General features: G+C 37.6%; 108 protein-coding genes (1 of these 108 running past the window's edge). 4 read left to right on the plus strand and 104 right to left on the minus strand.

Annotated features, from left to right (window positions below; translation table 11 throughout):
• Positions 1-158 precede the first annotated feature (158 nt).
• From EW028_RS18025 to EW028_RS18345, 65 genes are all read right to left on the minus strand, one after another.
• Entirely contained in the window at positions 159-461 is a 303-nt protein-coding gene (locus EW028_RS18025) for a rhodanese-like domain-containing protein (protein ID WP_131521828.1), read from the minus strand.
• A gap of 95 nt (positions 462-556) precedes the next feature.
• Complete coding sequence (gene hfq / locus EW028_RS18030; RefSeq protein ID WP_004225825.1) at positions 557-787, minus strand: RNA chaperone Hfq; 231 nt, start codon at positions 785-787, stop codon at positions 557-559.
• Between the two features lie 97 nt (positions 788-884).
• On the minus strand, positions 885-1787 hold the full coding sequence (gene miaA / locus EW028_RS18035; protein WP_131521829.1) for a tRNA (adenosine(37)-N6)-dimethylallyltransferase MiaA: 903 nt from the start codon (positions 1785-1787) through the stop codon (positions 885-887).
• On the minus strand, positions 1774-2691 hold the full coding sequence (locus EW028_RS18040; protein WP_131521830.1) for an alpha/beta fold hydrolase: 918 nt from the start codon (positions 2689-2691) through the stop codon (positions 1774-1776). The genes miaA and EW028_RS18040 overlap by 14 nt, the downstream gene beginning before the upstream one ends.
• A gap of 3 nt (positions 2692-2694) precedes the next feature.
• Positions 2695-4341 carry a glycerol-3-phosphate dehydrogenase/oxidase gene (locus EW028_RS18045; RefSeq protein WP_131521831.1) on the minus strand — a complete coding sequence of 549 codons (1647 nt, stop codon included), beginning with the start codon at positions 4339-4341 and terminating at the stop codon, positions 2695-2697.
• A gap of 18 nt (positions 4342-4359) precedes the next feature.
• Positions 4360-5853, minus strand: coding sequence for a glycerol kinase GlpK (gene glpK, locus EW028_RS18050; RefSeq protein ID WP_054550562.1), 1494 nt, complete (start codon positions 5851-5853; stop codon positions 4360-4362).
• Positions 5854-5871: 18 nt separating this feature from the next.
• A complete protein-coding gene (mutL, locus tag EW028_RS18055; protein ID WP_131521832.1) occupies positions 5872-7734 on the minus strand; it encodes a DNA mismatch repair endonuclease MutL in 1863 nt (620 codons plus the stop codon).
• 15 nt (positions 7735-7749) lie between these two features.
• Positions 7750-10320: a DNA mismatch repair protein MutS gene (mutS, locus tag EW028_RS18060; RefSeq protein WP_131521833.1), complete on the minus strand. Its 2571-nt coding sequence runs from the start codon at positions 10318-10320 to the stop codon at positions 7750-7752.
• Between the two features lie 128 nt (positions 10321-10448).
• Positions 10449-11102, minus strand: a complete 654-nt coding sequence (gene cotE / locus EW028_RS18065) for an outer spore coat protein CotE (RefSeq protein ID WP_175400709.1) — start codon at positions 11100-11102, stop codon at positions 10449-10451.
• Positions 11103-11236: 134 nt separating this feature from the next.
• A complete protein-coding gene (locus tag EW028_RS18070; RefSeq protein WP_048391473.1) occupies positions 11237-11674 on the minus strand; it encodes a YlbF/YmcA family competence regulator in 438 nt (145 codons plus the stop codon).
• Entirely contained in the window at positions 11675-13219 is a 1545-nt protein-coding gene (gene miaB / locus EW028_RS18075) for a tRNA (N6-isopentenyl adenosine(37)-C2)-methylthiotransferase MiaB (protein ID WP_048391476.1), read from the minus strand.
• A gap of 204 nt (positions 13220-13423) precedes the next feature.
• On the minus strand, positions 13424-14692 hold the full coding sequence (locus EW028_RS18080) for a carboxylate--amine ligase (protein ID WP_131521834.1): 1269 nt from the start codon (positions 14690-14692) through the stop codon (positions 13424-13426).
• A 115-nt stretch (positions 14693-14807) separates the two neighbouring features.
• Positions 14808-15818 carry a histidinol phosphate phosphatase domain-containing protein gene (locus EW028_RS18085; RefSeq protein WP_131521835.1) on the minus strand — a complete coding sequence of 337 codons (1011 nt, stop codon included), beginning with the start codon at positions 15816-15818 and terminating at the stop codon, positions 14808-14810.
• The gene (locus EW028_RS18090) at positions 15815-16600 is read right to left on the minus strand and encodes a DeoR/GlpR family DNA-binding transcription regulator (protein ID WP_131521836.1); all 786 of its coding nucleotides are present in this window, start codon (positions 16598-16600) and stop codon (positions 15815-15817) included. Before EW028_RS18090 ends, EW028_RS18085 begins: the two co-directional genes overlap by 4 nt.
• A complete protein-coding gene (locus tag EW028_RS18095; RefSeq protein ID WP_131521837.1) occupies positions 16597-17598 on the minus strand; it encodes an ABC transporter ATP-binding protein in 1002 nt (333 codons plus the stop codon). The genes EW028_RS18090 and EW028_RS18095 overlap by 4 nt, the downstream gene beginning before the upstream one ends.
• Positions 17595-18380 carry an ABC transporter permease gene (locus EW028_RS18100; RefSeq protein WP_131521838.1) on the minus strand — a complete coding sequence of 262 codons (786 nt, stop codon included), beginning with the start codon at positions 18378-18380 and terminating at the stop codon, positions 17595-17597. Before EW028_RS18100 ends, EW028_RS18095 begins: the two co-directional genes overlap by 4 nt.
• Positions 18377-19222 carry an ABC transporter permease gene (locus EW028_RS18105; protein ID WP_193767400.1) on the minus strand — a complete coding sequence of 282 codons (846 nt, stop codon included), beginning with the start codon at positions 19220-19222 and terminating at the stop codon, positions 18377-18379. The genes EW028_RS18100 and EW028_RS18105 overlap by 4 nt, the downstream gene beginning before the upstream one ends.
• Positions 19223-19294: 72 nt before the next feature.
• A complete protein-coding gene (locus EW028_RS18110) occupies positions 19295-20131 on the minus strand; it encodes an alkaline phosphatase family protein (protein ID WP_131521840.1) in 837 nt (278 codons plus the stop codon).
• A complete protein-coding gene (locus EW028_RS18115) occupies positions 20121-21209 on the minus strand; it encodes an ABC transporter substrate-binding protein (RefSeq protein WP_131521841.1) in 1089 nt (362 codons plus the stop codon). Before EW028_RS18115 ends, EW028_RS18110 begins: the two co-directional genes overlap by 11 nt.
• A 234-nt stretch (positions 21210-21443) precedes the next feature.
• On the minus strand, positions 21444-21821 hold the full coding sequence (locus EW028_RS18120; protein WP_227744978.1) for an ELKS/Rab6-interacting/CAST family protein: 378 nt from the start codon (positions 21819-21821) through the stop codon (positions 21444-21446).
• Between the two features lie 72 nt (positions 21822-21893).
• Complete coding sequence (locus tag EW028_RS18125; RefSeq protein ID WP_131521842.1) at positions 21894-22412, minus strand: hypothetical protein; 519 nt, start codon at positions 22410-22412, stop codon at positions 21894-21896.
• 12 nt (positions 22413-22424) lie between these two features.
• Positions 22425-23642 carry an aminopeptidase gene (locus EW028_RS18130; RefSeq protein ID WP_131521843.1) on the minus strand — a complete coding sequence of 406 codons (1218 nt, stop codon included), beginning with the start codon at positions 23640-23642 and terminating at the stop codon, positions 22425-22427.
• A gap of 28 nt (positions 23643-23670) precedes the next feature.
• Positions 23671-24423: an ABC transporter permease gene (locus tag EW028_RS18135; protein WP_131521844.1), complete on the minus strand. Its 753-nt coding sequence runs from the start codon at positions 24421-24423 to the stop codon at positions 23671-23673.
• 3 nt (positions 24424-24426) lie between these two features.
• Positions 24427-25365: an ABC transporter ATP-binding protein gene (locus tag EW028_RS18140; protein ID WP_131521845.1), complete on the minus strand. Its 939-nt coding sequence runs from the start codon at positions 25363-25365 to the stop codon at positions 24427-24429.
• Between the two features lie 456 nt (positions 25366-25821).
• Positions 25822-26418 (minus strand): TetR/AcrR family transcriptional regulator, encoded by a 597-nt coding sequence (locus tag EW028_RS18145; protein WP_131521846.1) that lies wholly within the window; start codon positions 26416-26418, stop codon positions 25822-25824.
• A gap of 189 nt (positions 26419-26607) precedes the next feature.
• Positions 26608-27987, minus strand: a complete 1380-nt coding sequence (locus EW028_RS18150; protein ID WP_131521847.1) for a sensor histidine kinase — start codon at positions 27985-27987, stop codon at positions 26608-26610.
• Entirely contained in the window at positions 27975-28637 is a 663-nt protein-coding gene (locus EW028_RS18155) for a response regulator transcription factor (protein ID WP_131521848.1), read from the minus strand. Before EW028_RS18155 ends, EW028_RS18150 begins: the two co-directional genes overlap by 13 nt.
• Positions 28638-28647: 10 nt before the next feature.
• Positions 28648-29403 carry a lantibiotic immunity ABC transporter MutG family permease subunit gene (locus EW028_RS18160; protein WP_131521849.1) on the minus strand — a complete coding sequence of 252 codons (756 nt, stop codon included), beginning with the start codon at positions 29401-29403 and terminating at the stop codon, positions 28648-28650.
• Positions 29404-29406: 3 nt separating this feature from the next.
• Complete coding sequence (locus EW028_RS18165; protein WP_131521850.1) at positions 29407-30135, minus strand: lantibiotic immunity ABC transporter MutE/EpiE family permease subunit; 729 nt, start codon at positions 30133-30135, stop codon at positions 29407-29409.
• A 1-nt stretch (position 30136) separates the two neighbouring features.
• Positions 30137-30844 (minus strand): lantibiotic protection ABC transporter ATP-binding protein, encoded by a 708-nt coding sequence (locus EW028_RS18170; RefSeq protein ID WP_131521851.1) that lies wholly within the window; start codon positions 30842-30844, stop codon positions 30137-30139.
• A gap of 182 nt (positions 30845-31026) precedes the next feature.
• The gene (locus EW028_RS18175) at positions 31027-31893 is read right to left on the minus strand and encodes a 2-oxoacid:ferredoxin oxidoreductase subunit beta (RefSeq protein ID WP_131521852.1); all 867 of its coding nucleotides are present in this window, start codon (positions 31891-31893) and stop codon (positions 31027-31029) included.
• Positions 31893-33632 (minus strand): 2-oxoacid:acceptor oxidoreductase subunit alpha, encoded by a 1740-nt coding sequence (locus tag EW028_RS18180; RefSeq protein WP_131521853.1) that lies wholly within the window; start codon positions 33630-33632, stop codon positions 31893-31895. Before EW028_RS18180 ends, EW028_RS18175 begins: the two co-directional genes overlap by 1 nt.
• A 263-nt stretch (positions 33633-33895) precedes the next feature.
• Positions 33896-34162 (minus strand): stage V sporulation protein S, encoded by a 267-nt coding sequence (locus EW028_RS18185; RefSeq protein WP_004224903.1) that lies wholly within the window; start codon positions 34160-34162, stop codon positions 33896-33898.
• Positions 34163-34339: 177 nt separating this feature from the next.
• Positions 34340-35137, minus strand: coding sequence for a TIGR00282 family metallophosphoesterase (locus EW028_RS18190; RefSeq protein WP_048391507.1), 798 nt, complete (start codon positions 35135-35137; stop codon positions 34340-34342).
• Between the two features lie 114 nt (positions 35138-35251).
• Positions 35252-36379, minus strand: coding sequence for an acyltransferase family protein (locus tag EW028_RS18195; RefSeq protein ID WP_227744979.1), 1128 nt, complete (start codon positions 36377-36379; stop codon positions 35252-35254).
• Positions 36380-36434: 55 nt separating this feature from the next.
• Positions 36435-37946, minus strand: coding sequence for a lipopolysaccharide biosynthesis protein (locus tag EW028_RS18200; RefSeq protein ID WP_131521855.1), 1512 nt, complete (start codon positions 37944-37946; stop codon positions 36435-36437).
• Complete coding sequence (locus EW028_RS18205; RefSeq protein ID WP_131521856.1) at positions 37936-39027, minus strand: glycosyltransferase family 2 protein; 1092 nt, start codon at positions 39025-39027, stop codon at positions 37936-37938. Before EW028_RS18205 ends, EW028_RS18200 begins: the two co-directional genes overlap by 11 nt.
• A gap of 5 nt (positions 39028-39032) precedes the next feature.
• Positions 39033-40376 (minus strand): hypothetical protein, encoded by a 1344-nt coding sequence (locus EW028_RS18210; RefSeq protein WP_131521857.1) that lies wholly within the window; start codon positions 40374-40376, stop codon positions 39033-39035.
• The gene (locus EW028_RS18215) at positions 40363-41553 is read right to left on the minus strand and encodes a glycosyltransferase (protein WP_131521858.1); all 1191 of its coding nucleotides are present in this window, start codon (positions 41551-41553) and stop codon (positions 40363-40365) included. The genes EW028_RS18210 and EW028_RS18215 overlap by 14 nt, the downstream gene beginning before the upstream one ends.
• A gap of 113 nt (positions 41554-41666) precedes the next feature.
• Complete coding sequence (locus tag EW028_RS18220) at positions 41667-42785, minus strand: glycosyltransferase family 4 protein (protein WP_131521859.1); 1119 nt, start codon at positions 42783-42785, stop codon at positions 41667-41669.
• 92 nt (positions 42786-42877) lie between these two features.
• Complete coding sequence (locus EW028_RS18225) at positions 42878-43633, minus strand: tyrosine-protein phosphatase (RefSeq protein ID WP_284705924.1); 756 nt, start codon at positions 43631-43633, stop codon at positions 42878-42880.
• 40 nt (positions 43634-43673) lie between these two features.
• A complete protein-coding gene (locus tag EW028_RS18230) occupies positions 43674-44375 on the minus strand; it encodes a CpsD/CapB family tyrosine-protein kinase (protein ID WP_131521861.1) in 702 nt (233 codons plus the stop codon).
• Entirely contained in the window at positions 44375-45103 is a 729-nt protein-coding gene (locus EW028_RS18235) for a YveK family protein (protein ID WP_131521862.1), read from the minus strand. The genes EW028_RS18230 and EW028_RS18235 overlap by 1 nt, the downstream gene beginning before the upstream one ends.
• A gap of 228 nt (positions 45104-45331) precedes the next feature.
• Entirely contained in the window at positions 45332-46891 is a 1560-nt protein-coding gene (rny, locus tag EW028_RS18240) for a ribonuclease Y (protein WP_004224930.1), read from the minus strand.
• 517 nt (positions 46892-47408) lie between these two features.
• The gene (gene recA, locus EW028_RS18245; RefSeq protein ID WP_016992835.1) at positions 47409-48473 is read right to left on the minus strand and encodes a recombinase RecA; all 1065 of its coding nucleotides are present in this window, start codon (positions 48471-48473) and stop codon (positions 47409-47411) included.
• Between the two features lie 161 nt (positions 48474-48634).
• Positions 48635-49894, minus strand: a complete 1260-nt coding sequence (locus tag EW028_RS18250) for a competence/damage-inducible protein A (protein ID WP_131521863.1) — start codon at positions 49892-49894, stop codon at positions 48635-48637.
• A 17-nt stretch (positions 49895-49911) separates the two neighbouring features.
• A complete protein-coding gene (gene pgsA / locus EW028_RS18255) occupies positions 49912-50490 on the minus strand; it encodes a CDP-diacylglycerol--glycerol-3-phosphate 3-phosphatidyltransferase (protein WP_004224936.1) in 579 nt (192 codons plus the stop codon).
• A gap of 47 nt (positions 50491-50537) precedes the next feature.
• Positions 50538-51467: a helix-turn-helix domain-containing protein gene (locus EW028_RS18260; protein ID WP_193767401.1), complete on the minus strand. Its 930-nt coding sequence runs from the start codon at positions 51465-51467 to the stop codon at positions 50538-50540.
• 16 nt (positions 51468-51483) lie between these two features.
• Complete coding sequence (locus tag EW028_RS18265) at positions 51484-52269, minus strand: DUF3388 domain-containing protein (protein WP_026023397.1); 786 nt, start codon at positions 52267-52269, stop codon at positions 51484-51486.
• 216 nt (positions 52270-52485) lie between these two features.
• Positions 52486-52743, minus strand: a complete 258-nt coding sequence (locus EW028_RS18270) for a DUF3243 domain-containing protein (protein WP_004224939.1) — start codon at positions 52741-52743, stop codon at positions 52486-52488.
• A 45-nt stretch (positions 52744-52788) separates the two neighbouring features.
• The gene (ymfI, locus tag EW028_RS18275; RefSeq protein ID WP_131521865.1) at positions 52789-53517 is read right to left on the minus strand and encodes an elongation factor P 5-aminopentanone reductase; all 729 of its coding nucleotides are present in this window, start codon (positions 53515-53517) and stop codon (positions 52789-52791) included.
• Positions 53514-54815 carry an EF-P 5-aminopentanol modification-associated protein YfmH gene (gene yfmH, locus EW028_RS18280; protein ID WP_131521866.1) on the minus strand — a complete coding sequence of 434 codons (1302 nt, stop codon included), beginning with the start codon at positions 54813-54815 and terminating at the stop codon, positions 53514-53516. The genes ymfI and yfmH overlap by 4 nt, the downstream gene beginning before the upstream one ends.
• On the minus strand, positions 54812-56083 hold the full coding sequence (gene yfmF, locus EW028_RS18285; protein ID WP_131521867.1) for an EF-P 5-aminopentanol modification-associated protein YfmF: 1272 nt from the start codon (positions 56081-56083) through the stop codon (positions 54812-54814). The genes yfmH and yfmF overlap by 4 nt, the downstream gene beginning before the upstream one ends.
• A 171-nt stretch (positions 56084-56254) precedes the next feature.
• Positions 56255-57214 (minus strand): ABC transporter permease, encoded by a 960-nt coding sequence (locus tag EW028_RS18290; RefSeq protein WP_048391533.1) that lies wholly within the window; start codon positions 57212-57214, stop codon positions 56255-56257.
• A 1-nt stretch (position 57215) separates the two neighbouring features.
• Positions 57216-58262, minus strand: coding sequence for an ABC transporter permease (locus EW028_RS18295; protein WP_131521868.1), 1047 nt, complete (start codon positions 58260-58262; stop codon positions 57216-57218).
• Positions 58262-59809, minus strand: coding sequence for an ABC transporter ATP-binding protein (locus EW028_RS18300; protein WP_054550535.1), 1548 nt, complete (start codon positions 59807-59809; stop codon positions 58262-58264). Before EW028_RS18300 ends, EW028_RS18295 begins: the two co-directional genes overlap by 1 nt.
• A 376-nt stretch (positions 59810-60185) precedes the next feature.
• Positions 60186-61271 carry a BMP family lipoprotein gene (locus EW028_RS18305; RefSeq protein ID WP_048391537.1) on the minus strand — a complete coding sequence of 362 codons (1086 nt, stop codon included), beginning with the start codon at positions 61269-61271 and terminating at the stop codon, positions 60186-60188.
• A 53-nt stretch (positions 61272-61324) separates the two neighbouring features.
• Positions 61325-62053: a GntR family transcriptional regulator gene (locus EW028_RS18310; RefSeq protein ID WP_131521869.1), complete on the minus strand. Its 729-nt coding sequence runs from the start codon at positions 62051-62053 to the stop codon at positions 61325-61327.
• Positions 62054-62252: 199 nt separating this feature from the next.
• Positions 62253-64544 carry an FtsK/SpoIIIE family DNA translocase gene (locus EW028_RS18315; protein WP_131521870.1) on the minus strand — a complete coding sequence of 764 codons (2292 nt, stop codon included), beginning with the start codon at positions 64542-64544 and terminating at the stop codon, positions 62253-62255.
• A 154-nt stretch (positions 64545-64698) separates the two neighbouring features.
• Entirely contained in the window at positions 64699-66366 is a 1668-nt protein-coding gene (locus EW028_RS18320; RefSeq protein WP_048391543.1) for a ribonuclease J, read from the minus strand.
• Positions 66367-66644: 278 nt separating this feature from the next.
• The gene (gene dapA / locus EW028_RS18325) at positions 66645-67544 is read right to left on the minus strand and encodes a 4-hydroxy-tetrahydrodipicolinate synthase (RefSeq protein WP_048391545.1); all 900 of its coding nucleotides are present in this window, start codon (positions 67542-67544) and stop codon (positions 66645-66647) included.
• Between the two features lie 13 nt (positions 67545-67557).
• Entirely contained in the window at positions 67558-68595 is a 1038-nt protein-coding gene (locus tag EW028_RS18330) for an aspartate-semialdehyde dehydrogenase (protein ID WP_131521871.1), read from the minus strand.
• A gap of 82 nt (positions 68596-68677) precedes the next feature.
• On the minus strand, positions 68678-69268 hold the full coding sequence (locus EW028_RS18335; protein WP_004224962.1) for a dipicolinate synthase subunit B: 591 nt from the start codon (positions 69266-69268) through the stop codon (positions 68678-68680).
• On the minus strand, positions 69262-70041 hold the full coding sequence (locus EW028_RS18340) for an NAD(P)-dependent oxidoreductase (protein ID WP_004224963.1): 780 nt from the start codon (positions 70039-70041) through the stop codon (positions 69262-69264). The genes EW028_RS18335 and EW028_RS18340 overlap by 7 nt, the downstream gene beginning before the upstream one ends.
• A gap of 9 nt (positions 70042-70050) precedes the next feature.
• Positions 70051-70314, minus strand: a complete 264-nt coding sequence (locus EW028_RS18345) for a YlmC/YmxH family sporulation protein (protein WP_004224966.1) — start codon at positions 70312-70314, stop codon at positions 70051-70053.
• A 142-nt stretch (positions 70315-70456) separates the two neighbouring features.
• Between EW028_RS18345 and EW028_RS18350 the strand changes: the two genes are divergently transcribed.
• From EW028_RS18350 to EW028_RS18365, 4 genes are read left to right on the plus strand one after another with little or no spacing between them, the layout of a single operon-like run.
• Positions 70457-70834: a GntR family transcriptional regulator gene (locus EW028_RS18350; RefSeq protein WP_004224968.1), complete on the plus strand. Its 378-nt coding sequence runs from the start codon at positions 70457-70459 to the stop codon at positions 70832-70834.
• Position 70835: 1 nt separating this feature from the next.
• Positions 70836-71678 (plus strand): ABC transporter ATP-binding protein, encoded by an 843-nt coding sequence (locus EW028_RS18355; RefSeq protein ID WP_131521872.1) that lies wholly within the window; start codon positions 70836-70838, stop codon positions 71676-71678.
• Between the two features lie 2 nt (positions 71679-71680).
• Positions 71681-72307: an ABC-2 transporter permease gene (locus EW028_RS18360; protein ID WP_131521873.1), complete on the plus strand. Its 627-nt coding sequence runs from the start codon at positions 71681-71683 to the stop codon at positions 72305-72307.
• A 10-nt stretch (positions 72308-72317) separates the two neighbouring features.
• Positions 72318-72932, plus strand: a complete 615-nt coding sequence (locus tag EW028_RS18365) for an ABC-2 transporter permease (RefSeq protein WP_131521874.1) — start codon at positions 72318-72320, stop codon at positions 72930-72932.
• Positions 72933-73230: 298 nt separating this feature from the next.
• Here the strand turns inward: EW028_RS18365 and EW028_RS18375 are convergent, their stop codons facing one another.
• From EW028_RS18375 to fliP, 39 genes are all read right to left on the minus strand, one after another.
• Positions 73231-74454, minus strand: a complete 1224-nt coding sequence (locus EW028_RS18375) for a M16 family metallopeptidase (protein ID WP_131521875.1) — start codon at positions 74452-74454, stop codon at positions 73231-73233.
• An 89-nt stretch (positions 74455-74543) separates the two neighbouring features.
• Entirely contained in the window at positions 74544-76658 is a 2115-nt protein-coding gene (pnp, locus tag EW028_RS18380) for a polyribonucleotide nucleotidyltransferase (RefSeq protein WP_131521876.1), read from the minus strand.
• Positions 76659-77272: 614 nt separating this feature from the next.
• Positions 77273-77791 carry a DoxX family protein gene (locus EW028_RS18385; protein ID WP_048391558.1) on the minus strand — a complete coding sequence of 173 codons (519 nt, stop codon included), beginning with the start codon at positions 77789-77791 and terminating at the stop codon, positions 77273-77275.
• 438 nt (positions 77792-78229) lie between these two features.
• Positions 78230-78499, minus strand: coding sequence for a 30S ribosomal protein S15 (gene rpsO, locus EW028_RS18390; protein WP_004224992.1), 270 nt, complete (start codon positions 78497-78499; stop codon positions 78230-78232).
• 174 nt (positions 78500-78673) lie between these two features.
• Positions 78674-79621 (minus strand): riboflavin biosynthesis protein RibF, encoded by a 948-nt coding sequence (ribF, locus tag EW028_RS18395; RefSeq protein WP_131521877.1) that lies wholly within the window; start codon positions 79619-79621, stop codon positions 78674-78676.
• A 12-nt stretch (positions 79622-79633) separates the two neighbouring features.
• Entirely contained in the window at positions 79634-80545 is a 912-nt protein-coding gene (gene truB, locus EW028_RS18400; protein WP_131521878.1) for a tRNA pseudouridine(55) synthase TruB, read from the minus strand.
• A 115-nt stretch (positions 80546-80660) separates the two neighbouring features.
• Complete coding sequence (gene rbfA, locus EW028_RS18405) at positions 80661-81002, minus strand: 30S ribosome-binding factor RbfA (RefSeq protein ID WP_004225003.1); 342 nt, start codon at positions 81000-81002, stop codon at positions 80661-80663.
• A 77-nt stretch (positions 81003-81079) separates the two neighbouring features.
• Positions 81080-81358, minus strand: a complete 279-nt coding sequence (locus EW028_RS18410) for a DUF503 domain-containing protein (protein WP_008178987.1) — start codon at positions 81356-81358, stop codon at positions 81080-81082.
• Positions 81358-83640, minus strand: a complete 2283-nt coding sequence (gene infB / locus EW028_RS18415) for a translation initiation factor IF-2 (RefSeq protein WP_131521879.1) — start codon at positions 83638-83640, stop codon at positions 81358-81360. Before infB ends, EW028_RS18410 begins: the two co-directional genes overlap by 1 nt.
• Positions 83641-83654: 14 nt before the next feature.
• Positions 83655-83963, minus strand: a complete 309-nt coding sequence (locus tag EW028_RS18420; protein WP_004225011.1) for a YlxQ family RNA-binding protein — start codon at positions 83961-83963, stop codon at positions 83655-83657.
• A complete protein-coding gene (rnpM, locus tag EW028_RS18425) occupies positions 83960-84238 on the minus strand; it encodes an RNase P modulator RnpM (protein ID WP_131521880.1) in 279 nt (92 codons plus the stop codon). The genes EW028_RS18420 and rnpM overlap by 4 nt, the downstream gene beginning before the upstream one ends.
• A 136-nt stretch (positions 84239-84374) precedes the next feature.
• The gene (gene nusA / locus EW028_RS18430; protein ID WP_131521881.1) at positions 84375-85514 is read right to left on the minus strand and encodes a transcription termination factor NusA; all 1140 of its coding nucleotides are present in this window, start codon (positions 85512-85514) and stop codon (positions 84375-84377) included.
• A 24-nt stretch (positions 85515-85538) separates the two neighbouring features.
• Positions 85539-86015, minus strand: a complete 477-nt coding sequence (rimP, locus tag EW028_RS18435; protein WP_004269252.1) for a ribosome maturation factor RimP — start codon at positions 86013-86015, stop codon at positions 85539-85541.
• 335 nt (positions 86016-86350) lie between these two features.
• Entirely contained in the window at positions 86351-90682 is a 4332-nt protein-coding gene (locus tag EW028_RS18440) for a PolC-type DNA polymerase III (protein ID WP_131521882.1), read from the minus strand.
• A 268-nt stretch (positions 90683-90950) separates the two neighbouring features.
• A complete protein-coding gene (locus tag EW028_RS18445) occupies positions 90951-92657 on the minus strand; it encodes a proline--tRNA ligase (RefSeq protein ID WP_131521883.1) in 1707 nt (568 codons plus the stop codon).
• 131 nt (positions 92658-92788) lie between these two features.
• Positions 92789-94051 carry an RIP metalloprotease RseP gene (gene rseP, locus EW028_RS18450; protein WP_054550529.1) on the minus strand — a complete coding sequence of 421 codons (1263 nt, stop codon included), beginning with the start codon at positions 94049-94051 and terminating at the stop codon, positions 92789-92791.
• 47 nt (positions 94052-94098) lie between these two features.
• Positions 94099-95244, minus strand: coding sequence for a 1-deoxy-D-xylulose-5-phosphate reductoisomerase (dxr, locus tag EW028_RS18455; protein WP_131521884.1), 1146 nt, complete (start codon positions 95242-95244; stop codon positions 94099-94101).
• Positions 95245-95306: 62 nt separating this feature from the next.
• On the minus strand, positions 95307-96107 hold the full coding sequence (locus EW028_RS18460; protein ID WP_131521885.1) for a phosphatidate cytidylyltransferase: 801 nt from the start codon (positions 96105-96107) through the stop codon (positions 95307-95309).
• On the minus strand, positions 96104-96898 hold the full coding sequence (locus tag EW028_RS18465; protein ID WP_004269258.1) for an undecaprenyl pyrophosphate synthase: 795 nt from the start codon (positions 96896-96898) through the stop codon (positions 96104-96106). The genes EW028_RS18460 and EW028_RS18465 overlap by 4 nt, the downstream gene beginning before the upstream one ends.
• A 309-nt stretch (positions 96899-97207) precedes the next feature.
• The gene (frr, locus tag EW028_RS18470) at positions 97208-97765 is read right to left on the minus strand and encodes a ribosome recycling factor (protein WP_004269259.1); all 558 of its coding nucleotides are present in this window, start codon (positions 97763-97765) and stop codon (positions 97208-97210) included.
• Positions 97765-98490, minus strand: a complete 726-nt coding sequence (pyrH, locus tag EW028_RS18475; protein WP_004269260.1) for a UMP kinase — start codon at positions 98488-98490, stop codon at positions 97765-97767. The genes frr and pyrH overlap by 1 nt, the downstream gene beginning before the upstream one ends.
• 218 nt (positions 98491-98708) lie before the next feature.
• Positions 98709-99596, minus strand: a complete 888-nt coding sequence (gene tsf / locus EW028_RS18480) for a translation elongation factor Ts (RefSeq protein ID WP_131521886.1) — start codon at positions 99594-99596, stop codon at positions 98709-98711.
• A gap of 101 nt (positions 99597-99697) precedes the next feature.
• The gene (rpsB, locus tag EW028_RS18485; protein ID WP_004269262.1) at positions 99698-100417 is read right to left on the minus strand and encodes a 30S ribosomal protein S2; all 720 of its coding nucleotides are present in this window, start codon (positions 100415-100417) and stop codon (positions 99698-99700) included.
• 156 nt (positions 100418-100573) lie between these two features.
• Positions 100574-101152: a hypothetical protein gene (locus EW028_RS18490; protein WP_131521887.1), complete on the minus strand. Its 579-nt coding sequence runs from the start codon at positions 101150-101152 to the stop codon at positions 100574-100576.
• A gap of 9 nt (positions 101153-101161) precedes the next feature.
• Positions 101162-101464, minus strand: a complete 303-nt coding sequence (locus EW028_RS18495; protein WP_131521888.1) for an RNA polymerase subunit sigma — start codon at positions 101462-101464, stop codon at positions 101162-101164.
• Between the two features lie 23 nt (positions 101465-101487).
• Positions 101488-102258, minus strand: coding sequence for a FliA/WhiG family RNA polymerase sigma factor (locus tag EW028_RS18500; RefSeq protein WP_036080567.1), 771 nt, complete (start codon positions 102256-102258; stop codon positions 101488-101490).
• A 986-nt stretch (positions 102259-103244) separates the two neighbouring features.
• Positions 103245-103616, minus strand: a complete 372-nt coding sequence (locus EW028_RS18510; RefSeq protein ID WP_131521889.1) for a hypothetical protein — start codon at positions 103614-103616, stop codon at positions 103245-103247.
• The gene (locus tag EW028_RS18515) at positions 103616-104119 is read right to left on the minus strand and encodes a chemotaxis protein CheD (RefSeq protein ID WP_004269269.1); all 504 of its coding nucleotides are present in this window, start codon (positions 104117-104119) and stop codon (positions 103616-103618) included. Before EW028_RS18515 ends, EW028_RS18510 begins: the two co-directional genes overlap by 1 nt.
• Before the next feature lies 1 nt (position 104120).
• A complete protein-coding gene (locus tag EW028_RS18520) occupies positions 104121-104753 on the minus strand; it encodes a chemotaxis protein CheC (protein WP_131521890.1) in 633 nt (210 codons plus the stop codon).
• 9 nt (positions 104754-104762) lie between these two features.
• Entirely contained in the window at positions 104763-105209 is a 447-nt protein-coding gene (locus EW028_RS18525; protein WP_004269272.1) for a chemotaxis protein CheW, read from the minus strand.
• 27 nt (positions 105210-105236) lie between these two features.
• A complete protein-coding gene (locus tag EW028_RS18530) occupies positions 105237-107312 on the minus strand; it encodes a chemotaxis protein CheA (protein WP_131521891.1) in 2076 nt (691 codons plus the stop codon).
• A gap of 15 nt (positions 107313-107327) precedes the next feature.
• Positions 107328-108482 carry a protein-glutamate methylesterase/protein-glutamine glutaminase gene (locus EW028_RS18535; RefSeq protein ID WP_131521892.1) on the minus strand — a complete coding sequence of 385 codons (1155 nt, stop codon included), beginning with the start codon at positions 108480-108482 and terminating at the stop codon, positions 107328-107330.
• Positions 108483-109358: a MinD/ParA family protein gene (locus EW028_RS18540; RefSeq protein ID WP_131521893.1), complete on the minus strand. Its 876-nt coding sequence runs from the start codon at positions 109356-109358 to the stop codon at positions 108483-108485. It lies immediately after the preceding gene.
• The gene (flhF, locus tag EW028_RS18545; protein ID WP_131521894.1) at positions 109355-110554 is read right to left on the minus strand and encodes a flagellar biosynthesis GTPase FlhF; all 1200 of its coding nucleotides are present in this window, start codon (positions 110552-110554) and stop codon (positions 109355-109357) included. The genes EW028_RS18540 and flhF overlap by 4 nt, the downstream gene beginning before the upstream one ends.
• A complete protein-coding gene (flhA, locus tag EW028_RS18550; protein WP_131521895.1) occupies positions 110554-112584 on the minus strand; it encodes a flagellar biosynthesis protein FlhA in 2031 nt (676 codons plus the stop codon). The genes flhF and flhA overlap by 1 nt, the downstream gene beginning before the upstream one ends.
• 23 nt (positions 112585-112607) lie before the next feature.
• Positions 112608-113696, minus strand: a complete 1089-nt coding sequence (gene flhB, locus EW028_RS18555; RefSeq protein WP_048391594.1) for a flagellar biosynthesis protein FlhB — start codon at positions 113694-113696, stop codon at positions 112608-112610.
• Position 113697: 1 nt separating this feature from the next.
• Positions 113698-114471: a flagellar biosynthetic protein FliR gene (gene fliR / locus EW028_RS18560; RefSeq protein WP_004269284.1), complete on the minus strand. Its 774-nt coding sequence runs from the start codon at positions 114469-114471 to the stop codon at positions 113698-113700.
• A gap of 4 nt (positions 114472-114475) precedes the next feature.
• Positions 114476-114745, minus strand: a complete 270-nt coding sequence (gene fliQ / locus EW028_RS18565; RefSeq protein WP_004269285.1) for a flagellar biosynthesis protein FliQ — start codon at positions 114743-114745, stop codon at positions 114476-114478.
• Between the two features lie 13 nt (positions 114746-114758).
• Positions 114759-115343: the 3' portion of a flagellar type III secretion system pore protein FliP gene (gene fliP / locus EW028_RS18570; protein ID WP_048391597.1), read on the minus strand. 81 nt of this gene lie beyond the right edge of the window; only the last 585 of its 666 coding nucleotides appear in the window; its start codon lies off the right edge, out of view; the stop codon is at positions 114759-114761.

Below are 115343 nucleotides of genomic sequence, written 5' to 3' on the forward strand. Positions count from 1 at the left end.
CCGTTAGAATTCAGGACTCAAGCCGCTTAATACATTTTTTATTATTTCAACTGTCTACTTGACGGGGTGCAGTTCATATAATATGTCTGGTCTATTAATTTTAATTGGGGTGAAAGTTGTCATTCCAAGATAAGAAACTCTTTCTTTTTACTCACATTTTATTTAAATTCTAATTCTCCATCATAAGCCAGCATGCCGCCTTCAAGGTTTGTTACATCAAATCCTTGTGCTTCTAAGTAAGCACACGCATTGGCAGAACGAGCTCCAGCCTTACATACAATAATATATGGCTTTTGTACATCTAATTCCTCTAAACGTTCAGGGATAGTTCCGAGTGCAATATGTTGAGCACCTGGGATCATGCCATGTGCTACTTCATCCTCTTCACGTACATCGATAATATATAGGTCCTCATTTGCATCTAACAGATCTAATAATTGTGTTGTTTCCATTGTTTTCATAAACTTTGTCCTCCAAAATATCAAATTCCACTATCATTATAGCTTGTAGCAAAAAAAACAGCCAGTGTGAGAACACTAACTGTTTAACAAACTTATTATACTTCTGTCTCTAAAAACTCTATTTGTTTTGCTGGTACGAATGTAGAAATGGCATGCTTGTAGATTAGGTGCTGCTTATTTTCAGCATCAAGTAGTAATACTGTAAAATTATCATATGATTTCACAGTCCCTTTTAACTGAAATCCGTTTAACAGAAATACAGTTACAAAAACACTGTTTTTACGTAGTTGGTTCAAGAACGTATCTTGCAAATTGATTGATTTCATCAAATAGCCTCCCTACTAACTTTCTACCTCTTCATACCTATAGTAGCACGTTCTACCAATTTATCAATTAGTAATTTTTAGAAATTTTTCTTTATTCTTATAATCGATCATCCGGCGTAATAAAATGGACATCCATTTTATTACGGAAATAAGTAAGCTGTCTTTTTGCATAGCGACGGGAATTTTGTTTTAAGCAATCAAGGGCTTCCTCTAGGGTACATTTGCCATCTAAATAATCATATAATTCTTTATACCCGATGGCTTGTATAGACTGCACTCCACGGATATTCTGCTGCCATAATCCCTTCACCTCTTGCAGAAGACCATTTTCCACCATTAAATCAACACGACGATTAATACGGTCATATAGCACGTCACGGGACATGTTTTGACCTAGCCCTAAAATAACATGGTCGTAAAGGGGTACTTCCCCTCGATTTTGCGCTTCCGCTGCTTTTGATACACCGCTTAATTCCAGCATTTCTAATGCACGAATCACACGACGTGTATTGTTTGGATGGATTGTCTCCGCTGTTTGAGGGTCTAGTTGTTTTAATTTGTCATGCATTGCCTCTGGGCCAAGCTTTGCTAATTCCTCATAGTAGGCTTTTCGTGCTTCTTTATCTACTTTTTCATCAGTAAATTGGAAATCATAGAGGACAGCTTGTACATATAAGCCAGAGCCTCCTACTATTATAGGTAATTTTTGACGAGATTGAATTTCCGCGATCTTCGCACGTACTAATCTTTGATAATCTGCTACCGAAAAAGATTCTGTAGGCTCTAAAAAGCTTAGTAAATGATGAGGGACACCCTCCATCTCTTCTTCGGTAATTTTAGCTGTCCCAATATCGAGCCCTTTATAAACTTGCATGGAGTCACCATTAATGACTTCACCATTATATTTTTTTGCTAGTTCAATGCTTAATGCCGTTTTACCAGAGGCAGTCGGCCCCACTATTGCTACGACCTCTGCCTGCTGCAATTTAGTTTCTATCATATTTTTCTAACCACCGTAATAAAACTTGAAAGACCGCTTCTTGATTGTCTTCATTTAAAATTTCATGCCGTTTATCCTCGAATAAATAAACTGTTACATCCTCTATACCCACCGCTGCTAACTGTTCAGCAACTTTATAAACACCTAGCCCCTGCTCACCTACTGGATCTTTACTGCCACTAATCAAGAGAATAGGGAGGTCTTTTCTTACTTTTACTATTTCTTTTTTACGATTTAGTGTGGCAAAGCCAGTTGTCAAATCCACGAAAAATTGGTTTGTTGGAATAAAGCCACAATAGGGATCATCGATATACTTTTGCACCTCTTGTTGTACTGAGCATAACCAATCATAGGCAGTCCTCGGATTGGTAAATTGCTTATTAAAGCTACCAAAGCTCAATTGATTTAACAGCTTACTTTCAGTTTCTTTGCCTAGTCCCTTAGCTAAAGCCTTGGCTATTAGGTTTCCTACAGCATGCAAGGCAGTCACATTTCCAGTGCCACAGAGAATAACATTATCTACTTGCTCTCCGTATAATTGAATATAGCGTCTAGTAATGAAAGAACCCATACTATGGCCAAAGAGAATAAATGGTACATTCGCGTATGGTACGTGAAGTTGTGTAATCACTTCATGAGCATCTTTTACAACACGCTCAAAGCCGTTTTCTTCAGCAAAAAAGCCCAATGTCCCATTATAGGCTGCCGTTTCACCATGCCCACGGTGATCGTGCATCGTCACAACATAGCCTGCTGCGTTGAGTGTTTTCGCAAATGGTAAATAGCGACCGCTGTGCTCTGCCATGCCATGCAAAATGTGAATATGTCCAATACATGGCGTTGAAGGCTCCAATGTTCGCGTGAAGACAAATTGTTCATCCGACATTTGAATATAACGCTCCATCCCTTACTCCCCTTCTTTCGCAAAATTTGTTGCATCGTTAATGGCTTGCTCTAATTCAGCAATATATCTATTTTTTTGCTCCTCTGTATAATTTAAGCGTTGTTGCATCACCTGAATCACTTGCTGTTTATAAAGCTTTACTGCTTCAATATCGAAGTATAATAAACCAGTCCGACGGATAAAGAAGTCGCTTGGTGTATAGACCATTTCGGCTTCAATGCCATACAGTAGCATCGCATGTAAAGCAAGAGGCATTGTACTACCATGTTCATGTAAAAATTTCACCCGATCAAATAAGGCATCTACATTCGTACCATACTTTTGTACGAGATGCTTGGCTTCATCATAATTTAAGCCATATTGTACGCCTTCACGTGCTTTATAGGCAATATAGTCATGGAAATTAATAGCGTTGATTCCCTTTGCACCAGAAAGTGCAAGCTCGCGTGTTAAACAGGCACTTGCATGCTTGTAGCGACGAGTCTTTACAATTTTATCTACAATCGTTTCAGCCATTTGGCGATAGCCCGTAAGCTTGCCACCCGCAATCGTCATTAAACCACTTGGCGCTGTCCAAATTTCATCTTTCCTTGAAATTTCTGATGGATCCTTACCTTTTTCATAAATCAGAGGTCGGACGCCTGCCCAAGAGGATTCAATTGTGTTCCTTGTGATAGTAGCAGTTGGAAAGACCTTTTTAGCAGCCTCAATTAGATAATCCACATCTTGCTGTGTTGCCACTGGATGTACAGGGTTACCTTCATAGACAGTATCCGTAGTCCCTACATAGGTTTTGCCATCTCGTGGAATAGCAAAGGCCATACGACCATCAGCCATATCAAAATAAACCGCTTGCTTTAGCGGAAAATCCTTTTGATTGAAGACAATATGTACGCCCTTTGTTAGACGTAATTGCTTGTTATCTGCAACTTTATCTTTTTGTCGTACGTCATCAACCCATGGCCCCGTTGCATTCACAATTTGTGCGGCATGGACATTGAGCATTTTCCCCGTCACATGATCCCTCACTTTAATGCCAACAAGCTTTTTCTTTTCGTAGATAAATTCCGTCATTTCAGCATAATTGAGGCAAAGCGCTCCATATTCTACAGCCTTTTTTAATACTTCAATTGTTAGACGAGCATCATCTGTACGGTATTCTACATAGTAGCCACCACCGACTAAGCCATCTTGATTAAGTAAAGGCTCTAATGCCAGGGTTTCCTGAGCATTTAACATCGTTCTACGTTCATGTTTTTTGACGCCTGCCAAGCGGTCATAGACCTTTAATGCCATAGATGTTGTGAAGGGACCGAGTGATCCCTTTTTATATAAAGGTAATAGCATTTTTTCAGGCGTTGTGACATGTACAGCATTATCATAAACAATTTCACGCTCTCGCCCTACTTCAGCTACAACGCCTACATCAAATTGCTTTAAATAACGTAGACCACCGTGAATCAATTTGGTTGAACGGCTCGACGTACCAGCTGAAAAATCCTGCATATCAATTAATGCGACAGAAAGGCCTCTTGATGCGGCATCTAATGCAATTCCTGCACCTGTTATACCACCACCAATGACTAATACGTCAAAGCTATAGTGCTCTAGATAATATAAAATTTTTGGTCGCTGCTCAAATGAAAACATACCTTTCTCCCCCAATAGCTATGATTTAAAAATTCGTGTTGCCTCTACAGCCTTCTGCCATCCTGTATACAGAGCTGTGGCTTGTTCTTCATCCATGTGAGGTTGATAGGTTTCCCCACTCACCCATAATGCAGATAAAGCCTCTTGGTTTGGCCAGAAGCTTGTCGCCAGCCCCGCTAAATAGGCTGCACCGAGTGCTGTTGACTCATTCAGTTTTGCTAGCTCTACTTGTAGCTGTAAAACATCACTTTGGAACTGCATTAAAAATTGATTTTTGACAGCTCCACCATCTACACGGAGTACTTCAATCGGAGTACCTGCTGCTTCTTCCATTGCATCTAGTACATCTTTCGTTTGATAGGCTAATGATTCTAGTGTTGCTCGAATAAAATGTTCTTTTGATGTTCCACGTGTTAACCCAAAAATGGCGCCACGTGCATCTGTATCCCAGTAAGGTGTACCGAGTCCAACAAAGGCAGGGACAACATAAACCCCATCGGTATGATCTACTTTTCTAGCATAGGATTCAGAATCCTCTGCTGTACGAATCATCCTAAGTCCATCGCGTAGCCATTGAATAGCTGATCCTGCTACAAATACACTACCTTCCAATGCATAGGTCACTGTCCCATCAATTCCCCACGCAATGGTTGTCAATAAACCATTTTCCGATGTCACTGCCTGCTCTCCTGTATTTAATAGCATAAAGCAGCCAGTGCCATACGTGTTTTTAGCCATTCCTTTGGTAAAACAAGTTTGTCCAAAAAGTGCGGCTTGCTGATCACCCGCAATTCCAGCTATCGGAATTTTTTCTCCAAAAAATATACTTGGAGCCGTTTCTGTATATATTTCTGATGAATTTCTCACTTCTGGAAGCATGGACATTGGGATAGCTAAAAGCTCACAAAGTTCCTCATCCCACTTCAATTCATGAATATTGTAGAGCATTGTTCGAGCTGCATTTGAGTAATCGGTCACATGAGCCTTTCCCTTTGATAATCGCCAAACAAGCCATGTATCAATCGTCCCAAATAATAAATCCCCATTGTCTGCCTTTTCACGAGCGCCTTCAACATTATCTAAGATCCATTTAATTTTTGTCGCTGAAAAATAAGCATCTAAGCGAAGCCCTGTCTTTTGCTGAAAATGTTCTTCCTGTCCTTGTTCTTTTAAGGTATTCACAATGTCCTGTGTTTGGCGTGATTGCCAGACAATCGCATTGTAAATCGGCTGACCTGTGTGTTTATCCCACACCACTGTTGTTTCGCGCTGATTGGTAATGCCGATCGCATGAACCTCACTTGCTTCATGGCCACTTTCGGTTAATACCGCCGCAATAACGGACAAGATAGAACCCCATATTTCATTGGCATTATGCTCTACCCAGCCAGCCTTTGGAAAAATTTGTTGAAATTCTTTTTGTGCTACATGAACAATTTGACCTTTTTTATCAAATAAAATGGCTCTTGAACTTGTCGTTCCTTGATCAATCGCTAAAATAAATTCACCCATCCATTTTCCCCCTCTCCCTTACATAACCCGTTTAAACATTTTTTCCACTTCATATGATGTAAAGTGAATAAGCACTGGACGTCCGTGTGGGCATGTAAATGGATTATCTGCATTGCGTAAATCTCGTAGCAATGTTTCCATTTGCTCTTTTGTTAAATAATGATTGGCTTTGATTGACTTTTTACAGCTCATCATAATTGCGGCTGCCTCACGTAGTTTTTTGATATCAGCCTTTTTAGTTGTCAACACCTGTTCAATTAAATCCTCAATGATTTCCTGTTCCTCCCCTTGTGGGAACCAACTCGGATGCTCACGTACAACAAAAGATGACTGTCCAAATTCCTCTAAAAATACGCCTACAGCTTCTAATTCATGCCTGTGTTCTCGTAAGATCAGTGCTTCATCGGCTGCATAATGGAATGTTAGTGGTAACAATAATGCCTGACGTTCATGAGGATTAACTTGACCGACTTTTTCACGGAAGAATTCGTATTTAATACGTTCCTGAGCAGCATGCTGATCAATTAAATAAAAACCATCCTCCATTTGTGCGACAATGTATGTGCCATGGATTTGTCCCACTACTTCGAGTTCAGGAAAGGGTTCCTTCGTAGGCATCTCTTCCAATATTTCCGACTGTGCAGCTATTGTTACTTCATCAATTGTTTCAGCCTCTATTTGTGGTGTAGGCTGCCAACTTTCCTCTAGAACCGTAAAAATTGGCTTAGGCTCATCTATTTGTTCACGATTGTTTTCTTGAATGGTTTGGGCATCATATAATTTTTCTACGATAGCATTCATTTTCTCCACATCAATCTTCGGAGCAGGCTTCCAAATGTTTAATTGCTCAGTAGCTGGTTTAACTATTTTTTCTTTCTTTTCCATTTGTGGGACTCGAATAATGTTGCGTATTGTTTCACGAATGGTTTCCTCTATTAACTTCAAAAGCTCAGCCTCTTTACTTAAACGAATTTGATGTTTTGCAGGATGCACATTCACGTCTGTTAAGTAAGGATCACCCTCTATATATAGAACAACTATTGGGAAGCGCTCGATAGGTAAATACGTATGGTAAGCATCCACAATGGCCTTTTGTACTAAATAATGCTTGACCCAACGACCATTAACAAATAGAGTCATATAATTTTTAGAAGCACGTGTTACCTCTGGTAAGGATACAAAGCCAGAAATTCGATAATCATGTGACTCGCCTTGGAATGACACCATTTTCTTCGCATTATGTATTCCATAAATAGCTGCTAGCACTTGTTGTACATCTCCTCGGCCATTTGTTTGCAGTAGTTGTTGACCATTATGCAATAATCTGAATGCTATTTGTGGGTTACCAAGTGCGAGGCGATTCATCAGGTCTATTGTATGTCCTAGTTCGGTTTGAATGGTTTTCATATATTTTAAACGGGCAGGTGTATTAAAGAATAGCTGGGAGACTGTTAAATCAGTCCCTTTACGTAACGGACCAGGTTTATGAGTGAGGATATGTCCACCTTCAAGTTCTAAATGTGTTCCAGATTCACCATTTGATGTAATCAATGTCATTTTAGAAACAGAGGCAATGGATGCTAAAGCCTCACCACGGAAGCCAAGTGTTCGAATACGAAATAAATCATGTTCCTGATGAATTTTACTAGTAGCATGACGAGAGAATGACATTAGTGCATCCTCTTCATCCATACCGCTACCATTATCTATTACTTGAATAGAAGTGAGACCTGCTTCTAGTAAAAAAACATCAATGGACGTACCCCCAGCATCAATAGCATTTTCCACTAGCTCTTTGACAACAGAAGCTGGCCTCTCTACTACCTCTCCTGCTGCGATTTTATTGGATAGCCATTCGTCCATAATTTGTATGTTTCCCACTAACGTATCACTCCTTTATTTTTTAGCGTTCACTAGCTCTTGCTGTAGCTCATATAAAATATTCATTGCCTGCATCGGTGAAGTACCTAGAATATTTACCTTTTCTAATTTCTTTAGCACCTTTGTCTCGGCTGGGGAAATCGGTTCGTCTTCTGTAAATAAAGACATCTGTATTGGTTGTTCAGCTATCACCTGTGTTTCGGCAACTACTTCTTTCCCTGCCTCAAAGTTCTCAAGTAATACACGTGCTCTAGCTAAAATTTCCTCAGGTAATTGAGCAAGCTGTGCCACATGTATACCATAGGATTTATCAGCCGCTCCTTTTTTCACCTTATGCAGGAAAACGACCGTACCATTTTTTTCAGTGGCTGAAACATGGACATTTTGTAAACGTGGCAAATCCTTTTCAAGTGCTGTCAATTCATGATAATGCGTAGAAAATAACGTATTGGCTCCTATTTTGTCATGAATATATTCCATCATTGATTGTGCCAAGCTCATACCATCATAGGTCGATGTTCCACGTCCAATTTCATCAAATAGCATTAAGCTATTTTTTGTTGCATGCATAATAGCATGTTGCGATTCAAGCATCTCCACCATAAATGTAGATTGTCCTGCCGCTAAATCATCAGCCGCCCCAATCCGAGTAAAAATTTGATCGGTAATTGGTAGCTTTGCTTTTTCAGCAGGTACATAACAGCCCATTTGTGCCATAACAACAATTAATGCTACTTGACGCATATAGGTACTTTTACCAGACATATTCGGCCCTGTAATAAGCATCATATTATTCTGCTCTTCTAGCACACAATCGTTTGGTACATACATTTGCTTATTCAGCATTTTTTCAACGACAGGATGGCGTCCTTCTATAATTTTAAGGGCACGTCCACCATGAAATTCTGGTTTCGTAAATCGATATTTTTCTGAGACGCTTGCAAAGCTTAGTAAGACATCCAATTCACTAATGCTTGCAGCCAGTGCTTGGACACGCGGAATATAAGCTTTTAATACATCACGAATTTCTACAAACAGGTTGTACTCTAATGTTAAGCTTTCTTCTTCAGCATTTAAAATCAATGCTTCTTTTTCTTTTAGTTCCTGTGTAATATAGCGTTCCGCATTCGCCAGTGTTTGTTTTCGCTCATAGCGAGTTAAATCTGCTAAATGAATATTTGATTTTGTAATTTCTATATAGTAACCAAAAATGCGATTATAGCCTATTTTTAAATTTTTAATACCCGTTTTCACACGTTCTTCTTGTTCCAGTTGGGCAATCCAATCCTTACCATTACGAGCGGCATAGCGAAGTTCGTCTAAGCGTTCGTTATACCCGTCACGGATAACATCCCCTTCTTTAATGGTAATAGGGGGATTGTCTGTAATCGCTTTTGCTAATAATGCCTCGACATCTGAGCATGTATCAAGTTCCGCACCTAATTGCTGTAATGTTTCTTTATTTGACCCCATCAACTGCTGTTGAATAGTCGGCACTTGGCGTAAAGAATCACGCAATTGGGCTAAATCTCGTCCACCCACATTGCCAAAAGCAACACGACCAGCCAAACGCTCTAAATCATATACTTGTTTTAAGGATGCTTGAAGCTCTGTTCGTACAAAATATTCTTCCAATAAATCCGTAACAATCGCTAGTCTAGCCTCTATTGCTGAACGTGTGGCAAGCGGTTGGTGTAGCCATTGCTTTAATTTTCGCCCACCCATCGCTGTCACGGTGTCATCTAATAGCCATAAGAGTGTACCTTTTTGATCGCCACCACGAATCGATTGAATCAGCTCTAAATTGCGCTTTGAGCTTGAATCAATGCGTAAATAATTTTTAATTTCATTAAACGTGAATGCCTGAATATGTGATAAAGACCTCATTTGCGTTTGGTCAATATAAGCTAACAATCGAAGACACGCAATTTGTAACGGTTTTGGTACAGCTTCTAGATAACTTGCTGCTTTGTCTATAGGCATTTCATTCACTTCAATTGAAAGTACGATCCCGGCATTGACGGCATGCTCTGCTAATAATAGCTGCAAACTATCCGTTACAATCAGCTCTCGAATTCCGTAAGCCTGCATTTGCATTAATAAGGCTTTTCCATCGCCTTCAATAGAAGATGCTACTGCCTCACCTGTGGATAAATCTAAATAAGCATAGCCAAATGTTGTGTCATCTAATTGCTCTGCCGCTCCAATAAAATGATTAGATTTACCATCAAGAGCCTTCCCTTCCATAATTGTTCCTGGTGTGATAAGCTGAACAACTTCACGTTTGACCACACCTTTTGCTTGCTTTGGATCTTCTGTTTGTTCACAAATAGCCACTTTATAGCCTTTTTGCACAAGTGTTTCAATATAATTTTTAGCCGAATGATGCGGCACACCGCACATTGGTATTCGCTCTTTTGCGCCTGCATCTCGGCTTGTTAATGTAATTTCTAAAATTTGTGAGGCATTGATTGCGTCCTCAAAAAACATTTCATAAAAGTCACCTAATCTAAAAAATAAAAAGGCATCTTTGTAATCTTCCTTTACCTGTAGATACTGTTGCATCATTGGTGTATATGTTGTCATATCACTATTTACCTCGCTCTTGCCTTATAGATATATTTATTATAACAAAAGATACATGCGAAACGCTTTATTCACCTTTTTTAAGATGCTAGCATTTCGCATGTATCAAAAAATGATGTTTTTTAGACTTATCTTGGTCGTTCATCAGGAAACGATGAAGACTCTAACACATACCTGCCTTCTCCTTCAGGACTTGAAGAGGAGCTAGAACTAGAGCTTGATGAGGATGAAGATGAACTTTCATCATTAAGGCTCCAATCTTCTTCATAGTCTAGTGGATGGACACTAATACAAATTGTTGTTTCACCCATTACCTCAACAACTACTTCACGTTCCACTACAATTTCAAACTTTGTACCACATGGAGAGATAATCGCTTCAATACAATTTGGTTCTTGTATCACACGTACACGAACATCATCACCAACGCTAATTTCACCGTCTCGATAGTGAAGCTTCACTTTGTCTTTATAGTGAATCGTTTCAGAAAACACAGCTGTTTTCGAATGATTACTATAGGCATACCAAACATTGACATCAAATTTCCCTGTTACTTCTACAAATTTCCCGACTCTTTTTGCAGAGCAAGTGTGATTGATTACCCAGCACCCTAAAATACTTGTCGGTTTATTTGTTGGTGATAATGTTACACGTTCTTCCGTTCTCTTCTTCCCTTTGGCAACTACTGCTTTCGTCACGATTTGTCGTAAACGTTTCAGCGCAATTCCTCCTTCGACTCTTTTCACTCCATCATATGCAGGTAGCGCCCATTGGGTGAACATATATTTTTAGAGAATGAAATGGATCATTTAAAACTTTTCGATGAGAGGTCTATTATAGCAGCTGAATGCTTCAATAGAAGAAGACGTAAAAAAAGCTCGAATGACAGCATTCGAGCTTTGATTTCTATAATCTGTTAAGAGCAGCTACCTGGTTGACTATTTTCTACGTATGAACCCGTTTCACCACGAAGAACATCGCCACCAGTTGAGCGAATAATTTCATTTGTAACATTATTTGCGATCGTATTTGAAACAAGTTGCAATAAATCATTCACATCGCCTTGTGATTCTTTAAATTGTTGCACAACTGGGATGGCATTAATTTCTTCCTCGATTTTAGCAATTTTATCTTCAATCATTTTTAATGCTTTTTCTTTCCCTAGGTGTTGGAAATTAACCGCTTGTTTTTGTAAGCTTTTTAAGCTTGCAATACGTTCACGTACTTGTTGATTTTCGTTAATTTGCGCTTCTGCCTTTTTGAAAAATTCAACCTCTGGCGTATTTGCAATCATATGTGCAATTTCATGTGATTTTTTAATTAAATCTTCTTTTGTATATAAGACTTGTGTCATTTATGCTTCCACCTTTTCATTTTTTACGACTTCCACAAATTCACCAGTAAGTGAATAGGATGTAGTCTCTGTTATTTTTACTTTCACTAATTGACCAATTACTTCTGCTGGTGCTTTGAAGTTAACTAAACGATTTTTCCTCGTATAGCCCGCTAACACATCGTCGCGTCGTTTACTTGTGCCTTCAACTAATACTTCGACAACCTGACCATTTAAACGCTCTAACGCTTTGCGAGAGTATTCACCCACCACTTCATTTAAACGTTGAAGACGCTCTTTTTTCACCTCTTCAGGTACATTGTCAATCATTTTTGCAGCTGGTGTACCTTCACGCGGCGAATAAATATACGTAAAGGCTGCGTCAAAGCCAACTTCACGGTATAAGGACAATGTTTCCTCAAACTGTTCCTCTGTTTCATTCGGATAGCCAACGATAATATCTGTTGTTAAGGTTACTTCAGGTATTGCCGCTTTAATTCTATCCACTAAACCAAGGAAATGCTCGCGTGTGTATTTACGCGCCATAATTTTTAGCACGTCATTCGAGCCAGATTGTACTGGTAAATGGATATGCTCCACTAAGTTGCCACGCTTTGCAAGAACTTCGATTAAATGATCATCAAAGTCACGTGGATGACTCGTTGTAAATCGAATCCGCGGAATATCGATCTTTCTTAATTCATCCATTAAATCGCCAAGACGATAATCAATATCCTCAAAATCTTTACCGTAAGCGTTGACATTTTGCCCCAATAACATAATCTCTTTGTAGCCCGCTGCCGCTAGCTCACGAACTTCAGCAATGATTTCCTCTGGTCGGCGACTGCGCTCTTTACCACGTGTATATGGAACGATACAATACGTACAGAATTTATCGCAACCATACATAATATTAACCCAAGCCTTAATGGAGCCAAGACGTTTCTTCGGCAGATTTTCAATGACATCGCCTTCTTTAGACCAAACCTCTATGACCATTTCTTTTGACATGTAGGCTTCTTTTAAAATGTTTGGCAGACGGTGAATATTGTGTGTACCAAACACCATATCAACATGTGGGTAGCTTCTTAAAATTTTATTAACCACAGATTCCTCTTGCGACATACAGCCACAAACCCCTATTAGCATCTCAGGGTTTTTTCGTTTATATTTCAGCAGGAAACCAAGTTCTCCAAATACTTTGTTTTCTGCATTTTCACGAATAGCACATGTATTTAGCAAGACAACGTCAGCCTCTTCAATCACCTCTGTTGGTGTGTAGCCTAGCTGCATAAAAATCCCGGCCATTACTTCTGTGTCATGCTCATTCATTTGGCAGCCATAAGTACGAATATAGAAGGTGCGATCTTTGCCCATTCCTGCGAACTCTTCTGCAATGCTAAAATCCTTATGATACTTCACATCTTCTTTCCCACGTTTTTTAGCATCTTTTAAGGATGGAGCTGTAAAGACCCTCTCAAAATATTTACTATAATCCTTTTCAGGCTTGTCTTCTTTTTTTGGTTGATTGACTTGTTGATTAGCTAAGCGTTGTTCCTCATTCATCGCAATCAGGTAACTCCTTTCAAACGAAATCCATGCACTTGAATTCCCATTTTATTATTATACTGAATAGTTGATACTTCCTACAAGGTTTGCGCCTCAAATGTCGAGGTTTCGACTTAATTATATGAAGATAGGCGTAATTATCCATCAGCTCTGGCGTTCTATCCTGAAAGTTTTAATGTCCTATCCATGCGTTCACATTTGCTAACTATTGCTCTTATTAAAATACTTGCTGTATTTTATCTGTAAATATGAATGATACAATTTCAGCTTTATCCAACGCTTGATATTCATATCTTCTTTATATAGTAATGCATCCGTGTATTGCCCTTCTTTCATTAATTGCTTTGCTTCTATTTTTAATTTTTCATTCTTCATGTATTTAAATAGTGTTTTTGAAGGAAGTAGTGACCATACATGCTTCGTCTGGACATATGTTCGTTCATGATTAACCTGGTATAAATAATCATCCACCACATATTGCATTAAATTATACCCGCTTGCGGTCACATAGTAGCTTGAAGCCCCTGCTCGCAAATTCATTTCAAAGAGCTTGTATTTCCCGTCCCTTGCATCATATTTCATATCAAAATTAGCAAAGCCCGTATAGCCGATGTCCTCTAAAAAATGCCGAATGGATTCCATTAGCTGTTCATCATAATCGGTCATAACAGCTAAAGAAATACCTTTGTTTTGTGGAGATGGATCTTCGAGTAGCTTGTTGCTAACACACATTAATTTTACTTTTCGATCTCTTCCTACATATACATCTAGAACACGGATATAGGAATCGTCGCCTGGAATAAATTCTTGAACGATTAAGGTGTCTTGATAGCTAGAACGATAAATACAGCGAAAGATGTGCTGCATCTCATGTGCATCATGCACTAGATATATTTTTTTCTTTTCAGGAAAGGAACAGTTCGTATAGGCCACGGTATTGGAGGGTTTAATAATAATGGGATACTGGATTGGAATTTCTCTATTTGAATGATGTTCCTTTGTTATAATGATGGTTTTGGGGTATTTTAACTGATATTTATCACAAAGCCTGTAGAACTTCTCCTTTGTTTGCACCCTATTTAGTAAAGCCTGATCAATGTAAGGTAAAATAAAGTACTTTTCAAGCTGCTCTTTATTTTCAATGATAAGCTCTGCATAGTAGCAGTCACAAACTAATAAAATCAATTTCTTTTGTTGGCACTGCATGGCCAATCCCACTAGCGCTTGTACAAAACGGGTAGGATCATCTAAATGTTCAACGTATTGAAAATCCAGAATACCGCTATTCTGCGTGGCAATTCCCTGTGAGCCTTTCAAAAGGAGTGAGCGCATCGTCCTCCCTTTTTTTGCTGGCTCAATGACAAGACTTTTCATGCGGTAGGCTGCATAAAATGAGCGGGCTACCCCGTATGCATGCTGACCCGATTGTATAATAATAGGTAAAAAGGGTTGTTCTTTAATAGATGTCAATCTGAATCGCCTCACATTATAAAAATGAATTTAATCATTTGTATGCGAGTAAAATTGTACTTATGTAATACGAATAAAAGGCACTACATTGAAGCTTTAGTGCCCTTTACTCAACCTATAACGTCATCATTTTTTTCACTCGCTGTTCAAAGGAGGCAATAGCTTGAACGCCATAACCCTTTAGCAGCTCTGTATTGGCAAATGTATATTTACCTAAATCATCTGGGAAATGTGCATCAGAGGATACAGTAAAAGCAACTCCATGCTCAAGTAAGATTTGTAAAAAACGAGGACCCGGGCACATTTCCTGTACAGGGTAACGATAATACAGCCCGGCATTGATTTCAGTGGCGGTTTCAGTAGACGTTAGTGCCTTTGCAATACGTTTATACCAAACTTCAAGAAACGTACGATCCTCCACCTGATAATTAAATACTTTAAAATTATCTAAATGAGCAACAAAATCAAACATATTGGATTGAATCATTTTCTCTACTGCTTTAAAAAAACGCTCATAATTTTGTTGTAAAGAGGGTTGATCCATTTGCTCAAAAAGATATTGTGTTTGTGGATTATCAAAGCCCCACCCATCAACAAAATGAACAGAACCAATTACATAATCCCAAGGATAGCCTGCTAGTAAAGCCGTTAATTCCTCCTCTCCACCAATAAAATAATCTGCCTCTATACCAAGTCTCAGTGTAATGCCATGTTGACGCCACTTTTCCTTCGCCTGCTGAATGGTCGTCACAAAAGTATCCATATTTTCTGTCATCACACGATCCAGCCAATAGCGCTGAATTTGCCCAATTTCACTATCATCCAGCCTCATAAAGCGCTCAAAATAGGCACGCGTTTGTTGAAATCGATATAAGTGATCGACAATCCCCACCTCACGTAAGCCAAGCTGCTTTGCCTGTTCGAGATATAAATCCAACCATTCCTCACTATAACAGCCATTTTTCACACGCCTTGCTAGCCGCTGTAAATGACAAGTTATTTGTTGTTTGGAGCCTTTTTCCGTTTCATCATCCGAATGAAAAAACTCCAGTGCCTGCGATGTACGCTCTAGCCAGCGAAATGAATAAGGTCCCTCTTCTAAATGTACGTGATAATCAATTGTCATCCACTCTTCCCTCCATTACATATCGTCCATTTTTCCTCATACGCCTGCCATTCTAATGGACAAGTGCTTTCGCAAAGAATTTCTGTACATTCATCAAGATGACAGATTTGAAAAAATGATTTGCCATTAATTTTAGATGCATCGGCTAATAAATAACTCACTTTGCTATGTTTGAGCATTTTCTTTGAAATAAGAGATTCATCCAAATCGTAATCATAAACAATGCCCTCACTCATGCCACCACACGATAAAAAAGCCTTATCAAAATTCATATTATCTAGCATTTCTAACGTCATAGCACCTGCAACAGAAGATTGTTTTGGATTCGCCGTGCCTCCTAGTAATATGACCTTGCCTGTCATGCGTCGTTCTTCTATGGCTAAATTAAATTGAATAGCTGCTGCAATTGAATTCGTTACAACCGTTATATCTTCCACAGCTAGTAAAAAATCGGCTATATGTACTGTTGTAGTACCTGTATCTACTGCAATAGTATCGCCGTCGCAAATGCGTTTTGCAGCAATACGAGCAATTTGTCTCTTTGCGTCCTTGTGCATTTGTAGCTTGCGTAAAAATACCGGTTCATTACGTACATTCGTATATTTAATAGCCCCGCCATGAACTCTTGTTAATAAATGCTGTTGTTCTAATTCATCAAAGTCTCGGCGAATTGTTTCTGGTGCTACCTGAAGGGCATCGGCAATATTGGCAACAATAATTTTTCCTTCAGAATCTAATTGTTTTAAAATAAATTCAAATCTTTCCAGTTTAGCGTAAGTCATGATAGTGCAATCACATCTTCTTGTGCGACATAACACTTATAGGATTTTCCCATTTCAATCGAATTCCCTTGTTGATGCAGTTGTTCCATTGTAAACGCCATTTCTCCTTCAAACGTAGTACGAATAATATTGCCGCTCATTAATGATTGTTTGGCAACCCCAAAGAGACATAAGTCCCCATCTCGTTGATCGAGATGTAACGCCTCAGGTCGTATAGCAAATTTCGTGGCTTGCTCTATTAAAGATGCTCCAAGCATTTTTTCTAAAGTTTGGCGTGGAAAAACATTATAATGACCGATAAAATTAGCAATAAATTCATTATTTGGTTTCGTATAGATTTCCGTTGGCGTACCATTTTGGGCAATGCTGCCATTATTCATGACAAATATTCTATCCGAAACAGCCATTGCCTCCTCCTGATCATGTGTAACTAGAATCATTGTCATATTTAATTTTCGCTGAATTGCTCGTAAATCTGCTTGAAGTTTTTTGCGAATTTGAGCATCGAGCGCACTAAGCGGCTCATCTAATAGCAGTACTTTAGGTCGGACAATTAATGCACGAGCTAGAGCAACACGCTGCTGTTGACCTCCCGATAATTCTTTCGGATACGCATTAGCTTTCTCACTTAGATGAACAAGCGCTAGCATTTCATGAACACGCTGCTCTATATCTGCCTTATTAACTTTTTGCATACGCAAACCAAAAGCAACATTTTCGAGCACAGTCATATTAGGAAAAAGTGCATAGGATTGAAAGACCATACCCACTTGACGATCCTTCGGTTGTACGCCACTCATATTTTTTCCTTCAATCAAAATCTTACCTGCCGATGCATCTGTTAAGCCTGCAACAATACGCAAAATCGTACTCTTTCCACAGCCACTAGGACCTAATAGTGTGATAAATTCTCCTTTTTGAATTTCCATATGAATATTGGTTAAAACAGATACTTGTCCATATTTTTTATGAAGCCCTTCAATAACAAGATAACTCATAGATTTGTAGCACCTTTCGATCGTTTCGTTACGATAGCAATGATGAATGTTAAAAGACCCATTAGCACGAGATAGATGAAAACAACAGCACTAGCAATATGTCCACTTGTGCTAAGCTTTTTCATTAAATAAATTTGAACGGTTTCAAAGCGAGAACCTACAACAAGATTAATTAAGACAAACTCACCAAATAAGACAGAGAAGGATAACAATGCCCCCGCAAATAAGCCTGGATAAACGGTAGGCAGTAAAATTTTTGTGAATGCCTGCCTTTTGGTTGCGCCTAGTAATTGAGCGGCATCAAGTAGCTGCCTCGCATCTATATTTCTTAAACTATTTCGTGTACCTTGATAGATATAAGGAAGAATTCCCACAACATAGGCACCTAAAACAACAAATATCATCGGTATACCTATTTGGCTATAAACGCGTATAAGCCCTACAGCTAAAATGATTCCTGGAAAAGAATACACCATCACCACTGCCATCTGTATCCATTTTTCATATCTTGGAAAGTATAGGATGATGACGAAAATGGCTGGCACAATGACAAGGAGTGCAATGCTAACTGCCCCCCCTGCTAAAAATACTGAACGACCAAATGCCTGAATAAAATCGGTATCCTGAAACAATGTGGAAAGCCATTTTAGTGTGAGTCCTTCTGGCAATATCGTTTTATTCCATTTTGTTGCAAACGCATAGAGCATTGTTGCTAACACAGGTAATAGTAAATATCCCACGAGCAGAAGGAAAAAGAAATCAGCCAAACCACGCTTTTTCATTTTACTTTCCTCCTTGTTTTAGAGATGCTCCACTCACTGATCAGCATGGCCGTCACCATTGTCACTGCTAATATAACTGCAATGGCACTGGCTAGCTCTGGCTGAGCAAAAATATCACCTTTTATTAAGGAGCCGATACGAATCGCCACTAAATTATAATTACTACTTGTTAATGCATAAGCAGAGGCATACGCGCCCATTGCATTGGCGAACAATACACTAAAGGTTCCCACAATTCCTGGGAGCATAACAGGGAGACCAATTTTCATCCAAAACTGCCAGCTAGATGCACCAAGAAGGGCTGCCGCCTCCTTCCACTGTTGCTGAATTCCATCATAAATGGGATATAGCAGCATTAGTGATAATGGCAGCTGAAAGTAAATGTAAATAAGTAACAAACCGCTCCAACTGTATAATGAAAAGGATGTCAACGCCTCAATATCCCATTTGTCAAATAACAATGTAAATAAACCACTATTGCCAAGTAAAACGATAAAAGCAAATGCTAGCGGAATACCTGAAAAATTGGAGGTTAAGTTCGTAAGTATTAAAATCTTCTCCCGTACTGGCTCTGAAAACTTCATCATGGCATAAACTGCAAACAAGGTGATAAGTAACGCAATCATAGCTGAGATAACAGATAAAGTAATACTATTTTTAAAACCTTGAAGAATGTAGTCGTTCGTCAAAATTGATTCATACTGCTTCAGAGTAAAGCCCTCACTATTTTGAAAGCTGGTAATGAGCATATATAGGAGCGGTACTAAGAAAAACAATAATAGTAATACAAGAAAAGGTGAAAGCCAAGCAATGGATTGCCGCTTCGATATCAACACACTCACTTCTTTCTATAAATGACTTGCGGCTCATGGGGATAATAGCCGCTCCTTATAATGAGAGCGACTACTATATAATTAAACCTCTTTTGCTGTAAACACACCGTCTAATAGGAGTGGCACCATATCTTCAGCAGGCTTAATATTTAATAAATGACAGCACAGTGGTGCAACTTGTAATTGGGAAATAACGCCTTCTTTTATACCAGCCTTTACTGCATCTGAAATGACAAATAGCGGGACATGACGATCCTCATGTGTTGTACCGCCATGATTACCATCTCTTGTCATGCCATGATCAGCCGTAACGATAACCTCATAGCCCAGCGCCATACACTTTGGAATAAACAAGGATAGTAAAGCATCCATCGCTAAAACTCGATTGCGATATTGAGCAGAATCTGCCGTAAATTTGTGACCATCATCATCAACATTCATTGGATGAATATACAGAAAATCAGGCTGCTTTTGAGCCATTAACCATGCTGCATCGGTAAATACATGACTATCTGGATAATGATCCTCAAAATAGAACATACCATTGTCAATTGGTAAATGTGTATCGAGTTGTAGCCTGTCCTCCATATGATTAAATGGCGCTCTATTATAAAGCTCACTCACCCAATAATAGGCGGAGGCTGCTGTAGTTAAACCATGCTCCTTTGCGATATGAAAGACACTTTGCCCTTTCGATAAACGCACTGTCATATTGCTGGTAACGCCATGTACAATAGGGGGTGTACCTGTTAAAATCGTCTCATACAATGGTCTTGATAAAGAAGGCACCTCTGAGCAAACCTTATAGCGAGCAGCTACCTGACGCTCGACTAAATGGTGCAAGAACCCCATATGTGTGCAGGCTGTGTCAAAGCGCAAGGCATCGATAACAATAAGAACCACTTTGTTATTTTGCATGGATTAATACCTGCTCTTGATAGAGTTGAGGGATTTGCTTTGTTGTATCTTCCCATTTCTTTTGGTCTTTAACAGGTTGTGCATTCGTATACATATCAGCAGGTAATAGTAAATCTTTTACATCCTGTGGTAATTTCACTCCGTCCCGAATTGGACGCGCATAGCCTTTTGCTAAATTTTCTTGACCTGCATCAGATAAAATATATTCACGTGCTAGCATGGCAGCATGTGGGTTTTTGGCATATTTATTAATTACCGTTGCATAACCAGAAGTGACAGATCCCTCCTTAGGTATCACTACATCAAAGCGGTCCTCATCAATTTGATGACGATAACCTAATGCATTAAAGTCCCATAAGATCGCAACATCTATTTCACCTTTTTCTAGGTTTGCTACTGATGGATCTCCCTGTAGACGTCCTTGCTTCGCTAATTCTGCAAAGAAATCTATACCTGGCTGGATGTTGGACTCATCTCCACCAAATGCCATAGCCGCTGCTAAGATGGCAAACTGTGCTTGGTTAGCTGTTAATGCATCCCCAATACTTACTGTGTAATCTCCATTTTTTAGGTCTTCCCATGATGTTGGAGCATTCTTCACATTATTTTTATCTGTCAAAAAAGAAATGGTTCCTGTATAGCCAACAATCCAGTGTCCCTCATCATCTTTAGCCCAATCAGGTATTTCATCCCAATAAGACGTTTTGTATGATAATGTTAAGCCCTTGTCCTTAGCGATTGGTCCAAAAGCAATCCCGACATCTCCAATATCTGCCGTAGCATCATCCTTCTCTGCTTCAAACTTCGCTAACTCCTCTGCACTCGACATGTCCGTATCCTTGTGTTTGATGCTATATTCGGTCCCGAGTTCCTCCCAGGTTTCTACCCAGTTCGCCCATGTATCTGGCATACCGACAGAATGAACAGTGCCCTCTTCCTTTGCTTTTTCTGTAATGTCCTCAAGCGATAAATCCTTGTTTACCTCATTTGCACTAGATGAACTGTCAGAACAAGCTGCCAACATGGAAATAGCTAATGCACCAATTAGACCTTTTTTCCACAGTTTTTGAATTGCCATGTGTTGGACCCTCCATTTGTTTTGCTTTATTTTTATTTGCTTACAAACGTTATGTTATAAAACAAACATTAAGCAAGTATGGAGGTGTTAAGAATATTTAGTAAAAATTATTGAGGAATTATAAATATCTATGAATTTAATGAATAAATGAAGTAGGCTTGTAAAGCTAGCGGGGGAAGATAAGAAAAATCTAAGTATGTGTACGTTTGCTTTACAGACGTACACATACTTAGATTATTTGGAGAGACCTAAAAAATCAGCATATGTATGCGGCTCATTTTCCTTGAGAATTGTTAAAAATGTAAATGCCAATTGCACAACTGACCACCATCTCATATTGTAGGACATTTCAAAACGAGAGGGCTCTAATGAAAAGACATCTTGAAAAATATCTAACGGTTCTATTTGCTCATCCTTTAAAATGGATAGAAAGCCAAGAAATAACGTATGATCTTTAACCTCAATCAATTTGTCCTCTACAAGAGCATCAATATTTTCAGGGTGTTGAAAATTACATTGTGTAGCTACATAACGTTCTAAATCCTGAGCACGCTTTCGGTCTTCACGTTCCTTTTTTTTTGCAATAAAATCAATGACGTTATTCACGTACATCGCCTCTTTTTTTCTTTTATTGTAGCATTTTTTATAGAAACATTGCCTGAAATAGCCCTTTATCCATTCCGTTTAAATGGTTTGTTTTTTATTAAATTCCTCTAAAAAAGTAGTCAATTTGTGAAATTCCACAGAGAAGACATCTTGCATTCCAAAATATCCTTCTTTTTCATCTATAATAGTGGCAAACTTTTTATAAAGACGGTGAATATAGCCATGATGGCGATAAGCATAAAATTGGACTTCCTTCACTTCTGGGTGTTCTTCTAAAATATGTTTTAGCATTTGTAGAAAACCCTTAACAAAGGATCGAGTATTTTGATATTCTTTCTTTAAAAGTGCGCAATCAATAAAAACGATATGTTTATTTTTAAATTGATCTTCTCTTACACCCAATGTATAGCTTGCTGCAGCAAATACTTCCTCGTGTATATTTTGAAAGAGAAGCAGATTTGTTTCCTCTATCATGACATATAAACTACCAAGTGTATCTAAAATCGGATACATATCATCAAATATATTTCTATTTTGCAAAAAGAAAACAGCGAATTTTTCATAATCCTTATCAGTCTTACACTGCACTATTTCCATTCATCTTCCCCCTTATTTCGTTACCCACTTACCATTTACTAAAATCGCTTCGGCAGTACCGTCCTCACGTATTCCATTAACCTGCAAGTTTTGTGAGCCTATCATAAAATCAATATGGATCATACTATTATTTATGTTTTCTAAGTTTAAACCGTCTTCTTTCAAGCCTGAAGTATAGGCTTGCCCAAAGGCTAAATGACTGGATGCATTCTCGTCGAATAAATTATGATAAAACAGTAGATTGCTCGCAGAGATTGCAGAATCATGAGGAACCAATGCAACTTCACCTATATATCTAGCACCCTCGTCCTTGTGAAGAATACTTTGTAATGCATCCATCCCTTTTTCTGCAAAGAAATCTATAATTTCTCCATCTTTAAATGTAAGTGTAAATTGATCAATGATCTGCCCTTCATAAACTAATGGCTTTGTACTTTTGACTATTCCATTTACCCCTCTTTTGAGTGGTGTTGTATAAATTTCTTCAGTTGGCATATTACAAATAAATGAGCTTCCCTTGTCATTCGTTTCCAGGCCATTTACCCAACGATGATTTTGTGGTAGTTCTATTTTTAAATTTGTGTCTTCGCTAATGAAATGTAAATAACGGAAATACTTTTCATTCAAGAACGTGGCTGTTTTATTTAATGTTTCAACATGCTTTTCCCAGGCTTGTAGTGGGCTCTCTTCATTTAATCTGAGTATTTCAAAAAACTTTTCCCATAATTCCTCAAGAGCATTTTTGGGCTCTAAATCAGGGAAAATAGATGCTGCCCATTGCTCCGTCGGATAAACAATAACAGTCCAACTAACTTCCATTCCAATCAATCTTTCGGTAAAAGAACGAAAAGCAAGTGCAGAAGCATACTCTGCTTTTTCTACCTTTACAGGGTCTATTCCCTCCATATTTTGCAAGTGGGGTGAAATAATATAAAGAAAAGCAGCACCACTACTCGCCATTTCTTCATACCCCTTCACAAGCCAATCTGGTGTATAGGCTAAGCCTTGCTCTGTCATATATTCAAATTCAATTCGAGCAAGCTCTTCATCAATCCACTTTATATAAACATAATGTGCACCATTGAGATAGGCATGTCGGCAAACCCTCCGAACAAAATCGGCAGCAGCTATCGAGGCAGAAATCACTAAAGTCTGTCCTTGTTGAATATTAATACCTATTTTTATGACCAATTCAGCATACTGCTCTATCTTAGTTTCAAAAGTTTTCATTATAAATTTAACTCCCTATTCAAATAATTTATTGAACACGCCAATGTATTTTTTTACTGATCAATAGATAAGAAATACAGGAAAAAATAAGTAAGATAAGAACATCTATGTATGTAGAATTGGTCCATCCAACAGTTAACATACCGTGTAATACATTCGCTACATATGTTGTAGGTAACACGTAGGAAATCCACTGCAGAACGATGGGAAGGTCTTTCAGTTCAATCATAACTGGTGTTAAGAAAGTAACAAACATCAACAAAAATTGCGCTACAATATTTGTAAATTGAGGATTTGGAGATAAAAAACCCATTAATACACCAATGCCTACTACACTAAAAATCGCCAATAAAGCAACTGGTAGTAGAAGCCACTCAAAATGAAGATTCACCCCATAAATTTGCTGACCAAATGTAAATACAATGACAAAAGATGGTAAGGAAGTTAAAATTCCATAAAATAATAAAGATAGTATAAAATTAACCTTTCGAATGGGAAGAGACGAGTAATATGTAAAGTAGCCCCCAAATTTTTGATACGAGATATCCTGCCCTAAAATATTCATCCCCATTAATAGAATACTAAAAATCATATTACCGATAATTAATCGTGCTAATTGTTCAGAGCTAGATTCACCCAGTAAAAATTCGAGAAAAACTAAAGTAACTATTGGGAAAATGGAAGACATTGCAATAATCCATAATAATTGATGCCTTACAATAGCTATTTGTATACGAAATAAAATAAGTAATTCAACAAAGAATTGACTAAAGGCATTCATTAACTATTCACTCCTTTGCTGTTCTTGAAGTAATGAATAGACATCTTCTAGACTCGGTGGAAATAGAGAGTATTGGCTAATGCTCAACGTCTCATCCTGTATTATTTCAACAATAGTACGAACCATATTTTTCTCGATTAACATCGTGAGTTTTGTATCCTCTACTAATTCTGCTTGTCCAAAAGCTTTCAGTCTGTCTTGGATATAGTGAATAGAGGCCTCCTGTGCATAAATTTCTAAACGCATTCTTTGGTCTACTCTTCTCTTTAGCTTTTCGACATGGTCAATGGCTAACAGCTTTCCGTTATCTATAACAGCTACACGATGAACAACTTTTTCAGCTTCCAAAATATTGTGAGTGACTAAAATAATTGTTGTACCCTTTTGGTTAAGCTCACGAATGATGTCCCATACTAATTTCCGTTTTAATGGATCCAACTCATTTGTAGGCTCATCCAAAATCATAACGGATGCCTGACCAATCAAAGTTGCTCCTAAACTAATGAGTCTTCTTTGACCACCCGAAAGCTTTGACAATAGCTTATCTCGATAAGCTTCCATGTCTAACCTCAGCAAAATATTATCTGTCTGTTGCTTCGACTCTTTTTTGGAAAGCCCCTTTAATCTACCCGTAAAATAAATGGCTTCCCATGTTTTTAAAAATGATAAAGCAAAAGTCTCCTGTGAATAATAGGCAATCTGTTTCAATACATACTTCGGATTCTTAGATACTTCTTGTTGATGAAATTTCACGGATCCCTCTGTTGGTGCTAACTGTCCTATCATTTGCTTTATCAGTGTCGTTTTTCCTGCGCCATTCGGTCCTAATAACCCAATTATTTCACCTTTATATATAGTCAGTGAAATGCCATTATTTGCTCTAAATTTACCTTTTTTATAGTAGAAAGTTACATTTTCTAATTCATATATTGGTTCAAGCATGGTAAACAGCCTTCCTGGTTAAATTTCAAAAGAGGAGGTCTGACTAAAAAGTCAGACCTTAAGGTAATAATTATTTACCGAAGGGCTTTGTATCCCCTTTTGGAAAATTAACTGGTGGTGGAAACATCATTATTTTTCACCTCACTTTCATTTTTTATTGAGTGAACAACCATCAGATAAGCTAATGATAATCACTACTTATTTTAGATTTTATATTACTCCGAAGTAATATACAACTAGAAAAATAGAAAAATCAGTATTTTCTTACTCTTAGATAATAGCATGATTTATTTTTAAATTCTTCTATCCATTAGACCATCTATTCATACCATTCTTTTCTGATACGTTGCTTCTACTAGTAAATTGAATCAATTGTAAAACAATAACTCATAAATAATATTTAATTAAAAAACAAGATGTTTACTTTCTTTGCCAATAGCATGATTATTTTGCAGATTATTCTTTAGGCAACATACCATCTACCAATAAATTCACAATATGTTGGGCTATCTCTTCTGGCTTTTTTTGCTTTGGCAGTAATTGAACAAATGTTAAGCGCTCAATAATACCTATTAAGCACTCTGCAACGATATGTGTATCTAAATCTTTCCGAAAGTAGCCAGCATCTACTTCATAATCCAGATTCTCTTTTATTTGCTTGACGATTTGTGCCTTTATTTCATCAGCCTTTGACGATAAAGATAATCCAATCCGTGTTAAATTTGGGTTCTTAGCAAAAAACGCTAATAATTCCTTAACGTTATGGATAATACGTTCTCTTACTGTTGCTTGCTCTAATGCAGGCTGTAAGCGGCTTTTTTTGGCTAAATCCATCATTCGTAAGCGAAAAAGATTTTCTAATTCTTCAAAAATGGCCTCTTTATTTTTAAAGTACAGATAAAAAGTAGGCTGACTTAATGATGCACTTTTTACTATAGTACTCACCTTCGTTTCATGATATCCATGCTGCGCAAACTCTTTCGCTGCAATTTCAAGTAATAATGCGCGACTTTCTTCTCCACTTGCGCCTTTAGGTCTACCTCTTTCTGCCATAAAAAACTCCTCCATTTAAGTACCCTTAAAACTTTTTTCTATAAAAAAAGCCCTTTATAAGGATAGTTAGTTGTAAAACCTTACTTCCATTAAAAAGGACTAAATTTATTACTAGGGTAACATGAAGAACTTCATTAGGGCAATGACTTTGATCTCTGCCTGAAGTAAATTGGAAAAAATAAACTGCTACTACATCCTCATAACAGGAATAGTGATTGTCACTTTTCCTCCACCCGTTATCGAATCATTAGCGAGTGTTATTACCCCATCATGCTTTTTAATGACTGACTCTGCAATATAAAGGCCCAAACCATGATGATTTGTTGTATTTCTACTTGGGTCTCCACGATAAAATTGTTTGGTAGCCTCTTTTAAATCTTTTGCTGAAAAACCAGTACCACTATCTTTCACAGTAAAATGAATAACATTCTCCTTTCCTTCAACAGATAAAGTGACTTTGCTGTTATTTGGTGTGTGCTCAACTGCATTGACAATCACATTTAATAGAGCCCGATAAAAAGGCTCTTCCTCTATCATAATGGAAGTAGGTAGCCTGATCTTTTCTACACTAACTTTAAGATTTTTTTCTAAAGCAAGAGCTTTCATTTGTTGTTCGACCTTTTGAATAAATAAATGCATGGCTACATTCGATTTTGATGTGACAACACCTTGCTCCACATTCGAAAGATCCATTAATTGCTTTGTGAACTTTTCAATTTCAACCGTATTTTTTAATATATAATGGTTAAATTCTTTTTGCATTTCATCTTGGGCAGTGTCCAATAAAAGTTCGGCATTTCCCCGAATAATCGTCAATGGGGTTTTCAGGTCATGTGCCAGTGCTGAAATTTGTTCTCTGCGCAATCTTTCTGCCTGCCATTGTTGTGTCAATGAAGTATTTAATGCTTCCTTCATTTGCTCAAAGGAAAGAGCAATATCATCAATTTCTCGAATCCCAGATGGTTTTAAATGAAAATCTAAATTTTGATGTTGGATTTTTTCAATAGCTTCTTGTAAACCCATCATTTTTTGTTTTAGTCTTCTGCCAAAATGAACAGCAAGTACTGCTGCTTGTACAACAACTCCAATAATAAAAACTAATAAAACCGTTAATTGCGGGTTAGGTAAATAATTTCTTATGATAGCAGAGCGATACTCAGGGACTAAACTATAGCGTAAAATACATATTTCTTGTCCGCGCTCAATAAATGCATAAAATTGAGAACTTCCTTGCTTCTCTCCCTTTTGTTTTAACTGCCATGCATAGGAAGCCTCTTCTTTTGTTAAATTGCCTGAAATAAACTCTCCCTGATTTGAAACCACTGCATATTCGACAAGATCAGGAATCATCTCGTCCGTTACCGAACTGCTTGTAGCAATACGATCTTTTGCTAAAGTGATTTGTGACTCTGCATAATTTGCAGGTAAAATAATATTAGCTGAAAAGGCAAACATAAATAGACCGATTAATAGTGCCACTAATAAAATGATACCTAAGCAAAGAAAGAATAAATATCTCAGGAAAAATGTATGAAGATGTGTTCCTTTCCTCGGTTTTATCGTCTCCATTTATAGCCGATCCCCCAAACGGTATCAATGACTTCTATGTCAAACGCATGTAGCTTTGACCGAATATTTTTGACATGCTCTGTTATCGCTGTACTGTCACTTTTACCATCAAACCCAAAAATCGTTTCGTATATTTGTTCTTTAGAAAAAACTTGCCCGCGATGACGTGCTAAAAATTCACATATTTCATACTCACTTTTAGTTAGCAGAACGCGCTCATTCTGAACAAACAATTCTTTACCAGAAAGATTAAAGTGAACTTTATCGCTATAAAGGATGTTCCGCTTCTCTCTGCTTTCCCGTCGGATATGCGCATTCACCCTTGCCCGTAGCTCTCCAATGCCAAATGGTTTAATCAAATAATCATCTGCGCCTAGGCCTAAACCATACATCACATCTTCTTCTAAGGATTTAGCTGTAAGAAAAAGAATAGGACAATCTACAGCATGCCTAATTTGCCCACACAATGTAAAGCCATCCATAATAGGCATCATCACATCAAGCAAAATTAAATCAAAGGAACCTAAATCCATCTTGCCTACTTCTGTCGGTTTAGACACAATGGTTACCAAGTGACTATCTTTATAAAGTGCATTTTTTATCAGCATTAAAATATCCACTTCATCATCCACTACTAATATATTTGCCATAATTCACCCTCTAATTTTCAGCTGCTCTACCTTCCCATCTCCAAAACCATAGGCAAGATAATGCAAAAGCTAGTATGCTTCCACCTAAGCACAATATTATACTAGTCTGGATACTTGCTTCTAGCAATGTTAAATTTGTTCCTGTCGATGATAAAATCCATAAAGAAACAAAATGACCGCTCCATCCATACGGTAAAAAGGGCCAAATACCATCCCCTAAGCCTGTCAGCAATAGGGCGACCAGTAGGGCTTCTACAATACCTAGACCAATCGAAGCGCCTTTACCAAATTGGAAGCTTACAAATAAATGTAACATATAGAAAATCACATGACTGCCGAATAGAATACAAGCAGCCATACTATAAAATGAATAGCCCAAATCTACTTCATGTAATAGTTCTCTAAAGCCAAAACTAAAAATAGCTATAGATAGAAAGATGGCTCCAAAGCTAAACAATAATAATAAGATAAGCTTGCTCATATATGTCTTTATTTTTATGTTTGTTGTAGCTAGCAGACCTTGGAAACGACCAGCGTTTGCTTCCTGCTCAGATGCCATTGCACATACTAATCCTATAATAATAGGTAGTCCACACGCTAGGCCTTGAAAATAGGCAGTTACTTTTCCGTGAAAATCCCATGGTGAATAGGAATAATAAGCTAAAAACAGTCCAGAAATAACAATGGGGACAAGTAGATGGGTAAGTAGTAATGGAGTTCGTCTTGTTTTAAGAATTTCCGCTCTCAATAATCGTACCATGTCCATTTTCTATTTTGCCTCCCTTTTTTGAAACCACTTTGTCGTGAGTGAAGCGATTATGATAAACCAAGCGATCGTTATCAATAAGCCAGGAAATATAACATCATGATTGAGTAAGGAACTACCCTCAGGTACTGGTAGACCATTTGGTAATATGCCGAGAGTTGAGCATAATAAACGTGCACCAATTGCAAAGGGATAGCAATACCATAGCTCTCCATCTGCAAATACTACAATTCCAATGATATTGGCCACTATATTGAACAAAATAGCCAAATAGGTTCCTAATTTAGCTGCCAAAAAAAGACATAAGGGAATTTGCCACAAAAACGTTACGAAAATAACTAGAGAACTTAATAGGCTGCTTGTGATTGGTAAGCTGTGACCAAATAGCCAGCCCCCTGCTGTAATGCCTCCAAAGAACATACTAGTGATAAGGACAAGCCATACACCTGATGAAAGTATTTTTCCTAACCAAACCCTTTTGAGGCCAAGTGGTAGTGCAAGTATACTATGGTATTTCAACTTCTTATCCTTTTCAATCACTAAGGCACAGCAAATTGTCAGTGCACCTGGCAGAAGCATCGTATACCACCAGTTATAAGCTCCTGTTTGAAAATATTCACCTCCCATAAGTACAGCGCTTATAAGTAAGGTTATAAGTGGCGTAAGCCAAAGTAGTTTGGGAATAAAAGTTCGCTTCCACTTTAATTGTTCCGCTTTTATGATGGCTAACATGCTAATGACCTGCCTTTCTGTTGGCAGTGACAACCTGCATGAATAGTGATTCTAATTCATGACCTTGTGGAGCTGGTCCCTGATAGCCAAGCTTGCCACCAGCAATAATGCCAATATCATCCACGACTTGTTCTACCTCAGGCAAAATATGACTAGACAATATAACAGTAATACCTTGTTCTGGAAATGAGCGAATGAGCTTACGAAGCTCTTGTATACCAATTGGATCCAAACCATTTGTTGGCTCATCTAAAATTAACAGTTTCGGTTTGTTTAACAGTGCAATTGCTATGCCCAAACGTTGCTTCATTCCTAAAGAAAACTGACCTGCTCGTTTTTTCCCCGTGTTCGTTAAATCTACAATCTCCAATACTTCGTCAATCCGACTTTGTGGTATGCCTAACGCGATCGTTCGAACTTTTAGATTTTCTTCAGCTGATAAATTATCATACAAGGGGGGTGTTTCAATTAAAACCCCGATATCCTGCAGATCTTTTCGTGACCATAGATGTCCATTAAAAATGATATCTCCAGCATTAGGTCGTAGCATGCCCGTTATCATCTTTAAGGTTGTAGATTTTCCCGCTCCGTTAGGTCCAAGTAAGCCATAAACTGAATTACGTTTAATTTCTAACGATAAATTATCGACGATTTTTTGTCCTTTAAACGCTTTATTCAAATTGTTTGTTTTCAAAATCAAGTCTTTCATAATTAGTCATCATCCTTTCGATGACCTTAGTGTAAAAAATAAATATAAGGATTTCATAAGGATCCCCTAACAATTACTAGGGTTAGCCATGCGTTTATCCGCAATCGCTCGTAATTCTTTTCTAAAGCATGAAAAAAAGCATTTGGAATGACTTCATTCCAAATGCTTCGATTCTATCAATTTTACATAAATTCTTTTACTAAATCATTAAAATCATTTTCGCTCATTTTGATATCGATATCTGTTAATGGTAACTCAGAGTAGCCAGGTACTTTTTCTTGATACGACGTTGTTTCCGTATCATGATAAATAATGCCTGTTACTAAACCCTCGTGTTCCATTACTGTACGCATTGCCATACCACGATCTGAGGGATCATAATTTTCAACATCTGCTAATTTTGTTAAATTTTCTTTAAACCAATCATATGTGTTCACTTTGTTATACGTAACACAAGGTGAAAAGACATTGATAAATGAGAAACCTTTATGGTTAATACCAGCTTCAATTAGTGCTGTTAATTCTTTAATATCTGTAGAAAAGCCTTGCGCCACAAATGTTGCACCACTTGTTAATGCTACCTCTAATGGTTTCAATGATGGCTCAATCGCTCCACCTGGTGTAGATTTTGTAATAAATCCAGCAGCTGAACGTGGAGATGTTTGACCTTTTGTTAAACCATAAATTTGGTTATCCATTACAATATAAGTTATATCAATATTACGGCGGATGGCATGAATGGTATGCCCCATACCAATCGCAAATCCATCACCATCACCACCAGAAGCGATAACATGTAAATCACGATTAGCCATTTTCAATCCCTGTGCAATTGGTAGTGCACGACCATGAATACCATGGAATCCATAAGAATTGATATATCCTGAAATTCGACCTGAACATCCAATGCCTGAAATGACAGCAAGTTCATTTGGTTCAATGCCGACATTTGCAGCAGCACGTTGAATAGCTGCTTGTACTGAGAAGTCTCCACAGCCTGGGCACCAGTTTGGTTTCACTGTATTACGAAAATCCTTAAATGTTGCCATTAGCGAGTCAACTCCTTCACACGATTTTCTAATTCACCTGGCAAGAATGGTGTACCATTATATTTAGTGATTGTCGCGATTTTATCGTGACCACCAACATTCATCTTCATAATATTAGCTAATTGACCTGTATAGTTATTTTCTACAACGATCACCTTTTTCGCTTGTGCAACAAGAGGTGCTATTTCTGCAGAAGGGAATGGGTGAATTAAACGAATATGTGCATGATTCACTTTCATTCCTTGTGCATTCAAACGTTCTTGCACTTCTTCAATAGCTCCTCTTGTTGAATTAAAGCCTACTAATAAAATATCGGCTTCCTCATGTGGTGCATTGACAAAGACTGGGTTATCAAATTTCAAGCTCTCTAATTTACGGAAGCGTTTATCCATTTGAGTTTGGCGATTACCCGTTGCCTCAGATGGCTTCCCTGTTTCATCATGTTCAACACCTGTAACGTGATGAATACCATGTAATGTACCTGGTAATACACGAGGTGAAATACCATCTTCTGTATCTTCGTAACGCTTGAAGTAGGCTTTATCTGCCGCTTCCTCAAGATCATCCATCACAATTTTACCGCGACGAATTTCAATTTTATCATAATCAAATGGCTCTACAGATTGTTTTCCTAGGGATAATTGTAGATCTGTCATTAAGATTACTGGTAATTGTAATTCCTCTGCAATGTTAAATGCTTGGATCGTATCAAAGAAAGCTTCCTCCATCGTCGAAGGTGCAATGACTACCTTAGGAATCTCTCCATGTGTACCGTAAAGCATAGCCATCAAGTCAGATTGTTCTTGCTTAGTTGGCAACCCAGTTGAAGGGCCTCCACGTTGTGTATCCACTACTACTAAAGGTTGCTCTGTCATACCTGAAAGACCGATTGCTTCCATCATCAATGAAAGACCAGGACCAGCTGAAGCGGTAAAGGAACGTACACCACCAAAGTTTGCACCAATAGCCATTGTTGCTGCTGCAATCTCATCTTCCGTTTGGATGACCGTACCACCGAATTTCGGTAATTTTTTAATCAAGTATTCCATAATTTCAGAAGCAGGTGTAATTGGGTATGCTGCCATAAAGCGTGTCCCAGCAGCTAATGCACCAAGTGCTATCGCATCATTCCCAATCATAAACATACGACGTTTACCATCGGCAGGTGCAAGCTCCCATTCGCCTATACGATCAACTAATAGCTCATTCATAATTTGACGACCACGTGTAATGGCTTCCATATTTTTTTGAACGACTTCTTCGCCCTTTTTACCAAAAATATCATCGACAACATTTTGGAATACTGCATCTTCTAGGTTTAGCAATGATGCAGTTGCCCCGATAGCCACCATGTTTTTCATTAACGAAGTACCAAGCTCTGCTGCTACTTCTGTAAACGGTACTGCAAATAATGGTGCTTTAGAATCCTCAGGTTTAACAGGATCAAATTTTGCATCGGCTAAAATAATACCCTTTTCTGTAAGCTCTTTATAATTGACATCAATTGTTTCTTGATCGAATGCCACTAAAATATCTAAATCATCCGCAATTGAACGTACTTCTGTTGGACGAACTGTAATTTTATTATTCGTATGGCCACCTTTAATTCGAGAAGAGAAGTGACGATAACCGTATAGGAAATAACCTAGACGATTCATTGCCATTGAGAAAATCTCACCTGTACTCTCAATCCCTTCACCCTGTTGCCCACCGACTTTCCATGAAAGCTGATGTAACATGTCAACAACTCCTTAAATCCAATGTGTACTATTATTTTTCCTTCATAAGTTTAACACGAAGAAACCGTCTGGACTATTGTTTCTCCACGATTTAGGCGAAAATCAGACCTTTGACTGAAAATCCTGTTCATAAAGTTGTAATTTTCAAATCTAAGCAAAATCACGCCCCTATTTCAAGTGACAACTATCATATGTAAAACAGGAAAACGAAAAAATGCTCCACCACAATAGTATGTGACAGAGCATTTTACTTCATTACTTTTTTATCGAATACGTTTTTCTACTAGCAGCTTCAATGCTGTTCGTTCTTCTCCAGCAATCAAAATATCGGCAAACGCCGGCGCGCAAATTAAATCTGTGCCACTTGGCGCTACAAATCCGCGTGCAATGGCCACTGCTTTCACGGCTTGGTTAAGTGCACCTGCCCCAACTGCTTGCATTTCTGCCTGCCCTTTTTCTCTGATTACCGCGACTAATGCACCTGCAACTGAATTTGGATTAGAGCGTGATGATACTTTTAATGAATCCACAATTATTCCTCCCCGTTTCGCGAATAGTGTTTACGCTCAACAACTCATGTCCCCCTTTTTGGACCTCAAGTTATTGTCCGTAGCACATTTTATGCTCCGCAAAACGGAAATAGACTAGTTTGACAAAGAAACCTATATCCCCGTAAAAGAAACGTAAAAAAACATTCTTCGACTTATCTACCCTTGAAATGGATAGTCTTCATTTATATAAATGCGTTCACAGGCAATAGCTTTTCCTGTTCGATCATCCATCTCGACAAAGAAACCACTTAAAACCTCTCGCCCTTTTTTCGGAACTTCAAAACGAGATGGCATGTTTGTTTGGAATTTATAGATGACACTTTCCTTTGTCATACCTAAAATTTCATCGTACGGCCCTGTCATACCAACATCCGTGATATAAGCTGTACCTTGCGGGTAAATTCTTGCATCTGCTGTTTGCACATGTGTATGTGTCCCAACAACCGCTGAAGCCTTTCCATCTAAATGCCAACCAAGAGCGATTTTTTCACTAGTCGCTTCAGCATGGAAATCCACGAAGACAAGTGGAGATATTTGTCGAGCCTCTGCAATCAATTGATCTGCCATTGCAAACGGATCCTCATGTGGTGGTAAAAATACGCGACCATGTAAATTAATGACAGATAATGTCACGCCATTTTTAGAAATCTGGACCATACCTTTACCAGGTGCTTCACTTGAAAAGTTTGCCGGACGGATTAAGTAATCCGCGTCATCGATAAAATCAAAAATATCTTTATTGTCCCATGTATGATTACCCATTGTAATAACATCTACACCCATTTGCAGCAAGCTATTATAAATATTACGAGTAATCCCTCGTCCTGCTGCAGCATTTTCCCCATTTGCAATCACAACATCTGGATTATACTTCTTTTTTAAGCGAGGTAAATATTTTTCCACCGCATCTCGACCAATTGAACCAACAATATCACCAATAAATAGAACTTTCATTATGCAAGACCACACTTTCTCTAAATAACATCTTTTAGTTTACCATCTTTGCTTTGGCAATCGCAAAGTAAAACGCAAACCTTACGCCATTCACACACTTAAATACCAGTTTATTTAGGATTTCTGGATGGGAAATGGTGCATCTTTTTTATGAGAGTCCCCATTGTTATTGAGTTGCCCTATAAAAAACGAGCCGAATTTCCATTTACTCATTATATATGTTATACAAATGGAGCAACTGATACTGACAATAAATGAAATGGCAATGATAGAAAATACACTTAATGTTTCGATAAAATTCGTTAAAAAAATTTTAAGTAGGCTAATCACTAAGGGATGTAATAAATATATACCGAAGGAATAACGACTAATAAAAATGATAAATTTCGGCATTTTTCTTCTGTTACTCGCGATGAAAAATAACAGAAAAGCTACACTGAATGTATAAAGGATAACGTCTATTCTCTTTGAATGAACTTCCGTAATAATACCTGATAATTGAGAGGTTAGCAAAAGGCTTACTGTGATGAGTAATACTGCTAGTAACAGATAACGAAAACGCTGTAACCACGATAGAAACTTATCATAATTTTTTCCACAGTAATAAGCTACTACAAAATAAGCAATCCACGCAGGAAATGGCATCTTATTAAAAAAATCCCATTGTAAACTAGTATACGCTAAATCAGGAAAATACTTAAATGGATCCAAAAAATTAAAAAAGGCTAGGTAACTAAAATTAATGATAAATGCAGTCATTATTACTTGAGAGGCTGGGTATCTTGAGGCAATAAATTTCACAAAAAATGGATGTATGAAATAAAACTGAAAAATGATCACGATAAAATAACCATGGAAATCACCTTCCAAATAATTTAGTATTAGTTTTTTGGCAAATTCAATAGAAGGTGATTCGATTGATTTAAGAACGGCATCAAGTAGTCCAGTAAAAAGAAATGGCATTAACATATATTTATAACGTTTTACATAAAACTTTTTCGGCAAACGATCTGAATAGGAATAGGCAATGACAAACTCTGAGATAAATATAAAAAGAGGTGTCCCGAACATAAAGATCAGCTGAATAGATGTCAGGATTACGAATAGTGGACCTTCTTCTATGTCATACATGTTTAATGCCAACGTAACACTATGCATTAACACAATTCCTAAGCAAGCAACGAATCGTAGTAAATATATTTCTTTGACTTCTCGCTTCATCACCATCACCTGCCATTTCAAGGGATCAAATCGCCTTTCTATTATGCTACTTACCTTACTAAATGCAGGGATAAAATTATTTACTATCGGTAATTGTTCGCTTTAATTGCACCAAAATATCTCGCATTGTTTGAGGCTCAATAATAAAATTACCTACTAATAAAATAAACATCGTCCATAAGGAAATACATATAGCGGCTACAAGCCATGAACCTGCAGATGTAATATGGAGCTCGATAAAAAATATAAATGGTGTCGCTGCAGTAAGTGCAAAGATACTATTTTGCACAATTTTTTTGACAGTATCTTTAGGTGAATTTTGTAAAATCTTTTTTGAAGAATAAATGATTAAATCATAAGTACGATAGCCATATGAACAAATTCCTCCCAGTAATATTCCTTCTGCGCCAAAATACTGTACAAAAACAAGAGAAACTACTAGGTTGATTAATGCTTCCATAATGGCACGATTTTTCGTCTCTCTAAAATGTCCTGCAGCGTTCACTAACGTATTCGCAGGAATCCGAATTGTGTTCGCTACTCCTACAATGACAAACAATATTGCCAACCAAGGCCTTATGTAATTGGCATCTTCAATACCTGCTGTATAAATCTTTATAAATGGTAATATTAAAATAGCTGTACATGTGTAACTAAAAGCAATGATGCCATAAAAAATATATTCAAAATGATGAAAATATTTCCGAAGAACGTCCTTGTCCTCTTTGACAAGAATGTCGCCAAAGGCTGCTAATATCGCCCCTGAAAAAGTAGATATAAACAATGTGACTGCATTAAACACCATACTATAAACAGTAAACACACTGACTTCTGTTAAGCCTAGAAAAATCGTTATTAAAATAAACGGTGTGTTAAATACTACTAACGAGGCAATTTGATGAATTAAAGCATCCCATTTATCTTTAATTGCTAACCTATTTGCTTGATTTTTACTATTGAAATATGGATATTTCTTTTTAACATACAACCTTAAAAAAAGAACATCCAGTAATAATATGGCACTTGAACTAGCAACAACAATAACGATGGAAAAACCAAATGCTATCAAAGTAACTGACAATAGTGCACTCGCAAAAAGCAACATTGTTTGAATGCGAAAAATAACATAGCTTTTTTGATCTGCCGACAGCAGAACTAAATATTTCCCTATAAAAAAATACTCCCACATGCCACTAATGCCCAAAATAAGTACCATGTAAAGAGCCGTTCGTGGATTCACTTCATCTCCTACTAGTAACGGATAACAAATAGCCAAAATGGCGACTAATCCAACAAAGACATAACCCGAACGTCTATAAAAAAGATTAGTTGCTGAAAGAATTCCATTTATTTGGTCTTTATCGCCCTTGGCTAGTGGCTTATAAAGTGCCACTATAGATGCATTACCAACCCCAGCCTCTACTATTTTTAAATAACTTAAAAATTGCTTAATCGACGAAACTAGCCCGTTTGTAGCAGAGCCGTATGTTGTCATAAATAGTCGAGGTAAAATAAAATTAATAACCGCTGTAATAACTTGTAGCAATACATTAGCCATTAAATTTAAAACTACTCTCCTAGTTCTCATGCTGGTAAGCACCTTTTCTTTTAATAAAAGTAGGAATTAAACTTTTGCAATCACTGATCCGCCGATTAAGCCTATTCAACATGAAAAGTAAAAGAATTTGTTTTTTCTTTAGTAACCAAGTATAGACCTTTGATTTGAGCGGCATATTTGTCATACGAATCGCATGCAACGATCCATGAAACGCTTCATGAATCAACATTTTCTTAATAAAGGTACGCTTTTCATGTAAACGCTTATGGTTGAATCTATTCCATTCATTATTCACCGCTGCCATCACTAAATAAGTAAAATAATACTGAAGTTGTTCAGCAAAATTAGGAACCTGGTCTGCTTTCCTGTACTTTAAAACTTTCAATTGTTCATACAACACAAGTACTTTTTTAAAAAACATCTGATCATAACTAGCCGTCATGGAAGAAGAATGCTGACGATAATGGTAGAGATACTGATTTTCTAATATATAAATACTTTGTGCATCAAGTAAACTAGGATATGTACAAGCAGCATCGTCCCCCATGCAAATTTGATCATCCACATCAAAGAGATTTTTCTCTAATAGATCTCTTTTAAATATTTTATTAGATAAAGATGGATATAAGCCAAAACGGTAATACTCGCCCGAATATAGCATAATTGGATATACTTCTTTTTCCATCCTATCCTTCCTGTACAAACCGGGCGCGACAAGCTGTGAGCTCTTCACTTCTTGATGTGGATAATTTTCTACAATGTCACAAATAACAATATCTACATCAAAATCACGTGCAGTATTACATAATAATTTATACATATCAACTTCAATCCAATCATCACTATCTACAAACCCAATATACTGTCCTTTGGCGACCCTTAGCCCTGCTTTACGAGCACTGACAGCACCACTATTTGCTTGATGAATGACGGTAATTCTTGTATCAAATTGGGCATATTCATCGCAGATTACTGAGCAGTTATCAGTCGAGCCATCATTTACTAATATCAACTCAAAATCTACGAACTCCTGTCTCATAATACTATCAAGACACATTTTTAAGTAAGGTTCCGTATTATAAACAGGGACAATAATGCTTAAATATGGCACTCACCTCACCTCTCATTCATAGTAGTTCCCTTACTTTTACTCATAGTCAGTGCAAACATAATTAATAAAATATGATATGGAAAATAATCCATGACAAATGAATCAAGTCCTATATTCGCTATCAACACGATATAGAGAGGAATAGCGTTAATTGAGAGGATTTGAAAGCCTGGTGTATTCATAATTCCGACATTCTCTCTAAGTACTTTATAGAGGCTTGAAATGTATAGTACTGACAAGGCTACTCCAATTAAACCTATATAATAGGGAGTTGATAAGTACATTGTATGTGCCATCTTCACCTTCGCAAAGCTTGTGCCAAATCCTGCTCCCAAAATAAATACTTTCGTGTTTTGAAAGATTTCATTTACAAAAAGGCCCCAACTACTCACTCGACCAGTGGTAATGGCATCTGTCGATATTCCTGAACCAAAAAAACGAATCCAATAAATTGCGAATAACTTCTCGTAAAAAAAATAGAGGGCAACACCACAAATAATCACGATAAAAGACGAAAATTTAATAGCTGTCTTCACATTATTTTTAATGAAGACAATAAATGTCATCATAATGAAAATGACTAATGTAATAATAAACATTTTTGAGTAGGTCAGTATGCCAAAAAATGCTAATATTACGAGTAATACAATTGACTTTTTCTCCTTTTTTCCATCCAGATTAAAAAGCACTAATAAACAAGCCATTGCTATTAATACTTGCAAACTAAAGTAATTTGGATCTAAATCTAAACCCGTAAATCTTGTACTAATCGAGTTCATTGTCTTCACTGTATTTACAATGGTCATTGACTCTATAAAATGATCAATTTCTGGAATAGAATAACTGATCAATCGAACGATCGAAGCAGCTAGTAAACCCGATGCATAGATATACGTATACCTTCTGAAATATGCCTTATCATGGAGGGTCAATATTGCACAAAAGAGCACACTATAATTCAACACAAAGCCTAAAACTGCAATAAGATTACCACCACTAACTAACGTTACGGCTACCGTATAAAATGCAAATAAAAAATAGGTCAATAAGAGTCGTTTTGAAATACCTTGCTTTTGTAAAAAGAGCGTCAAAATACTTAACAAAATATAGAAAGAACTAAGTACAACAAGCAGTGAATATCCTGTTATATCGAATTTAATGACATACACCCACGATATAAAAAACAATAAATAGTCCATTCGATGCTGCTGCTTATCTAGCAGCATCGCCATACTAGTTAAAAGGAAGAAGAACCAGAGAAATAGATTACTACCTGTATATATTTTGAATACGACAAAGATACTTGAAATTATACAAATGAGCACACTAAAATTCTTAGATTCTATCATGTACATCAAACTCCAATACTAGTTGCTCTTGAGCTTTTTTGTTTGTGTAGTGATTTTCCTCTATGTAATTTTTCATATTGTGTAGTAATTCTGTATTTTTCATAACACTAGACATGACTTGAAAGATATCTTGAATGTTAAAGCCTGTTATCAATCCGTTATGACCATTACAAATTTGTTCACCTGCTGCGGCAAAGTCCGTTGTAATAACAGGCGTTTGTACAATTAATGCCTCCCCAATGACCATTGGGTAGCCTTCGTAGGCAGATGTTAAAACGAATACATCACTACATTTTATAAATGGATACGGATTTTTCATTTCCCCTACAAATTCAACTACATCCTCTACACCAAGTTGCAAAGCTAATTGCTGATTCGAAAGTAGGTCTGGTCCATCCCCTAAAATGCGCCAGCGAAAATTATTTATAGAAGCTTCCTTTAACAACTTACACAGATGTGGAATAAGGTCGAACCTTTTTGTACTATTTTCAATTCGCCCAACAGATATTAAATCCAACTCGCCTTTAAGAAACGGTGTATATTGATATGCCAGTTCTTTAATCTCTTCAATTGGAAAAAAGTTATATACTACTGAAATTTTATGTTGATATTCTGGAAGAAAATTTATCAAATTTTCCTTACATGCTGCAGAAACACACAACAATCGATCAAAATTTTTATAAGTTTTAACACAAGCCTTATAATTAAAATTCGCTTTAATGGGGTCTGTATGAATCCATGCGAACTTACGATCTGCTATCGCAAATTGATCTACAAATAAATTGGTCCCTTTATTGAAATATTGATTAGGTACATCATTAAAATAAGAAATGGCGATATCATAATGACAATTATTGCGATGTTTTTTTAAAAGTATCGAATAGAAGGTGTGGGAACCTATTAATCGAACAACTATCATACACACAATACGTAAAATAATATGCCATACGTTATTTCTTTTTTTCACTTCAACAAAAGGTGTAGCAATTAGCTGTAACAGTAAGTTCCCTGTATTTACCTTCACATTGGAGGGAATATCGTTCATTAATTCCCCTCCGCTAAATGTAAAAACATCTATCTCGTATTTCTCGTAGAGGCTGATTTCTTTTAGCATATTAATTAGCGCCTTTTGGATACCACCCATTTGAAAATTTTGTGCAACAAATAATATTTTCATATTAGTCCCCCTAAAAATACTATCGTAAATTTTCATATTGCTCTTACGTTTGTAAAAACGGTTCGATAGTCGCTACATGCCACTCCCTTTGCTGCTCATACCCCGCATCGTTTTTATAAATTACTGTATAAATCTGTTATTCGTTTCTCCATTTTCGTCCAGCTATAATCTTCTTCGTACAGCGCCTTCATTTCACGAGAAATTTCTGGCCATTCTTTTCTACGCTTTACCAAATTGTCAATTCCGTTTTGTAAACTCTCTCTATTGTAATCAATAAGTTCTCCAAAATTATTTGTTGCAACTACTTCTGACATTCCCGTATTTTTCACCATAATCAAAGGCTTTCCAAGCATTAATGCTTCATAGAATTTATTAGGTGCGGCATAATAATGGTTAGAAATGGTAGGGTCATAAATAGCCGTCATAATGTCACAACTATTCTCTAACTCTATTGTTTTTTCATAGGGTAACTTACCATAAAAGTGTATATTGTCATGCATTCTCGAAGTTTGCAGCAATGTATCAGCTAACTTACCAAATCCACCAATATGCAGCTCATAACTTGGCGTATTCTTTACTACTTCAACCAATTCACTAATCAATCGATTTTCAGTAAGTATACCTACATAGACTATTTTTATTTTTTTCGGATTCAAATCTAAGCAATCATTTGAATCTATATAACGTGGAGTATTATATATGACCTCTATTTTTTTAGGTGAAGCTTTCGCTATCTGTTCTTTGCGCTTTTCTGTACATATAATGACTGCATCCACACTATTCATAAGACGTATATCTATACTAGCAATGACCTTTCCAATACGCTGTGGTCCATAAAATGGTGATGTATACGAATCAAATACGTCGTAGATTACTTTTTTACGAAGTAATTTTCCACATATTGTACCTACTAGCGCTGTATCAAAATCACAAGCGTGAATCATATCATACGTATTTTTATGGCGAAGTAACCATTGAAAAAGTTTAAGTTGAAATTTTATAAATGGGACTAAGTTCTTTTTCAAACCTCCTCCAAATGTTGCCGGAATACCAAACCTTGTAATACGAATTGCATGATCACCTTCTAACAGTTGGTCCTTTATTTTATATTTTTTATCTCTATCCCAAGCTAAAATGTGAACATTCCAATTATTTTTTGCAAGGCAATGTGCTTCCTTTTCAACCCTTGGATCTGGAGAAACAGGGTTACTCCTCATAAAAACAACTCGCATCTCATATAACCCCCTTAAACACTGAATGTCTCTAGCGCTTCAGCTACTTTTTGCTACCTTTTGTCCTTACAACTTAAAGATGCTTTCCCATTTTAAAAAAACTTCCACCAATTTTTTGTGAAAGTATCATCTGGTTCATATACAATTAATGGCTGATTATTAATGATTCGTTCGTTATTTTCAAGCAAAAAATCTACCACATCCAAATCTTTTTGTTTTTCTAAAAATCTAAGTCCCTTTTCAAATAAGAAAGGACGTGTATTTAAGTTATGCACATCTGAACCGTATGTATGGACAAGATTCGAGCGCACTAAATTTAGCGAAAGTTTTTGGACGGTTTTGCCAAACAATCCTGCTAAACTTCCTGATGTAATTTGTGCATGTGCCCCCACACGTATAATTTGTTCCAAATGACTTGGATTTTCTGAAATGACTCTATTTCGCTCTGGGTGTGCAATAATTGGTGTTATGCCTGCTGTTAATAACGAGTAAATGATATCCTTTGTATATTTGGGAATATGATTAGAGGGAAGTTCCAACAGCAAATAATTGGAATTTGCTAATGTATGTAATTGTTTTTTTTCATACAATTCTAGAATGTTACCTGCCAAGCGTACCTCTTGTCCCGTGTAAAGTTTTAACGGCATATTACGTTGGTCAATTGCCATTTGTAACTGTGCAATTTGCTCATTCACGACATCAAAGGAGACATTATACAATGGATGTAAAGCATGCGAAGTGGAAACAATCGTTGAAATCCCCTCCAAAACTGCCTGCTCAAATAAACAAAGTGTCTCTTCAATCGTTTTCGGACCATCATCGACATCAAATAATATATGACTGTGCATATCAATCACTGTACTTCACTTCCCTGTCTAGGTACTTGAATTAACGATAATATTGCTCATAATATTGATGGAGTGGCATTTTATAGTTATTTAATACTACGCCCAAAATATTTGCTTTTGAGGCTTCAAGGCTTGACTTTGCTTTTAGCACACTTTCATATTCTGCAACTCCACTGTTCACAATTAATAATGTACCATCACATTTATTGGACAAAATTTGAGCATCTGTTACAGATAATAGGGGTGGCGCATCAAAAATAATGATGTCAAACTCTTTCTTTAGTTCCTCAATTACACTCCCCATTAAGGTAGAAGCTAGTAACTCTGCTGGATTGGGGGGAATAGGCCCACTTGTCAAGACATATAGATTAGCAATATCTGTATTATTGACGACTTCGGAAATTGTAAAATGTCTTGTTAGTAAATTTGATAGTCCTCTAGCATTTTGCAATAGAAACGTATAATGCATTGTTGGTTTTCGTAAATCTGCATCTACGATGACGACCCGTTTTCCTTCTTGTGCGAAAACAACACCTATATTGGCTGCATTGGTTGACTTTCCTTCACCTGGTGTTGCAGATGTTACTAATATTGTTTTAATCTCTCTATCAGGCATTGAAAAAGTAATATTTGTTCGGATTGTTCGAAATTGTTCAGAAATAAAAGAATGGTCATTTGCAATCGTCACAAGTTTTCGTGCCATTTTCACTAACTTCTTCTTTTTCTTTTTTTTCCAAAACATTATGATCCTCTCCTCGTTTTACGAGATTTTATCCTAGTGCTTTTATTGTGAGCATCACTAATTTGACTAATCAAGCCAATAATCGGTAGTCCTATTAGCTCTTCAATATCTTGCTCAGTCTTGATTGTAGTATCTAAGCTCTCTATTATGATTATGAGAGCAGCACTTAAAACAAAACCAATAAACGAGGCTGCTACTATATAAAGAGTTTTATTTGGCGCAATCGGTACAGGTTCCTTATCTAATTGTGCAACTGACAAAATATTAACATTATCAACCGTCATTAAAACTTGGATCTCCTCTTGAAACACATCTGCTATTGTATTGGCAATTTCGACAGCCAACCCTGCTTGCTTGTCTACAACATTAATATTGACAACTTGTGAGTTATTGGCACTAGATACAGTAATTTGATCCATTAAAACTTCAGGTGTGACATCCAAATCTAGCCTATTTATAACTTTAGATAAAATAGCAGAACTTGTTATGATAATATTATACGTATTAATAAGTCGGAGATCTGTTTCAACCTGTTGTACACCTAAATGTGGTTGTTCTATATTTTTTTGATTAACTAAAATTTGCGTTTCTGCCTCATAGGTAGGTTTTAACACAAAGATGCTAATAAAGCCCGTAACCAACGCTGCAAAAAGTGTAAAACTTATGATAAAAAGAAAGTTTTCTCGGACTATTTTCAATATATCTTGTAATGTGATTGTTTCTTTCAATGCTCTTCACTCCTTGTCAAAACATAAAACAGTTGTAAAAATGGAGTATAACTAGGCTGGTTAATTTTTAAAAAGGTATTCATGGTGAGGCTAGTTCACTATGCTTTATTCCATACTATATTGTTGGAATCATCCATTTATTCTTACTGGGTAGATCACATCGAATTTTATTCACATACAAAAAGGCATCCCCTGACCTTGGTCAAGGGATGCCTATTATTTTATTATTTATTTCGCGTATTCCACAGCACGTGTTTCGCGAATGACTGTTACTTTAATATGACCTGGGTAATCGAGTTCTTCCTCAATACGTTTGCGAATATCACGCGCAAGACGATGAGATGCTAAATCATCAATTTTTTCAGGTTGTACAATAATACGAATTTCACGTCCAGCTTGAATCGCATAAGATTTTTCTACGCCATCATAGCTTTCTGAAATTTCCTCTAACTTTTCAAGTCTGCGGATATAGTTTTCAAGTGTTTCACTACGTGCACCTGGACGAGCTGCTGATAATGCATCAGCTGCAGCGACTAATACCGCAATAACAGATGTTGCTTCAGTATCACCATGATGCGAAGCAATACTATTAATAACAACTGGGTGTTCCTTATACTTTGTTGCTAATTCCACACCAATTTCAACGTGGCTTCCTTCAACTTCATGATCGATTGCTTTTCCAATATCATGTAATAAGCCCGCACGACGAGCCAATGCTACATCTTCACCAAGTTCAGCAGCAAGTAATCCTGCTAAATGTGCGACTTCAATTGAATGTTTTAGGACATTTTGTCCATAGCTTGTACGATATTTCATGCGGCCTAAAATTTTCATTAAATCTGGATGTAAGTTATGAATACCAATTTCAAATGTAGTTTGCTCACCTGTTTCGCGGATTTGTTCATCCACTTCACGTCGAGCTTTTTCCACCATTTCCTCAATACGAGCTGGGTGAATACGACCATCCTGTACAAGTTTTTCAAGTGCAAGTCGAGCTGTTTCACGGCGAATTGGATCAAAGCCTGATAATATAACCGCTTCTGGCGTATCATCAATAATTAAATCAATTCCTGTTAACGTTTCCAATGTACGGATATTACGGCCTTCGCGACCAATAATACGTCCCTTCATTTCATCATTTGGCAAGTTCACAACAGATACAGTTGTTTCTGCTACGTGATCTGCAGCAAAGCGTTGTAGTGCTAATGATAAAATTTCACGTGCTTTTTTATCTGAGTCTTCTTTCGCACGTGTTTCAGCTTCTTTCGTCATCACAGCAATATCAGTTGATAACTCTTTTTCTACTTCATTGAGGATAATTGATTTAGCTTCATCCCTAGTTAAAGCAGAAATTCGTTCTAGCTCTGTTTTTTGTGATGCCATGAGCTCGTCCACTTTGCTCTCCATCTGTTCAATATGCTGTTGTCTTTCAGCTAGAGCTTGTTCTTTGCGCTCTAAGCCAGCTTCTCTCTTATTTAGAGCATCATCTTTGCGATCAAGATTCTCTTCTCTTTGCAATAAACGGTTCTCTTGTTTTTGAAGTTCTAAACGACGTTCACGAATGTCATTTTCAGCTTCAGTACGAAATTTGTGAGTTTCATCTTTGGCTTCAAGTAGTGCTTCTTTCTTCATTGCCTCCGCTTCTCGTTTTCCTTCTTCAACGATTGTTTCAGCGACATGTTTAGCACCAGTGATTTTTGAGTCATTCACTTTTTTCATGTAGATATAGCTAACAGCGGCACCAACGATGAGTCCAAGCAAAGCGGAGATGATAGTAATTCCATCCATATGAACACCTCCTCTTGCTATTTGGGTATTACAGTTTCAGTCGGCGCATACATCTATGTCGCCTTAGCTAAAATGCACCAGATTTTGTTAGAATTTATGCAAAACCCGTTTCATTGGCCAAAGGCATTATCTTCATCCAGTAGGCGTTTAGACATCCATTTTAAAGGATATTTCACTATAAAACATTTGCTAAATGAGGATAAAATGTACTGCCTATTTAAAGTCATAATTCAGAAATTATACATATTTAATTGTATAGCTAGCCTCAGGCTCTGTCAAGGATAGTCAGGCATCTGTTCGCCACCTTAGCCAAAAAAAGTAAGTCCTATCCATTCAGTGAATTTTTCCCCTATTACTATTTCACTAGAAAATTTTTTATGTTAAAAACAATTAGTAAAAAAACAGTACATAAGAAATAAATACATAGCCTCTCTCTTATTATGTGTAAAAATTTAAGAATATAGACAAAAAAAATGCATTGCCCCCCTCAATAAAGTGGGAACAATGCAATCATTAATTATTCTTCTTCCAGAAGTAACATTAATTCTTCATCCATCTCTTCTTCATCATCATGGGCAGCAATTGTATAAGAAGAAGCCGCAATACCATAAGAAGCTCGGATTTTATTTGCTATGTCTTCTAGGACAGCAGTATTTTCTTTTAAATACTGTTTAGCATTTTCTCGTCCTTGACCTAAGCGCTCATCGCCATATGCATACCAAGAACCACTTTTTTGTACAATGTCTAATTCTACGCCTAAATCGACTGTTTCGCCTTCTTTAGAAATTCCTTCTCCATACATAATATCTACTTCAGCTGTACGGAAAGGTGGTGCTACTTTATTTTTAACAATCTTAATTTTAGTACGGTTACCAACAATATCATTACCTTGTTTAATAGCTTCTGCACGACGCACTTCTAAACGAACAGAGCTGTAGAATTTAAGCGCACGTCCACCTGGTGTTGTTTCTGGATTACCAAACATGACACCAATTTTTTCACGAACTTGGTTAATGAAAATAGCAATCGTTTTTGATTTATTAATCGCACCAGAAAGTTTACGTAAAGCTTGAGACATTAGACGTGCTTGTAAGCCGACATGAGAGTCACCCATATCCCCTTCAATTTCAGCTTTTGGCACTAAGGCAGCAACAGAGTCAATGACGATAATATCAATAGCACCACTGCGCACTAATGCTTCTGCGATTTCAAGTGCTTGCTCACCTGTGTCGGGTTGTGATAATAATAGCTCATCAATATTGACACCTAATTTTTGCGCATAGATCGGGTCTAATGCATGCTCAGCGTCGATAAATGCTGCTTGTCCACCTGTTGCTTGTACTTCAGCAATGGCATGTAGAGCAACAGTTGTTTTACCAGATGATTCTGGACCGTATACTTCAATAATACGTCCACGTGGATATCCACCCACTCCTAATGCAGCATCAAGTGCAAGTGAACCACTTGAAGATGTCGCAATTTCTAAATCGGTTTTTTCACCGAGTTTCATAATGGAACCTTTACCAAAATTCTTTTCAATTTGCTTTAGAGCCTGTTCTAAGGCTGCTTTACGATCACTCATTCATTTTCCTCCTTCGAAAACTGTTCACTGTTTTTATCTATCTCTACTATACTTGTTTTTGAGAAAACACGCAAGAAAAAAGCGAACATTTATTCGATTTTCCTTCAAAATAAAAATTTGGATAGTTTTCCTCTACCCAAATTCCTATGTTTTACTCTATTTTAATAACGTTTTGCGTAGCCACGTTCTTCTAAAAGCTGCATTAAATAATGACATGTAAATTTCACCGCACGGAGTCGATTCGTATTTCGCATGCCTGATAAATGAAGTAAATATGTAAGCGGCTCCTCATCATTTATAGCAATACCAATCCAAACCGTACCTACTGGCTGATGATCATGCGCAGTGGGACCTGCTTCTCCTGTAAGGCCAATCCCAATATTTGTAGCAAATTTCTCACGAACAGCACTTGCCATTGCCGCTGCACACTCAGCACTCACAACACCATGTGTATCAATTAAATCTTGTGAAATGCCTAGCTGTTTTACTTTCGCATCTGCTGCATAGGTAACAACGCCTCCTATAAGTGCATTGCCTACCCCTGGAATTTCCGCAAGTTCAGATTGAAATAAACCAGCAGTTAAACTTTCAGCAGCCGCAATCGTTAGCTCATTATCCAGTAGCATTTCTACCGTTTTTGAGGCAAGGGAATCATCATCTACACCATATTGATAATCACCAACAAGTGCTTGTATTTCTGCAACCTTTGCCTTAATAAGCTGGTCAGCTTGTTGCTCTGTTGCGGCTTTAGCTGTTACGCGTAACGTTACCTCACCATCAGAAGCAAGTGGAGCAACTGTTGGATTGGTTTGTGCATCTAAAATAGTTTGAACTTGTACTTCAAGCTCGGCCTCACCAATTCCATAAAATCGCATAACATGTGATGCAATGATCCCTCCATCATTAAGCATCGCAGCAAGTTTAGGTTTAGCCTCAAATTGAAACATTGGTTCTAACTCTTTTGGAGGTCCTGGTAATAAAATATAAGTGCGATCATTTTTTGTGAAGATCATACCTGGAGCCATTCCATGGTGATTAGCTAATACCTCACTCCCAGCTAAAATTAATGCCTGTTTACGATTATTCTCCGTCATTGGACGTCCTCGTTTAGCAAAAAATTGCTCAATATACGTCAATGCTACTTCATCAAACTCAAGAGAAACACCAAGATGACGTGCAATCGTTTCCTTCGTTAAATCATCTTTTGTCGGACCAAGTCCTCCCGAAAAAATAATGAGATCTGCACGAGACTCTGCCACTTCGATAGCTTGTTCTAAACGCTTTGCATTATCGCCTACTACGGTATGATAAAAAACGTTGATGCCAAGCTCGGATAGCTGGCTTGAGATAAACCTCGCATTTGTATTCGTAATTTGACCTAATAATAGTTCTGAGCCAACCGCAAGAATTTCAGCATTCATGAACCCCAAGACCTTTCTTATTTAGACTCAAGTAATACACGTCGATTTAGATAGAAATAATCCCATCCTGACCAAAGTGTAAAGAACAATGCAACATAGAGCATGATTGTATCAAATGGAATACCAACCAATGTAAAGATTGTATTGTGTAAAAGAGCAGCAGCAATCGCTACAATTTGTGCCCAAGTTTTAATTTTACCAAGCTGATTGGCAGCTACGACTTCTCCTCCACCTGCCAAAATCAAACGTAAACCCGTTACAGCAAATTCACGACTAATAATAATGATAATTACCCAAGCAGGTGCCATCTTAAGCTCGACCATTAAAATAAAGGCTGCTGAGACAAGTAACTTGTCAGCTAAGGGATCTAAAAATTTCCCAAATGTCGTTACAAGATTATACTTACGTGCGTAATAACCATCCACCCAATCGGTTGTTGAAGCAAAGATAAAAATAAGTGCGCCTATAAAATGATGGATTGGCATCTCTGCACCAAAAAGTGATAATGTTCCCCAGCCAAAATCAAACATCATAACAATGACAAAGAATGGAATAAGTAAGATTCGAGAGATGGTAATTTTATTTGGAATGTTCATTTTTCTAACACCTTTCATGATGAAAGAAAGTAGTCATCATGTGATGACTACTGTTCTTTATTGAAATTGATGACGATATTTTGCGTTACAATTTGTTGTGCATACGTTAGAAGTTCGTCATTAATATAGATTTTAGCTTGCGTTGAATTACCGAGACGAATACGAACATAGTTTTGTGTTGAGGCGTCAAATTCAACTACTTCCCCGGCATTATAGACACGCGTATCTGTTAATATTTCTTGTTGCTGTTGATTGCGAATACCAACAAATGTAGGGCCTGATACTTCGATTTTTAGTTTCATTGTATCCGTACCTGTTAACGTATAAGAAGTTGTCGCACCATCTGCTTCAACAGTACCTGCGGAAATTGTTTGCTTCATCTCTTCAGTTTGATCAGTGTCATCTTCATCAGTTGGTGTTTCTTCTGTAGAGCTTTTATCTTCTTTATCATTTTTCTGTGCATCTTTATTTTCTTGTTCTTTTTTATCCTTCTCACTATCAATTGGCTTGACATTTGTGTCATATTCAATTTCAGGAGTAGAAGTGTTTTCCTCGCTTGTCCCTGGACTGTTTTTTGATTGCCATAGCACCCAGATAACCACAATAATCACTACAATAAATAAAGCAACAATGATTTTGGGCATAGCCTCCATCATTTTATTCGAAGGGCCTTTCGTTACTTTTCTTCTGCTAGGACTATTCGTTATTGATTGATTTACTTGATCGTTTGGAGTGCTCGGTAGTTCATTTTTATATGTCTCTAAAATTTCTTCCGCGTCCAAACCAACCGCTTCTGCATATTGTTTAATAAAAGCTCTTACATAAAACGAACCAGGCATAATGGAATAATTGCCCTCTTCAATTCCTACTAAATAACGTTTTTGGATTTTCGTTATTTCTTGTAAATCGTCTAAGCTGTAGCCTTTAGACAGTCTCGCCTCTTTCAGTCGAGTCCCTAATTCTGCCACTAATAACACCTACTTTAACATCAAATTAAAAATTAAATCCTCCAAAAGAATCGGATTCGGACATATGATTTTTTTCCATTATTTCATAAGTAATTTCTTCATCAGTGTGATGACGCAGTTCAATAATATAATCAAAATCCTCTATTTTATATTCTGAATGCTGAACAAACATATCTGGATGCTCTACAACTTTGATACAAGGCATATTCATCATTTCACGCACTAATTGCAAATGTTTCTCATCGGATGAACGTCGAGTCACAATACCATCTAGAATAAAAATATTGTTACGACTAAATTCATCTCCCACAAGCTTATTACGAACTGTTTGCTTAATCATTGTAGATGATAAAAAGATCCATTTTTTATTGGCACAGACACTGGCGGCTACTATGGATTCAGTTTTTCCAACACGTGGCATGCCACGAATACCAATCAGCTTATGTCCCTCTTTTTTAAAGAGTTCTGCCATAAAGTCGACTAAAATACCTAGTTCATCTCTTACGAAATGGAATGTGTTTTTTTCATCTGCATCTCGAGGAATATAACGACCATGCCTAATGGCTAAACGGTCACGAAGTTTTGGTTGTCGAAATTTGGTTACGTTAATATGTTCCATTGTCGAAACAATTGTACGAAAACGCTCAATTGCCTCATCATTGTCTGTATGCACTAACATACCACGTCGATCCTCATCTACACCATTTATTGATATAATATTGACACGAAGCATCCCTAAAAGTGAAGCAATATCTCCTAATAATCCAGGGCGATTCACCTGAATTTCATATTCAAAGTACCAATCGCTCAACACACTCGTTCCCTTCCTATTAGTTAACGTAAAAAATCCTTTATAAGTTCCATCATAGCTGATTTTTTATGTAATGGAAAGTTAGAATACATGGAATTACAGCGTTATTTACTAATTTTTTTTGATGACTGTTAAATAGGCTTACATACGTTCCCGTTTTCACAGATAAAAAGTTTATAGTATAGCAAAAAGAGGAGATTGGCTCTCCTCTTTTATTTACTGCACATGCTTATTTTGTACGAGCTTAATGACACAATTCGCTAATGCATGTTTTTCATCTTCAGAGGCAACGCCCCATAAATCCGACAGCACTCGCTCTTGTTCGTTTTTAGGGTCGACATTAGTCGCCAAATATTCCCCAATTTGGACAGCAGCCGTTTGAATCATTTTCTTAGGCATACCGCTTGATTCAGCTTGCATAACGTTTTGTCCTAAAAACGATGTCCATTTTTGCCAGTTTTCTAAAATGGTCATATTCTTCCTCCTCCTTTACACAAGTAGTATGTGCAAAAGAGATTATTATATGTACCAACCTCCATTTAATCGTACGATTTGTCCTGTCACATAATCAGCTTTACCAGACAAATAAAAACGTACCATTTCAGCCACATCCTTTGTTTGTCCAATGGAGCCTAGTGGGATATCGTCCAAAATGTATTGAAGCTCTTCTTGATTTAGATGGCTGTTCATTGAGGTATTTATAAAGCCAGGAGCAATAGCATTCACTCTAATCCGAGATAATGCCGCTTCTTTTGCATAGGATTTAACAAAAGCATGCTGCGCACCCTTAACAGTTGCATAAAGTGCCTCCCCCGCTGAGCCAGCCTCTCCCCAAATGGAACCTATAAATAGTACATAGCTCACTTTATGCTTGCGAAGTTTTCCAGAAAGTAAAGCTGTCAGTCTCATAGGATTTTGAACATGAACACGCCATAAAGCATCCATATCCTCCACTGTCGTATCTTCGAGCAAGGAATAATGGGCTTGTCCATTGGCAAAAACAATAGCCTGTACATTAAAAATTTGTGCAGCTACCATTTCTGCTCCATAAACAATTGAAAAATCCCCCTGTACAAGCATAAATTCTTGTGCAGGGAAATTTTCGGAAAGCTTTACACATAACCTCTGTGCCGCATTTTGATTGTTTGAATAATGTACATAGATGGACCAGCCATCCTCAGCTAAGCTTTGACAAATGGCATGACCGATATCACCTGATGCACCTAAAACAAGGGCAAATTTTTTCACTGTGCATCCTGCTTACTTGGCAGAATTTTAAAGACTGTTTGCTGTGTTTCACCTTGGATAGAAGCAAATGCTTTTTGTAAATCCTCCACGGTTAATGTCTCAAGTATTGGTACTACATCAAATAAATTCATGTCATTAAAGGAATATCGTGTGAATTGGTTTGCGATAAACTCGATCGAATTTAATGCACGTAGGAAGAATCCAATTTTTTTGCGTTTTATACGCTCCAAACCAGCACGATCAAATTGGCTATTTCCTTCATATTTTGTTAATTCGTCCATAATCGTTTTTGCCAATTTATCTGGCTCTGCTGAATCTGATCCGATCATGGCAAACCCAAAGCCATTTTCTAAAGTAAAATCAAAAGCATATGTCTCATCAATTAAACCTTCCTCGTAAACACGCTCATAAAAATCAGAGGTACGCCCAAAAATAAGTTCAAGTGCAATTTGAACCGACAACTCATGCTTTAACATATCCTGACCTGATAAATTAGTGTCTTTCGCTTTTAAACCTACATAAATTTTTGGTTTTTGAACATCCATATTTAATGTACGTTCTTTAATGGCTACCTCTGTTGGTTCTTTATCAAAGAAACGTTGAATTGGCGTTGGTTCTGGGAATTCTTTTTTACCCTGATTCTCACGAATAAACGTCATCATTTCTTCTGGTTCAACAGCACCAATCACAAATAACAACATATTCGAAGGATGATAAAACGTATTGTAGCACGTATATAAGTGCTCCGCTGTAATGCCATCAATCGATTCTATTGTACCTGCGATATCAATTTTTACAGGATGATGATGATACATATTTTCGATTGTGCCAAAGTATAGACGCCAGTCTGGTTGATCATCATACATTGTAATTTCTTGCCCAATAATTCCTTTTTCTTTATTGACAGTAGCTTCTGTAAAGTATGGTTCTTGGACAAAATTCAATAAAGTTTCTGTACTTTTATAAATATTGTCAGTAGATGAAAATAAATAAGCTGTACGCGTAAACGATGTAAATGCATTCGCAGAAGCACCATATTCGCTAAATTTTTGGAAAACGTCTCCATCCTCTTTTTCGAACATTTTATGCTCTAAAAAGTGTGCAATACCATCTGGTACAGAAATACTTTCTGTTTCACCAATTGGCACGAACGTACGATCGACAGAGCCGTACTTTGTTGTAAATGTAACAAATGTTTTAGAAAAGCCCTTTTTCGGCAATATATAAACATCTAAGCCATTGTCTAGTTTTTCATAATAAAGTGTTTCATCTAATTGTTTAAATTCTATTGTTTTCATTGTGCGGCTTGCTCCTTTCCACATAAGAAATAGACCGCTTCAAGCTGCACTTGCTTTGCCATTGCAACAACATCTTCTTTTGTCACAGCTTTCCACTTATTTGCCCAGGCCTGAACTGAGAATTCCTCAGGTAAATCCTTATATTGATCAAAAATTTCAATTTGACCTCGTGCCGAATCTAAGGATTCTTTTAGCTGATTTGTCAGCATAGCCTTTGTTTGCTCCAGCTCTAAATCTGTAATGTCTCCAGCCTGCATGACGGCAAGTTGTTCTTTAATTAAAGATAGCGCTTTTTCTTCATTTTTAGCTTCAATCCCAGATACAACAAATACAAGTCCATAATGCGAAGCATAGGAACTAGAAGCATAATAAGCAAGACTCTCTTTTTCACGAACATTCATAAACAACTTGGCATGTGGATAGCCACCAAAAATGCCATTAAAAATTTGCATCTTAGAGAAATCTGCATCACCAAATCTAACAGGTGTGCTAAAGCCAATATGAAGTTTACCTTGTTTCATTTCATGCTGTTCTCTTACATAATCATTGTCTGGATGTTGTTGTGGGAGTACTGCTGGAACTTCCTTAGGAGTACGATCCTTAAATGGTAGCGCTTTTTTTAATTTCGCAACAATTTCCTCTTCATTAATGTCTCCAGCTACATAAATATCGATTTTGTCGTTAGCTAGCATCGATTGATAAGCCTCAAATAATGAGGCAGTGGTAATCTTTTGAATTTCTTCGACACTACCATTCGCTGAAATTGATGCTGGCTCATTTGGTCTCAGGATTTGTTGTAGACGGAATTGAGCAAAGCGAGATTTATCATCAAAAATAGATTCAATACGTTGAATAACTGTCTTTTTCTCACGCTCTACAACGGATTCCTTAAAGACACCATTTTCTAGATTAGGCTCAAAAATAGCTGTATGCAATAAACCAAGGACTTCGTTTAAGACACTTGTATTCGCTAGATAATGATCATTAACAGTCTCTACATTCATAAGAACTGTATGCTCATTTCCACGCTTCGATGTATCAAAATACAAAACTGTACCATACAAGTCATCTAAAAAGCTTCGAAAAGCAGCAGTTGTCTTATATTTAGCATTACTGTGCTGCAGTACATTTGTTAATACTGTACGCTCTGATGCACTTTTAGCCGTTAATGCTCTTCTCCATTTAATTGAAAAATTTACGGTTTTAAATTGGGTCGTTTGTCGGATATGCAAATTGACACCTTTTGCAAAAGGTATTGTTTTAAACATATGAAACCCTCCTATCCTTCTTAATATAACGATGTACTACACATACTATACATGTCTATTGTCTATAATTGCAAAAGGAATCCAAAGTATGTATGGGAAAAATTAAAAATTTCGCCAATTATATAGAAAAAGGACTGAGCATAGCTTGCCCAGTCCCTTAAAATGCTTTTCTTAGCGTTTACCTTTAATATAAGGCTGTCCACTCGCTTTTGGAGCATTTGCTTTACCAATAAAGCCTGCTAAAGCAAGAATTGTTAACACATACGGTAAAATTTGTAGATACACTGCTGGAACATTTTCGATTAGCGGAATTTGATTCCCTGCAATACTTAATGTTTGTGCTAAACCGAAGAATAAGGCTGCACCTAGTGCTCCAATTGGATGCCACTTCCCGAAAATCATTGCAGCAATAGCCATGAAACCTTGACCAGCAATTGTTGCGTGTGAGAAGTCGTGTGTAATTGTTTGTGCATACACTGCACCACCAAGACCACCTAATGCCCCAGAAATCATCACGGCAATATAGCGCATTTTATTTACATTTATACCCATTGTATCTGCTGCCATTGGGTGTTCACCCACTGCACGCAAACGCAAGCCGAATGGTGTTTTATAAATGATAAACCATGCCCCGAATGCTACAGCAAACGCTAAAATAGATGTGCTATAAACATCATGGAACAGTAAACGACCGAAGAACGGAATATCCTCTAAGTAAGGAACACCAAAACGACGAATCGGTTGGTCTATCATATCTGTTTGACCTTTATCATAAATCATTTTTACTAAGAATACGGTTGCAGCTAAACCTAGTAGGTTAATAGCTACCCCTGATACCGTTTGATCGGCACGGAAAGAAATAGAAGCTACAGCATGGAAAAGTGAGAACACAGCACCAATCACAACAGCTGCTAGCATTGCTACCCAAACTGTTGCTGCCCCTAATGATGAAGCGAATTCTAAATTGACAAAAATACCAACAAAAGCACCGACAATCATTAAGCCTTCTAGCCCGATGTTGACAACACCAGAGCGTTCAGAGAATACCCCACCGATGGCCGTAAAAATCAAAGGTGTTGCATAAAGAATCGCTGAAGGGATGATGAAATATAACATTTCTAAAAAGCTCATGTTATTGTCCCTCCTTTTTCTTGCTCAGCTTTTGTAAGCCTACTCGAATAATATAGCCTGATGCAACGAAGAAGATAATCAATGCAATAATAATGGATACGATTTCTTCTGGAATACCCGCAGCATTTGGCATATTTAATGCACCATACTTTAAAGAACCAAAAAGGGATGCTCCAAACACTACCCCAAGTGGTGTATTGGCACCAAGTAACGCAACGGCGATACCGTCAAAACCAATTCCCGTAAAGCCAGGTTTAATGGATGCGTTTTGGAATGTCCCTAAAGCTTCCATCGCACCACCAAGACCTGCAAACATACCTGAAATCGTCATAGCTAAAATAATATTTTTATTAACACTCATACCTGCATAGTCAGCAGCATTTTTGTTAAAACCTACTGCTTTTAGCTCGTAGCCACGTGTTGTTTTTTCTAAAATGAACCACATCACAGCTACCATTAACAGTGCAACAATGATCCCATAGTGAAGACTTGAATTGTCTGTAAGCTCTCTTAAAAACGGAGAACGTAAAGAAGCTGACTCATGGATACGTTCTGTTTTAAAGCTGCCATCGGACAATTTTTTAATCACTGCATTTGCAATATAAAGTGCAGTGTAGTTCAGCATAATTGTCGCAATAACTTCGTGAACTTTAAATTTCGCTTTTAAGAAACCTGCAATAAAGGCCCAAAATGCACCAGCTGCAGCTGCTGCAAGCAATGCTAATGGTAAGTGAATGATTTTAGGAAGTTCAAACGCATAACCTACCCAAGCAGCGGCTAGCCAACCTAAAATTAGCTGACCTTCCACACCGATATTGAAGAGCCCTGTACGGAATGCAAATGCTACCGCAAGACCTGCTAAAATATATGGTGTAATTTGACGAATTGTGTTCCCGATTGAATATGAATCTCCAAAAATACCTGTCCAAAGAGCGATATAACCTTGCACTGGGTCATAGCCACTGACTACCATAACGATAGCCCCTACAATTAAACCGATAATGATAGAGATGATAGGAACGAGGATATTAATGACACGATTTGACATTAGTCGTTCCCCTCCTTCGCATCACGCTTTATATTTTTTTTACTTTGCCCTGCCATTAGTAAGCCTAGCTCTTGTTCAGTCGTTTCTTTCGGATTTAACTCATCGACAATTTGTCCATCATAGATAACAGCAATTCGATCCGAAACATTCATTACCTCATCTAATTCAAATGAGATTAATAAAACGGCTTTCCCTTTATCACGTTGCTCAATTAGACGAGAGTGAATGAATTCAATAGCTCCTACGTCAAGTCCACGTGTTGGTAGAGCAGCAATTAATAGATCAGGGTTACGGTCAATTTCACGACCAATAATTGCTTTTTGTTGGTTACCACCAGATAATGCACGAGCTGGTGTCATCTCTCCATTACCAGTACGCACATCATACTCTTTAATGATTTGGCGAGCTTTCTCTGACACCTTTTTATAGTCCATCACAAAGCCCTTCGCTATTGGAGATTGGTAATATGTTTGCAATGCAATATTATGACCAATTGGGAAATCTAAAACTAATCCATGCTTATGACGGTCTTGTGGAATATGTCCTACGCCTTCCTCTGTAATTTTACGAGGCTTCATGTTAGTAATATCTTTACCATTCAGCTTGACTTTACCACTTTTAATTTTGCGTAGACCTGTAATGGCTTCTATTAACTCGGATTGACCATTACCATCAATACCAGCAATACCTACGATTTCACCTTTACGAACATTTAAATTAAGACCTTTAACTTTATCAATATTTCGATAGTCTGTAACAACCAAGTTCTCAATTGCAAGCACTTCGTCAGTCGGTGTCGCATCCGTTTTTTCCGTTTTGAATTCAACCTGACGGCCAACCATCATTTCAGCAAGCTGATCAGGATTTGTGGCAGCGGTTACAACAGTGCCAATCCCTTCTCCCTTACGGATAATCGTCACTCGGTCTGAAACTTCCATAATTTCTTTTAGCTTATGCGTAATTAAAATAATGGATTTACCCTCTGCGATAAGACGGCGCATTATTTGAATTAATTCGGTAATTTCTTGCGGTGTTAATGATGCAGTTGGTTCATCAAAAATTAAAATTTCGGCACCACGATATAAGGTTTTTAATATTTCTACACGTTGTTGCATACCAACCGTGATATCCTCGATTTTGGCGTTCGGATCAACATCTAAACCATACTTTTCAGAAAGTGCTTGTACTTTCTTAGCCGCATCTTTTATATTCACAATTCCCATTTTAGTAGGCTCAGTGCCTAAAATGATATTTTCTGTTACCGTAAAGTTTTCTACCAACATAAAATGTTGATGCACCATGCCAATCCCTAAATCATTGGCAATATTCGGGTTTGTAATTTTTACAGCCTTCCCACGTACACGAATTTCGCCACCCTCTGGTTGATACAAACCAAAAAGGACGTTCATCAAAGTCGATTTACCTGCACCATTTTCACCTAGCAATGCATGAATCTCGCCTTGTTTCAGTTGGAGGGTGATATTATTATTCGCCACGAAATTACCGAATTCTTTACGGATTCCTAGCATTTCAATCACATAATCCAAATTTGTCACTCCCTTAATAGGCACTATTATTAAGTATTTTCATCTTAGCGTATAGTATCTGCTGCTACATGATGGATGGTACAGATAAGCCATACGTCCAGTAATAAATTTTCTACTAGAGGCTATATTTTATTACCGATTTAATATCCCACCTATAGAGGTAGATGTTTTGCTAAATTAATACAGGAAAGGTCATCGTTAGAAACCTTTCTTCTATTAACTTGTTACCATCATTATTCAAATCATAATTACTACCCCTATAAGGTTTCTATAAATCTAGCTAAATAGAGTATTGCGAATAATCTAAATATAACGATAGATTGAAAAATCATCATAAGGTCCTTCTAAGAGTCCCTTATGATGATCAAAAGATGAATTATTTTTCCACTTTTTCTGGAACTTTGATTTCACCCTTAGCAATTTTTTCTTTATATTCGTCGATTACTTTTTGTACATCTTCTGGAATCGCACCGCGAGAATCTGCAAGTTTAACGCCATCTTCAGCTAAACCGTAAACAAGTGTTTCTCCACCTGGGAAATCACCATTTTTCGCTCTATTTGAAATATCTACTACTGCTGTATTAACACCTTTTAACATAGAAGTTAATGTAACGTTTGTTTTATCGTCTACTTTACCCTCTTCGTATTGGTCAGCATCTACACCGATAACCCATACATCTGCATTTGGATCTTTCGCTTTACGCTCTTTTGCTTCAGAGAATACGCCGTTACCAGTTGCACCAGCAGCGTGGAAGATTACATCTACACCTGAAGAATACATGCTGTTCGCTGTAATTTTACCAAGATCCGCTTTATCAAACGCACCAGTATATTTTACTTGAATATCGATATCTGGGTTTACTGCTTTAGCCCCTTCAACGAAACCAGCGTGGAAACGGTTAATAACTGGAATATCAACGCCGCCTACGAAGCCGATTTTACCTGTTTTAGATGTTTTCGCTGCAGCAACACCTGCTAAGAAAGCACCTTCTTGCTCTTTGAACAGTACGTTTACTACGTTGTCTGCTTCTACTTCAGCATCGATTAATGCAAAGTGGTTATCTGGATTTTCAGAAGCAACTGCATCAATTGCATCAGCCATCATGAATCCGATACCAAATACTAAGTTAAAGTCACGACGAACTAAGTTGTTTAAGTTTGTTTCATAGTCAGCATCTGAAGCTGATTGTAGGTAGTCAAAACCACCATCACCTTTTGATAAATCGTGCTCTTTACCGTAAGCTTGTACACCTTCCCATGCAGATTGGTTGAATGATTTGTCATCAACGCCACCTACGTCAGTAACCATCGCTACTGAGAAAGCTTCTTCTGTGCTTTCGCCACCTGAAGCATTGTCATTTTCTTTCGCTGGCTTTTCGTCGTCTTTCGTACCACAAGCACCTAAAATAGCACTTGCCGCTAATACTGATGTTAATACTAAACCAAATTTACGTTTTTTCATTTAATTAACCCCCCAAAGGTATTGTAATTAGCAGGAAAAAATTTAGAAATGTTCTACACCCGTTTACGAACTACATGGAAGCTGAATTTATCAGCTCGGAAATAATTTTTTGAATAGAGCACTACTTGATCATGATCATCATAATGCAATTGCTTTAACACTAAAAGAGCTGTCTCACGTCCACAATTTAAAATCGGTGAGGCTTGTTCATGATACCCAACTGGATCAATATAGGTTACAGCATAAGCTACATGAATTTTGCCAGATTGCTCAAGTGCAGAGAACAGTGAAACTTCTTTTTTTTCGACAAAGTCAGTAGGCAGGAAGCTTGCAGGTAGCCTGTCTATGCAGTATACTACTGGCTCACCATCCGCTGTTCTGACACGTTCAATCGTGAGTATTTTATCGTCGCCATCACTTTGGAAGCGTTTTAAATCTTCCTCAGAAGGCACGTGCTCAGTCGCTTTTAAAAATCGCGAACCTGGCTCCATACCTGCTGTCTCGATCATAGAAGAAATACTAGATAGATGCTCGATGCCTGATGTAAACAACGGCTTCGGGTTAACAAAAGTCCCAACCCCATGTCGGCGCACAATCACATTTTCCTCTTCCAACAGTCGAAGTGCTTCTCTAAGTGTTGCTCGACTGACTCCTAGTGATTTCGATAATTCAAATTCTGAAGGCAGCTTTTCATTTTCTTTAAAAATGCCAGCCTCAATGTCAGATTTTAAACGATCGATTACTTGAAGATAGAGATGACGATGATCTGCTTTAATAGTCACATATATCACCACCAAAACTAGAGATCAGACATCTGATGTACAACATTCCTACTAATCGTTCATAAATATAACATTTTTGCAGAATGAAATAAACAGTTTTGAGTAAAATCTGTTATAGAATTCATTCTTTCTTTATTTTATCTGCAAATTTTTGGACAAAAATACAATTGCTCTCACCATTTTCGTCTTCATTTTTTGCTTAGTTATCGTATTGGTGAACAAGTACTTGACGAGGTTTACTACCCTCTGGAGGCCCAACAATACCGCGTTGCTCCATCTGATCAACAATACGTGCAGCTCTTGAATAACCAATACGGAAGCGACGTTGAAGCATAGAGACAGATGCTGTTTGCATATTGACAACTAATTGGACTGCTTCATCATATAAATCATCTGTTTCCTCTAAAATGGTTTCTTCTTCAGTAGGAATCATCTCCTCCTGATACTGAGCTTTTTGCTGTTCTATAACAAAATGAACGACTGCCTCCACTTCTTGATCTGATAAAAAGGCACCCTGCACCCTTTTTGGTTTAGAAGCTCCAGCAGGTAAAAATAACATATCACCTCGTCCTAATAATCGTTCAGCTCCACCCATGTCTAAAATTGTTCTTGAGTCAATCGCGGAAGAAACAGCAAAAGCAATTCTGGATGGAATATTTGCTTTAATGACACCTGTTAAAACATCTACACTTGGTCGTTGTGTGGCAATAATCAAATGAATGCCAGCTGCCCTTGCCATTTGCGCTAAACGTGTAATCGAATCCTCTACATCACTTGATGCGACCATCATCAAATCCGCTAACTCATCTACTATAACCACAATATAAGGTAGCTTTGGATGCTTTTCCTCTGTTTGATCATTCACCTTTTGGACATGTGCATTATAGCCCTCAATGTTTCTTGTACCTGTATGAGAAAACAAATCATAGCGACGTTCCATTTCAGATACCACTTTTTTCAGTGCCTGCGAAGCTTTACGTGCATCCGTTACGACAGGCGCTAATAAATGTGGAATCCCATTATAAACGTTTAATTCAACCATTTTTGGGTCTATCATCATGAGCTTCACTTCATGCGGTTTTGTACGCATTAGTATGGATACAACAATGCCATTTATACAAACACTTTTCCCACTACCTGTAGAACCAGCTACAAGTAAATGTGGCATTTTATTGAGCTCTGCTAATACAGCTTGTCCTGTAATATCACGACCAAATGCTACTTGTAATAATGCCTCAGGCTTAGCACCATCTTTCGATTCTAATACCTCACGAAGTGTTACAATAGCGACCTCACTATTAGGTACTTCTATACCAATCGCAGATTTCCCAGGAATTGGTGCTTCCATACGAATATCTTTAGCTGCCAATGCTAATGCAAGATCATCTTGCAAATTGACAATTTTGCTTACTTTCACACCGATATCTGGTAAAATCTCGTATTTCGTAACAGCAGGACCTAAATGCACCTGTGTCACCTTTGCCTTTACGCCAAAGCTTTGTAATGTCTGCTCAAGCTTTTTGGCATTTGCCTGAATCACTGAATATTCACCACTTTGATCATGTTGTGGTGGTAATTGTAATAAATTATATGATGGGAGCTGATAATCAGCATTTTCTACTGCATCTGTACCCTGAATCTGGACATCATCCGTTGCTTCTTCTAGTTCATTTTCCACCAAGTGAGTTGTATCCAACACTTCTCTTTCCTGTGAAACATTCTGTGTAAACGCAGAAATAATCGGTTCATGTGGTATTTCTTCTTCTTGTTCAGGCATATCTATAGATTGATTAACGGCTGCTACTTCATCTCCACTCTCTACCCTTGAACGACGATTATTTGGTTTTTTCGGTGTATTTTTTTTCTTATCACGATGCTTTTTTTTCCATTTACCAAATATATCTGGCGTTTTTTCTGCTAAATAAGGCACTAATGCTTTACCAGTGACAAGAATTAAACCGATAAAGAAAATAACCCAAGCAACAACTTTTGCCCCTGAGGCTTCAAACAACACATGAAGCCCGCTAAAGAGTAGGGCACCAACCATGCCACCCCCCAAAGCATTACTACGATGAATGATACCATCTGTATTAATCAAAATTCGCCATGATTCACGTAGTACAGAATCAGATAGCAGACCACCTGATTTGGATAGTTGTTCAAATAATATGCCATGGCTAAAAATCGTTAAGCTCGAAACAATGAGGAACATGCCCAGTATTAATCGATCCTTTATCCCAACTTTTTTACGACCAATCATCATTAACAATGCAACAAATATAAGCATAAATGGAACAGCAAAATGTAAATTACCAAAAAGGAACATGGCGATTGTTTGTAGAATCCGCCCGATCATGCCGTATTCAAAAATCATAATGACTGCTAATGCAATTAAGAGCAACCCTAAAATTTCGTACATAAGCGGATGCATTTCTTTTTTTTCAGTTGTCGTTTTACTTTTAGTAACTTTTTTTCTCTTACTAACTGCCATCTAATTCACCTTCTTCTGCAATCCATTCTATATATGTAGCGAATCATCACATGTAGAACTTGAATATTTCAAAAAAAGGATTTTCCACCGCAATTGGGAGAAAATCCTTTTTCATTTATTTTTTCCTCAAAGCATATACGATGAGCTTGTTCAATTAATATTCCATAATTATAGGAATAATCATTGGGCGACGTTTTGTTTTTTGGAATAAATACGTATTTAGCGTATCTCTAATTTCTTGTTTAATGTTCGTCCATTCAAAGGTTTCTTTCCCAACGTACTTTTCAATCACATTCCTCGCAATGTCAGAAGCCTCAATCATTAATTCCTCTGATTCTCGTACATAGACAAAGCCTCGTGATAAAATTTCTGGCCCAGAGGCAATTTTCTTTTGTGCTCGATTTAATGTTACCACCACAATGAAAATACCATCCTGCGATAATAATTTACGGTCACGAAGGACAATATTACCTACATCGCCTACACCAATACCGTCAATTAAGACATTACCAGCTTGTACACGACCACTCATGCGCATTTTATTATTTTTATATTCTACGATATCCCCTTTATCCGCGATAAAAATTTGGGATTTTTGCATACCTAGCTGTTGTGCTAATTTAGAGTGCGCAATTAGCATACGGTATTCTCCTTGTACAGGAATAAAATACTTTGGCTGCATTAAGTTTAGCATCAGCTTTAAATCTTCTTGGCTACCATGTCCTGAAACATGGACATTTTTGCTAGAAGTCAAAATTTCAGCGCCTGCTTTTGACATTGAGTTCATTGTATTCGCCATTTGAACTTCCATGCCAGGAGAAGGTGTAAACGTAATTAGTACCGTATCACCTTGTTTAATTTTAATATCACGATGGTGCTTACGGACAATTTTTTCTAAAGCATCGAGAGGCTCTCCTCTGTTGCCTGTTGCAATAATGATAATTTCATCATCTTGATATTTTTGCATTTCCGAGATCGGAATAATTGTATCTTCTTCGACTGTTAAATAACCAAGCTGTACGCCTAAATCAACTGCCTTTTCCAATGGTTTGCCTACAATTACAACCTTACGGAATGATTTCTGAGCTTGAGCAAATACTTGTTGAATTCGAATAAAATTCGATGCGTAAACAGCTACTAAAATACGACCTGGTGCTGAGTGGAATGTTTTTGATAATTGTTCTTCAATGACAATCTCTGATGTCGTATATCCTGGTCGCTCAGCTTCGCAAGACTCAGATAATAGAATGAAAACGCCATCTTCACCTAGCTGTGCCATTTTTGCTAAATCAGGTTTAAATTTACCTGTCGCTGACTGATCGAATTTAAACTCTCCTGTATGAACAATCGCGCCTTCAGATGTATGGAACACTACCCCTAACGAATCGGGAATACTATGTGTTGTGTGGAAGAATGTTACATACGTTGAGTTAAAATTCATACGACTACGGTTTGTTACTTCAAAAAACTTTACTTGATGTGGTGCAGGTAATTCTTTTAAATGTTCCTTTGCTAATGCAATAGTTAATTTCGATCCGTACACAGGTGCCTTTATTTTTTGTAATACATAGGCAATAGAGCCAATTGCATCTTCATGACCATGTGTTAAGAAAATACCTTTCACACGTTCTTTATTTTCTTCTAAGTAAGTAATGTCAGGAATCACGATATCTATACCTAGCATTTCATCTTCTGGGAACATTAAGCCGCTATCCACCACAAATAGCTCTTCATCAATTTCTACTACGTACATGGCTTTCCCAATTTCGCCTACACCACCAAGAGGGATGATGCGGATTAATTCATTTTTCTTTTTTGTCAATTTATTTCCTCCTAAAAAATATCCCGAACAGCAACCACTTAACATTTATTATACGGTTTGCAAAGCTTTTGCACAAATTAAAAATACATGTTTCACGTTGGAAATAGATTTTCCTGCTATTTGCTTATTACTAGCAGATGGAAAACAAATATTGGCTATCCTGTATAAATAGAGCTAAATAAGTATTTGTAAGGACGAGGAGTTACAAATTTGGTACATACTTTTTATTTTATAAAATATAAAAAACGAGGCTGAAATGCTATCAGCCTCGCTGCTATTTATCTAAAACTTTTCGCTTTTTCTTGATACGTATCCCAAATTCGATCAAAATTAGCTTTCTCTTCATCTGTCATTTCCATCATTGGCAAACGAACATTGAGTGTATCAAATCCTAATTTTGTCATCGCATATTTAATCGGTGAAGGGTTGGGCTGAGCGAACAGCGCACGTACTAAAGGTAATAAGGCTCGGTGAATTTGGGCTGCTAGCTTATGATTTCCTTCTTCAAACGCTTTAATCATTAATTGCATATCATTGCCTACCACATGGGCAGCTACAGAAATAACACCTGCTCCGCCAATGGCCATTAGTGGGAGTGTTAAACCATCGTCCCCACTATACACTAAGAAATCATCAGCTGGATCAACATTCTCAATAACATCACCCATCTGATCTAAGTTACCGCTCGCTTCCTTAATCCAAGCAATATTAGGAATCTTGCTTAATGCAACAGAAGTTTCATAGGCAACATTGACCCCAGTACGCCCTGGAACATTATAAAGCATAACAGGGAGACTCGTTTGTTTAGCAATGGTTTCAAAGTGAGCATAAATCCCACGTTGATTTGGCTTATTATAGTAGGGAGCTACAAGCATAATGCCGTCCGCTCCATTTTCTTCTGCCTTATGTGTCATTGCGATAGAGTAAGCTGTTTCATTATCCCCAGTACCTGCAATAACTGGTACGCGTCCTGCTACTTTCTCAACTGTAAAGCGTACAACTTCAATTTTCTCTTCTGTAGACATAGTTGGGTTTTCAGAAGTCGTACCACAAGCAACAATACAATCAGTACCATTGTCTATTAAATGATTAATAATACGTTCTAGTTCTGGATAATTAATCGTGCCATCATTTTTGAACGGCGTAATCATTGCCGTTCCAATTCGACCTAAATTCATCCTTACACCCCTCTTATAGTAAGTTATCCTCAAGCATTGCTTCTGCAATTTGGATAGAGTTTAATGCGGCGCCTTTTAATAAATTGTCAGAAACGATCCATAGATGGAACCCTTTGCTGTTGTCTAAATCTTGACGGATACGTCCTACAAAAGTAGCGTCTTCCCCTTCTGCATAAATAGGCATTGGGTAAGTTTGTGTTGCAATATCATCTTGTAATACCACACCTGGTGCGTTGCGTAATACTTCGAAAATCTCTTGGATTGACGCGTCCTTCTCTACCTCAATATAAACAGATTCAGAGTGACCTGAAACGACTGGCACACGAACACAAGTAGCAGCTACTTTTAGCTCTGGTGCATGCATGATTTTTTTCGTCTCATTAATCATTTTCATTTCTTCGTATGTAAATCCATTATCTGTGAATTTATCGATTTGTGGAATGACATTACGAGCAATTGGGTAATGACGTTTATCACTACCAGACGGTAAAATATTTGCTTCTACATCTTTACCTGCATCCCAGTTTTCGCTTTGTGCCTTTAATTCTTGGATCGCAGAAATCCCCGCACCTGATACTGCCTGATAAGTTGAAACGATTACCTTTGTTAAACCAAATGCATGACGAATTGGTTCAAGTGCAGCTACCATTTGAATTGTCGAGCAGTTTGGATTCGCAATAATTCCCTTATGCTTCGCTAAGTCGCCTCTATTCACTTCAGGCACGACAAGCGGTACCTCTGGATCCATACGAAAATGGCTCGTATTATCAATAACTACTGCACCCCGCTTAGCTGCTTCTGGTGCAAGCACAGCTGATACTGAACCACCAGCTGAGAATAAAGCGACATTGACGCCTTCGAAAGCCTCAGGTGTCGCTTCTTCAATTGTATATGTTTCCCCATCAAATTCGATTGATTTTCCTGCTGAACGAGCAGAAGCTAGAAATTTAATATGTCCAATCGGAAATTTACGTTTAATCAACTGCTCCATCATTTTCGATCCTACTGCACCTGTTGCCCCAACAACCGCAACTGTTAACTGCTTTGTCATCTGTCATCTCTCCTTGAATACATGTTCCATAATGTGTGCTATTGTATCACAAAAATACTGAAAATTGTGTGTAATCTCTTATTTATTTGAAATATTGTATCAACAGCGGTTGTAATTGCTTTTTCTGCGTAATTGCTGCATGAACAGTATCCACCATTTGCTCAAAATCAGCAATTAAAGAATTTGGTTTGGAGTGAGGGGCATCCTGACCAAAGGGAATAAAATATATATTTTTGGCATTTAACAGCTTCATAATATTTATGCCATTTAAGCCTAGTGCATCGTTTGTGGAAATACCTAAAACTACAGGTGAACCATTACGCAAAGTTGCCTTTGCTGCCATTAACACAGGACTATCTGTTGCTGCATTAGCAAATTTACTGATGCTATTGCCTGTCATGGGGGCAATGACCATTGCATCTAATGGATTGGATGGACCAAATGGCTCTGCCTCTTTTATAGAAGAAATAACTTTTTCTCCTGTCAAAGCTTCTATTTTGGCAATCCACTCTTCACCTGTACCAAAGCGTGTAGCTGCATGTAAAACGGAATGGGTAATGATTGGAATTACTGTTGCTCCGACATCAATAAAATTTTGGATTTTAGGTACTACATCTTCATACGTACAATGAGAAGCAGTAATACCTAAGCCAATTCGTTTCCCCGTTAACAATTTTCTTCCTCCTCTATTGCCTTGCACAATATTGTAGCTGCATCATGTGCAAAGTATTTCCCAGGTAATGATGGCAATAGTACATATGTTTGTAATTGATCAGAATCTATATCTAAACATCCTGGCTCTGAAGCCAAGTCATATAAAACAGTTGGAACATGCTCTATAAATGATTCTGTGATCCATTTAGCAGGAATTGTATTAATAAAAATGCCATCTGTAATAGACCATTGACGATCATCTAAATTCGTGGCTTTATAACCATATGCTTTTGCTTCACTCACTTGTACAACTGAACGTGCAACAATATGAACATTTGCACCCATCTTAACTAGTAAAGAGGCGAGCATTTTTGCGATACGACCAAAACCTGCGATTGTGAAATTTTGTCCGTAAATACATTTTTGCTCGAGTCCGTAAAATGTGGCGATAAATCCCTCCGCTGTTAATCGAGCATTTTGCCAAATAAATGATTCTTGTTGTAAATAGCAAATAGATTCATTTTTCTCTAGTAATTGCTTCCAATGCATTGTTAATCGACCTGTATAAAATTTCACTTGTGATATACCATAGAGCTGCTCAACTTCTATTTTTAATGGAAGAATAGGTAATACAATTTTATTAGGCTGGAATTCTAAAACAAGTTTATTTAACTCTTCGTTCCATACGGTCGTTCTTTTATAAAACACTGTTCTCGATGGACTTCTTAGCATTGTAGCTAGTTCCTTTAATCGGGAGTCCTCACCGATAACAAGCCATTTTTCGTTTTCCAAAAGCTCACCTCACTGTAAATATTCTGACTGTACTGTAGATGTCTTATTAAATAAAATACGATCTTCACCAATTAAAATAATTTCATGCCAAGGTATCATTTCACTAACTTTCATTTTCTTTTTTTGGAATGGTAGTTTATCTTTTACAATTTCAAAACCATGTATTTTCCCTGTTTGCACATCTAATAGGCATTCTGTATGTGCCAGGATGCCAAAATGTACGCCACCCTCAATTTGAATTAACTCCTTATCCACCATCTCAGATAGTAACATGCCTCATCTCCCTCCTTGAGCCGTTACCTCAATATATGCCGACTTTTTGCAAATCGTGACCCCTACCAAAAGTACGAATATGTTGCATTTTCATCGCTATCTGTATATAGTGTATATATACAGTTATAAGAGGTGATGATTTGTGCATATCCATTTAAGTAATGCGAGTGAAAAACCTATTTATGAGCAAATCACCATACAGCTCAAGGAGGCTATTTTAGCTAATAAATTACAGGCAGGTGATGCACTACCTTCTATCCGCGCTTTAGCAAAGGATTTAAAAATAAGTGTGATGACCACTAAACGTGCCTATGCTGATTTAGAGCGAGATGGTTTCATTGAAACAGTCGCTGGTAAAGGGAGCTTTGTCACAGAACGAAATCAAGACTTTCTACGCGAGGAGCTATTACGGCAGGTAGAGGGGCACTTGCAAAAGGCAGCAAAAATAGCGAAAACCGCTGGACTTTCTAGTGAAGAATTACAAGAACTACTATCTTTAATGTTAGAGGAGGATAAGTAATATGAATGCCATTGAAATTCATGATTTACATAAGGGCTTTGAAGGCTTTTTTCTAAAAGATATAAGTTTTTCTGTCCCTCAAGGCACTGTAATGGGATTTGTTGGAGAAAACGGGGCTGGCAAATCAACTACGATAAAATGCATGCTGAATTTACTAAAAAAGGAATATGGCGAAATTTTGCTATTTGGCAAAGATCATGTCGAACACGAACTATCGATAAAAAACGACATCGGCGTTGTATTTGACGATTTACATGTACCAGAAACGCTAAATGCGACGCAACTCGACAAAATCATGAGAAAAGTATTTCAAACATGGGATTCAGACTATTATTTTGAAAGATTGGCTCAATTTAAGGTACCAAAGAGGAAGAAGATTAAGGAACTTTCACGAGGAATGAGGATGAAGCTATCAATTGCCTTAGCATTGGCACATCATCCAAAATTATTGATTTTAGATGAGCCCACAAGTGGTTTAGACCCTATTATTCGGGATGAAATTCTGGATTTATTTTTAGCATTTATGCAGGATGAAACCCACAGCATTTTATTTTCTTCGCACATTACAAGCGATTTAGAAAAAATTGCTGACTATATTACATTAATTCATAATGGTGAGATTTTATTGAGCGAGAGTAAAGATGCTTTATTATATGAATATGGTATTTTCAAAGGTAACAATGAGGAAGTAAACGACTTGCCAGAGCATGCTATTCTGAGAACCCGTCCTGGTGCATTTGGAATAGAAGCACTAGTTCTGAAAAATGAAGTAAATGAGGCTTTCAGACTTGAAAGACCTTCTATTGAAGATATTATGCTATTTTTCGTGAAAGGTAGTGTTTAAATATGGTAGGACTTATCCTAAAAGATTTAATGACCATTCAACGACAAATGAAAGCACAAGCATTTGTTCTTGTATTTCTTCTTGTGATGGCGATTTTTATGCAGCAAAGCGCAATGCTTCTAGCTGTTATTGTTTTTATTGTTACGATACAAGCGATAACTGCGCTTAGCTACGATGAACACAGTAAGTGGGATAAATACGCTAATACTTTACCAATTCCTAAAACGGATATCGTTTTAAGTAAATATATACTTAGTGTGATGTTAATGATTATCGGCCTTGTTATGGCATTACCTATCCTATTTTTCATCAATTTTTTTACCAATAACGACATTACTTCAGAATTTTTCCTAACGTTTAATTTGATCGTAACATCGGCGCTCTGTTTATTAGCCGTATTACTACCTATCTATATTAAATTTGGCTCTATTAAAGGAAGAATAGTCCTCATTGCGTTTTGTTTTATCCCTGGCTTCTTAACGGGGATGTTTAAAGAATATATCCCTGATATGACTCAAACCTTTTTATATTTAAAGCAATATGTCTATTTAGCACCTTTGGGCGGACTTATACTGCTCTGCCTCTCCTCTCTTGTTTCTACTGCTATTTATAAAAGAAAAGAGTTTTAGGAGGGATCCCATGCGAGCACTGTTGTTACAAAGAATCGTCGTACAAAAATGGACTATTCTTTTTACAATGACGATATGTTTACTTCTTCATTTTGTTCATTTACCTTTTGTAGATAGTCCTTCTATCGGATTATTTGTTGTCGTAATTTCAGCCAACATCGTAGATAATATATATAGAGGCGACCGTCAAGTAAAGTGGACAATGTATGTCAATACGCTACCTCTATCAAAGAAAAAACAATTGCAATCCGATTTTTTATTTTGCTATGGCCTTATTGCATTGCTCTTTATTGTCCTTGCGCCTATGTATTTCTCACAACCTGATGCATCTGAAAATTTTATAGAGCATCTTGCTATGTACTGTGCCTATATAAGTAGCGCTTCTTTCCTCATCTGTAGTCAATTTTATATTCAGCATCTTGATGAAATAGAGAGAATGCGAACGGTTAGAATGCTTACAGCTATTGTGCTTATCATTCTGCTAAATTTTGTTATTCATTATTATTTATCACTAGTAGCTGCAAATTTAATTATCTTATTCATACCAACACTGGTTAGTATCCTCATCACTTTTCTTGTGTTTCACAAATGTCTTTATTTATATATGGCAAAGGAAGTTTGCTAAACATTCATTAAAAATAGGAAATGGATTCCCATTGCAGGCTACTTGCTTTCCTATGGGCATATGCAGGGCCGCTACCTTCTTGGTTTAAAGGCAAACTAGTCTCACTATCCCTCGAGGGTAAAGTTTTCCACACCAGCTCATAAAGTGCTACCTTTTTAGCAAAGGTGTTCACTACTCATCTTATGGAGGGTTGTTGACACTTATCCACATTGAAAATAACAGACTTTCCCAGATAGTAAAGGAGAACTTCGAAATTAATCAAAGTTCTCCTTTTTATATGCTTCTAATTAAAATATCTTTATTCGCTAGGACCTATGATTGAGATAGCTGGCTCTGCTTTTAAAATTTTGGCAATCAGTCGATCCACCGATTCCATCGATACGGCATCGATCGATTTAAGAACCTCGTCTACTGTTCGATGCTTGCGATGGACAAGTTCACTTGTTCCATTACGATTCATACGAGCCCCCGTCCCTTCTAGCCCAAGGACAAAGCTGCCTTTAAGCTGCTCTTTCGCATTATCAAGCTCCTCCTCTGTAACACCACCCGCTACAATATCTAATAAAGTGGCATCAATCGTGTGCTGAAGCTGTGCTAATTGCTGTCGACTAGTACTACCATAAATCGTAAAAGCACCTACATCGGCATAACACGATTGATAGGAGAAAATAGAATAGGCTAGTCCACGTTCTTCTCGTACTTCCTGAAACAATCGAGAACTCATATTGCCTCCAATTATATTGTTAAGCGCAATAAAGCTATACATATCTGGATCTTTTACACCAATTGCTGGATAGGAAATCGCGACATGTGCCTGCTCTGTATCGCGTATTTTTGTAATTTCCCCTGGATAAAATGAAGGATTTGTCAGGACAGGCGCCATAGCATGCGGTGAAGGTTGATAGTGACCAAATAAATCTTCAATCGTTTGCATAAGCTGAGATGAAATATTACCTGCAATAGAAATAACAACGGACTCTGGCCCATAATGTTTATCCATGTATTGTCGTATAGCATCTGCTGTAAATGTCTTTAATGTAGCAGCTGTGCCTAGTATTGGACGACCGAGTGCATCATTCGGATACATGACACCCCACAGCTTCTCATGAACATCATCATCAGGAGCATCTTCGCTCATTAAAATTTCTTCTAATACTACTTGTCGCTCTTTTTCTAATTCTTCTTCCGCAAAGGTAGAATTAAAAAACATATCTGCTAGTATTGTGACCGCAAGCTCCGCATGATGATCTAAAACTTTAGCATAGTAACATGTATTTTCTTTCGATGTGAAGGCATTTAGCTCTCCTCCGATTCGATCAAATTCTTCAGCAATTTGACGAGCTGAACGAGTTGTTGTGCCTTTAAACAACATATGCTCAATAAAATGTGTGATACCATTCTCTTCAGGTAGCTCATAGCGAGAGCCAGCATTCACAAAAATACCTAATGCCACTGATCTTACATGATCAATTTGCTCTGATACAATACGAACACCATTCTGACATGTATGTACTTGAACCAAACTATCTCCCCCAATTATAAAAATCCTCTACTTTTCTTCTTGCTACTATCGAAAAAGGCTGCGCAATCTACGCAGCCTTTTAATCGATATTATTTTTCTTGTTCAGCGCGCTCTTTTTCCTCTTGAATTACTACTTTGCGAGATAAATTCACACGACCTTGCTTGTCGATTTCAATCACTTTCACAAGTAATTGATCACCAAGTTTTAAGACATCCTCCACTTGCTTTGTACGTTCCTCTTGAATTTCAGAAATGTGAAGCAAGCCATCTTTCCCTGGGAAGATTTCGCAAAAGGCGCCGAATTTTTCAATACGTTTCACTGTTGATAAGTAGTATTCCCCTACTTTTGCTTCACGTACGATATCTTCAATAATTTGTTTTGCACGTGCATTCATTGCTTCATCGGCAGAAGAAATATAGATTGTACCATCTTGCTCTGTATCAATCTTAACGCCCGTTTCTTCAATAATTTTATTAATTTGTTTACCACCTGGTCCAATTACATCGCGAATTTTATCAGGATTAATTTTTACAATAACAATTTTTGGTGCAAACGCAGATAATTGTTTACGTGGCTCTGGCAGTGTAGCAAGCATTGATTCTAGAATATGCATACGTCCAACTTTTGCTTGTGTCAGTGCTTCTTCTAAAATATTGCGAGATAAACCATCAATTTTAATGTCCATTTGTAGAGCTGTTACACCTTTAGCTGTACCAGCCACTTTAAAGTCCATATCGCCTAAATGGTCTTCCATTCCTTGAATATCCGTTAAAATAGAATAATGTTCACCTTTTTTAATAAGGCCCATTGCAATACCTGCAACTGGTGCTTTTAATGGAACACCTGCATCCATCATGGCTAATGTAGACGCACAAATAGAAGCTTGGGAAGTTGATCCGTTTGATTCAAGTACTTCTGATACACAACGAATTGTATAAGGGAAGACCGACTCATCAGGAATGACTGCTTCAAGTGCACGCTCACCTAACGCACCATGACCAATTTCACGACGACCTGGCCCACGGATTGGACCCGTTTCCCCTACAGAAAATTGTGGGAAGTTATAATGGTGCATAAAGCGTTTTGACTCTTCCACACCCAAACCGTCAATAATTTGTACATCACCAAGCGCACCTAATGTACAAATAGAAAGTGCTTGTGTTTGTCCACGTGTAAACAGACCTGAACCATGTGTACGTTGTAATAAGCCTGTTTCAGAAGAAAGTGGTCGGATTTCGTCGAGCTTACGACCATCTGGACGAATCTTATCTTCCGTGATTTGACGGCGTACTTCTTCTTTTACCATCTTGTCAAGAATTGTGTACACTTGTTTCATTGTTTCGTCGTCTGCTTCTTGCTCTTCATAGGAAGCGATAACTCGCTCTTTCACAGCTTGAATTGCCTCATCACGAGCATGTTTCTCTGCCGTTTGAATTGCATCATGCATATCAGTCTCACAAGCTGCTTTTATATCGGCTTGAATTGCTTCATCAATTTCAAATAGTGTCACTGGTAACTTTTCTTTACCAACCTCTGCCACAATTTGCTCTTGGAAAGCAATGATTTTTTTGATTTCTTCATGACCGAACATAATTGCTTCTAACATGATTTCCTCTGGTACCTCAAGTGCACCCGCTTCAACCATATTGATAGCATCTTTGTTCCCCGCTACAGACAAATGAATTGTTGAGCGATTCGATTGCTCTACTGTCGGGTTTACAATGAATTGTCCATCAATATAACCAACTTGTACACCTGCTATTGGCCCATCAAATGGAATATCAGAGATCGCTAATGCTAATGATGAACCAACCATTGCTGCCATTTCAGATGTACAGTCAGGATCATTTGACATAACCATAGAAATAACTTGTACTTCATTACGGAAACCATCCGGGAACATCGGACGAATCGGACGGTCGATTAAACGGCTTGCTAAAATCGCCTTTTCAGATGGACGTCCTTCACGCTTAATAAAGCCGCCAGGAATTTTACCTGCAGCATATAGACGCTCTTCATAGTTTACTGTTAATGGGAAGAAATCAAGTGGTTTAGGTGATTTTGACATTGTTGCTGTAGCAAGTACAGAAGTATCGCCATAGCGTACTAATGCGGCTCCGTTTGCTTGTTTTGCTAACTGTCCTACTTCAATTACAAGTGGACGGCCAGCCCATTCATAGGAATAGACTTTCTTTTCGTTCATTCAATGAACCCCTCTCTATTATAAAAACACTTACTTCGTCTGTATGTACTAATAGTAAGTGTACCAAAAATGCTTGTTCTATGCTAAATAATATTTCATGAAATAATCATACATTTAAATTCAGTTATTGCCAATTTATTTAAGATTTATTTCATTATTTTATTGAAAAAGCATTTTTGGTATATGGATTTTTTTATATTGATTCCTTCTTGACGAAAAGTAATGTATGTAAATGGAAATAACTGCTTCGCTAACATTAGTTTTTCAAATACAAGTTTAAACAATAGACTTATTATAACATGGAGCTTATCATACAACATCCTATAAGGTAAAAGAAAGTTGGCTCATCTAGGAAAGTTAGTAAGTCAGGCAAATAATAGTCGGGATTTACATAGTATTGAAAAGTAAAACCATCAATAGAATTTTTGTGAAAGTAGCGTAAGTGAGTAAAGCTGGATCATCGGACGCCCAGTGGAACGGAAATCACCCCCTCACCTTGCTTTTCTGCTAGTGACATTTCTTTTTTCAACAACTTAAATACCCCACCCATATAATGGGCGGGGTATACTCAGACTAATGAGTAGTCTCCTAATAGTAGATATGTAAAAAGTTTATTATGTAATTTTAACAGGTTGAACAACTTCTTTTTTCTTATTTCTCGCCATCTTTTCACCTATGATTGGCATAATGAAGCGGTCAAGCCCGAATTTCCCAGCATTGTAACCAGCAACGGCTATAAAGATTGCAAGTAAAATATCCCAAGGATTGCTAGATATAGTACCTGCCATTAGGAAGGCAAAATTCATGACCATACCGAAAAATGCAGCATATGTCGTTAAGCATCCCAGAATTAATCCTAGCCCTACTAAAAATTCTCCCCAAGGCACAAGAATATTAATTAGCTCAGCATTTGGCAAAGCAAATGATTCAATAAACTTTACATACAGTGGGTATGCGAGCTCTTCTCCACTTGTCACTGGATTTGCAATAGCATTGGCTAAAAAGCCAGATGCATCAAAGCCATTAAACAATTTTCCCCAACCTGCTGTAAGCCAATGCCAGCCTAAATAAACACGAATAACTGTTAAAATACCTGCAACAATATTATTCTCTCTTAATAATTGGTTAAACATCCTACTCACCCTTCTAAATGATTTAGTTTACATTTCACCAACTATTAACATAGAAAGTTTTTAACCCATAGCCATCGTTTACTAGTATTCAATGATAGCATTTAGATTGTATGATTGACGCTTATGTACCAATTTTGAGCCTCTATCCTATAATTTGCTGGATTGTATTTCATGAAATATAATAGCAATCTAGCCTTCAATTTATCTACTTCAATTACACTGCAATGATGAACGCAATGACTATAAATGGGCTGTGAAATGTGATTAGAATATATCACCCTTTTATCAAGTATCAAATCATTTTTATCTATCGTTCATCGTAGTGTAAAAAAGTTATGGCTTATTGTTGAACAAAATTAACAAGATTATCTCAAAAAAAAGACTGTAGACAAGCATCAGTTTGTCTACAGTCTAATATAGGATTACTTTTGCTATTAATTAGCGACGTAAGCCTAAACGGTTGATTAATTCACGGTAACGTTGTACGTCTGTTTCACGAAGGTATTTTAATAAGTGACGACGACGACCTACCATTTTAAGAAGACCACGCTCAGAGTGGAAATCTTTTTTGTGAGTACGTAAGTGAGTATTTAGAGCATTGATTTCCTCTGTTAATACTGCAACTTGTACTTCTGGTGAACCAGTGTCACTTTCGTGAGTACGGTACTCAGCGATAATTTCGTTTTTTCGTTCTTTTGTAATAGCCATTTGTATGGACCTCCTAAATTATAATTAATCCCCATTAGCACAGTAAACGTTGGAGTCATCGATCTACCGAGCTAAGGTTAAGCATTTATGCACTTATGAATATTACCATAAATCACATAGTCAAGCAAGTAAAACGTCGACTTGGCTAATGTGACGACAATAATGAAGGACTTCTTATAGCTGGTTAAAGTAACGGATTGCTTCTTGTTTATCCTTTTCAATTTGTGTTTTCAAGGCCTCAATACCATCGAATTTGCGTTCACTTCGTATACGTTTATACCATGCCACATGTACTTCTTCACCATAGATATTTTTATCAAAGTTTAAAATATGAACTTCAATCGATAATTGCTTATCATTTGGATCTTTGAAAGTTGGCTTATAGCCCACGTTGCAAACACCATCATACCAATTATTTTGTACAAGCAGACGTACAGCATAAACACCACTTGCTGGAATAAACGTTCCTTCTAATGCTTGGACATTTGCAGTAGGGAAACCAATAGTACGACCACGTTTATCACCATGGACAACAATCCCATTGATTTCAAACGGTCTCCCTAATAAAACTGTTGCTTCTTCCATATCGCCTTCTTGTAATAGCTTGCGTATACGAGTAGAGCTGATTTTCTCAACATCATCTGTTTTCTTCTCAACAATTGTAACGCCATACTCACCATTACTTAATAAACGCATATCTTCCATTGTTCCCTTACCAAATGCTCCAAACGAATAATCGAAGCCAGCTGTCACATGCTGAATATTTAATCCACGGATAAATGTATCAATAAATGCCGCTGGTGAAAGTTTGGCAAAATCTGAAGTGAAGTGGACAACGAATACCGTATCCACACCCTGTTCTTCAAACAGCTGTAATTTCTGTTGTAAGAGTGTAATATAAAAAACCTTTTCGTTACGTCCACCAAGGACTAATGAAGGATGTGGATCGAATGTCATCACTGCAGTTGGAATTTGTCGCTTGTTGCCCTCTTCCTTAGCCGCCTTGATAACTGCTTGATGCCCTCTATGTACACCATCGAAAAAGCCAAGAGCTAATGAATACGGCTGCATGCTTTCTCGTTGCTGTAATTGATGTGGGTATTTTAAATGAATGACCTCCATTGAAAAATCCTCCTACTCTATCGTCGGAAACATCTTATGTGGCTTCATCAAACCATCCTTTGTTGGGTGAGCTTGATAAACCGCAACTGCCTTTCCATTGATTCCATACACAATTTTATCATGACTATTTAATAATGCATCTGCTGGAAGCACTTGTCCATTGAAAATTTCTTTTTCATTGGCATTCGTGATCTCAATATATGGATAGTCTGCTAACGCATACTCGACAGGTAAAATGCAGGAAGCTACTTGCTCAGCCTCCATTAGCTCTGCAACCTGTGCTAACGTAAAACAGTTATCCTGTGTAAAAGTACCAGAAGCAGTACGTACAAGCTCCTTCATATGCGCTGGATAGCCAAGCGCCTCACCAATTTGCACAGCTAGTGTTCGAATATACGTCCCTTTGCTACAAGCGATACGTACTGGAAATGTAATTTCTTGCCCCTCATATTGTGCTGTCTCATCAAGTAGCTCTAAATCATAAATTGTTACTTGACGAGTTGGTCTTTCAACACTTTCGCCTTTTCGCGCATATTCATAGAGGCGCTTCCCATTTACTTTTACTGCTGAAAACATGGGTGGTGTTTGTTCAATAACTCCAGTCAATGAAGCTAAAACCTCTAACAACTGCTCCCGAGAAAAATTTTTTATCGTAAGATCTTCTTCAACGGTTTCACCTTCTGCATCCTCGGTTGTCGTGGTACGACCTATTGAAATGATTGCTTCATAGGTTTTCCCTGCGTCAGTTAAATATTCCGCTATTCGAGTTGCTTGGCCAATACAAATTGGTAGTACGCCCTCAACACCTGGATCCAGTGTACCTGTATGCCCAACTTTTTTTGTCCGCAAAATTTTGCGTAATTTAAAGACACAATCATGGCTTGTCATGCCTCTTTCTTTCCAAAGCGGTAAAATACCGTTCATATAGCTCCTCCCAAATTGCTTACTCTATCATTTATTTATTCATTGGCAATATAATTTTTTCCATGAAGCTAAAAAGTCTGCCTGCATAAACATGCATGTGGCAGACTTTTTCAGCTTATTCTTTGTGTAAATCTCTTAACAATGAATCAATACGGTTCCCATATTCAATCGATGAATCAAATTCAAAGATTAATTCTGGTGTACGTCGTAAACGAATGCGTGATCCGATTTCAGAGCGAATAAAGCCCGAAGCTTTTACTAAAGCTTTAAGCGTTTCCTCTCGTTCACGTTCGTTGCCTAAAGATGTAATATAAATTGTCGCTTGCTGTAAATCACCCGTTACTTCAACACCTGTAACAGTCACAAAACCAACACGCGGATCTTTTATTTTACGGCCAAGAATATCACCAAGCTCCTTTTTCATTTGCTCGGCAACACGGTTTGAACGTAGAGACATAATTTGTCACCTCTATTTCGATGTACAGATAGTTGATATTTTATGGCTAAATCATACGCTCAACTATCTACTGTTACTTATAAATAATCTCGCCACACATTAAGCTGTTCCCATGACGGATTTGACTCTAAATAGTGGAGCGCGTGATTAATTTCTCGTTCAGCTGCTTCTTTGGACGAAGAAACAGCAACAAGTGCTAATTTCGTACGCTGCCATACATTTTGATGGTCAATTTCCGCAATAGAAACGTTAAATTTCTGCTTTGTGCGGGTAATCATACGCTGTAAGACAGCACGCTTTTCCTTTAACGAATGGGCAGTTTGAATGATAAATTCAACCTCTGCATACACGATCATTAGGCGCGTTTAACCTCTTCCATAATATAGGCTTCAATAATGTCGCCTTCTTTAATATCGTTGAAGTTTGTAATCGTAATACCACATTCGTATCCTTTTGCCACTTCTTTTACTTCATCTTTGAAGCGTTTAAGCGTATCTAGCTCACCTTCAAAAATAACGACGTTATCACGGATCACACGTACACCTGAATCACGTGTTACCTTTCCTTCTGTTACATATGAACCAGCAATTGTACCAACTTTTGATACTTTAATTGTTTGACGAACTTCTGCTTGACCAATAATTTTTTCTTCAAATTCAGGATCAAGCATACCTTTCATTGCTTGTTCAATTTCTTCAATTACTTTATAGATAATGCGGTGTAAGCGAATATCTACACCCTCTTCTTCTGCTGCACGTTTTGCGTTAACATCCGGACGTACATTAAATCCAATAACGATGGCATTAGAAGCTGCTGCAAGAGAAATATCAGATTCGGTAATAGCTCCAGCACCTGTATGAATAATTTTCACATTTACGCCTTCCACATCAATTTTCATTAGGGAGGCTGCCATAGCTTCAACAGTACCTTGAACGTCAGCTTTCACAATTAAGTTGAGCTCTTTCATTTCGCCTTGGCTCATTTGTTCAAATAAGTTATCAAGCGTTACACGTTGTTTTTCTGAACGTTGTGCTTGAATCGCTGACATTGCTCTTGTTTCTCCAACCTGACGTGCGGTTTTCTCGTCTTCAAAGACAACGAAACGGTCACCTGCTTGAGGTACATCATTTAAACCTGTAATTTCAACTGGAGTTGATGGGCCAGCTTCTTTTACTCGACGACCTTTGTCATTTACCATCGCACGTACACGACCATACGTATGACCTACAACGATTGGGTCACCTACTTTTAATGTTCCATCTTGTACTAAAAGCGTAGCAACAGAGCCACGACCTTTATCAAGCTGAGCTTCGATTACTGTTCCAAGTGCTAAACGTTCTGGATTTGCTTTAAGCTCGCCTACTTCAGCTACAAGTAAAATCATCTCTAACAATGTATCAATGCCTTCACCTTTTAACGCTGAAATTGGAACGAAAATTGTATCTCCACCCCATGCTTCAGGAACTAAACCATGTTCTGTTAATTCTTGCATCACACGATCTGGATTTGCCGATGGTTTATCCATTTTATTCACAGCCACAATTATTGGTACTTCAGCAGCCTTGGCATGATTGATCGCTTCTACTGTTTGTGGCATAACACCATCATCAGCAGCTACAACTAAAATTGTTAAATCCGTTACTTTTGCACCACGCGCACGCATTGTTGTGAAAGCCGCATGTCCTGGTGTATCAAGGAATGTAATTTTCTTGTCGCCTTCTGTCACTTGGTATGCACCAATATGTTGTGTAATACCACCAGCTTCTCCTGCTGTTACCTTTGTATGGCGAATAGAGTCTAATAAAGTTGTTTTACCATGGTCAACGTGACCCATAATTGTTACAACTGGCGGACGTTCTGATAAATCTGCCTCGTTTACTTCTTCTGTTTGCTCGAAGTGTGTTTCTAAATCCGTAATATCTACACGAATTTCTTCTTCCACTTCTACACCGTAGTCTGCGCAAATTAATTCAATTGCATCCTTATCTAATTCTTGGTTAATTGTTGCCATTACGCCAAGCATGAATAATTTTTTAATGATTTCAGATGGCTCACGGTGTAATTTTTTTGCTAATTCTGCAACTGATAATGATTCAACAAAAGTAATTTTTTCTGGAAGTTCCTTTTGTTTCACTGGAATTGATGGTTGATGCGTTTTTGGATGGCGACGTTTGCCTCCATGAATCCCTGGTTTTGGACGTTGGTTGTAACCACCGCCACCTCTACGATTATTATTGTTATTATTATTATTTTGTGTCATATTTCTATTTTGATTACCTTTTGTATTCTTAGATTTTTCGTTAGACGAATTTGAGTTTTGCTGTGCATGTTGCTGATTGTTTGCTTTTGGCTTAGAAGTAGCAGATTGCTGCCTTTGTCCTTCTTGCTTTTTCACCGAATGCTGTGGTTTTTGCTGGCCATTTGATTGAGATTTTTGTGCCATGTTTTGAGTTGATTGTTTTGCTACATTTTTCTCAGGTGTTGCTTTAAATGTTTGATTTAACTTTGCCACAGCGTCTTTTTCCAACATAGACATATGGTTTGTTACACTCACATTTAATTTACTTAGTGCTTCAATAACCTCTTTACTCGTTTTATTCACTTGCTTCGCATATTCATGAACTCTGATTTTGGTCATCTGCTCACCCCCGATTAGTTTTCGTTGAGTAGACTAGACAATTTACTTGCAAAACCTTTATCGGTAATAGCTAAAGCCACACGGGCCTCCTTACCTGTAGCATGTCCTAGATCATATCGATCTCCAATTACATGATACTCAACGTTGTAGTACGTGCACTTATCTTGAATTTTTTTACTAGAGTTTTTAGAAGCATCGTTTGCAAGCAGTACTAGTTTAGCATTGCCATTGCGGACTTCCTTTACTACTAACTCTTCTCCTGAAATCACCTTACGTGCTCTTGCTGCGATTCCAAGCAAATTAAATATTGCTTGATTTATCATAAAATTGACTCCCTACGAATCAGCAAAATAAGTTCCTCGTATATTTCTTCAGGAATTTTCACATCAAGTTGGTGCCCTAATACATTTTTCTTACGCGCGAGGTCAACTGCCTGCTCTGATTTAGAGACATAGGCACCACGCCCAGGCTTTTTCCCGGAGATATCTACACTTACTTCGCCCTCTTTCGAACGAACAACACGTATCATCTCTTTCTTTGGTAGCATTTCTCCAGTTGCTACACATTTACGAAGAGGTACTTTTTTGTTTACAGCCATAAGAATCACCATTCCTCTCTGAAGCTTGTCGTAAGAGGTGGACAAGTCATGCTCTACTTGACGCTCTGACAGTATTCAGTCGGCGTAGGGGGCCCACTGAATACTGTCAGCTAACTTGTCACACGGGCTTTCTTACTTATTCTTCGTCGTCTTGATATAAGTCAACTGCTACATCATCAAAATCACTTTCTTCATCATCAGCAGGGATGAAAGTGCTTGTAGCCGAAGGATAAATACCTAATTCACGAGCATCAGTCTCACTCTTAATATCAATTTTCCAGCCAGTAAGCTTCGCTGCTAGGCGAGCATTTTGCCCACGTTTACCGATAGCTAGAGATAATTGATAGTCTGGTACCACGACTGTTGTCGACTTTTCTTCTTCATTCACTTGTACATCTAATACTTTTGATGGGCTTAATGCATTAGCTACAAATACAACTGGGTCTTCAGACCATTCTACGATATCAATTTTTTCGCCATTTAGTTCATTGACAATCGTTTGTACACGAGCTCCCTTTGCTCCAACACATGAACCAACTGGATCCACTTCCTCATTATGTGCGAAAACAGAAATTTTAGAGCGATCTCCAGCTTCACGTGCAATTGATTTAATCTCTACAATACCCTCATAAATTTCAGGTACTTCCATCTCAAATAATCGACGTAATAAACCAGGATGTGTACGAGACACAATCACTTGAGGTCCACGTGTTGTACGTTCCACTTTTGTAATATACACTTTAATACGATCATGCGGATGATAAGATTCACCTTGGATTTGTTCATTAACAGGCAATGCCGCTTCTACTTTGCCTAAACCTACATAGATATTACGAGCATCTAAACGTTCAACAACGCCAGTTACGATATCATCTTCACGATCTACGTATTGCTCATAAATTAAACCTCGTTCCGCTTCACGTACGCGTTGTGTAACTACCTGCTTTGCTGTTTGTGCAGCAATGCGTCCAAAGTTACGTGGTGTTACTTCCTGCTCCACGATATCCTCTAGCTGATAGGCTGGATTAATGACTTTTGCATCTTCTAAAGAAATTTGCAAACGATCATCTTCTACCTCTTCCACAACATCTTTACGTGAAAATACACGAATTGAGCCCTTATCTAAATTTAAGTCTACTCGAACATTTTGTGCTTGGTTAAAGTTGCGTTTGTAAGCTGTAACTAATGCCGCTTCAATGGCTTCGATTAACACATCTCTTGAAATTCCTTTTTGTTCTTCTAGCGCATTCAGCGCATCTAACAAATCACTACTCATTTTGTTTTCACTCCTAAATATGCTTTATGCTGAAAAATCAATGGCAAGTCGTGCCAATGCGATTTTTTCTTGTTCAATTGTTACTGTTATTTTACGTGTTTTAATACGCACTTCCATCACTAATGTATGTTCATCGTATGACGTTAAGTAGCCTTGGAATTCCTTCATGTCCTTGATGGGCTCATAGGTTTTTACATAAATAAACTTGCCAACTGCTTTGACAAAATCTGTATCTTTTTTTAATGGACGTTCCGCTCCAGGCGAAGAAACTTCTAAATAATAGTTTTGTGTAATTGGATCTTTTTCATCCAATAACAAGCTTAGTCGTTCACTCACTTGAGCACATTGATCGATGTCAATTCCACCTTCAGGTGTATCAACATAGACACGTAAAAACCAGTTACGTCCTTCTTTTACGAACTCAATATCCACTAGCTCAAGATTTAACTCATCCACAATTGGTTTAGCGAGCTCTTCAATTAAAGATGGTACTTTGCTCATTATTTCCTCCTGTATTTATCAAATTCTAGCGTATGAATTGTTCATCACTATCAAGTTAACGCAGTAATGAACCATAATAAAACAGAAATTCCACCAGTTGCTTTGGTGAAATTTTACGGTCTTACCTGCTGTTAGTCAAAATTTGTTTTGCTACGGTTAAACAACAGAAAAGAGCGGGTATGCCCCACTCTTTTGCTGGAAAAATATCAACAAATTATTACCATAAGAATAGCACAGTTCTCGACACAATGCAAATTTCCTTCATTATAGATAACCATATTGTGTCAGGAATTTGAATTGACATTATGACCTTTCCATGCAAAACAATTGCAAAACTAGAATAGCGATAGCTGATTAGCATCAGGCATGCCTTCTAAACAACCAAGCTGGTCCATGTATTCAATAAGTGTTTTGGAAACACGACCACGTTGCTGTAAATCTTCCTTGGATAAAAACTCTCCCTCTTCACGAGCAGCTACAATCGTTTTCGCCACGTTGGTTCCAAGACCCGGAATTGCATCAAACGGAGGAATTAGTGAATTGCCATCAATGACAAACTCACTAGCTTGGGAACGATATAGGTCAACCTTTTGGAAACTCATACCTCGCTCACACATTTCCAGTGCAAGCTCTAGCACTGTTAATAAGTTTTTCTCTTTAGTAGATGCATCTAAGCCTTTCATATTGATTTCATCAATCCTTGCTCGAATCATTTGCGATCCTTGTACCATTGCAATTAAATCAAAATCATCTGCTCGAACTGTGAAATACGCTGCATAATAAAGGATTGGAAAATGTACCTTGAACCAAGCAATTCGTACTGCCATTAGCACGTATGCTGCGGCATGGGCTTTCGGGAACATGTATTTTATCTTTTTACAAGATTCAATATACCAACCTGGTACTTTATTAGCGAGCATCTCCGCTTCAAATTCTTCTGATAAACCTTTCCCTTTACGAACAGATTCCATAATTTTGAAGGCTAGTGACGGCTCTAGACCTTGATAAATTAAATACACCATAATGTCATCACGACAACCAATTACTTCTTTTAGCACACATGTACCGTTTTGAATTAATTCTTGTGCATTCCCTAGCCATACGTCTGTTCCATGGGAAAGTCCAGAAATTTGTACAAGCTCCGAAAATGTCGAAGGCTTTGTATCTTCTAGCATTTGACGTACAAAACGCGTACCGAATTCTGGTATACCTAGTGTCCCTGTCTTACAGCCAATTTGCTTTTCTGTAACACCTAAAGATTCAGGAGAACTAAAAATTTTCATGACGACAGGATCATCGGTCGGAATTGTTTTAGGATCGATTCCTGATAAATCCTGTAACATCCTGATCACCGTTGGATCATCGTGTCCAAGTATATCTAGCTTTAAAATATTGTCATGAATAGAGTGGAAATCAAAATGGGTTGTACGCCATTCTGCATCCTGCGCATCTGCAGGGAATTGCACTGGAGAGAAATCATAAATATCCATATAATCTGGAACAACAATAATTCCTCCAGGGTGTTGCCCAGTTGTACGTTTTACTCCTGTACAGCCTTGAACTAAACGATCAACTTCTGCTCCACGAAAATGTAAATTATGATCATTTGCATAGCCTTTCACATAGCCATATGCTGTTTTCTCCGCAACTGTACCAATTGTTCCCGCACGGAATACATAATCCTCACCAAATAGCACCTTTGTATAGTTGTGCGCTTGAGGCTGATATTCACCCGAAAAATTTAAATCGATATCTGGTACCTTATCACCTTTGAATCCAAGGAAGGTTTCAAATGGTATGTCTTGTCCATCTTTTTTATAAGGTGTTCCACATTCCGTACAGTCTTTATTTGGTAAATCGAAGCCTGAGCTGACAGATCCATCATCGAAAAACTCGGAATGTTTACAACTAGGACAAATATAGTGAGGAGGTAATGGGTTAACCTCTGTGATTTCCATAAAAGTGGCTACTAATGAGGAACCTACCGAACCACGTGACCCTACTAAATAGCCATCAGCTAATGATTTTTTCACTAGCTTGGCAGAAATTAAATAAATTACACCAAAACCGTGTCCCAAAATCGATTTTAACTCTTTCTCAATTCGAGCTTTCACAATTTCCGGTAATTCCTCACCATAAATACGATGGGCCATTTCATAAGTTAAATTGGTTACTTCATCATCAGAGCCCTCAATTTTTGGTGTATATAGGTCATCCTTAATCGGTTTAACGTCTCCAATACTTGCTGCTACTTTTTGAGCATTCGTCACAACCACTTCTTTTGCAAGATCGGGTCCTAAAAAATCAAATTCTTTCAGCATTTCATCAGTTGTTCTAAAATGTACCTCTGGTAGCTTAGAACGATTTAAAATATTTGCTCCACCTTGTGAACCAATAAGTATTTGCCTAAACATCCCATCTGTCGGATCTAAATAATGAACATTTCCAGTTGCAACAACAGGTTTATCTAGCTTCTTCCCGAGTTTAACAAGTTTACGGATAATATCTTCTAATGTCCATTCATCACGTACAACATTGCGTTCGATTAATGGTGCATATACAGCCTTCGGTTGCACCTCAATATAATCATAAAAACGAGCGACTTTCTCTGCTTCCTCTGGAGACTTATTCATCATTGTTTCGAATACTTCACCATTACTGCAACCTGATCCAACTAATAAACCCTCACGATATTGTTCAAGCACAGCACGTGTCACCCGAGGAACACGATAGAATGTTTTTGTATGAGAGTGTGAGACGATTTTAAATAAGTTTTTTAAGCCTGCATTATCAACTGCTAAAATTGTACAATGCATAGGTCTACCTTTTTTATAGGCATCCCCACCACCAATATGCTTATTGAAGTCATCATGGTATTTAATAGCTAGCTCATCAGCATCCTTTAATAGCTGCAACAATAGATATCCTGTCGCTTCTGTATCATAAATTGCTCGGTGATGCTGTGTTAATTCAATATTGAATTTTTTACACAGTGTATTCAAGCGATGGTTTTTCATTGTAGGATAAAGCAATCTTGCTAGCTCTAATGTATCAATGACAGGATGGATTGTCTCTTCAAGACCAAATTTTTTATAGCCTGTATATAGGAAGCCTATATCAAATGATGCGTTATGAGCGACAACGATTGCATCGCCGATAAAGGCATGAAATTCTTTAATGACCTGCTCTACCTCTGGTGCATTTCGCACCATATCATCTGTAATACCTGTTAATTCAATGGTAGTGGCCGAAAGTGGATGATGTGGATTTGCAAAGCTTTCATATTTATCAATCACTTGTCCATCTTTAATTTTAACTGCAGCCAATTCAATAATCGTATCATAGGCAGTTGATAGCCCTGTCGTTTCTACGTCAAAAACAACATACGTTGTGTCTGCTAATAAACGATGCTCTGGAGCATAGGCAATTGGTACACCATCATCAACTAAATTTGCTTCCAGACCATATATAATCTTAATGCCATGTTTTTTTCCCGCTGCATATGCTTCAGGGAAAGATTGCACCACCGCATGATCTGTAATAGCTATCGCTGGATGCCCCCACTTTGCAGCTTGAGCAACAAGCCGATCAACAGGTGTAACAGCGTCCATTTGGCTCATTGGTGTATGCAAATGTAATTCAACACGCTTTTCACCCTCTGGTGCTAAATCCTGTCGTGTTTCTTTTTTGATTTCATTAATATCATTCGCCATGACGATTAAATCACGAATAAACGTATCGGTTTGCACAGAGCCTCGAACTTTCACCCACATGCCCTTTTTCAGATGTTGCATTAATTCAGCATCATCATTGTCACGAGAAAACATTTTAACAATGATGGAATCTGTATAGTCGGTAATTTTGATTTGTAATAAGGAACGGCCACTTTTTAATTCTTTTATTTCCGTATCAAAGACAAATCCTTCAATAATAACACGGCGCTCTTCTTCAACAATCCGCTTAATTTCCATGATTTCATCATCTTTAATATGCATCCCAAGTTGGAATGGACGGTCACCAAGGTTGGCCAGTGCCGGATTGTCTTTCTTCTCTTGCTCACGCTTTTGGAAATCTTGCATCGCTTGCTGTGCCAGAGCCACTTCTTCCAGACGTTTCTGCTCCATAAATGCTTCCTGTGCTGCTATCATTTCTTCTGTTTCTTCTTGTAGCACAAAGTCGATTGCCATACGAGGGAAACCAAATTGACCATAGCTTTCTGCTAGTTTGTCAGCATACTTCGTTTTGAGCATCATAAATTCCATTTCCTGCATACAGGATAAAGTCATCTTTTGGCCGTTCCACGTTGGTATTTGGGTGATGAGACAATTTTTAAGCGTTGGAGCCATCTCATCAATTTGTTCCACAACATTTAGCCAGTAAGCTTGCACCAGTTCCTCCGTTACATTTTTTTCCAATGTTTCGAATGTTGTATTAACTTGCGCGATTGCTGAAAATTTCTCTGTCAAATGCGTACGGAAAAGCTGATATAACGGAAACGGTAATATATCCTTTAACTTAATTGTGAAATGCCAAAGTCTATCCTTTTTATGAACTGTCAGGCGTGATAGTTCACCTTCCTCAAAAAATGACATATATACATCATCTGTTAACTCTAGTTGTTGCAAGAGCATTCGAAGTCTCATTCTTGCCTCTTGTTGCTGTTCCAATCTAATGACACCTACTTTCAGAAAGAGGCAATTTCTTTAGCCTCATGTTCTAATTCGTCTCAAACGCGTGATGAATTCAAGAAAAAAATTCGCTCCCACACTGCGGGCGCTCTTCAAGTTTAACAGATATTTTACCATCTGTTGTTGCTTGCTTGGCTCACTGTCCCGCAGAAGTGTCGCGAATTATTTATATCTATCTTATCAAAATTATACGAAAGCCTCTATTAAAAGCATCAAATTCTAATTATCACCAATTTTTAGCTCGTCATTAATTTTTACGGAAAAATTCATTCAGACGATCAATTACTTCTTCTTTTTTCCATTCAAATGTTTCACCCGTTTGACGGAATTTCACTTCTACAATACCTTCTGTTGCTTTTTTACCAACAGTTACTCGAACAGGTAAGCCAATTAAATCAGCATCAGCGAATTTTACACCCGCTCGTTCAGGACGATCATCAAGTAACACATCATAACGGTATGATTTTAATAAGCCATAAAGCTCCTCCGCTAATGTCACTTGTGCCTCATCTTTTGTGTTTACTGGCACAACATGAATATCATATGGCGCTAATTGTGTTGGCCATGTAAAGCCATTGTCATCTTGGAAGTGCTCCGCTACAGCAGCTAGAATACGAGAAACACCAATACCATAGCACCCCATGATAAATGGTTGAGCCTTACCTTGCTCATCTAAGAAAGTACCATTCATTTTAGCAGAATATGTAGTACCTAATTTGAAAATATGACCAACCTCGATACCTTCTGCAAACTTAATGTTACCTTGTCCATCAGGAGAAGGATCTCCCTCTTGAATAAAACGAATATCTAAATAGTCATTAACTGCAAAATCACGCTCAGGGTTAACATTGACTAAATGGAATCCATCTTCGTTGGCACCTGCAATACCATTTCGGATAGATTTAATAGCATGGTCTGCTACAACTTTTACGTCTACCGGTAATTTCACTGGACCAATTGAGCCAACACCACAACCTAATAATTCTTGAATCGCTGCTTCACTTGCAAGTTCCACAGATCCTGCATCAAGTGCATTTTTCAATTTGATATCATTAATTTCATGATCCCCACGTGCAAGCACTACTACAAGCTCTCCATCTACATCAAAAACTAGAGATTTGATGACATTAGCAGGTTCTACTTTTAAGAATGCTGAAACATCTTCAATTGTTTTTTGCTCTGGAGTTGCTACTTTTTCTACATCTTTTAAAGCTTCATCAGATGGTTGATAGTCAACAATAACTTCAGCCATTTCGATATTTGCTGCATAATCAGAAGTATCTGAGTACGCAATTGTATCTTCCCCAATTTCAGAAAGGACCATAAATTCATGTGTTCCTTTACCGCCAATCGAACCTGCATCTGCAATAACAGCACGGTAGTTTAGGCCGAGACGGGAGAAAATATTAGAATAAGCACGATACATATCTTCATATGTTTCATCTAAACTTTCACGTGACGCATGGAAAGAATAAGCATCTTTCATGATAAATTCTCTTCCTCGTAGTAAGCCAAAGCGAGGACGTTTTTCATCACGGAATTTGGTTTGAATTTGATACAATGTTAGCGGTAATTTTTTATATGATTTAATTTCATCACGGACTAAAGTTGTAATGACTTCTTCATGTGTTGGCCCTAATGCAAAATCACGGTCATGTCGGTCTTTTAAGCGCATTAATTCAGGTCCGTATTTTTCCCAGCGACCTGATTCCTGCCATAGCTCAGCAGATTGTAGAGATGGCATTAGTAGCTCAATGGAGTTGATAGCTTCCATTTCTTCTCGGATAATTGTTTCAATTTTTGTTAGCACACGTTTTGCAAGCGGTAAATACGAGTATACCCCACTTGTATTTTGACGAATAAACCCTGCACGTAGTAATTGCTTATGTGACTTTACCTCAGCATCAGCAGGTACTTCACGTAACGTTGGGATAAATGTTTTACTTTGCTTCATTCAGTGTTCCACCTTTTTCAATAGATAAGTTTATACTCTCAATAGCATAAACAAATTTAGCTTTGAGCGCAATGTTTCATCGAAATTGCGCTCAAAGCTAGGAAATCAAATTTCATTTAACTGTCAATGAATTAAAAGAAAAATCTTTGTATATCGTTCCATGTAACAACCACCATTAGAATCATGAGTAGGACGATTCCTACAAAATGTACAATACCTTCTTTTTGACGGTCAATTGGTTTACCACGTAAAGCTTCAAAGCCAAAGAATAATAAACGGCCTCCGTCAAGTGCTGGTAATGGAAGTAGGTTCATAATTCCTAAGTTAATACTTAGCATTGCTGCCCAATTCATTAGGTTCATAATACCATATTGGGCAACTTGCTCTGTTGCTTTATAAATACCTACAGGACCTGAAAGTGCGTCTATTGTAAACTTACCAGTTATTAGCATACCTAATAGTTCAAATATTTTCACTGTCATATTATAGGTTTCTTGAGCTCCATAAACAACTGCCTTTAATGGGTTAAATTCTCTGGGACTTTCATAGCGTACACCTATTTGACCATATTTCTCGCCATCCTGCTGGATTTCCTTAACAGTCATATTTAAGTTCACTGATTGTCCATTTCGTTCAACTGTCACAGCAATATCTTCGTTTGGATGATCTTGAACGATTGCAGCTAAATCTTGCCATTTTTCAACTGCTTGTCCGTTAATAGCTGTTACTCTATCTCCTGCCAGCATCCCTGCTTGTGCAGCTGGATCATTCTCTACTACCTCTGTGATAATTGGCTCGTATGTTGGTACACCATGGATCAATCCAATCACTAAATAAATCACAAACGCGAGAATAAAGTTAAACAAAGGGCCTGCAAAGATAGTCATTGCTCGTTGACCAACTGTCTTTGCATTAAATTGACGATCGTGTGGCGCAATGACAAGTTCACGACCATTTTCCACAAGCACACAGTCTCTAGCTACTTGATAACGAACTAGACGTTCTTCTTCATCATAACCCTCTACAAATAACTCCTTCTCTAAATCGGCGCGTTCAACTTCTAAAAATAATAAATCTGGTAACTGCTTATTATTTTGATTGAAAATAATTTTTTTAACAACATTATCTTCATTCACAATAAGCCCTATTCGGTAGCCTGGCTGTAATTCCGTGCCATCCATATCCTCGCCGGCCATACGTACGTATCCCCCGATTGGTAATAATCGAATAGTATACATTGTTTCACCATGCGTTTTTCCATAAATTTTGGGACCCATTCCGATCGCAAATTCACGTACTAAGATACCTGCACGTTTGGCGAATAAGAAATGTCCAAGTTCATGGAAGAAGACGAGCATACCAAATATTAATATAAATGCAATGGCTGTTTGCATAATACCCCACCTTTAATAGCGATTAGTTTAACGATACAGTGCTTTCGTTATTTTACCATGTCTAACACTATTTTTCTTGTCTCACTATCCACATGTAATATGGTTTGTAAATCTGGTACTGCAATGTTTTGGTGTGCCTGCATCACACGTTCAATCGTCTCATCAATTTCAAGGAATGTGATTTTCCCTTGTAAAAAGGCTGCAACTGCCGCTTCGTTTGCTGCATTCATTGCTGTCAGAATTGTACCACCCATACGACCAGCCTCATACGCTAAACGCAAAGCAGGGTATCGCTCAAAGTCCATCTCTTGAAAATGTAGTTGACCAATTTGCGCTAAATTTAGTCGCTGACCATTTTGTAATGGTATACGGTCTGGGTAGCTTAAAGCATATTGGATTGGCACACGCATATCGGGTGTACCTAGCTGAGCAATAACACTAGTATCATGATACTCAACTAGAGAGTGAATAATACTTTCTCTATGCAAAAGTACATCTATTTTATCATAAGGCATATCAAATAAAACATGTGCTTCGATGACTTCTAATCCCTTATTCATCATTGTAGCGGAATCTATCGTAATCTTTGCACCCATAGACCAGTTTGGATGATTCAGTGCATCTGCGACCGTCACGTCTTTTAATTGTTCTCGTGTTTTATCACGGAAGCTACCACCAGAAGCGGTAATAATCAAACGTTCGATATTTTTCGGATTCTCACCATTCATCGATTGGAAGATGGCAGAGTGCTCACTATCTACAGGCAAGATGGCTACTTTGTATTTTTTGGCCTCTGCCATCACTAAATGACCAGCAGTTACAAGCGTTTCTTTATTAGCAATAGCAATCGTTTTGCCCATACGAATGGCTGCTAATGTTGATTCAAGGCCTACACTTCCAAGCACAGCATTGACAAGTACAGTCGAATCTGGATGTGTTGCGACCTCTACAAGTCCTTTTGCTCCAAACGTAAATTGGATATTTGGAAACTCTTTAGCTAGTGTCAGTGCGTCTTCTTCTAATTGCACAGAAACTAATTCTGGCTTTAATGTTTCAATCATTTCTCGCGTTTTCTCTAGGTTCTTTCCTGATGAAAAAGCTACTAATTGAAAAGCATCACGTTGTTCTTTTAAGATATCGTAGGTTTGCCAACCAATTGAACCCGTTGCACCTAATAAACTAATTTTTTTCACAACAAATTGTCCCCTTTTTCTATCTAAGCAAATGATTTAGCAAGATGTCTTTTCCTATACAATTAATTACCAAATAAATGTAAAAAATGAAGTAGAGGCACGACAAATAATAGACTATCAAAGCGATCTAAAATTCCTCCGTGCCCTGGTAAAATATTGCCTGAATCTTTTACATCAAAGTGACGTTTAATAGCAGACTCTACCAAATCGCCCATTTGACCAATGATAGAGGCAAAAATCGTTACAAAAACAAGTGATATATAACCATTTGCGAATGGGTAAAGGAGTTGCATACCGACTGCAAAAATAACAGCAATGACTATTCCACCTATAAAGCCTTCGATCGTTTTCTTAGGTGAAATTTCTGGCCATAACTTATTTTTCCCTAATTTTCTCCCTACAAAATATGCACCAGAATCCGTTGTCCAAACAACTAATAAGCAATAGACAACATACTCTAATCCAATATTTCTAGTTTCAATTAGATAATGGAATCCTAATCCCACATAAAAAGCGCCTAATAAAATAAAGCCAACTTCATCAAAAGTTATTTTATTTTTTACTAAAACCACGTAAATAAGAAGTAGCATCATTAGACCATAGACTACCATTAGATTAGACGAATAGCCTATTAATTCTACAACCCTTTCACTCCAGTCCTTCGGGATAACCAGTAAAATTAAAGTGATCAGTCCTAAGAAGCCAGGTACAGAAAAAATGGAAATACCTTTCATCTTAAGTATTTCATAAAAACCGACAATAGCCATTGCTAGCACAAGTATGGCAAATGGTACTTTTCCATAAATAACGAATGGAATGAAAAGTGCTGCTGCAATTATTGCGGTAATAATTCGTTGTTTCAAGTTGTTTCTTCTCCCTTCAACCCACCGTAACGGCGATTACGTTTCTGATAGTTTTCCACCGCTTCGAGTAAGTTTTCCTCACTAAAATCTGGCCACAATGTATCTGTAAACCAAAATTCTGTATAGGCGAGCTGCCATAGCATAAAGTTACTTAATCGCACTTCACCACTTGTACGAATTAAAAGATCTGGCTCAGGTAAATGTGCCGTCATTAAATGAGATGTTAAGCAATCTTCTGTTATGTCTTGCATCGTTAATTGACCGTCCTGCACTTTTTGAAGCATCATTTTCATGGCATTGACCATTTCAGAACGACTACCATAATTCAGTGCAAAATTTAAAATAAGCCCTGTATTATGCTTCGTTTCTTCCATTGCCTCATACAACGCTTTTTGTGTATGGGCAGGTAATAAAGATGGGTCTCCAATCATTTCGACACGTACATTCCGCTCCATCATTTCTGGTAAAAAGGAACCTAAAAACTCAACAGGTAACCGCATAAGAAAATCTACCTCAGGTTTTGGTCTCTTCCAATTTTCAGTGGAAAATGCATAGACAGTTAAGACTTTAATACCCAAGTCTGACGCAAATCTTGTCACCTTACGCACCGTCTTCATTCCTTCATGATGACCAGCTACACGTGGCATAGCTCTTTTCTTCGCCCAACGTCCATTTCCGTCCATAATAATCGCTACATGGGCAGGAATCGGCTCGCTTTTAGCTAGGGCCACACGCTCCTCCAATGATAGTGTATCCATATTTATTTGTTTACCTAATAGCTTTTTAAACATGCTAACTCCCCCACTACAACTAATCGGACGTATACTAACCTATCATAACAAACAAAAGCGCCTTTTGTCTTTTTTTTCCCTCTAAATTGACTATGTATGTACTAGCTTATTTTAGAACTATACACATATTAAAGAATGAGTTTGTTAAATAATGATGATTGTATCATTAATGACCTTTTCACATTCATACATGCTCTCTATTTGAGTAAGCAATTTGGCTATGAATAATAAAGAGAAAAGACGTCCTGTTAAGTATAGGACGCCTTCATCTCATCAAAAAGTTCCATCATAGACGTGTAAAAGGTTTCTTTACACCTCTAAAATTTCTTTTTCTTTATCTTTCGCTACTTGATCTACTTTCACAATGAATTCATCTGTTAACTTTTGAATATCTTCCCCATAGCCACGTAGATCGTCTTCTGTGATTTCGCCAGCTTTTTCAAGTTTTTTCAAATCATCATTTGCATCACGACGAACATTACGTACAGCAATTTTTGCATCTTCCGCTTCTTTTTTCACTTGTTTTACTAGATCCTTACGACGCTCTTCTGTTAAAGCAGGAATCATAAGACGAATGACAGAACCATCATTTGTTGGTGTAATACCAATATCTGATTTCATAATTGCTTTTTCAATATCACCTAAAATTGATTTATCGTAAGGCGTAATTACTAATAAACGAGCTTCAGGTATAGAAACACCCGCAAGTTGGTTAATTGGTGTTGCTGCTCCATAGTAATCAACCGAAATACGATCTAATAGAGATGCGTTCGCACGACCTGCACGAATAGATGCTAGTTCGCGTGAGAAAGCTGCGATTGTTTTGTTCATTTTTTCTTTAGCTTGTTCTAATACTTGTTTAGCCATTATACATTCCTCCTAACAACTGTTCCGATTTTTTCGCCTTGTACAGCTCGTTTTATGTTACCCGGCTCCGTAATTGAGAAAACAATTAGCGGGATATCGTTATCCATACATAAAGTTGAAGCCGTTGAATCCATTACTTGTAAGCCTTGTTGGATAACGTCTAAGTATGTGAGTGTATCATATTTAATGGCTGTCTCATCCACTTTAGGATCCGCTGAATAAACGCCATCGACATTGTTTTTAGCCATTAAAATTGCATCAGCATCAATTTCTGCTGCTCGTAATGCGGCAGTCGTATCAGTAGAGAAGAACGGATTACCTGTCCCTGCTGCAAAGATAACAACACGCTTTTTCTCAAGATGTCTAACTGCTTTACGACGAATGTATGGCTCCGCTACTTGAGTCATCACAATAGAAGATTGAACACGTGTTTCAATGCCTAATTTTTCAAGTGCATCTTGTAAAGCTAGGGAGTTCATTACGGTTGCCAGCATGCCCATATAGTCCGCAGCAGCACGATCCATTCCCATTTCACTACCTATTTTTCCACGCCATATATTACCGCCACCTACAACAACAGCAACTTCTACATCAAGATCTACTACTTCTTTTACTTCTTCTGCAACAGACTTGATTATTTTTGGTGATAAACCGAAGCCCGCTTCTCCAGCTAACGCTTCACCACTTAGTTTAATAACTACTCGTTTATATTGCGGTACACTCATTGTAAACCTCCGTAAGACTTTATTTAAAACATCCCTATTCCCTTTTCCATTATAGTATATCTAACAATAATTGCTAGTTGTGAATAAGGCAGAATAGAAAATTATCTTCAATTTTTTTCATTCATTTCGGAAAAATAGGGAACACGCTATGTTGTGTTCCCCATTTTTTTGTCTAGATAATCTAGATATTATTTGATTAGAATCAAATGCAAGCTAAATTAGTTACCTTTAACTTGGCTCATTACTTCTTCTGCAAAGTTATCTTCACGTTTTTCGATACCTTCACCAACAGCGTAACGTACAAAGCCGTTTACAGAACCACCAGTTGAAGCTACAAAATCACGTACTTTTTGATCTGAGTTTTTAACGAAAGTTTGGTCAAGTAAGCAAACATCTTCGAAATATTTACCAAGACGGCCTTCAACCATTTTTGCAACGATGTTTTCTGGTTTACCTTCGTTAAGAGCTTGTTCAGTTAATACTTTACGCTCACGTTCAACTTCTTCAGCAGAAACTTCATCGCGAGAAACATAAGTTGGGTTAATTGCTGCAATGTGCATAGCAACATCTTTAGCAGCTGCTGCATCAGTAGAGCCTTCTAAAGTTACTAATACACCGATACGGCCGCCCATGTGTAAGTATGAACCGAATGCATCTGCATCAGATTTTGTTTTAATTTCGAAACGACGAAGTGTAATTTTTTCTCCAATTGTTGCAATAGCAGAAGAAATTTGATCTACAATTTTTACGCCTTCAGCATTTGCAAGCTCTAAAGCAGCTTCAACTGATGCAGGTTTAGCAGCAAGTAATTGCTCAGCTAAAGATGCAACTAATACTTGGAATTTGTCGTTTTTCGCAACAAAGTCAGTTTCAGCATTTACTTCAAGGATGATTGCTTCGTTACCTTGTTCTAAAATATAAGTTGTACCTTCTGCAGCGATACGGTCAGCTTTTTTAGCAGCTGAAGAAAGACCTTTTTCACGTAGGAAGTCGATAGCTGCTTCTAAGTCGCCATCAGTTTGTACTAACGCTTTTTTACAATCCATCATACCAGCGCCAGTTTTTTCGCGTAATTCTTTTACTAATTGTGCAGTAATGTTTGCCATTTAGTGTTTCCTCCTCAAATTGGTTGAACATAATTTAATGATAGGTTCTAAAAAAGGTGATAAGGGTTTTGAGCCACTTATCACCTTTTTGTAAACGTGAATTACTCAGCAGCAGCTTCTACAGCTGGAGCTTCTTCTTCACCTTGTTTTGACTCGATTAAAGCGTCAGCCATTTTAGCAGTTAAAAGTTTAACAGCGCGAATAGCATCATCATTAGCAGGGATTACGTAGTCGATTTCATCTGGATCACAGTTAGTATCAACAATACCTACTAGAGGGATGTTTAATTTACGAGCTTCTGCAACCGCAATACGTTCTTTACGTGGGTCAACCACGAACATTACGTCTGGAAGATCGTGCATATCACGGATACCGCCTAAGAATTTGATTAGACGTTCGTGTTCTTTTTTAAGTTGGATTACTTCTTTTTTAGGAAGAACTTCGAAAGTTCCTTCTTCTTCCATTTTTTCGATTTGTTTCATACGTGCAACACGTTTTTGAATTGTACCGAAGTTTGTAAGAGTACCACCTAACCAACGTTGGTTGATGTAGTAGTTGCCTGAACGTTCAGCTTCATCTTTGATCGCTTCTTGTGCTTGTTTTTTCGTACCAACGAAAAGAACTTTACCACCGTCTTGACCAACTTGACGCATGAAGTCATAAGCTTCCTCTAATTTTTTAACAGTTTTTTGTAAGTCGATGATGTAGATCCCGTTACGTTCAACGAAGATATATTTCTTCATTTTTGGGTTCCAACGACGAGTTTGGTGACCGAAATGTACACCAGCTTCAAGTAATTGTTTCATAGAAATTACTGACATGTGAATTTCCTCCTAATATGTTTGGTTTTTATCCTCCGCATTTATCATCTACAACAAGCTACCCTAAGCTTAGAGCACCACTTACTGCATCAAAATGCGTGTGTAGTAATAACACCATTTGCAACTATATCATAGCTTTGAACAATTCGCAACAATTTAGTGATGGAATTTCAGTAAAAGCTCGATTTCTGTTTTACCCTTTTGCAGTTGTTTCGCTATTTCCTCTGGTGATTTTCCCTGCTTTGCTAATTCTAGAGCTTGTTGTTCCACTGTCAGTAATTTTTCAGCTTCTTTTTGCTCCTCCACTTTTAAAGGTGGAGCTGTTTTCACCATTTTCGAGCCAGTATGTTGCTGACGTGAATAAGCATTTGCGACAATATTTTTAGGTACATAGATACGAGCATCCTTTTCTAAGGATAGAGAACTATCACTTTTCACCTCGTGTACTACTGGCAAAGATGGCTGCTCCTGAGGAGTCACATATTGTTCCGTTTGCTGCAAGCTACTAGCAGCTATTTCTGACTGCGAGACATTTTGTAGCTCTTTAATAAGACGGTCATTTTCATCTTTCATTTCAGCTAAATATACACTAATGGTGTCGTCCATTTCCCTCATTAATCGTTCTTGCTTCTTTTCCAAATCTTTAAACTTTGCTAACTTTGTATTTAAAATGATAAGAAAATAAAATGAAATTAGCTGTAAAAAGAATAGCACCGCTATTAGAATGGTTGTCATTGTAAACTCCTATCCACTAAAATCCACGAAATTCCCTTTAAACGGATGTTGTGCCTGTTTTTCTTGTTGATGCTTTTTTTTCTTTTTATGAATCCCTGTTAAATACTCACCACCCGCATCTTCATCCTCACTAATTTCATCCATACCTTCTGATGTGTTGACAATTTTTTGTTTGCGCTCTACTTCTTTTTTTAATGCTTCATTTGCATGTGCTTGCTGAGCCAATACTTGTTGCTGTGCCTGATCCGCCATTTTTCCTGCTTCAAATGTTTTTGGAATAGCAATCTGTAACTCGACACCTTTTAAACTCATTGGAATCTCTCCCTCAAGGATATTTACGCATTAATCATTTCACTAGATAATAGCTTTCGTAGCTTTAATAGCGCTTTTGAATGAATTTGTGAAATACGAGAGGTTGATAGTTCAAGCATTTCACCAATTTCTGTCAAAGTTAACTCCTCCGTGTAAAATAAACTAAGGACAAGTTGTTCTTTTTCATTGAGTTTCTGAATATTTTCCGCAAGATCATCTAACAACTCTGATTTAATGATAGCTTGCTCAGGTGTTTTTGTTGTATCGTCTCGTATGACAAATGACTTGCCATCTGTTTCTTCTTGGTCTTGTTGTTCATTAATAGAAAGAACATTTGAAAAAAAATGCTCTTGCACAGTTTGATAGACATCTTCAACAGATACTTCCATATGCTCCGCAAGCTCCTCAGGTGTTACATGACGCATATATTTTTGTTCTAGTTGTTCAATTTGTGCATCTAATTTTTTAGCTTTTTCACGCGCTGACCGTGGTAACCAGTCTTCTTTTCGTAAACCATCAATGATGGCTCCTCTTACTCTAAACGAAGCATATGTATCAAATTTTAAATCTCTGTTAATGTCAAATTTATTTAATGCATCAAAAAGTCCTACCATCCCTAAGCTCGTTAAATCGTCTCGTGAGACGCTTTTTGGCAGACCTGCACCAATACGTTGGACATGATAAGATACTAAAGAAATGTATTTTTTTATAAGTAAATCACCCGCATCGGGGTCACGCTCATGTATCCAGCGATTCCATAGTTTTTGCTCATCGTTCAGAATTGGTTGTGTCATGAAATCCACCTCTCTAAAAAACGCTTTTTCACGCCTGTTTACTAACGACTACTTGCGCTCTTAAAATTTATCATTCAACAGGATTTCTCAGTTATTTTTTATAAAAATCCACATTTAAGCTAATCTAGACGTGAGCCCTGAATAGTTAAGCCCGATAAGCAGTTGCAATCTTTCCTATATTATAACAAGAATCGACTATAATTTCATTTGTTTCTCTTAGTCTCTAATATATTCCTTTGTTTTTGAAAGACATAGAAAAACTGTATCCTGATTGTGTAACGACACTTGGATACAGTTGGATATGATTAAGCTATTTGTAGGTAGCTACTGAATTCTTTTGATATAGTTTTAGCACTAGTGTAACGCAAAGAACAAATTGAACAAAAGAGCAATACTACCCAATATATAGAAACCACTCTTTATCAATAAATTATGCTTTACAACGAACTAAAGACAAGGTTTCCATTGAATATAGTTGCCTTACGTAGAGATCTTCGAGCAATTGCTACAGCAGAGCAAGAAGCCTCCACACACCATATTTGCACTATCTCTCACTTTTGGCTATGTTTGCTCACCTGCTTGATTGAGTGGAGTTTTTCCTCCTGTAATAAATTGAAGGATTTGGGCTAATGAGCGTTCATCCCCCCAACCTGAGCTTTTTGCCAAACGACCAGCTCGTTCTAATAAATTCCCGTTACCAAATGGGGACCAAACATCAAAGATATTGTCACACCCAATTACAACAGTTACTCCTTTTCTGTGTTATAAACCAGCAGGGGGAAACTTTCTACGTAGGGGGGACACTCGTCACGATCGTAATACCTGCATCACGTAAGATGCTCGCCATTTCTTCTGCCTCAGCGTGTGAAACATCTCCTAGCCTAAAGTTATGGCTATATAAAAATAATTAATTTCACTTAAGTTTTTTCATATGCTACATACTCCAAAGCAAAATAAAAAAGAGTCGTTATTCACGACTCTTACTGTTACGCATTTACTTGTTGATCTTCTTCTCGACTCATCATCGTTCTTACTACTTGTGCAATTTCCTCTGAATTTTCATCTTGAAATTCAACCGTAGAATTAGCTATTGGCACTTCTTGTTTTACGCCTTCTATTGATTCAAGTTCCTTTTCTTCTATATCGCCTTCAACCGCTTCCTCATCTTCCTCTGGTGTAAACAAGATGTAAGCAATTAGAAAACGTACAATAAACATTACAAAAAATGCGATGATTGCTACAATAAAAGAGCCTATCAGGATTCGCAGAGGCGTAAATGGTTTTTGAAATGTACTAAAAAAATAAATAGAAAAGGCAATTAATGCTCCCCATAGGTTGTAAAATATAGAACCAAACATTAGATTTCACTCACTCCCTGGTTAACTGTTCGGATATGTAATATCGACGTTGCAGGATTAAATTCAATCGTTCTACCACTATTTCCACCAGTATCCTCGGCTACTAAAGGGATGCCCTGCCTCTTTAATTCATTTTTGACAGCTTCTACATTGCGGGGACCAATACGCATTGTATCTTTGTCTGAAGTAAATTGGAACATCTGCGCACCCCCTGCAATTTTTGCCTTGAGTTTAAATTTTTGAACGCCTTCTAACTTTAGTAAATCAATCATTGCAGCAATCCCTGAATCTGCAAATTTCGCGACATTGATTGACTCAGCTCTTCCTAAACTTGAATCTGGTAACATCACATGGATTAAACCAGCAATTTTTTTTGACTCATCATACAAAATAACACCAACACATGAACCAAGACCAGAAGTTCGAATCGTGTTAGGCAGCTTTACTACATCCATTTGTGCAATTCCCACTTTAATCACTTGTCCACTACTATTGGTTAACATATCACGAAACCCCTAATGCTTTAAAAATTGCATCAAACGAGTCAGGGTCTGGTAGTAGGAAGAAATGGCCCCTCACCGTTTCATGGTCTTCCACACCTTCTTCAAAAATGGATGTATTTATAACAATAACATTATCACTGACATGAGATAATTCTATTAATCCAATGCTTATTATAGCTCCAAACATATCAACACTTAGACCTGGCACAGTTGGATAAATTTTCAAATTAGTAAAATCCGATAAGGCAGATAAATAGGAGCCCGATAAAATATTACCCATCTCTTGCATGGCTGATAAACCTAACTCTGAAACAGGTCGTTTTTTAAAGTCAAAAGAATCATCAAAAATAAGTCGGCGTATAAAGCGGTTTGCTTGTTCGATCGGTAAAATAAAGAACATACTTCCCTCTGCATCACCTTCAATACGAAGGAAAATGCCAACAACTACGTTTTCTGATCCGCCAGCCAACTCCATCATATCGTTAAAGGACACCATCTCTACCTTTGGCACACGCATATCAATTTTTTTCCCAAGTAAATTGGAAAGTGCTGTCGCGGCATGCGCAGCACCGATGTTTCCAATCTCCTTTAATACATCTAAATGTAGTGATGTAATTTTTTGATTAAATGTCATTATCGATCCCTACTTTAGTGGATTTAATACTTTTTCTAAATGTAATAAGATTAATAATCGCTTCTCTACTTTAGCAACGCCTGAAATAAATTCTTCTTCAAGTGAGCCAACGACTTCTGGTTGGGGTTCAATAGCACTTGCAGGAATATCAATAACGTCGTTAGCAGAATCCACTACAAAGCCTACTTCCATATCTTCTAATGAAATAATAATAATGCGTGTTGTTTCCTCATGTTCAGAAATAGGTAATTCAAAACGTTCACGTAAATCCACAATTGGTGTGACAACACCTCGTAGATTAATTACACCTTTTACATATTTCGCTGTTTTCGGTACACGTGTAATATGCATTAATTTCTCAATTCCTTGAACATGGGACACAGGAATTGCATATTCTTTATCTGCTAACTGAAAAACTATTACTTTAATACTTTCTTGCTCCACTGCATTTGTCATACTTTACACCTCTCTTATTCATTCACCTTATTTAATTAGTGCGTTGCAATCTACAATTAAGGCTACTTTACCATTGCCTAAGATTGTTGCTCCTGAAATGGCAAAGATATTTGTTAAGTAATTTCCTAAAGACTTCAAGACAATCTCTTGTTGGCCAATGAATGAATCCACCACTAAACCAGCAAGTTTTTCACCCTTACGGACAATCACCACTGAGTGGAATTCTTCATCTTGATGCTCTTGACGAGGTACCTCAAAGATTTCCTCTAAGAATACCAACGGCACAACTTTGCCACGGAAGTCGATTACTTTTTGATTATGCGCATTCATAATCTCTGATGAACGGATAATAGATGTTTCGATAATAGAAGATAGTGGAATAGCATAAATTTCCTTTTCAATCTCCACAAGCATAACTGAAATAATTGATAATGTCAGTGGTAATTGAATCGAGAAGATGGATCCAACATCCTGTGTTGATTCAATTGAAATATTGCCACCTAGTGATTCAATCGTTGTTTTTACAACATCTAAACCTACTCCACGACCAGATACATCTGAAATAACATCTGCAGTTGAGAAGCCTGAAGCTAGAATAAGCTCATTAATTTGTTTATCAGACATTGAATAGGATTGTTCTTGTGTAACAATACCTTTTGAAATAGCTTTCGCTAACACTTTTTCTCTATTTATGCCCGCGCCATCGTCTTCAATTTCAATAAAGACGTAGTTTCCGCTATGATAGGCACGCAATACGACCGTTCCTTCTTCAGGCTTGCCTTTTGCACGACGAGCAGTTGGATTCTCAATGCCATGATCCACAGAATTACGAATCAAGTGAACAAGCGGATCTCCAATTTCATCAATTACTGTGCGATCTAGTTCGGTTTCAGCACCAATAATTTCAAGGTTGATTTTCTTATTTAAATCACGTGATAGCTGACGAATCATTTTCGGGAAACGATTGAACACTGTTTCTACAGGTACCATTCGCATTGTTAAAATAATAGTTTGCAAATCACCCATCACACGACTCATACGCTCTACTGTTTCATTTAGTTCGCCATGATTTACTTCAGTAGAGATAGATTGCAGTCTTCCACGATCAATGACAAGCTCTTCAAACAAGTTCATTAAAATATCTAGACGTTCAATATTTACACGAATTGTTTTATTACCTACTGGTGCATGATTTTTGTCAGCCTTGGAAGGTGTAGCCTCTTTAGCAGGTTTTGCAATAGGCTCGGCTTTAGCAGCAGGCGTACTTGTTGGTATAGCAGCTACCTCAGCCACTGCTGTTGCAGTTGCTGCTACTTCTTGTTGCGCTTCAAATACTTTTTCACTAAATTTCCGTTGGTCAATTGTAGTCACTATAACCTCATCAACTTCAGAAACTTTCATTAGCTTTTTCTGCATATCCTCAGCTGTTGTTTTTGTGACAAAAGCTACATAAAATTGTTGATCAAACTGTTCATCTTCTAACTTTTCAACAGATGGACTTGATTTAATGACATCCCCATCTTTTTCCAAAATCTCAAACACCATAAATACACGTGCTGCCTTAAGAAGGCAATCGTCACGTAATGTTACTAAAATTTCAAAAGCATTAAAGCCTTGTTCAGCCGATTGTGTAATGACTGTTTGTTCAAACGAATCATATTCTAATACACTTTCAACAACCGGTGCAGCAACCGTTGCTACCACCTCTGGTATTGCTGCTTCCTCGCCTAGTTCTATACGCTTTAGTTGTGCGACAGTTGAGGAAACATCACGCTTACCATCTCCACCATTCGCAATATCCATCACCATTTCTTCTAAATGATCAACAGATTCAAATACAACATCTAAAATTTCAGGTGTTACATGAATCTTCTCATTACGGATGGCATCTAAAACATTCTCCATTTTATGGGTTAAATCTGCTAAATCTTCGAAGCCCATTGTGGCAGACATACCTTTTAATGTGTGTGCAGAGCGGAATATTTCCCCAACAATTGCCAAATCATCTGGATTTTTTTCTAATTCTAATAAATGTTCACTACACGCTTGTAAATGTTCTTTACTTTCTTCAATAAACATCTCTAAATATTGATTGACTTCCATAAGAGGACACCCCTTTTAAGGCAAATATTTCATTATTGTTTGTGCAATATCATCTACATCTGCAACTTCATCAACAAGTTGCGTTTCTACTGCTGCTTTTGGCATACCATATACAATGCAAGTTTCTGCTGATTCTGCAATAGCAATGACATTGCCAGTATGTTTTAATGCTTTTAGACCATTAGAGCCATCATGGCCCATACCTGTCATAATCACTGCTACTTTATCAAAATCTTTATATTGACTAACATCTTCGAACATGACATCTACAGAAGGTCGGTGGCCAGATCTTGGTGCTTCTTGATTATCAAGAACAATGCCAAAAGTTGTCCCTACTTTTCTAAGTTTTAAATGATATCCACCTGGTGCAATATAAGCCACTCCATTTTGCAAAATATCGCCCTGTTCAGCTTCTTTAACAGAAATTTCACTTAGCTGATCAAGTCGATTAGCAAGCGATTTAGTAAATCCAGCAGGCATATGCTGAACAATTAATATTGGAGCTTGAATAGACTTAGGAATTTTAGTAACAACCTCCTGAAGCGCGCGAGGTCCTCCTGTTGATGTGCCAATTAACACAATCTTCTTTCCTATTTTACTCCATTCTACCATTGGTTTAGTTACGGCTACCTTAGTAGAAACAACATTAGTAGACGTATTTGTTCGTCCATGCTGTTGTGGTTCCTTTATTACGGTACTCACCCTTGTCACTTGTTCGTGTTGTCGTTTACTTCCAGAAGGTTTTTTCAATTTGGAAACTGGCACCGTTGCAGCTTGTTCCACTTTGTGCACAAGTTCATTTTGAATTTTATGTAAATCAAGGGAGATGGTCCCGCTAGGCTTGGCAACAAAATCGACTGCCCCGCTCTCAATTGCTGCAATTGCATTGTCTGTCCCACGTTGAGTGGTACTTGAGAGCATTACTACAGGAACTGGACATTGTATCATAATTTCTTTTAAAGCATCGAGCCCGTTCATTTCAGGCATCTCAATATCCATTGTTACAACGTTTGGCTTCAACGATTGTATCTTTTTGATCGCATCTTTTCCATTTCGAGCTGTTCCAACTACTTCCACCTTCGAGTTGCCAACAAAAAAGTCACTAATTAGCTTTCTCATAAAAGCAGAATCATCCACAACTAAAAGCTTGCTTTTATGCAAAAAGTCCAATTAATCACGCCCTTTCGAGAAAATACTTCTAAGTTTCGTTAAAAATTTTTTCGTTGTTTGATCATGTGCATGTATTTCCTCCGCACGTTGCTCCATAAAACGAACGACTATAAGTTGCATTGTCTTTGATATTAATGCGTCTGGATAAGCAAGTGAGAATGGCACTTGCTCGCGCACTGCCTTACGCACAACAGGGTCTTCAGGTAATGAACCAAGAATGATCGTTTCTTTGTCTAAAAAACGTTTCATTGTTAACTGCAAACGTTCATTCGTTTCTATTCCTTCTTCTTTACTGAAAGCGCGGTTACAGAGAATATAAAACTGCTTATCTGGATCTCGAACATGAATATATTTCATCATGGAATACGCATCTGTAATAGAAGTAGGTTCCGCTGTTGAAATGACGATAATTTCATCAATGGATGTGAGTAAATCTAACGACCAATTAGTAGCACCAGCGCCCATATCAAATAAAATATAATCATAGTTTTTTTGAAGTTCTTCAAATGCTTGAATAAGTCGTTCAAACATACTATGAGACCAATCAAGCACGCTCGTCATACCTGACCCACCTGAAATATACCTTAAATCATAAGGCCCTTCAAATATTACCTCATCTAGTAGCTTATTTCCTTCTAAGTAATCTTTTAAACTATAAGAAGCATTTTTCCCAATTAAGATATGGATATTCCCCATCCCAATATCCATATCTACAATGACAACTCTTTTTCCCTTTTGGGCCAAAGTCATGGCAAAGTTCATTGTGAAGTTACTTTTACCTACTCCACCTTTGCCACTTACAACTGCAATCGCTCTACCTAGTTCGCCTTGCTGTTTCATCATTTTTAAGCGTAATGCTTCAGCTTGGTCTCTCATTTTTCTTCACCTTGAAAAAACAAATTAAGTACTGCTTCTAAATCAGCTTCTTCAATATCTTCTGGTACTTCTTGACCATTCGTATAGTAAGCAAGTCCTTTATTATATTTAATCATTAAATTGATCATTGTGCCAATAGAATTTGTTTCATCAATTTTTGTAAAAATGAATTTTTCAATTGGTAATTGCTTAAATTGATCTACAATATTCTCCATATCCCTTTCTTTCGTTGTCATTGCAAGCACTAAATAAGATTCTGCATGATCATCGAATTTTATGAGACGTTGGAGATCATCAACATACTTGACTTCTTTATAATTTCGACCAGCTGTATCAATAAAAACCAAATCTAAATGTGATAATCTCTGGATTGCTTGTTCAAAATCTGTTGCATTGTAAGCAATTTCAACAGGAGCTTGTAAGAGACCAGCATATGTTTTGAGCTGCTCTATTGCCGCAATCCGATAAGTATCTGTCGTAATAAAGCCAATCTTTTTCTTTTTTTCTAACACAGCTCTAGCTGCCATTTTGGCAATGGTTGTAGTCTTTCCAACCCCTGTTGGTCCTAAAATGTTTATATATTTTCTTTCGTAGGATAATCCTCCGATGGGAAGTACTTCTAGCTTCTTACGTAGTAAATTTTTTGCTATCAATTTACATTGCGAGAAATTTATTTCGGATGCTTCTTTAAAATGCATAAAAAGCTCATCACCTATCGTTGTGATGAGCTCTTCACTTAGCTCTTGCTGTCTTAAGTATTCAATGAAGGGTAAGAGTTCATCGGGATATTGAGCTTGGGTAGTCTTTTTATGCATCGATTGCATTAATGATTTTAAATCAGCAATTTCTTTTCTCAATTCTTCTGACATGCTAGCGTCCTCATGTACTGCTGCTACACCAAGGGGTGGCTCCTGATGTATTTTTGCTTGAATAGCATTTGTAATCTCTTGTAACCTTGCATTTTCTTTTTTTACTACTGGCAGTCCAGCTGGTGGTGTTGGTACTGAAGCCACTTGTTGTGGCTCCATTGCATCAATACCCGCAACCACTTCAAAACTTTTCTTTTTTATCATGCCAAAAAATTTCTTTGTGATGACGACTTTTGAATTTAATATGACTGCGTCCTCACCTAATTCTGCTCGCACTTGCTTCATCGCCTCTGGTATGGATGATGCATAATACTTTTTCATTTTCATTAAACATTCACCACCCCAACACTTTGAATTTCAACCGAAGCATCCAATTCATTATAGGATAGAACCGGAATTTGTGGGAAATAACGCTCCGTTAGTTGACGTAAATACATTCGAACTGCTGGAGAGCATAATATAATAGCTGATTGCTCCATAAACGAAACACGCTCTACTTCCGCTGCAATAGTTTCTAATACTGTTTGAGAATCTTGTGGATCCATCGCTAAATAATTTCCGTGATCCGTTTGTTGGATACTATCAGCGATCATTTTTTCTACTTTACCAGAAACCGTAATCACCTTTAATACTGAACTATCCCCAACATACTGTGCTGTAATTTGACGAGCCAATGCTTGACGTACATATTCAGCTAAGATATCTGTATCACTCGTTAATTTTGCATAGTCTGCAAGCGTCTCAAAAATAATTGGCAAGTTACGCACTGATACATTCTCTCGAAGAAGCTTACCCAGTACCTTTTGAATTTCTCCAGTAGATAAAGGTGCAGGTGTCAATTCTTCTACTAAAATTGGATGGGATTCGCGTAAATGATCGATTAACTGCTTTGTCTCTTGACGGCCTAATAACTCATGAGCATTTGCTCTAATTATTTCTGTTAAATGTGTTGACACCACACTCGGTGGGTCCACAACTGTGTAACCGTACATTTCCGCGTCCTCTTTTACTTGCTCTGTAATCCACTTAGCTGGTAATCCAAATGATGGCTCGACAGTATCAATACCTTCAATAGAATCATCGTCGCCAGGACTCATCGCTAAATAATGATCTAGTAAAAGTTCTCCTCGTGCCATTTCATTCCCCTTTATTTTAATTCGATATTCATTTGGTTGAAGCTGAATATTGTCTCGAATACGGACTACTGGAATCACGATACCTAACTCCAAGGCAAGCTGTCGACGAATCATGATAACACGGTCTAATAAATCCCCACCTTGAGCGGCATCTACTAAGGGAATTAATCCATAACCAAATTCGAATTCAATTGGGTCCACATTTAATAAATTCACAACATTCTCAGGACTCTTCATGCCGTCAGTAGCCACTTCTTCTTCAATCTCCTGTAATTCTTCTTCATCCTCTGGCTTCTTACGTTCCATCATATAAGCTCCCGCAATTAACGAAAGGCCTATTGGCAGCGTTACCCAGTTTGGTATTGGCGTAAATAGCCCTAGTAATACAATGGTACCTCCTGCTACATAAAGCAGCTTAGCTTGAGCAAATAATTGGCCTGTAATGTCTTGACCAAGACTCCCTTTAGAAGAGGCTCGTGTTACGACAATCCCTGTAGCAGTCGAAATAAGCAAGGCAGGAATTTGGGATACAATACCGTCCCCAACTGTTAGTTTCGAAAAATGAGTTGCCGCTTCTGCAAATGGAAGCCCCATTTGTACAACGCCAATGATGATACCAAATAATAGATTGATAATAACCATTACCATTGAAGCGATGGCATCCCCTTTTACAAATTTCGTGGCACCATCCATTGCACCGTAAAAGTCAGCTTCTCCTGCAACTTTTTCACGTCGCTCGCGCGCTTCTTTTTCGGAAATAATCCCCGCATTTAAGTCAGCATCAATACTCATTTGTTTACCTGGCATCGCATCAAGTGTGAAACGTGCCGCTACTTCTGCTACTCGTTCTGCACCTTTTGTAATTACAATAAACTGAATTAACACTAAAATTAAGAAGACGACTAAACCAACAAGTATATTTCCTCCAACTACGAAATCACCAAAAGTTTCAACGACCGAACCTGCATCTCCATTTGCTAAGATGGCACGAGTTGTGGAAACACTTAGTCCTAATCGGAACAAAGTCAGTAGTAAAATCACCGAAGGAAAAATGGAAAAATCCAATGCTTCTTTCATACTCATTGCTGTGAGCAGTACAATTAATCCTAATGTAATATTAATGACAATTAAAAAACTTAACATCCACGGAGGAAGAGGGATGATGAGCATCGCAACGATTAAAATAACCGCACCTAAAACCCCAATATCGCGAACTTTCATTTGTGTCCCTCCTACAAAAAGCCTTAAATTTTTCGCTTAATTCGGTAAACATAAGCGAGTATCTCTGCTACTGCTTTGAAAAATTCTTCTGGTACCTGATCGCCTATTTCTACCTGGTCATACATAGCTCGTGCTAAAGGTCGATTTTCAACCATTATTACATCATGTTCTTTGGCGATCAGTTTAATTTTTTGAGCAATAAAGTCTGTCCCCTTGGCAATAACACGAGGAGCATCCATACTGTCCTCATTATATTTGAGGGCAATTGCATAGTGAGTAGGGTTGGTAATAACTACATCCGCACTCGGAACCTCTGACATCATACGTCTCATCGCCATCTCACGTTGGCGTTGTTTGATTTTTGATTTGATTAGAGGGTCACCCTCACTATTTTTATATTCATCTTTAATATCTTGCTTAGACATTTTAAGATTTTTTTCATACTCATGTTTTTGATACATCCAGTCTAAAACGGATACACAAAGTAATACTAAAGAAGCTGCTATACCCATAATACCAACAAGCTTCCCTACCGTAATGAGAGTCATCCATGGACTTTTAAACGATAACGCCAAAACTTCTGGTAAGTTTGACCAAATAATAATTGTTGTAACACTTCCGATAAAACCAATCTTTAAAACAGACTTTATTAACTCCACAATGGCTTTGACAGAAAATATCTTTTTTAACCCTTTAATAGGGTCCATCTTTTTCAAATCAAATTTCATTGGCTCTAACGTAAAAAGAAAACCAAATTGCAAAAAGTTACCTGCAAGTGCTCCGACAAATGCAATTGCCATAATGGGCACAATGATAAAAGCCATTTGAATCAAAGTTTCTGTAAATAGGTGCATCACACTATCAATAGTCAGTGATTCGATGCGTATGTTATGAATAAAGGTTTGCCTGAAAAAAGCTAATAGCTCGTCACGCAAAGAGCCAGCAAAGAAAAACAAAAAGATAAATACCATTAACATTACAATGGCACTTGAAATATCTTGACTCTTGACAACTTGCCCTTTTTTCCGAGCATCCTGTCGTTTCTTAGGGGTTGCCTTTTCTGTTTTTTCACCCGCAAAAAATTGTAGCTCTAAATTCAGTAGTAGTCTCATATTATCCACCACCTAAAATGGCCATTAAATCACGCATCCCATAAATCATTATCGTAATAAGCTTTTGAATAACTTGAATCATAACGGCCATCATTGTAAATAACACTAAAAAACTAACACCAATTTTAATAGGAAAACCGACAACAAATATATTTAATTGCGGTACTGTTTTTGCAGTGATCCCTAAAGCTAAATCGACCAAGAATAAGGTCGCTACAACAGGAGCAGCCATCTGGAATGCTATGGCAAAAACTGCTGTGAAAGTTGTGATAATAAATTGAGGAAAGTTTTCGTTCATAAAACTTGGGAATTGATCCATCGGGAAAAATTGATAGCTGTAGTAGATTCCATTAAGAATCATATGATGGCCATCAATCGCTAACAATAAAAGCAGTGCTAGCATATTAAAAAACTGACCGATTAATGGACTTTGAGCACCTGTTTGCGGGTCAATTATATTGGCAATGGCAAAACCCATTTGAAAATCGATAAAGCTTCCTGCAATTTGAATTGCGGACATGATGATATAGCCCATTAGACCGAGTAATAGTCCAACTAGTGCTTCTTTCATCACTAATAATATGTAATCATCATTGAATGCAAATGGCTCAACATCAATTGTATAGTACATCATCCAAGCTAAAACCAGTGCGAGAGTAATTTTGACTTGAGGTGGAATGGTTCTATAGGAAAAAAAAGGAACCGTAGCAAAAAAGGCTGAGACACGTACAAGTACTAATAAGAAAACCGTTAAATGCGGAATTAATTCATTCATGTACTCACCCTATATATCGCGTTAAATTCTCGAATATGTCTCTCGCATAGCTTGTAACTTGAGATAGCATCCAAGGGCCAAAGAATACGATGGCCACTAAGACAGCAATAATTTTTGGTACAAATGCTAACGTTTGCTCTTGTATCGAAGTTGTGGCTTGAAAGATACTTACCGCTAAACCCGAGATTAAAGCAACTAATAGTAGCGGACCGCTTGTTAGAAGGATAATCATTATAGCACGCTCTGCAATGGAAATAACCAACTCACCTGTCATACTGTATCATCCCCTAAAAACTTTGTAGTAACGATTTCATAACGAGATACCAGCCATCAACCAGTACAAATAATAAAATTTTAAATGGCAATGAAATCATTACTGGCGGTAACATCATCATCCCCATCGACATTAATGTACTCGCGACAATCATATCGATCACTAGGAATGGAATAAAAATCATAAAACCAATTTGAAATGCTGTTTTAATTTCACTTAAAGCAAAGGCAGGTACAAGCATAGTCAGTGGGATTTCCTCCACTGATGCTGGTTTTTCTGCTTGATTATATGTTAAAAACAAATCAAGATCTTTTTGCCTAGTATGCTTACTCATAAACTCTTTAAATGGCACACTAGCACGGTCATAGGCTTCTTCTATACCAATTTCTTCAGCAAACAATGGTTGTAATGCCTCTTTATTGACCTCTTGAAAGGTTGGTGCCATGATAAAAAATGTTAAAAATAGTGCCAGCCCAATGATCACTTGATTTGGTGGCATTTGCTGTGTTGCCAATGCTGTACGCACAAAGGATAAGACTATGACTATACGAGCAAAGGATGTCATTAAAATTAAAATACTTGGTGCAAGTGATAAAAC

This window comes from Lysinibacillus sp. OL1, from assembly GCF_004332175.1.
Lineage (GTDB): Bacteria > Bacillota > Bacilli > Bacillales_A > Planococcaceae > Lysinibacillus > Lysinibacillus capsici.

Coding starts and splice junctions, on each gene's coding strand:
- EW028_RS18025 (WP_131521828.1), bottom strand. CDS start 461: ATGAAAACAATGGAAACAACACAATTATTAGATCTGTTAGATGCAAAT.
- hfq (WP_004225825.1), bottom strand. CDS start 787: ATGAAATCAATCAATTTGCAAGATACGTTCTTGAACCAACTACGTAAA.
- miaA (WP_131521829.1), bottom strand. CDS start 1,787: ATGATAGAAACTAAATTGCAGCAGGCAGAGGTCGTAGCAATAGTGGGG.
- EW028_RS18040 (WP_131521830.1), bottom strand. CDS start 2,691: ATGGAGCGTTATATTCAAATGTCGGATGAACAATTTGTCTTCACGCGA.
- EW028_RS18045 (WP_131521831.1), bottom strand. CDS start 4,341: ATGTTTTCATTTGAGCAGCGACCAAAAATTTTATATTATCTAGAGCAC.
- glpK (WP_054550562.1), bottom strand. CDS start 5,853: ATGGGTGAATTTATTTTAGCGATTGATCAAGGAACGACAAGTTCAAGA.
- mutS (WP_131521833.1), bottom strand. CDS start 10,320: ATGACAACATATACACCAATGATGCAACAGTATCTACAGGTAAAGGAA.
- cotE (WP_175400709.1), bottom strand. CDS start 11,102: ATGTTCACCCAATGGGCGCTACCTGCATATGATGGAGTGAAAAGAGTC.
- EW028_RS18070 (WP_048391473.1), bottom strand. CDS start 11,674: ATGACACAAGTCTTATATACAAAAGAAGATTTAATTAAAAAATCACAT.
- miaB (WP_048391476.1), bottom strand. CDS start 13,219: ATGAATGAGGAACAACGCTTAGCTAATCAACAAGTCAATCAACCAAAA.
- EW028_RS18085 (WP_131521835.1), bottom strand. CDS start 15,818: ATGACAATTGATTATCACGTACATTTAGAAGAGGGACCTTATTCATTT.
- EW028_RS18090 (WP_131521836.1), bottom strand. CDS start 16,600: ATGACTTACGCTAAACTGGAAAGATTTGAATTTATTTTAAAACAATTA.
- EW028_RS18095 (WP_131521837.1), bottom strand. CDS start 17,598: ATGAGTTATCTTGTTATTGAAGGGCTTCATAAAAAATATGGACAAGTA.
- EW028_RS18100 (WP_131521838.1), bottom strand. CDS start 18,380: ATGAAAAAGCGTGGTTTGGCTGATTTCTTTTTCCTTCTGCTCGTGGGA.
- EW028_RS18110 (WP_131521840.1), bottom strand. CDS start 20,131: ATGCAAAATAACAAAGTGGTTCTTATTGTTATCGATGCCTTGCGCTTT.
- EW028_RS18115 (WP_131521841.1), bottom strand. CDS start 21,209: ATGGCAATTCAAAAACTGTGGAAAAAAGGTCTAATTGGTGCATTAGCT.
- EW028_RS18120 (WP_227744978.1), bottom strand. CDS start 21,821: ATGTACGTGAATAACGTCATTGATTTTATTGCAAAAAAAAAGGAACGT.
- EW028_RS18125 (WP_131521842.1), bottom strand. CDS start 22,412: ATGGAAATAGTGCAGTGTAAGACTGATAAGGATTATGAAAAATTCGCT.
- EW028_RS18130 (WP_131521843.1), bottom strand. CDS start 23,642: ATGAAAACTTTTGAAACTAAGATAGAGCAGTATGCTGAATTGGTCATA.
- EW028_RS18135 (WP_131521844.1), bottom strand. CDS start 24,423: ATGAATGCCTTTAGTCAATTCTTTGTTGAATTACTTATTTTATTTCGT.
- EW028_RS18140 (WP_131521845.1), bottom strand. CDS start 25,365: ATGCTTGAACCAATATATGAATTAGAAAATGTAACTTTCTACTATAAA.
- EW028_RS18145 (WP_131521846.1), bottom strand. CDS start 26,418: ATGGCAGAAAGAGGTAGACCTAAAGGCGCAAGTGGAGAAGAAAGTCGC.
- EW028_RS18150 (WP_131521847.1), bottom strand. CDS start 27,987: ATGGAGACGATAAAACCGAGGAAAGGAACACATCTTCATACATTTTTC.
- EW028_RS18155 (WP_131521848.1), bottom strand. CDS start 28,637: ATGGCAAATATATTAGTAGTGGATGATGAAGTGGATATTTTAATGCTG.
- EW028_RS18160 (WP_131521849.1), bottom strand. CDS start 29,403: ATGGACATGGTACGATTATTGAGAGCGGAAATTCTTAAAACAAGACGA.
- EW028_RS18165 (WP_131521850.1), bottom strand. CDS start 30,135: ATGTTAGCCATCATAAAAGCGGAACAATTAAAGTGGAAGCGAACTTTT.
- EW028_RS18170 (WP_131521851.1), bottom strand. CDS start 30,844: ATGAAAGACTTGATTTTGAAAACAAACAATTTGAATAAAGCGTTTAAA.
- EW028_RS18175 (WP_131521852.1), bottom strand. CDS start 31,893: ATGGCAACATTTAAGGATTTTCGTAATACAGTGAAACCAAACTGGTGC.
- EW028_RS18180 (WP_131521853.1), bottom strand. CDS start 33,632: ATGTTACATCAGCTTTCATGGAAAGTCGGTGGGCAACAGGGTGAAGGG.
- EW028_RS18190 (WP_048391507.1), bottom strand. CDS start 35,137: ATGAAAGTTCTATTTATTGGTGATATTGTTGGTTCAATTGGTCGAGAT.
- EW028_RS18200 (WP_131521855.1), bottom strand. CDS start 37,946: ATGAGAACTAGGAGAGTAGTTTTAAATTTAATGGCTAATGTATTGCTA.
- EW028_RS18210 (WP_131521857.1), bottom strand. CDS start 40,376: ATGATAGAATCTAAGAATTTTAGTGTGCTCATTTGTATAATTTCAAGT.
- EW028_RS18215 (WP_131521858.1), bottom strand. CDS start 41,553: ATGAAAATATTATTTGTTGCACAAAATTTTCAAATGGGTGGTATCCAA.
- EW028_RS18220 (WP_131521859.1), bottom strand. CDS start 42,785: ATGCGAGTTGTTTTTATGAGGAGTAACCCTGTTTCTCCAGATCCAAGG.
- EW028_RS18225 (WP_284705924.1), bottom strand. CDS start 43,633: ATGCACAGTCATATATTATTTGATGTCGATGATGGTCCGAAAACGATT.
- EW028_RS18230 (WP_131521861.1), bottom strand. CDS start 44,375: ATGTTTTGGAAAAAAAAGAAAAAGAAGAAGTTAGTGAAAATGGCACGA.
- rny (WP_004224930.1), bottom strand. CDS start 46,891: ATGGATGGAATTACTATCATCTCCGCTTTGCTTGGACTCATCGTTGGT.
- recA (WP_016992835.1), bottom strand. CDS start 48,473: ATGAGTGATCGTAAAGCAGCCTTAGAACAGGCTCTAAAGCAAATTGAA.
- EW028_RS18250 (WP_131521863.1), bottom strand. CDS start 49,894: ATGAATGCTGAAATTCTTGCGGTTGGCTCAGAACTATTATTAGGTCAA.
- pgsA (WP_004224936.1), bottom strand. CDS start 50,490: ATGAACATTCCAAATAAAATTACCATCTCTCGAATCTTACTTATTCCA.
- EW028_RS18270 (WP_004224939.1), bottom strand. CDS start 52,743: ATGACCATTTTAGAAAACTGGCAAAAATGGACATCGTTTTTAGGACAA.
- yfmH (WP_131521866.1), bottom strand. CDS start 54,815: ATGAAAACAATAGAATTTAAACAATTAGATGAAACACTTTATTATGAA.
- yfmF (WP_131521867.1), bottom strand. CDS start 56,083: ATGTTTAAAACAATACCTTTTGCAAAAGGTGTCAATTTGCATATCCGA.
- EW028_RS18290 (WP_048391533.1), bottom strand. CDS start 57,214: ATGAGCTTTTTAGAAATGTTATATTTCATCATCCCTTCAGCGATTCTT.
- EW028_RS18295 (WP_131521868.1), bottom strand. CDS start 58,262: ATGTCAAATCGTGTCATTAATATCCTCGTTCCTATCATCTCTATCATT.
- EW028_RS18305 (WP_048391537.1), bottom strand. CDS start 61,271: ATGAAAAAACGTAAATTTGGTTTAGTATTAACATCAGTATTAGCGGCA.
- EW028_RS18315 (WP_131521870.1), bottom strand. CDS start 64,544: ATGGCAGTTAGTAAGAGAAAAAAAGTTACTAAAAGTAAAACGACAACT.
- dapA (WP_048391545.1), bottom strand. CDS start 67,544: ATGAATTTAGGTCGAATTGGAACGGCAATGATTACGCCGTTCAAAAAT.
- EW028_RS18330 (WP_131521871.1), bottom strand. CDS start 68,595: ATGACAAAGCAGTTAACAGTTGCGGTTGTTGGGGCAACAGGTGCAGTA.
- EW028_RS18345 (WP_004224966.1), bottom strand. CDS start 70,314: ATGTTACTATCTGAGATGGTGGATAAGGAGTTAATTCAAATTGAGGGT.
- EW028_RS18355 (WP_131521872.1), top strand. CDS start 70,836: ATGAATGCCATTGAAATTCATGATTTACATAAGGGCTTTGAAGGCTTT.
- EW028_RS18360 (WP_131521873.1), top strand. CDS start 71,681: ATGGTAGGACTTATCCTAAAAGATTTAATGACCATTCAACGACAAATG.
- EW028_RS18365 (WP_131521874.1), top strand. CDS start 72,318: ATGCGAGCACTGTTGTTACAAAGAATCGTCGTACAAAAATGGACTATT.
- pnp (WP_131521876.1), bottom strand. CDS start 76,658: ATGAACGAAAAGAAAGTCTATTCCTATGAATGGGCTGGCCGTCCACTT.
- EW028_RS18385 (WP_048391558.1), bottom strand. CDS start 77,791: ATGTTTAACCAATTATTAAGAGAGAATAATATTGTTGCAGGTATTTTA.
- rpsO (WP_004224992.1), bottom strand. CDS start 78,499: ATGGCTATTACAAAAGAACGAAAAAACGAAATTATCGCTGAGTACCGT.
- ribF (WP_131521877.1), bottom strand. CDS start 79,621: ATGGAGGTCATTCATTTAAAATACCCACATCAATTACAGCAACGAGAA.
- truB (WP_131521878.1), bottom strand. CDS start 80,545: ATGAACGGTATTTTACCGCTTTGGAAAGAAAGAGGCATGACAAGCCAT.
- rbfA (WP_004225003.1), bottom strand. CDS start 81,002: ATGTCTCTACGTTCAAACCGTGTTGCCGAGCAAATGAAAAAGGAGCTT.
- EW028_RS18410 (WP_008178987.1), bottom strand. CDS start 81,358: ATGATCGTGTATGCAGAGGTTGAATTTATCATTCAAACTGCCCATTCG.
- infB (WP_131521879.1), bottom strand. CDS start 83,640: ATGACCAAAATCAGAGTTCATGAATATGCGAAGCAAGTGAATAAAACG.
- EW028_RS18420 (WP_004225011.1), bottom strand. CDS start 83,963: ATGATAAATCAAGCAATATTTAATTTGCTTGGAATCGCAGCAAGAGCA.
- rnpM (WP_131521880.1), bottom strand. CDS start 84,238: ATGGCTGTAAACAAAAAAGTACCTCTTCGTAAATGTGTAGCAACTGGA.
- nusA (WP_131521881.1), bottom strand. CDS start 85,514: ATGAGTAGTGATTTGTTAGATGCGCTGAATGCGCTAGAAGAACAAAAA.
- rimP (WP_004269252.1), bottom strand. CDS start 86,015: ATGAGCAAAGTACCATCTTTAATTGAAGAGCTCGCTAAACCAATTGTG.
- EW028_RS18445 (WP_131521883.1), bottom strand. CDS start 92,657: ATGAAGCAAAGTAAAACATTTATCCCAACGTTACGTGAAGTACCTGCT.
- rseP (WP_054550529.1), bottom strand. CDS start 94,051: ATGCAAACAGCCATTGCATTTATATTAATATTTGGTATGCTCGTCTTC.
- EW028_RS18465 (WP_004269258.1), bottom strand. CDS start 96,898: ATGTTTAAAAAGCTATTAGGTAAACAAATAAATATGGATACACTATCA.
- frr (WP_004269259.1), bottom strand. CDS start 97,765: ATGGCTAAACAAGTATTAGAACAAGCTAAAGAAAAAATGAACAAAACA.
- pyrH (WP_004269260.1), bottom strand. CDS start 98,490: ATGAGTGTACCGCAATATAAACGAGTAGTTATTAAACTAAGTGGTGAA.
- tsf (WP_131521886.1), bottom strand. CDS start 99,596: ATGGCAAACATTACTGCACAATTAGTAAAAGAATTACGCGAAAAAACT.
- rpsB (WP_004269262.1), bottom strand. CDS start 100,417: ATGTCAGTAATTTCTATGAAACAATTACTTGAAGCTGGTGTACATTTC.
- EW028_RS18490 (WP_131521887.1), bottom strand. CDS start 101,152: ATGACAACCATTCTAATAGCGGTGCTATTCTTTTTACAGCTAATTTCA.
- EW028_RS18495 (WP_131521888.1), bottom strand. CDS start 101,464: ATGAGTTTAAAAGGTGTCGAGTTACAGATTGCTATTCCAAAAACATTT.
- EW028_RS18500 (WP_036080567.1), bottom strand. CDS start 102,258: ATGACACAACCAATTCTGAACGATGAGCAAAAACTATGGAATCGCTGG.
- EW028_RS18510 (WP_131521889.1), bottom strand. CDS start 103,616: ATGTTTGGTTCTATATTTTACAACCTATGGGGAGCATTAATTGCCTTT.
- EW028_RS18515 (WP_004269269.1), bottom strand. CDS start 104,119: ATGTTAACCAATAGTAGTGGACAAGTGATTAAAGTGGGAATTGCACAA.
- EW028_RS18520 (WP_131521890.1), bottom strand. CDS start 104,753: ATGACATTTAATCAAAAAATTACATCACTACATTTAGATGTATTAAAG.
- EW028_RS18525 (WP_004269272.1), bottom strand. CDS start 105,209: ATGACAAATGCAGTGGAGCAAGAAAGTATTAAAGTAATAGTTTTTCAG.
- EW028_RS18530 (WP_131521891.1), bottom strand. CDS start 107,312: ATGGAAGTCAATCAATATTTAGAGATGTTTATTGAAGAAAGTAAAGAA.
- EW028_RS18540 (WP_131521893.1), bottom strand. CDS start 109,358: ATGAGAGACCAAGCTGAAGCATTACGCTTAAAAATGATGAAACAGCAA.
- flhF (WP_131521894.1), bottom strand. CDS start 110,554: ATGAAAATGAAAAAGTATTATGCATCATCCATACCAGAGGCGATGAAG.
- flhA (WP_131521895.1), bottom strand. CDS start 112,584: ATGAAAGTTCGCGATATTGGGGTTTTAGGTGCGGTTATTTTAATCGTT.
- flhB (WP_048391594.1), bottom strand. CDS start 113,696: ATGAGACTACTACTGAATTTAGAGCTACAATTTTTTGCGGGTGAAAAA.
- fliR (WP_004269284.1), bottom strand. CDS start 114,471: ATGAATGAATTAATTCCGCATTTAACGGTTTTCTTATTAGTACTTGTA.
- fliQ (WP_004269285.1), bottom strand. CDS start 114,745: ATGACAGGTGAGTTGGTTATTTCCATTGCAGAGCGTGCTATAATGATT.